Origin of the sequence: Mesorhizobium helmanticense (genome assembly GCF_003034915.1) — a bacterium.
GTDB lineage: Bacteria > Pseudomonadota > Alphaproteobacteria > Rhizobiales > Rhizobiaceae > Mesorhizobium > Mesorhizobium helmanticense.
Map to the genome: position 1 here is coordinate 1 of NZ_PZJX01000032.1, position 81,317 is coordinate 81,317.

At 62.9% G+C, this 81,317-nt stretch carries 78 protein-coding genes and 1 pseudogene; 33 read left to right on the top strand and 46 right to left on the bottom strand.

Features of this window, described 5'->3' with window-relative positions:
* Positions 1–865 (bottom strand): ROK family protein (locus tag C9427_RS18715; RefSeq protein WP_107650670.1); only part of this gene is annotated, 865 nt, incomplete at its 3' end.
* Positions 866–1,138: 273 nt separating this feature from the next.
* On the opposite strand from C9427_RS18715, the gene xylF reads away from it, so the two are divergent.
* The 4 genes from xylF (at position 1,139) to C9427_RS18735 (ending at position 6,525) form a co-directional block, all read left to right on the top strand.
* Positions 1,139–2,179: a D-xylose ABC transporter substrate-binding protein gene (gene xylF, locus C9427_RS18720; RefSeq protein ID WP_107650604.1), complete on the top strand. Its 1,041-nt coding sequence runs from the start codon at positions 1,139–1,141 to the stop codon at positions 2,177–2,179.
* Between the two features lie 147 nt (positions 2,180–2,326).
* Entirely contained in the window at positions 2,327–3,643 is a 1,317-nt protein-coding gene (locus C9427_RS18725; protein WP_107650605.1) for a sugar ABC transporter permease, read from the top strand.
* A gap of 14 nt (positions 3,644–3,657) precedes the next feature.
* Positions 3,658–4,458 carry an ATP-binding cassette domain-containing protein gene (locus C9427_RS18730; RefSeq protein WP_107650606.1) on the top strand — a complete coding sequence of 267 codons (801 nt, stop codon included), beginning with the start codon at positions 3,658–3,660 and terminating at the stop codon, positions 4,456–4,458.
* Positions 4,459–4,884: 426 nt separating this feature from the next.
* The gene (locus C9427_RS18735; RefSeq protein ID WP_107650607.1) at positions 4,885–6,525 is read left to right on the top strand and encodes a CHASE domain-containing protein; all 1,641 of its coding nucleotides are present in this window, start codon (positions 4,885–4,887) and stop codon (positions 6,523–6,525) included.
* Between the two features lie 89 nt (positions 6,526–6,614).
* Here the strand turns inward: C9427_RS18735 and C9427_RS18740 are convergent, their stop codons facing one another.
* The 6 genes from C9427_RS18740 to C9427_RS18765 all read right to left on the bottom strand — a co-directional run bounded on the left by C9427_RS18740 (position 6,615) and on the right by C9427_RS18765 (position 10,214).
* Positions 6,615–6,860 (bottom strand): YMGG-like glycine zipper-containing protein, encoded by a 246-nt coding sequence (locus C9427_RS18740; protein ID WP_006328050.1) that lies wholly within the window; start codon positions 6,858–6,860, stop codon positions 6,615–6,617.
* 82 nt (positions 6,861–6,942) lie between these two features.
* On the bottom strand, positions 6,943–7,269 hold the full coding sequence (locus tag C9427_RS18745; protein ID WP_107650608.1) for a hypothetical protein: 327 nt from the start codon (positions 7,267–7,269) through the stop codon (positions 6,943–6,945).
* Between the two features lie 157 nt (positions 7,270–7,426).
* Positions 7,427–7,606 carry a hypothetical protein gene (locus C9427_RS18750; protein ID WP_107650671.1) on the bottom strand — a complete coding sequence of 60 codons (180 nt, stop codon included), beginning with the start codon at positions 7,604–7,606 and terminating at the stop codon, positions 7,427–7,429.
* Positions 7,607–7,767: 161 nt separating this feature from the next.
* Positions 7,768–8,802 (bottom strand): sensor histidine kinase, encoded by a 1,035-nt coding sequence (locus C9427_RS18755; protein ID WP_107650609.1) that lies wholly within the window; start codon positions 8,800–8,802, stop codon positions 7,768–7,770.
* 155 nt (positions 8,803–8,957) lie between these two features.
* Positions 8,958–9,122, bottom strand: a complete 165-nt coding sequence (locus C9427_RS18760; RefSeq protein ID WP_036240811.1) for a DUF1328 domain-containing protein — start codon at positions 9,120–9,122, stop codon at positions 8,958–8,960.
* A gap of 297 nt (positions 9,123–9,419) precedes the next feature.
* Positions 9,420–10,214, bottom strand: a complete 795-nt coding sequence (locus C9427_RS18765) for a response regulator (protein ID WP_097572062.1) — start codon at positions 10,212–10,214, stop codon at positions 9,420–9,422.
* Positions 10,215–10,432: 218 nt separating this feature from the next.
* Between C9427_RS18765 and C9427_RS18770 the strand changes: the two genes are divergently transcribed.
* Positions 10,433–10,624, top strand: a complete 192-nt coding sequence (locus C9427_RS18770; protein WP_167434399.1) for a NepR family anti-sigma factor — start codon at positions 10,433–10,435, stop codon at positions 10,622–10,624.
* 3 nt (positions 10,625–10,627) lie between these two features.
* Positions 10,628–11,179, top strand: a complete 552-nt coding sequence (locus C9427_RS18775; protein ID WP_008873939.1) for a sigma-70 family RNA polymerase sigma factor — start codon at positions 10,628–10,630, stop codon at positions 11,177–11,179.
* 32 nt (positions 11,180–11,211) lie between these two features.
* Here the strand turns inward: C9427_RS18775 and C9427_RS18780 are convergent, their stop codons facing one another.
* Positions 11,212–11,592: a response regulator gene (locus C9427_RS18780; RefSeq protein ID WP_107650611.1), complete on the bottom strand. Its 381-nt coding sequence runs from the start codon at positions 11,590–11,592 to the stop codon at positions 11,212–11,214.
* Between the two features lie 140 nt (positions 11,593–11,732).
* Between C9427_RS18780 and C9427_RS18785 the strand changes: the two genes are divergently transcribed.
* From C9427_RS18785 to C9427_RS18795, 3 genes are all read left to right on the top strand, one after another.
* The gene (locus tag C9427_RS18785; protein WP_107650612.1) at positions 11,733–12,494 is read left to right on the top strand and encodes a Crp/Fnr family transcriptional regulator; all 762 of its coding nucleotides are present in this window, start codon (positions 11,733–11,735) and stop codon (positions 12,492–12,494) included.
* Positions 12,495–12,625: 131 nt separating this feature from the next.
* Positions 12,626–12,952 carry an ElaB/YgaM/YqjD family protein gene (locus C9427_RS18790; RefSeq protein ID WP_107650613.1) on the top strand — a complete coding sequence of 109 codons (327 nt, stop codon included), beginning with the start codon at positions 12,626–12,628 and terminating at the stop codon, positions 12,950–12,952.
* 8 nt (positions 12,953–12,960) lie between these two features.
* A complete protein-coding gene (locus tag C9427_RS18795; protein ID WP_107650614.1) occupies positions 12,961–13,425 on the top strand; it encodes a hypothetical protein in 465 nt (154 codons plus the stop codon).
* A gap of 1 nt (position 13,426) precedes the next feature.
* On the opposite strand, the gene C9427_RS18800 is transcribed toward C9427_RS18795, so the two are convergent.
* Positions 13,427–14,938 carry a sensor histidine kinase gene (locus tag C9427_RS18800; protein ID WP_107650615.1) on the bottom strand — a complete coding sequence of 504 codons (1,512 nt, stop codon included), beginning with the start codon at positions 14,936–14,938 and terminating at the stop codon, positions 13,427–13,429.
* 151 nt (positions 14,939–15,089) lie between these two features.
* On the opposite strand from C9427_RS18800, the gene C9427_RS34125 reads away from it, so the two are divergent.
* Positions 15,090–15,266: a hypothetical protein gene (locus C9427_RS34125; protein WP_167434400.1), complete on the top strand. Its 177-nt coding sequence runs from the start codon at positions 15,090–15,092 to the stop codon at positions 15,264–15,266.
* Positions 15,267–15,295: 29 nt separating this feature from the next.
* Here the strand turns inward: C9427_RS34125 and C9427_RS18805 are convergent, their stop codons facing one another.
* Positions 15,296–16,216 carry a diacylglycerol/lipid kinase family protein gene (locus C9427_RS18805; protein WP_107650616.1) on the bottom strand — a complete coding sequence of 307 codons (921 nt, stop codon included), beginning with the start codon at positions 16,214–16,216 and terminating at the stop codon, positions 15,296–15,298.
* Between the two features lie 251 nt (positions 16,217–16,467).
* Here C9427_RS18805 and C9427_RS18810 point away from each other — a divergent pair, with 251 nt between their 5' ends.
* Positions 16,468–17,787: a PRC-barrel domain-containing protein gene (locus C9427_RS18810; protein WP_107650617.1), complete on the top strand. Its 1,320-nt coding sequence runs from the start codon at positions 16,468–16,470 to the stop codon at positions 17,785–17,787.
* A 51-nt stretch (positions 17,788–17,838) separates the two neighbouring features.
* Here C9427_RS18810 and C9427_RS18815 read toward each other — a convergent pair whose 3' ends face one another.
* On the bottom strand, positions 17,839–19,404 hold the full coding sequence (locus C9427_RS18815; protein ID WP_107650618.1) for an alkaline phosphatase family protein: 1,566 nt from the start codon (positions 19,402–19,404) through the stop codon (positions 17,839–17,841).
* A 224-nt stretch (positions 19,405–19,628) separates the two neighbouring features.
* Here C9427_RS18815 and C9427_RS18820 point away from each other — a divergent pair, with 224 nt between their 5' ends.
* From C9427_RS18820 to C9427_RS18835, 4 genes are all read left to right on the top strand, one after another.
* On the top strand, positions 19,629–20,561 hold the full coding sequence (locus C9427_RS18820) for a VOC family protein (protein WP_107650619.1): 933 nt from the start codon (positions 19,629–19,631) through the stop codon (positions 20,559–20,561).
* 10 nt (positions 20,562–20,571) lie between these two features.
* Positions 20,572–21,195 carry an alpha/beta hydrolase gene (locus tag C9427_RS18825; RefSeq protein WP_107650620.1) on the top strand — a complete coding sequence of 208 codons (624 nt, stop codon included), beginning with the start codon at positions 20,572–20,574 and terminating at the stop codon, positions 21,193–21,195.
* Positions 21,196–21,198: 3 nt separating this feature from the next.
* Positions 21,199–21,498: a GNAT family N-acetyltransferase gene (locus C9427_RS18830; protein WP_107650621.1), complete on the top strand. Its 300-nt coding sequence runs from the start codon at positions 21,199–21,201 to the stop codon at positions 21,496–21,498.
* 214 nt (positions 21,499–21,712) lie between these two features.
* Complete coding sequence (locus C9427_RS18835) at positions 21,713–22,771, top strand: dipeptidase (RefSeq protein ID WP_107650622.1); 1,059 nt, start codon at positions 21,713–21,715, stop codon at positions 22,769–22,771.
* Positions 22,772–22,785: 14 nt separating this feature from the next.
* Here the strand turns inward: C9427_RS18835 and C9427_RS18840 are convergent, their stop codons facing one another.
* From C9427_RS18840 to C9427_RS18855, 4 genes are read right to left on the bottom strand one after another with little or no spacing between them, the layout of a single operon-like run.
* Positions 22,786–23,046 (bottom strand): hypothetical protein, encoded by a 261-nt coding sequence (locus C9427_RS18840; RefSeq protein ID WP_107650623.1) that lies wholly within the window; start codon positions 23,044–23,046, stop codon positions 22,786–22,788.
* Between the two features lie 2 nt (positions 23,047–23,048).
* The gene (locus C9427_RS18845; RefSeq protein ID WP_107650624.1) at positions 23,049–24,320 is read right to left on the bottom strand and encodes an aminomethyl transferase family protein; all 1,272 of its coding nucleotides are present in this window, start codon (positions 24,318–24,320) and stop codon (positions 23,049–23,051) included.
* A 3-nt stretch (positions 24,321–24,323) separates the two neighbouring features.
* Positions 24,324–25,889 carry a phytoene desaturase family protein gene (locus tag C9427_RS18850; protein ID WP_107650625.1) on the bottom strand — a complete coding sequence of 522 codons (1,566 nt, stop codon included), beginning with the start codon at positions 25,887–25,889 and terminating at the stop codon, positions 24,324–24,326.
* Positions 25,876–27,495 carry a phytoene desaturase family protein gene (locus tag C9427_RS18855; RefSeq protein WP_107650626.1) on the bottom strand — a complete coding sequence of 540 codons (1,620 nt, stop codon included), beginning with the start codon at positions 27,493–27,495 and terminating at the stop codon, positions 25,876–25,878. Before C9427_RS18855 ends, C9427_RS18850 begins: the two co-directional genes overlap by 14 nt.
* 198 nt (positions 27,496–27,693) lie before the next feature.
* Here C9427_RS18855 and C9427_RS18860 point away from each other — a divergent pair, with 198 nt between their 5' ends.
* From C9427_RS18860 to C9427_RS18880, 5 genes are all read left to right on the top strand, one after another.
* Positions 27,694–28,488 carry a methyltransferase domain-containing protein gene (locus C9427_RS18860; protein ID WP_107650672.1) on the top strand — a complete coding sequence of 265 codons (795 nt, stop codon included), beginning with the start codon at positions 27,694–27,696 and terminating at the stop codon, positions 28,486–28,488.
* 6 nt (positions 28,489–28,494) lie between these two features.
* Positions 28,495–29,226 carry a transcriptional regulator BetI gene (gene betI / locus C9427_RS18865; protein ID WP_107650627.1) on the top strand — a complete coding sequence of 244 codons (732 nt, stop codon included), beginning with the start codon at positions 28,495–28,497 and terminating at the stop codon, positions 29,224–29,226.
* 29 nt (positions 29,227–29,255) lie between these two features.
* Complete coding sequence (locus tag C9427_RS18870) at positions 29,256–30,338, top strand: ABC transporter substrate-binding protein (RefSeq protein WP_107650628.1); 1,083 nt, start codon at positions 29,256–29,258, stop codon at positions 30,336–30,338.
* Positions 30,339–30,452: 114 nt separating this feature from the next.
* Positions 30,453–31,529, top strand: a complete 1,077-nt coding sequence (locus C9427_RS18875) for an extracellular solute-binding protein (RefSeq protein ID WP_107650629.1) — start codon at positions 30,453–30,455, stop codon at positions 31,527–31,529.
* Positions 31,526–32,836 (top strand): flavin monoamine oxidase family protein, encoded by a 1,311-nt coding sequence (locus C9427_RS18880; protein ID WP_107650630.1) that lies wholly within the window; start codon positions 31,526–31,528, stop codon positions 32,834–32,836. Before C9427_RS18875 ends, C9427_RS18880 begins: the two co-directional genes overlap by 4 nt.
* Here C9427_RS18880 and C9427_RS18885 read toward each other — a convergent pair.
* The 3 genes from C9427_RS18885 to C9427_RS18895 are packed head-to-tail and all read right to left on the bottom strand — an operon-like array spanning position 32,800 to position 35,677.
* Entirely contained in the window at positions 32,800–33,873 is a 1,074-nt protein-coding gene (locus C9427_RS18885; RefSeq protein ID WP_107650631.1) for an ABC transporter ATP-binding protein, read from the bottom strand. The genes C9427_RS18880 and C9427_RS18885 overlap by 37 nt on opposite strands.
* Positions 33,874–33,910: 37 nt before the next feature.
* The gene (locus tag C9427_RS18890; RefSeq protein ID WP_097572086.1) at positions 33,911–34,735 is read right to left on the bottom strand and encodes an ABC transporter permease; all 825 of its coding nucleotides are present in this window, start codon (positions 34,733–34,735) and stop codon (positions 33,911–33,913) included.
* A gap of 24 nt (positions 34,736–34,759) precedes the next feature.
* Positions 34,760–35,677, bottom strand: a complete 918-nt coding sequence (locus C9427_RS18895) for an ABC transporter permease (protein WP_107650632.1) — start codon at positions 35,675–35,677, stop codon at positions 34,760–34,762.
* Between the two features lie 332 nt (positions 35,678–36,009).
* Between C9427_RS18895 and C9427_RS18900 the strand changes: the two genes are divergently transcribed.
* The gene (locus C9427_RS18900) at positions 36,010–37,428 is read left to right on the top strand and encodes an aminotransferase (RefSeq protein WP_107650633.1); all 1,419 of its coding nucleotides are present in this window, start codon (positions 36,010–36,012) and stop codon (positions 37,426–37,428) included.
* A gap of 33 nt (positions 37,429–37,461) precedes the next feature.
* Here C9427_RS18900 and C9427_RS18905 read toward each other — a convergent pair whose 3' ends face one another.
* A complete protein-coding gene (locus C9427_RS18905; protein ID WP_107650634.1) occupies positions 37,462–38,664 on the bottom strand; it encodes an aromatic ring-hydroxylating oxygenase subunit alpha in 1,203 nt (400 codons plus the stop codon).
* Positions 38,665–39,171: 507 nt separating this feature from the next.
* Between C9427_RS18905 and C9427_RS18910 the strand changes: the two genes are divergently transcribed.
* The gene (locus tag C9427_RS18910; RefSeq protein WP_107650635.1) at positions 39,172–39,582 is read left to right on the top strand and encodes a hypothetical protein; all 411 of its coding nucleotides are present in this window, start codon (positions 39,172–39,174) and stop codon (positions 39,580–39,582) included.
* Positions 39,583–39,712: 130 nt separating this feature from the next.
* Here C9427_RS18910 and C9427_RS18915 read toward each other — a convergent pair whose 3' ends face one another.
* Positions 39,713–41,800, bottom strand: coding sequence for a hybrid sensor histidine kinase/response regulator (locus C9427_RS18915; protein ID WP_167434401.1), 2,088 nt, complete (start codon positions 41,798–41,800; stop codon positions 39,713–39,715).
* 55 nt (positions 41,801–41,855) lie between these two features.
* On the bottom strand, positions 41,856–42,635 hold the full coding sequence (locus tag C9427_RS18920) for a response regulator (RefSeq protein ID WP_208636381.1): 780 nt from the start codon (positions 42,633–42,635) through the stop codon (positions 41,856–41,858).
* Between the two features lie 45 nt (positions 42,636–42,680).
* Between C9427_RS18920 and C9427_RS18925 the strand changes: the two genes are divergently transcribed.
* Positions 42,681–43,367, top strand: coding sequence for a response regulator transcription factor (locus C9427_RS18925; protein ID WP_107650638.1), 687 nt, complete (start codon positions 42,681–42,683; stop codon positions 43,365–43,367).
* Between the two features lie 38 nt (positions 43,368–43,405).
* Here C9427_RS18925 and C9427_RS18930 read toward each other — a convergent pair whose 3' ends face one another.
* Positions 43,406–43,603 carry a hypothetical protein gene (locus C9427_RS18930; RefSeq protein WP_107650639.1) on the bottom strand — a complete coding sequence of 66 codons (198 nt, stop codon included), beginning with the start codon at positions 43,601–43,603 and terminating at the stop codon, positions 43,406–43,408.
* Between the two features lie 617 nt (positions 43,604–44,220).
* Between C9427_RS18930 and C9427_RS18940 the strand changes: the two genes are divergently transcribed.
* Positions 44,221–44,682: a L,D-transpeptidase gene (locus C9427_RS18940; protein ID WP_107650640.1), complete on the top strand. Its 462-nt coding sequence runs from the start codon at positions 44,221–44,223 to the stop codon at positions 44,680–44,682.
* Positions 44,683–44,811: 129 nt separating this feature from the next.
* Here C9427_RS18940 and C9427_RS18945 read toward each other — a convergent pair whose 3' ends face one another.
* Both C9427_RS18945 and C9427_RS18950 read right to left on the bottom strand, forming a co-directional pair.
* Complete coding sequence (locus C9427_RS18945; protein WP_107650641.1) at positions 44,812–47,895, bottom strand: efflux RND transporter permease subunit; 3,084 nt, start codon at positions 47,893–47,895, stop codon at positions 44,812–44,814.
* Positions 47,892–49,229 carry an efflux RND transporter periplasmic adaptor subunit gene (locus C9427_RS18950; protein WP_107650642.1) on the bottom strand — a complete coding sequence of 446 codons (1,338 nt, stop codon included), beginning with the start codon at positions 49,227–49,229 and terminating at the stop codon, positions 47,892–47,894. Before C9427_RS18950 ends, C9427_RS18945 begins: the two co-directional genes overlap by 4 nt.
* A 143-nt stretch (positions 49,230–49,372) precedes the next feature.
* On the opposite strand from C9427_RS18950, the gene C9427_RS18955 reads away from it, so the two are divergent.
* Entirely contained in the window at positions 49,373–49,909 is a 537-nt protein-coding gene (locus C9427_RS18955; protein ID WP_107650643.1) for a TetR/AcrR family transcriptional regulator, read from the top strand.
* A 39-nt stretch (positions 49,910–49,948) separates the two neighbouring features.
* On the opposite strand, the gene C9427_RS18960 is transcribed toward C9427_RS18955, so the two are convergent.
* The gene (locus C9427_RS18960; RefSeq protein ID WP_107650644.1) at positions 49,949–50,806 is read right to left on the bottom strand and encodes a hypothetical protein; all 858 of its coding nucleotides are present in this window, start codon (positions 50,804–50,806) and stop codon (positions 49,949–49,951) included.
* A 447-nt stretch (positions 50,807–51,253) separates the two neighbouring features.
* On the opposite strand from C9427_RS18960, the gene C9427_RS18965 reads away from it, so the two are divergent.
* A complete protein-coding gene (locus C9427_RS18965; protein WP_107650645.1) occupies positions 51,254–52,309 on the top strand; it encodes an ABC transporter ATP-binding protein in 1,056 nt (351 codons plus the stop codon).
* A 4-nt stretch (positions 52,310–52,313) separates the two neighbouring features.
* Here C9427_RS18965 and C9427_RS18970 read toward each other — a convergent pair whose 3' ends face one another.
* The gene (locus C9427_RS18970; RefSeq protein ID WP_107650646.1) at positions 52,314–53,993 is read right to left on the bottom strand and encodes an ABC transporter permease; all 1,680 of its coding nucleotides are present in this window, start codon (positions 53,991–53,993) and stop codon (positions 52,314–52,316) included.
* Positions 53,994–54,068: 75 nt separating this feature from the next.
* Complete coding sequence (locus C9427_RS18975; RefSeq protein ID WP_107650647.1) at positions 54,069–55,043, bottom strand: ABC transporter substrate-binding protein; 975 nt, start codon at positions 55,041–55,043, stop codon at positions 54,069–54,071.
* Between the two features lie 254 nt (positions 55,044–55,297).
* On the opposite strand from C9427_RS18975, the gene C9427_RS18980 reads away from it, so the two are divergent.
* A complete protein-coding gene (locus C9427_RS18980; protein ID WP_097574190.1) occupies positions 55,298–55,588 on the top strand; it encodes a hypothetical protein in 291 nt (96 codons plus the stop codon).
* 9 nt (positions 55,589–55,597) lie between these two features.
* Here C9427_RS18980 and C9427_RS18985 read toward each other — a convergent pair whose 3' ends face one another.
* The 14 genes from C9427_RS18985 to C9427_RS19050 form a co-directional block, all read right to left on the bottom strand.
* Entirely contained in the window at positions 55,598–56,683 is a 1,086-nt protein-coding gene (locus tag C9427_RS18985) for a Gfo/Idh/MocA family protein (RefSeq protein WP_107650648.1), read from the bottom strand.
* 57 nt (positions 56,684–56,740) lie between these two features.
* Positions 56,741–57,505, bottom strand: coding sequence for an ATP-binding cassette domain-containing protein (locus tag C9427_RS18990; RefSeq protein WP_107650649.1), 765 nt, complete (start codon positions 57,503–57,505; stop codon positions 56,741–56,743).
* Positions 57,502–58,503 carry an ABC transporter permease gene (locus C9427_RS18995; protein WP_107650650.1) on the bottom strand — a complete coding sequence of 334 codons (1,002 nt, stop codon included), beginning with the start codon at positions 58,501–58,503 and terminating at the stop codon, positions 57,502–57,504. The genes C9427_RS18990 and C9427_RS18995 overlap by 4 nt, the downstream gene beginning before the upstream one ends.
* A complete protein-coding gene (locus tag C9427_RS19000) occupies positions 58,500–59,489 on the bottom strand; it encodes a sugar ABC transporter substrate-binding protein (protein ID WP_107650651.1) in 990 nt (329 codons plus the stop codon). The genes C9427_RS18995 and C9427_RS19000 overlap by 4 nt, the downstream gene beginning before the upstream one ends.
* Before the next feature lie 325 nt (positions 59,490–59,814).
* Positions 59,815–60,906: an ABC transporter ATP-binding protein gene (locus C9427_RS19005; RefSeq protein WP_107650652.1), complete on the bottom strand. Its 1,092-nt coding sequence runs from the start codon at positions 60,904–60,906 to the stop codon at positions 59,815–59,817.
* Positions 60,899–61,930: an ROK family protein gene (locus C9427_RS19010; protein WP_107650653.1), complete on the bottom strand. Its 1,032-nt coding sequence runs from the start codon at positions 61,928–61,930 to the stop codon at positions 60,899–60,901. Before C9427_RS19010 ends, C9427_RS19005 begins: the two co-directional genes overlap by 8 nt.
* The gene (locus tag C9427_RS19015) at positions 61,930–62,652 is read right to left on the bottom strand and encodes a ribulose-phosphate 3-epimerase (protein WP_107650654.1); all 723 of its coding nucleotides are present in this window, start codon (positions 62,650–62,652) and stop codon (positions 61,930–61,932) included. Before C9427_RS19015 ends, C9427_RS19010 begins: the two co-directional genes overlap by 1 nt.
* Positions 62,649–63,488, bottom strand: coding sequence for an alpha/beta fold hydrolase (locus C9427_RS19020; protein ID WP_107650655.1), 840 nt, complete (start codon positions 63,486–63,488; stop codon positions 62,649–62,651). Before C9427_RS19020 ends, C9427_RS19015 begins: the two co-directional genes overlap by 4 nt.
* The gene (locus C9427_RS19025) at positions 63,488–64,306 is read right to left on the bottom strand and encodes a sugar phosphate isomerase/epimerase family protein (protein ID WP_107650656.1); all 819 of its coding nucleotides are present in this window, start codon (positions 64,304–64,306) and stop codon (positions 63,488–63,490) included. Before C9427_RS19025 ends, C9427_RS19020 begins: the two co-directional genes overlap by 1 nt.
* Complete coding sequence (locus C9427_RS19030; protein ID WP_107650657.1) at positions 64,306–65,382, bottom strand: Gfo/Idh/MocA family protein; 1,077 nt, start codon at positions 65,380–65,382, stop codon at positions 64,306–64,308. The genes C9427_RS19025 and C9427_RS19030 overlap by 1 nt, the downstream gene beginning before the upstream one ends.
* Before the next feature lie 3 nt (positions 65,383–65,385).
* Complete coding sequence (locus C9427_RS19035) at positions 65,386–66,207, bottom strand: sugar phosphate isomerase/epimerase family protein (protein ID WP_107650658.1); 822 nt, start codon at positions 66,205–66,207, stop codon at positions 65,386–65,388.
* A gap of 4 nt (positions 66,208–66,211) precedes the next feature.
* Positions 66,212–67,048, bottom strand: a complete 837-nt coding sequence (locus C9427_RS19040) for a carbohydrate ABC transporter permease (RefSeq protein WP_107650659.1) — start codon at positions 67,046–67,048, stop codon at positions 66,212–66,214.
* Positions 67,045–67,974 (bottom strand): carbohydrate ABC transporter permease, encoded by a 930-nt coding sequence (locus C9427_RS19045; RefSeq protein WP_107650660.1) that lies wholly within the window; start codon positions 67,972–67,974, stop codon positions 67,045–67,047. The genes C9427_RS19040 and C9427_RS19045 overlap by 4 nt, the downstream gene beginning before the upstream one ends.
* A 3-nt stretch (positions 67,975–67,977) precedes the next feature.
* Positions 67,978–69,324, bottom strand: a complete 1,347-nt coding sequence (locus C9427_RS19050) for an ABC transporter substrate-binding protein (RefSeq protein ID WP_107650673.1) — start codon at positions 69,322–69,324, stop codon at positions 67,978–67,980.
* Between the two features lie 165 nt (positions 69,325–69,489).
* Here C9427_RS19050 and C9427_RS19055 point away from each other — a divergent pair, with 165 nt between their 5' ends.
* Positions 69,490–70,638 carry a Gfo/Idh/MocA family protein gene (locus tag C9427_RS19055; protein WP_107650661.1) on the top strand — a complete coding sequence of 383 codons (1,149 nt, stop codon included), beginning with the start codon at positions 69,490–69,492 and terminating at the stop codon, positions 70,636–70,638.
* Between the two features lie 9 nt (positions 70,639–70,647).
* Entirely contained in the window at positions 70,648–71,628 is a 981-nt protein-coding gene (locus C9427_RS19060; RefSeq protein ID WP_107650662.1) for an alpha/beta hydrolase, read from the top strand.
* Here C9427_RS19060 and C9427_RS19065 read toward each other — a convergent pair.
* From C9427_RS19065 to C9427_RS19085, 5 genes and pseudogenes are all read right to left on the bottom strand, one after another.
* Positions 71,616–72,638: a LacI family DNA-binding transcriptional regulator gene (locus tag C9427_RS19065; protein WP_107650663.1), complete on the bottom strand. Its 1,023-nt coding sequence runs from the start codon at positions 72,636–72,638 to the stop codon at positions 71,616–71,618. The two genes, C9427_RS19060 and C9427_RS19065, sit on opposite strands and share 13 nt — an antisense overlap.
* Before the next feature lie 174 nt (positions 72,639–72,812).
* Entirely contained in the window at positions 72,813–73,544 is a 732-nt protein-coding gene (locus tag C9427_RS19070) for a glycosyltransferase family 10 domain-containing protein (protein ID WP_245437103.1), read from the bottom strand.
* Positions 73,545–73,739 (bottom strand): annotated as a pseudogene (locus C9427_RS35330) (glycosyltransferase family 10 domain-containing protein); the annotation flags it as partial.
* A 339-nt stretch (positions 73,740–74,078) separates the two neighbouring features.
* A complete protein-coding gene (locus C9427_RS19080; RefSeq protein WP_107650666.1) occupies positions 74,079–74,408 on the bottom strand; it encodes a rhodanese-like domain-containing protein in 330 nt (109 codons plus the stop codon).
* A gap of 75 nt (positions 74,409–74,483) precedes the next feature.
* Entirely contained in the window at positions 74,484–74,840 is a 357-nt protein-coding gene (locus C9427_RS19085; protein ID WP_245437104.1) for an ArsR/SmtB family transcription factor, read from the bottom strand.
* Between the two features lie 103 nt (positions 74,841–74,943).
* Between C9427_RS19085 and C9427_RS19090 the strand changes: the two genes are divergently transcribed.
* From C9427_RS19090 to C9427_RS19105, 4 genes are all read left to right on the top strand, one after another.
* On the top strand, positions 74,944–76,236 hold the full coding sequence (locus tag C9427_RS19090; protein WP_107650667.1) for an NAD(P)/FAD-dependent oxidoreductase: 1,293 nt from the start codon (positions 74,944–74,946) through the stop codon (positions 76,234–76,236).
* A 28-nt stretch (positions 76,237–76,264) separates the two neighbouring features.
* Entirely contained in the window at positions 76,265–76,468 is a 204-nt protein-coding gene (locus C9427_RS19095; protein ID WP_097574212.1) for a YgaP family membrane protein, read from the top strand.
* An 89-nt stretch (positions 76,469–76,557) separates the two neighbouring features.
* Positions 76,558–77,568 (top strand): efflux RND transporter periplasmic adaptor subunit, encoded by a 1,011-nt coding sequence (locus C9427_RS19100; RefSeq protein ID WP_107650668.1) that lies wholly within the window; start codon positions 76,558–76,560, stop codon positions 77,566–77,568.
* On the top strand, positions 77,565–80,831 hold the full coding sequence (locus C9427_RS19105; protein WP_107650669.1) for an efflux RND transporter permease subunit: 3,267 nt from the start codon (positions 77,565–77,567) through the stop codon (positions 80,829–80,831). Before C9427_RS19100 ends, C9427_RS19105 begins: the two co-directional genes overlap by 4 nt.
* The last annotated feature ends 486 nt before the right edge of the window (positions 80,832–81,317 follow it).

The window sequence follows — 81,317 nt, forward strand, 5'->3', positions numbered from 1 at the left end:
CGACCGGCTCGGTGTCCTCACCCATCTGTTTCGCATTGCGCCAGATGGCGTAATTGCCGGCATAGGCCTCGACACAGCCGCGCCGGCCACAGCGGCAGAGCGCGCCGCCCGGCCGATGGATCATGTGGCCGAATTCGCCGCCCGAGGAATGGGTGCCGGTGAACAGTTCACCCTTTAACACCAGCCCCATGCCGATGCCGTGCGAGAGCAGGATGGCGATGAAGTCGTCGCGGTAGCGCCCGGGGTCGCGCCAGCGCAGCGCCACCGCCATCATGTTGCAGTCATTCTCCATCGTGGCGGGAATACCGAACTCGGCTTCCAATATGTCGGCGAAGGCGATGTTCGTCTGCGGCGTGATCGGCGACCACAGCATGGCGCGCGCATGCGAATCGGTGATGCCCTGGATCGCCAGCGCGATGCGGGCGATGCTTTGCACATCGAGGTCGGGATCTTCGAGCCGGCGCCGGACTATGGCGACGCATTCATCGATCAACTCCTCGCGCGACATGGTCAGTGTGTCGAGCCGGCGCTGCTCCTCGGCGACCACCTGTCCGGCATAGTCGATGACGGCGACCGAAAGGAAATTCAGCGACAACACGACAGCCAGCACCGCCGCCGCTTCTGGATTGAGGGCGAGGCCGACCTGCGGCCGGCCGCGTTTCAACGAAACGGCCTCGCTTGCCTTGCTCTCGTTCAGGATGCCTTCCCCAATCAGGTCGGAAGAGATCGCAGATATGGTCGAATGGCTAAGGCCGGTGGTCGCGGCGATCTCCGTCCGCGACGGCTGGCCGGCGCGGCGTACGGCCGAAATGACCATCGCCCGGTTGCGCCGGCGCAAATCGTCGTGGCGGATTCCAACCGACATTTTCTCCTCCCTATTGCCTCCTCCCTTGCCGCGGCCGCTCATAAAATTGGCCGCCGTCGGCAAGGTCCGACAATTCTGTCAGAAGGATAAGGCCCTGTCATTATTTATTCCGGGGCTCGAAAAAAACTCGACACGACATCAAAATCCATCAGAATCGATGTTGACAGCGCCCGGGTGTTGGATCAGTATTTTTTCGAGGCTCGAAAAAATAGAGCCTTTGTGCCGGCCTTTGGGTCAGTCTAGTCACGCCATACGTGGCGCAGGGAGGATATCATGAAGAGATTCGCAGCCGCCATCATGGCGGGTGTCGCCATGTCGCTGACGCTTGCGTCGGTCGCGCAGGCGAAGGACAAGGTCATCGGCGTGTCGTGGTCGAACTTCCAGGAAGAGCGCTGGAAGACCGATGAAGCCGCGATGAAGGCAGCCATCGAGGCCGCCGGCGACAAGTATATTTCCGCCGACGCGCAGTCCAACCCCGGCAAGCAGCTCACCGATGTCGAGAGCCTGATCTCGCAGGGCGCCAACGCGCTGATCATCCTTGCGCAGGATGCCTCGGCCATCGGGCCGGCGGTGCAGAAGGCGCTGGACGAAGGCATTCCGGTCGTCGGCTACGACAGGCTGATCGAGAACAAGGACGTGTTCTACCTTACCTTCGACAACAAGGAAGTCGGCCGCATGCAGGCCCGCGAAGTGTTCAAGGTGAAGCCGGAAGGCAACTACGTCTTCATCAAGGGCTCGGGAGCCGATCCGAATGCCGATTTCCTGTTTGCCGGCTCGATGGAAGTGCTGAAGGACGCAATCGACAGCGGCAAGATCAAGAATGTCGGCGAAGCCTATACGGACGGCTGGCTCCCCGCCAACGCCCAGAAGAACATGGAACAGTTCCTTACCGCCAACGACAACAAGGTCGATGCGGTGGTTGCAGCCAATGACGGCACCGCCGGCGGCGTGGTCGCCGCGCTGACGGCGCAAGGCCTGGCTGGAACCGTTCCGGTGTCTGGTCAGGACGGCGACCATGCAGCGCTCAACCGCATCGCGCTCGGCACGCAGACCGTGTCGGTGTGGAAGGATGCGCGCGAGCTCGGCAAGAATGCCGCCGAGATCGCCTCGCAGCTGGCCGACGGCAAGAAGATGACCGACATTGCCGGCGTCAAGGATTTCACCACGCCTGGCGGCAACACCGTCACCTCGCTGTTCCTGACGCCGATCGCCATCACCAAGGACAATCTCAACGTCGTCATCGACGCCGGCTGGATCAAGAAGGAAGAGGTCTGCGCCGGCGTGGCGGCGGGCAGCGTCGCGGCCTGCAACTGATCCGGGCCGGTACCGGTTCGAAATCTGGCGCCGCGGCCCAAAAGCCGCGGCGTTTCTCAAGGTGCTTTCCGCTTCAAATGACCGGGGAAAGCCAATAGCATCATAGTCCGGCATCCGCGGCAGACGGCAAACCGGTGGGAGGACATCATGACCGACACGACCTCTGGCCAGCCGGCCGATACCGCGCGTGCCTCTGAACTCGGCGCCGTCGCGCGTTTCCTCAAAGCGACGGAGCTCGACACACGCATGCTCGGCATGGTCGGTGCGCTGCTCGTCATCTGGGTCGGCATCCACATCCTGTCGGGCGGGCTTTTCCTGACACCACGCAATCTGTGGAACCTGTCGGTGCAGACCTCCTCGGTCGCGATCATGGCAACCGGCATGGTGCTGGTCATCGTGATGCGCAACATCGATCTTTCGGTCGGCTCCGTCGAAGGCGTGATCGGCATGGTGATGGGCGTGGCGCAGGCCGAATTCCTCATCCGCGTCATCGGGTTCCAGGTGGGAAATCCCTGGATATGGATTATCGCATTGGCTGCTGGTGTGGTGCTCGGCCTTGCGATAGGCGCGCTGCAGGGCTTCATCATCGCCTATCTCGAGGTTCCGGCCTTCATCGTGACGCTGGGCGGCTTGCTGATCTGGCGTGGCATGGCGTGGCTGATGACGAGCGGGCGCACGGTTGCACCGCTCGATACGACCTTCCAGCTCATGGGCGGGGGGCCGCGTGGCTCGATCGGGGCAACCGCAAGCTGGATCGTCGGCGGTCTCGCCTGTCTGGCCGTCGCCTTCATGCTGCTCAACGGCCGTTCGCAGCGCAAGCGGTTCAAGTTTCCACTGCGTCCCGTCTGGGCGGAGAGCTTGCTTGGTGTTGTCGCCTGCGCGGCCATCCTCGGCGCTGTCTGGGTCGCCAATTCCTATCCCTGGCCGATCGGCATCGTGCGCCAATACGCCCAGAGGAACGGCATCACCGTCCCCGATGGCGGCCTGTTCATCGCCCATGGCATCGCCATACCGGTGCTGATGGCGGTGACAGTCGGCATCGTCATGACTTTCATCACCAGGCGCACCCGTTTCGGCCGCTATGTCTTTGCCATTGGCGGCAATCCGGAAGCCGCGGAACTCGCCGGCATCAACACGCGCTGGGTGACCATGAAGGTATTCATGATCATGGGTGTGCTGGCGGCGATCAGCGCGGCGATTGCGTCCGCCCGCCTCAATGCGTCGACCAATGCGCTGGGCACGCTGGACGAATTGCTGGTCATCGCCGCAGCCGTCATCGGCGGCACCTCGCTTGCCGGCGGCTCCGGCACGGTGCTCGGCGCCATGCTCGGTGCGCTTCTGATGCAGTCGCTGCAGTCCGGCATGGTGCTGCTCGGCATCGACTCGCCGCTGCAGAGCATCGTCGTCGGCGCCGTGCTGGTCGTCGCCGTCTGGCTCGACACCGTCTATCGCAAGCGGGTCTAGGGAGGAGAATGGCCATGGCAAACAACACCGCTCCCACAGGCACGCCGCTGATCGACATGCGCAACATCTCGATCGCCTTTGGCGGCATTCGCGCCGTCGACGATGCGTCGATCGACCTCTTCCCCGGCGAGGTCGTGGCGCTGCTCGGCCATAATGGCGCCGGCAAGTCGACGCTGATCAAGATCCTGTCGGGCGCCTACAAGCGCGATGCTGGCCAGATCTTCGTCAACGGCGAGGAGGCTTCGATCTCCAATCCGCGCGACGCCAAGAAATACGGCATCGAGACGATCTACCAGACGCTGGCTCTCGCCGACAATGTCGACGCCGCCGCCAACCTCTTCCTCGGTCGCGAGTTGATGACCGGCTGGGGCACGCTCGATGATGTCGCCATGGAAGCCGAGGCGCGCAAGGTGATGGGCCGGCTCAATCCGCGCTTCCAGCGTTTCAAAGAGCCGGTGATCAAGCTCTCGGGCGGCCAGCGGCAGTCGGTGGCGATCGCGCGCGCCATCCTGTTCAACGCCCGCATCCTGATCATGGATGAGCCGACGGCGGCGCTTGGACCGCAGGAGACGGCGCAGGTTGGCGAACTGGTCAGGCAGCTCAAGGCCGACGGCATCGGCATCTTTCTGATCAGCCACGATATTCACGATGTGTTCGAGCTTGCCGATCGCGTCTGCGTGATGAAAAACGGCCAGGTGGTCGGCACCGCGCGCACCAGCGACGTTACCCAGGACGAGGTGCTTGGCATGATCATCCTTGGCAAGTGCCCGCCGGGTGCTATTCCGGGACCAGGCGCGCTGAAGATCGCCGCCTGAAGAGCAGCATACTTTTATCGCCGCTGCACGAGGAGCAACGCGGTTGGGAGTTCCGATAAGCGCGACGATCGAGAAATTGAAAGGCCGCCGTATGTTGCAGCAGACGGCGGCCTTCGCGTGCCCACCCCAGTCCCCGTCGGCGCGCTTGAGTGTTAATTAGCGATAGCGAAAACATCAGATCAATATCATTTGTTATGGCGAATCAGATCCGCTTCCAACCGTGACAAAAATGCCGCGCGGGAACGAAGGTACGGCCGAAAAATGCCTTGCTTGGCGATCAAGGTCCCGGTCCGGTGATGGTTTGATAAGCCGGCTAAATTTCTTCCATGTGATAGGCCAGCCGTCATGATGAATTGGCCTCGCCATTGTGTTGACGCGGGGACTTGCCCATAAAGATTGCGAACCGATCATGGGCCGCATCCGCAGTTGAAGAAGTTCTTCCCGATTGTCGCTTTCATCGCCGTCGCGCTGATCAGCCTGACGATGGCGGGATTTGCTTATTTCGCCACGCAGGAGGCGGCGCGCATCAAGTTCGAGGCGACGGCGGATGACGCGCTGAACCGGATCGAGGGTCGCATCGACCTGCATCTGTCGCTGCTGCGATCGACCCAGGCGTTGTTCGACGCCCGCAATGGCGACATTTCGCGGGGCGAGTTCAAGGCGTTCTTCAGCGCGCTCGATATCGACAAGAATTTCGCCGGCCTGCGCGGCATCGGCTTTCTGCGGTTGGCGAAAACCGGCGACGAGGCAGCGGTCGAGCGGGACATCCTGCACGACCATGGTGCGGCCCATGCGATCTATCCCGATACGACACTGCCATGGCGCACGCCGATTGTGCTTTTCGAGCCGCTCGATCCCTCCAATCAATCCAGCATCGGCTACGACATGTTCACCGATCCGGTGCGGCGCGAGGCGATCGAAAAGGCGATGGCCGACGATCAGCAGCACGCGAGCGGGCTCGTCAAGCTCGGCCAGGAGACGGGCGCCGCGCAGACCTTCACCGGCTTCCTGGTGTTCGCGCGGCTCAATGTCGAGACCGCGCCGGACGTCATCGACGCGTCCAGGTCCTCGACATCAGGCTTTCTTTATGCCGCTTTCCGCGCTCGCGACCTGTTCCAGACCGCGCTCAGCCGCACGCCACTGTTGCCGGTCAACACCGAAATCTATGACGGCAAGGTGGAGGCCGACAATCTGTTGTTCCAGTCGGAAACGCCGCCGGTGTCGACCTTCGGCGACAGGCTGCTGGTTTCCCGCAAGCTGACCGTCGCCGGCCGCCAGTGGACCGTCTTGTTTCGGCCGACAAGCGCATTCTCGCAACCTTCTTCGCGCGCCATCCCGGTAATGCTCGGCCTGTTCGGGCTGCTGCTGGCAGGCGCGATAGCGCTGGTGGCACGCTATCAGGAGCGTGCCTATGACGCGGTGTCGCTGCTGCACGAGACGACGGAAAAGAGCCTGCTGGAAAAAGATCTGATGCTGCAGGAGATGAAGCATCGCATCAAGAACTCGATCACGCGGGTGCTGGCGATCGCACGTCAGACGGCATCGCACGCCAGCGACGTCAAGGAATTCTCGGCCTCCTTCTCGGCCCGGCTGCAAGCGATGGCGGCGTCCCAGGATATGCTGACACGCTCGCGCTGGCAGAAGGCCGATCTCGGCGATCTCCTGCGCATCGAGCTTGGCCAGGTGTTTGGCAAGGAGCTTCCCGATGGCATTCTGTCGGGGCCGCAGGTGCTGCTCGACGAGACGACGACGCAGGCGCTCGGCCTGACCTTTCACGAACTGGCGACGAACGCACTGAAATATGGCGAAGCCGGCAATTCAGCCAATACGCTCAAGGGCGACTCGGCGTTGAAGGTCGACTGGTCGCTTGAGGGCCGCGGGCGTGACAGGATGCTGTCTCTCAACTGGCGCGAAACCGGCCAAAAGAAACTCGAAGCGCCTGCAAAAACCGGGTTTGGCACCAAGCTGATCGATCTGAACGTCACCCGCGAATTGGGCGGTACGATCAATCGCCATTTTCGCGATAACGGGTTAAACGTGGAAATCAGAATCCCACTGCCAGGTTGAGACGGCATTGCCGCAGCGACAGCAGAAGCCCGGCGTGCAAATGCGGAGACCGGGGTCTCCGCATTTGACGTTCTCAGCTATCGAGCAAGTTAGTTGCAGCGAGCTGTGTAGATTCGACCATGACGGTCTCTGTACTGGCAATAGCCGTTCTGCAGACGGCGCACGAGCAGGCCGCCAATCGCACCGGCGCCGGCGCCGATCAAAGCGCCCTTGCCGCCACCAACGGCGCCACCGATGAGCGCGCCGCCCACGGTGCCGATACCCACGTTTTCTTCCGTGGTGGTACAGCCGCTGACCGCGACCACGGCAACCATGGCAATAATCATCTTCCGCATAGAGTCACTCCTCGCTTTGTCCTCACTTTAACAAGCTCTAGCCGCCATTTAGCATGAAATGAAGGCCTTTGCCTGCCCGATTTCATTGTTGGCTAAGATAGTCTTTTTCGGGGCGCGCGCCGTTCGATGCAACCACAAGATTGGAAATCTCCACCGATGCATCGAGCGTGCCGTCCGGACCAACATTCCAGACGATCTGATCGTAGTCATCTTCCAGAGCAGGGTCGACGGGAAGGCATTTGGCGACTATGCGCGCCGCCTGGCTGCGGACATCGCTCATGGCGAAGGGACGCTCGGCAGTGCATTCCGCGGCGGTTTCGAAAACACTCACCGGTACGTTGAGTTCGCGGCACTCGGTGATGTTGCTCGAGCAACCGATAACCAGCAGCACGGCGGCAATGTGTTCCATGGCAGCTATCCTCTCGCCACAAGAACGGCCCACAGCAGCCAAAGTTCCTGTGCGAGCGACAGAGCTCGTGAAATAATTGGAGGCGCGATACAGCCAAGTGACTGACGGCGAGCTTCATCTGGCGCGGCGGTCAGCCCAATGCGGTGCCGATTCGAGGTCAGGTCAACTGCAAAGCCGCCATCAACACGACGGCCGCGATCGATACCATAATTGCAAAGCGAAGCGACAGGTGCCGGGACGCGTGGGGCGAGGCCGATACTTCGAGATCCTGAAATCCTCCCATCGAGACGCGGGCGGCCTGCTCCAGCCTGTTCATATCGGAAACCGTCAAGATCATCCCTCCCATACTGCTCCACGAACCGCTGCCGAAACATCGGGTGGATCGGCAGGTTGCCAGCTGTATCTGGGAACAACAGCATCGGATTTTATGGTGAACAGCCGGTTAACTTTCGACTGCCATCTTCCGCGCCCTTTCCAAGACAGTCATCATCTATTTGATCAATCCGTCTCGAAATTGCCGTGGGGAACGACAAGGCGGTATTCGAGGCGGCCGTCCGCGATTTCAAGCGTCGCCGTGCCGTTCAGCGATGAAGGCACGACGCGCTCGAGCGCGACACTGCCGAACCGTTTTTCGTTGCGCCTGATTTCGTTGGCTCCGACGGCCTCGGCCCATGTCAATGACAGGGCGGTCTCGTCGGCGTGAGCGGCCGTCATATCGGCGGTCACCTCGACGAAGCCGTCGGCTCGCGACAGAGCGCCGTAGCTGACCGAGTTGACGGCGAGTTCATGCATGGCCAGACCGATATGCAGGGCCGCATTGGGATTGAGGTATGGGTTCGCGCCCTGAAAACGCAGGCTGCGCAGCGGATCGGCTCCGTAACGGCTGACCTGGCCGGACACGAGTTCGCGCAGTGCAGCTCCGCGCCAGTTGGACGATGTCACCAGGTCCTGGGACGATGCGAGCGACTGCAACCTGCCGCGAAAACGCGTCAGGAAATCGGGGAGTGTGTCCGAGTAACGGCCGGTCTGGGTGGCGATGCTCTGGATGATGGCTAAAAGGTTCTTTGAACGGTGACTGACCTCGCGCAGCAGCGTCCTCAGGGTCTGCTCGCGGCGTTTCTGCTCGGTCGTTTCGACCATGGTGGTAACGACGCCGATCACGGCGCCGCCGTCGCCGTGGTCGGCGTCTACCCATACCTGGAACCAGCGCACGCCATCGTCGGCGGGAACGTTGAGCTCGAGATGTTCCGGATTGCCGGAAGCAATAACGCTGCGTTTGGCCGCACCGATGCGTTCCGCCTGCGCCGGCGGCAAGATGCCGTTGCTGTCGACCGTGTCGACGGCCCATGGCGCGCGCATGTTGCGCGCCCATACGGTTTTCATCTCGCGATCCTGATAGAGAACTGAAATCCCGGCATTGTGAAGCGCATGAAGAAGGGCGCGGCCGAGCTGCATTCCGCTCTCAGCGGGATGCAAAGCGATAATCTCGTCACTTTGTCCGCTGTCTTTCATATCTTCGGCTTTGGAATGCATCGGCCACGTCGCCTACTGGTTTGGCGCTAAACGGCTCACCGACACACTGGGTTCCCCTAAAACGGTCCGCCGGACGGTGCTCGGTTGGAACTCCGTCCGGCGGTGGCTGGAAACCGTTTGAGGGGTGCGGTCTCCAGTGTTCGCTCAGGTGGGCTTCACGCCCGTTTGAACAGGCCGGCGATAAGCGAAATGATCAGGAAAGCGAGAAAGATGAAAAACAGTATCTGCGCTATACCGGCAGACGTGCCGGCGATGCCGCCGAAACCAAGCGCACCAGCGATGATCGCCACGACGAGAAATACGAGCGCCCAGTAAAGCATGGTTCATCTCCTTCGACTGATGTGAGAAAAAAACGTGGTTCGCTGCCGTTTGTTCCACCAATTCCCGAAAAAGACGATCCATTAAGGGCCTTTGCGACCTGAATTTTATCGCAAGGAGCGATGAAGCGAAGGCCTGCCGGTCCGGAAAATGGCGAGACGCAAGGGCCGTCCAGACCCTAAAGCGTGTCGAGTTGAAAGAAGTTCAGCCGACGCGCTTCAGGTCTTTTCATGCATGTCGTGTCCCAAACCGCTACGCAGCCTCGATCCAAGTCCGAAGGCATGCTTTCGCGACAAGCATCAGGCCGCGGCTTTTGCGTGCCGGTCGAAGAACAGCGCCTGACTGATCAAGGCTTTGACCATATCCGGATTGAACGGCTTGGTGACAAGGAAAGTCGGTTCCGGCCGCTCGCCGGTGAGGAGGCGCTCGGGGAAGGCGGTGATGAAAATCACCGGCACCGACGTGGACGACAGGATCTCGTTCACCGCCTCGATGCCCGAACTGCCGTCGGCAAGCTGGATGTCGGCCAGCACCATCCTTGGCCGCATCTTGCCGAACATCGCCACGGCTTCGGCATGGGTGCGCGCCGTTCCGACGACGCGATGGCCGAGGCTTTCGACCATTTCCTCAATGTCCATGGCGATCAGGGGCTCATCCTCGATGATCAGCACATCGGTCGCGACCTGGCGGGAAATCTCGTTGCTCGCCTGGGAGAGAAGCTCGGAGAATTCCTGCTCGTCGGCGTCGAGAATCTCCGCCGCCTCATCCTCACTGAAGCCTTCGACGGCGACCAGCAGGAAGGCCTGGCGGGGGCGGGGGGCGATCGCATTGAGATTGGCCGCGGCGCGCTGCTCCCACGCCGACTGCGCATGCTCCTGGGGAACGCGTATGGCGACCGAGGTAAACAGCCTGGCAAAGACCTTGTAGAGCGCGATGCGTTCGGTCGATGCCTTGGGAAAGATGTCGACGTCGGCTATGATGGCTTCAAGCATTGCGGCGACCAGCGCGTCGCCACTTTCCTGCGATCCGGAAACGGCCCGCGAGAAACGGCGGAGGAATGGCAGATGTGGAGCGATGGTTGCTGACAGACTCATGGTGGACGTCTCCCTCTGACGCGATTGCTTAGATTGCAGGTCAAGCCGTTTGCAAGCCCCGAAAACACAAACGCCGATTTTCCGAAAAAGTTCCGACGGTTGCGGAACTAATATAAGCGGAAGGCGTTAGAAACCGGGATGGGCAACCCAGACGAGGGTGCCGCTTGTGTTGAATATTGTGCGGCTCGGGTGCTGGGAATGAAGGGCGAACCAAGGACATGACGAAGAACACCACGGCCGGCGCCGACGGGCACCGGGCGGCTTCCGGCGACCTGCTCGGGCCGAACTCGGAAATTGGCCGCAAACTCAAACAATATTACGACGAGCTGGTCTCCGACCATGTGCCGGATCGCTTTGCCCAGTTGCTCAGCCAATTGGAACAGGCCGAACCCGCACAGAAGAAGGACTGAGGCATGGCCGCCGTCTCCCAAGGCTTCAAGACCGATCTGCTCGGCTCTATCCCGAGCTTGCGGGCCTTTGCCGTGTCGCTGACGCAAAATGCCGACAAGGCCGACGATCTGGTGCAGGAAACGCTGGTCAAGGCCTGGGACAAGCATGAGAGCTTCCAGCCCGGCACCAATCTCAAGGCATGGCTGTTCACCATCTTGCGCAATGAATTCTATTCGCAAATGCGCAAGCGCGGCCGCGAAGTACAGGACAGCGACGGCATCATGACGGCCCGGCTCGCCGTTCATCCGGCCCAGCATGGCCAACTCGACCTCAAGGATTTTCGCGGCGCGCTCGAGCAATTGCCCGAGGATCAGCGCGAAGCCATCATCCTGATCGGCGCTTCGGGCTTTTCCTATGAGGAAGCCGCCGAGATTTGCGGCTGCGCGGTCGGAACGATCAAGAGCCGCGTCAGCCGCGCCCGGGCACGACTGCAGGAGATCCTCAAGATTTCGGGTGAAGACGAGTTCGGCCCGGACGCGATCTCGGCGCAGGTGACAGGCTCGAACGCCGCCTGAAGGATGGCTGCGATAGCGGATGTAACCGCGTTTCAGACAACAGGTCCGCGGCCGCACGCCGCCGCTACCGCGCCGATGAGATCCTCCCCGGAATAGGGCTTCGTGACCAATCTGACATCGGGGAAGGACGCGTTGATTTCGTCCGCGTCCGAATAGCCGGAGGCAAAGACGAAGGGCACACCCGATTTGTGCAATCCCGAGGCGAAATCAAGCGTCGAGGCGCCGCCCAGCATGAGATCGACGATGGCCGCGTCGAACCGCGAGGCAACGTCTTTCCGGTCGATCTCGGCCAGATCGCGGGCGATGACCACGTCGCCGGCGCCATGGTCGCGGCAAAGCTGCTCGACATCCATGGCGATCAGAAATTCATCTTCCAGGACAAGGATCCGCAATCCGTCTAACAATGGGGCCACGTGGCAATATCTCCTTCAAAGCGGCAGGAGTCATGAGCGCTATTTGGCATCCTGTCATTTAAAAAAGACATGCTGACAGCCGGTGGCGGGAACCACGATCCTCGCAAGGCGTTTGCACTGGGTTTTCGAGAGGGGTCGAAATGCCTGGCCAGAACGGTCGCTCTTTTTCCAGCCGACAGTATCCATGCGAGAAGTGCCCGCTTCGGCCATTGCCGGCCTTTCGCGAGTTCGAAAAGCAGGAACTCGCTTTCGTCAGCACGTTCAAGAAAGGCGAGCTTGCCGTCGACAAGGGCGCCACGGTCCTGGTCGAGGGCAGTCATAGCGCCCATCTCTACACGGTGCTTTCCGGCTGGGCTTTCCGTTACAAATTGATGTCGGACGGCCGCCGCCAGATCCTGAATTATTCGATGCCGGGCGACCTCATCGGCCTGCAGGGCAGTCTGATGGGCGAGATGCAGCATTCCATCGAGGCACTGTCGCCGATGCTGCTCTGCGTCTTCGAGCGTGAACATCTGCCCGAGCTCTACCGCAACCATCCGGGCCTCGCCTACGACATCACCTGGATCGCGTCGCGGGAGGAGCGCATGCTGGACGAGAACTTGCTCAGCATCGGCCGCCGCACCGCGCTCGAACGCGCCGCCTATCTCATCGCCTTCATCTCCAGTCGCGCCAGAGCGGTTGGATTGAATGGCAAGACGCCGGTGCGGATCCCGATCACCCAGCAACACATAGCCGACACGCTCGGCCTGTCGCTGGTCCATACCAACAAGACGATCCGCAAGCTGATCGACCGCAAGCTGATCGTCTGGCGCGACGGTGGTTGCGAGGTGATCGACGGTGAAAGGCTGAGGGAGCTCGCCCGTTGGGAAGGGTTGGGTGAGGATCGCCGGCCGCTGATCTGAACACCCGAGGCGGGATGCTCGTGCCGGGCTGGACTCGGGTGCAGAAACGGCCTTTCATGGGCCCTGTGCCGATTTCGGAACCTTGACGTTTATCAGGCGTTTGAAATCAAGCAAACGCAAGGAGTTAAGCAATGGCGACTGCCGCAGGAAAGACCGCGAACGAAAGCCGGGCGAATTCGGATCTGGAAGCCGACATCAGGCAATTGAAAGCCGATATCGAAAAACTGACTAAGCAATTGGCCAGGACCGGCGAGCATGGCTACGGGACGGCCCGGCGTGCCGCTGTCGAAGGCGTAGAGCAATTGCGCGCCCAAGGGGAAGCTGCCTTTAGTAGCCTCAGCAGCAACGCCAAGGACATCGAGGCGCAGATGGTGGCCAGCGTGCGCGAAAAGCCGGTGACGTCGCTGGCGATCGCGGCTGGGGTCGGCTTCCTCTTCGCGCTCCTCGCTCGGCGCTAGTTTCGACCGTGGGAATGCTGGCAACCCTGATCTCGGGTCTGGCTTCAGGGGAAACCGTCGCAGCCATGCGCCGCGCGCGCACGGCTGCCGTCGCTTATGGGTTGGCGGCACTTACCGCCTTTTGCGGCCTCGGCTTCCTCGTCGGGGCAGCCTATATCTGGGCTGCGAGCCGCTATGGCTCGATGGCTGCTGCTCTGGGCTTCGGGATCGGTTTCCTGCTGATCGCGGGACTCATCCTGCTTGTCTACAGGATATCGGCCGGCACGCGCGCCCGGCGTCAGGCGCAAAGGCGCAACGCCGACATCAAGGCGATCGGCATCGCAGCCGCGCTCGCCGCGCTGCCGACATTGCTCAAGGGGAAAGTCGGCATGGGAGCCGTCCTCGGGCCGGCGATTGCGCTCGTCGCCTACGCCATCTACCGCGAGAACACAAAGCCAGGTCCCGACGATCCGGATGCTGGCAGCACACAATAAGTCACTTCGACAGATCCTCCAGCGGCATCGATATTTCAGCGAATACGCCTTCAGGCCGGTATTCGTGGGTCACTTCGCTGGAGATGACCTTGGCCAGGCTGCGACGGATCAGGATCGATCCGAAGCCTTGGCGTTCAGGCGGGGCCACCTTGGGGCCGCCGCTCTCGCGCCAGGTTAGCACAAGGCGCCGCGCGCCTCTCTTGCCCAGGGTCTTCCAATCGAGATCAACCTTGCCCGAAGGCGCCGACAGCGATCCGTATTGCAGCGCATTGCTGGCCAGTTCGTGCAAGATCAGGCCAAGCCCGACCGCCTGGTCGGGCGAAAGCAGGAGGTCGGCGCCCGAGATCGTCATGCGCGGCTCCTGGACGCTGTCGAACGGCTTCACTTCGATCTGCACGAGCTCGCGAATGCCGATGCCGCGCCATTCGCGGTCGGACAGGAGGTTGTGGGCGACGCCGAGTGCCTGCAGCCTGGCGCCGAAGGCCTGGAGGAATTCGCTCGGCTGGCGGGCATGACGAACGGTCTGCGTTGCCAGCGCCTGCACCGTCGCCAGCGTGTTCTTGACGCGATGGTTCAGCTCGCGCAGCAGCAGCCGCTGCCGCTCTTCGCCCAGCTTGCGTTCGGTGATGTCGTAATTGACGCCGAAGATCAGCGTCGGCTTGCCGTCGCCATCGCGCTCGATGACACGGCCACGCGTGGCGATCCATCGTGGCGGATCGAAGCCTTTGACGCGGTATTCGCCAAAATAGTCGTCGCTGCCGGTCAGCGCATCGCGAAAGCGCGTCTCCGTCTGGTAGACGTCGCGCGGGTCGATGGCGGTCAGGATGTCGCGCGCCTTGAGCCGGTTCGAGCGCGGCAGATTAAACAGCTCGGACAGGAGGACATCGCATTCGATCATGTCGGTGCGGATGTCCCACGCCCAGCTGGCGAGCGAGGCAGCGTCAAGGGCAATGGCGCGGCGCTTCTCCTCACGCGCAAGCGCGGCCTCGGCTATGGCGGCGTTGCGGGTAGCGTCCTTCAGCGTGAACAGGCTGGCGGCAAGGCCGGCCAGCGCTTTCAGTTGTTCGAGCTTGGCAGCGGACGGAAATGCATGCGGCTTGCGGTCGAGCACGCAGAGCGTGCCGATCCGGGCGCCGGCCACCACCATCGGTGCGCCGGCGTAGAAGCGGATATGGTGCGCGCCGGTGACCAGCGGATTGGCTGAGAAGCGGGGATCGACGGCGGCATCGGCCACCACCAATGGTTCGTCGCCCGCAGCGATGGCGTGGGCGCAGAAGGAAATGTCGGCCGCTGTCTCGGCCTCATCCAGTCCGACACAGGATTTGAACCATTGCCGCTCGGCATCGAGCAGCGTGACCAGCGCGATAGGTGCTTGCATCATCGCGGCGGCAAGTCTGCTGATCCGGTCGAAGTCAGGATCCGCGGCTGTGTCGAGCGCGTCGAGACCATGCAGCACGGCAAGCCGGTCGGCGTCGTCGACGGCGCGACGGACGCTGGCCGGCAGTACCGGCATTTTCTGGACTCGTTTATCCACCACGCACCCAAATTCGCCGGCTTGCCGTCTTCGCCGCCACACGCTGTTGTCTCAGGAACTTTCGTAACAGGGAATCGTTACCCGACAATGCCTTGCCAGACGCCGATGCCAACCAACGGAGAGGCCAAACATGGCCAAGATCATTCCTGAAGACAAAGCCCGCCAGGGGCGCTGGGGTCGTCATGGCTTGCGTATCTTGATCGCCGCGCTGCTTCTGGCTTTCATCGCTTGGGGTATCGCTGAAATTTACGGCGAGATGATCGACACGACGCCGACGGCTGAACAGGGGGAGCTTCCCAAGGGCTGAAGCCTGCCGATTGACCATGCCGGCTTGCATCACGCGGCCTTCGCCTGGGCAGAGCGCGCCGGAACCAGAACATTCAGCGCGCCGGGATGGATTTCGATCGTCGTTTCGCGCTCAAGTCCGACCAATTCGCCATCCATGACGGCACGGTATTTCCTGGCCGCCGAATGGATTTTCAGAACGACCCGGTCGGCCTGGTGGATTTCGACATGCTGACTGGCGCGCCATCTGCCGCGCGCGATGTCGAAGAGGAATCTGACCAACTCGCTGCGCTGCTGCGCCACAGTGACGTAGATGCCGAGCACGCCGCCGGCCGGATTGTCGGCATAGGGCAGGTGGCCTTCGCCAAACAGATTGTTGGTGACGCCGATGCCGGTGGTGCGTGTCACAATCTCGGCCTCGCCGACGGCCAGCGTCACTTTCATTGGCGACGGATTCTTGATCGTTGCCCAGGCGGCCCGCGCGGAGGCCTGCATCTTTCCCAGCCGAGATCCGAATTCCATGTTCTGGCGTAGCTGCACCATTCTGGCGTGCAGGCCGATCGAGAACTGATGCACGAAGGGCCGGCCGTTGGCGGTTGCCACATCGACCGCAATCACTTCGCCGTCAGCGAAGGATTTCACGGCTGCGTCAAGCGTCTGCGGGATGCCGAGCCCGCGCGCGAAAAGGTTCATGGTCCCAGCGGGCAATATGGCGAGTGCCTTCTTCCCGCCCATCAGCCGCGCCGCGGCAGCCGAAATGGTGCCGTCGCCACCACCGGCCAGCACAATGTCGACGCTGCGTTTGGCAGCGATGCTGTCCAAGGTCTTGACGATGTCCTTGCCAGCAACGATGTCGATATCGAGGGAATGCCCCGCAGCCTCCAGCGTCTGGCGCATCCTGTCCGAAAAGGCGGCAAGATCGGTCGTGCGCAGGGTGCCGCCATCCCGGTTCAGCACCGCTGCAAATCGCATGCCCCGCTCCGTTTCTGCTGGCTGCCATTCGAGCCATTGGGGCCGGGACAGTCACACTCAAGGGCCGGGATCCATCCAGCCGCAGGCTGAAACGAGGTGGCTGAGAAAAGGTTCCGTATGCCGTGGCGAATCCGAAGGGCGGAACAACAACGGGGTCACGACGTTGTGAACAAGTAGGCCGCGTTCGATCTTCCGGCGACGGTTCAAGGGGACGCTGCCTGCACGAAATCACGCACGAGGAGGACATCAAGATGATCCGCACCCTTTTAGCCACGACCGCACTCGCCACGTTGATTGCAACGGGCGCCTATGCACAGTCGGCGACGACACCGGCGCCAGCGGAGGCGCCGGCCACTCAGGAGGCGGCGCCGGTCGTGCAGCGCGCCGATGGTAGCATCGTCACCAACATCATAGGTGAATCGGTCTACAATGGCACAGGTGACGATGCCCAGAATATCGGCATGGTCAGCGATGTTGTGTTCGACGAGGCCGGCCAGGCGAAATCCGCCGTCATTGGAGTTGGCGGTTTCCTCGGCATCGGGGCCAAGGACATTGCTTTCGATTACGGCAAGCTGCAAAGGGTCGAAAGGAATGGCGACCGTTGGCTGGTCGCCCAGACGACCAAGGAAGAGTTGACGGCTCAGCCGGAATTCGACCGCAAGCCTTACGATCCTGCCCCCGCGGCCTCTGCGGCGCCTGCAGCACCTTCCGCTTCCGGCGACAGTGCGCAAGGCGGACCGCCGGCGCCCGTCGACATGAATGCTCAACCGGTGAAGCGCGCCGAGGGGAATCTCGCCACCAACATAATCGGTGAAAGCGTCTACAACGGGACTGGCGACGACGCTCAGAATATCGGCGACGTCAACGATATCGTTCTGACCAAGGACGGCAAGGCGGAGTCACTTGTGATCGGCGTTGGCGGTTTCCTCGGCATCGGAGAAAAGAGTGTCGCCTATCCTTTCGATAAGGCTGCATGGGCGCAGAAGAACGGCGATCGCTGGCTGGTGGCCCAGACCACCAAGGAAGAATTGACGGCGCAGCCCGACTTCAACCGCAAGGCCTATGATCCAGCCCCAGCGACCACGGCATCCAACGACGCTACGACGCCCGCTCCGACCTCGCCTACCGAGACCGCCGCTCCGGCCCCGGCGGAAAAGACGGCTGAAGCTCCGGCTGCGGCAACGCCCGATGCGAAGGCGACCGATCCCACTCAAACCGCGGCGATCGACAAGTCGACGTTGACCGAGGTTCCGGTGGGCGAAATTCGCGGTGACGACCTGAAGGGCACCACCGTCTACGGCGCCAACGACGCCAGGGTTGGCGAGATCGGCGACGTCGTGCTGGCGCCCGACAGCAAGCCCGACGCGGTGATCGTCGATGTCGGCGGCTTCCTCGGCATGGGTGAGAAGGAGGTGGCGGTCGGCGTGGACAACCTCAAATTCATGACCGACAAGGACGGCAAGAAATACCTCTACACAACCTTCACCAAGGAACAACTTGAGGCCCAGGCTGCCTATGACAAGAACAGCTATGCCGAGAAGCGCGACGAACAGCGGATGATGATGCAATGAAGAAGGCAGTAGGGCAGTAGGGCAGTAGGGTGGCGTCCTAAACATATTGCCCTACTGCCCTAATTCACCGACATATCCAACAACGCCATCCTCCGTCAGTTCCGCCAGCGCAAGCGACTGGTCGAGATGCTCGGCCCGCCAGTCGAGCAGCCGTTCAGCAAACTCCAGCCGAATGGGCAGAAAAGCGGGATCTGCGGCAAGGTTGTTCAACTCGCCTGCGTCATTTTCCAGGTCGAACAGAAGCGGCGGCAGGCCGCCGCCGAAATGCACATATTTGAATTTCTCGGTGCGGATGACGGCGAGGTTGCACTGGCGTGATGCGATGCCGAAATGGCGTTCGGCCTCGCCTTCGGCAATCGAGCGGAAATCAAACTCCCAATGCGCGGCACCGCGCCAGTCCCGAGGCGCCTCATTGTCGAGGAATGGCTTCAGCGAGCGTCCGTCGAGATGGGGCGGCGGGTGCTCCCCGAGCAGGTCGAGCAGCGTCGGCAGGATGTCCACTGCCTCGGTGAAGCGATCGACGCCGGTGCCGGCCGCCTTGCCGCGGCGGGGATCGCGGACGATCAGAGGGATGTGGTAACTGCCGTCGAAGAACCCACCCTTGCCCAGCATGAAATGATCGCCCATCATCTCGGCATGGTCGGAGGTCAGCACGATGATGGTGTCGTCCCACGCATCCGCAGCCTTGACCGCCTGCCAGATCCTGCCAAGCTGCGCGTCGACTTCCGAGACCATGCCGTAATAGAGCGCGCGGATGCGGCGAAAATTTTCGTCGCCCCAGTCACGGACCTCGCCCTCGGCGCCCGGGCGGAACTTGGTGCGCTGCTGCTGGCCCATATCGTAAGCAAGATAAGGATGGCTTTCCGCCTCGACCTGCCAATTTTCAGCGCGGCGGAAAGCCGGGCCCTCGGCGGGATCGTACATCGTATTGTAAGGCTCCGGCACGATGAAGGGCGGGTGCGGGCTGATGTAGGAGAGATGCGCGAACCACGGCGCATCGCGCTCCTGCTCGCCAAGCCAGCGGAGGAATTCACCAGTGAGGAAAGCCGTGGGCGTCTCGTCCTTCGAATAGACCGGCGGCGCGTCGGTGACGGCGCTGCTGATGCTGCCTGCTTCATTCGCCGGACGATGGATGTTGGGAGAGCCGGCGCTGGCATCGACGCCGCGCAGTTTGAGCCAGGATAGCCATGGCTTCTGGTGCTCGGGCAAAAACTGGCGCACGGTGAAGCCCGGCAGCACGCCTTCATAGCTCCTCAGCCTGGGGTCGCCCGGTGCCAGGGTGCGCGGATCGAGCGCCACGTCGGTGTAGCCGAACAGGGTCGGATCATAGCCGAGGCCGCGCAAGGACAGCGCGATATTGCCGTGACGGGCGTCAAGCGGCGTGCCGTTGCGGCAAACGCGGTTGTTCATCTGGTAGAGGCCGGTGTAGAGGCAAGCACGCGCCGGCGAACAGGGTGCGGCCCCGCCATAGTGGCGGCGAAACAGAACGCCCTCGGCGGCCAGCGCGTCGGCATTCGGCGTCCTCACCACCTCGTGGCCTGCAGCCGACAGGCAGTCGCCGCGCCACTGGTCGCAACTGATCAGGAGAATGTTCGGGCGTGTGCCTTCCCTGGCCAATCCTGTATCCTCCTCATACGGTCCACATTGCCGCTCATGGAGCCGAAATTCGAGGGGGAAGCAATCCTCGCCTCTTGGCAAAATGGTGAACAAAAATCTTTGTACTGTTCACTTTTTAAGAACAGTCCATTCTGTGTTCATGGCCTTTGCCGCTAATGGGTGGATCCTCATATTGGCGTGGAACAGCGGCAAGGGCCGCATAGGGACAAAGGAAGGAGCAAGAAATGCTCGACCAGATCAAGGGCCTGCATCACGTCACGTCGATGGCCAGGGATGCGCGCCAGAACAATGAATTCTTCACGAAAAAGCTCGGCCTGCGCCGGGTCAAGAAAACCGTCAATTTCGACGCGCCCGACGTCTATCACCTCTATTATGCCGATGAGGTCGGCACGCCCGGTTCGGTGATGACCTATTTCCCGTTTCCCAACATCGGCAAGGGTCGCCACGGCGTCGGCGAGGTCGGCACCACGGTCTATTCAGTGCCCGAGGGCACTCTTGGCTACTGGGAGAAGCGTCTTGCCGATGAGGGTGTCGCCGGTCTGTCGCGCGACGAGACATTCGGCGAGCAGCGACTCGCCTTCGCTGGTCCCGACGGCGACGGTTTCGCCCTGGTCGAGGACAAGGCCGATAGGCGCGCGCCGTGGGCAAAGGGCGGCATTCCCTCGGGCGAGGCGATCCGCGGTTTTCACTCGGTGTCGCTCAGATTGCGGGATGGCGGGGCCACTGAAGAACTGCTGAAATTCATGGGCTATGAGGAGGTCGACAAGGCTGGCAATGTCAGGCGGCTGGCGGTGAAGAACGGCAACGGCGCCAATGTCGTCGACATCGAATCGCTGCCGGGTGCGGGCTTCGCCGATCTCGGCGCCGGCTCGGTCCACCATGTCGCTTTCGCCGTCGAAAACCGTGCCAAGCAGCTTGAGGTGCGCAAGGCGCTGATGGACACTGGCTACCAGGTGACGCCGGTGATCGATCGCGACTATTTCTGGGCGATCTATTTCCGCACGCCGGGTGGTGTGCTGTTCGAAGTCGCGACCAACGAACCGGGCTTCGACCGTGATGAAGATACCGCCCATCTCGGCGAGGCGCTGAAGCTGCCGTCGCAGCACCAGCATCTCAGGCCCTATCTGGAACAGCATTTGCAGAAACTCGAAGACTGAGGATCAACTCGTGAACAAGGATTCCTACATCCACAAGGTGGCGCTCGGTTCGCCGGGCGGTCCGCTGCTCTTCGTCTTCCATGGCACCGGCGCCGACGAGAGCCAGCTTCTGTCGCTCGGGCGCGATCTGGCGCCGCAGGCGACCATCGTCTCGCCACGCGGCGATGTCTCGGAACAAGGTGCGGCGCGCTTCTTCCGCCGCACCGGCGAGGGCGTCTACGACATGGGCGACCTGGCGCGGGCGACCGACAAGGTGGCCGGTTTCGTCAAGGCGCATGTCGAGGCGGCGAAGCCGTCATCGGTGCTGGGCCTCGGCTATTCCAACGGCGCCAATATACTGGCCTCGGTAATGTTCGCGGCGCCCGACCTGTTCGATGCCGCGGTGCTGATGCATCCGCTAATCCCGTTCGAGCCTGAGGTGAAGGGAAGCCTTGCCGGCCGCCGCATCCTGGTTACCGCAGGCCGGCGCGATCCGATCTGCCCGCCGAACCTGACCTCGCGGCTCGAAGCCTATTTGCGTGCCGATGGCGCCGATGTCACAGTGGAATGGCACGACGGCGGCCACGAGGTGCAGTCGAACGAGATCGAGGTGGCGCGGCGGTTCCTGTCCGCAACGCCGGTTGAAGGAGCCTAAGCAATGCTTGACCAATTGCCTGACATCGAACTGGAGGATCGCGGCTCCAAGGGCCGCTATGTCCTGCGTGGGCCCGGTGGCGCCGAGGCGGAGATGACCTTCACCAAGATCGGCGAGCACCAGCTCATCATCGACCACACCGAAGTGCCGGATGCGTTTCGCGGGCAGGGGGCGGGGGTCCGTCTCGTCACCCGTGCGGTCGAGGACGCGCGCGCGGCGGGCAAGAAGATCATCCCGCTCTGTCCGTTCGCCAACGCGCAGTTCCGCCGCCATCCGGAATGGGCCGATGTGCTGAAGCAATAGCAGGCGACGCCTGATGTGAATGACGACGCGTGATGTGAATGATGGGGAAGGGCGCACGGCTTTGTCGTACGCCCTTCCAGTTGTTCGGGACCTGCAGTCACAAAAGCATTATCGCCCTGGCATTTGCACGGATCGCCCGACTTGCCTAAGTAGGTAGCCAGCCCGCCGACGGGCCTACCGCTTCCTGCCGACCAACCAATCGAATGACCCCTTGATGACCGAAACCGACCTCGTTCCCGTCTTCGACGGCCACAACGACACGCTGCTCAGGCTCTACCAGTCGAAAGACGCGGATGTCGAAAAGCTCTTCATCGAGGGAACGCAAGGTGGCCATATCGACCTGCCGCGCGCGAAAAAGGGTGGATTTGCCGGCGGCATGTTCGCAATCTTCCCGCCGCCGGTCGAGAAGTCGAGGCGCAGCGCGGTTCCGCCGGCACCCAGCGATAGCGAGCCTCTGCCGCCCGAGGTTCCCCATGCCGATGCGCTTGCTTCCACTGTCGCCATGGCCTCGATCCTGTTCAGGCTGGAACGTGCCTCGGCGCTCACCGTGTGCCGGAGTGTCGGCGACGTGCGACATGCGATGGCCCAGGGTTCGATCGCGGCCGTGTTCCACATCGAGGGGGTCGAGGCGATCGACACCGAACTGACCATGCTCGACGTGCTGCACGCCGCCGGCCTGCGCTCGCTCGGTATCGTCTGGAGCCGTCCGAACGCCTTCGGTCACGGCGTGCCGTTCCGCTTTCCCTCGTCGCCCGACACCGGGCCTGGATTGACCGACGCCGGCAAGGCGCTGGTCAAGGCCTGCAACAAGCTCAAGATCATGATCGACCTCTCCCATCTCAACGAAAAAGGCTTTCGCGACGTCGCCGAAATCAGCGACGCACCGCTGGTCGCGACCCATTCCAATGTGCACGCGATCTGCGGCCATTCGCGCAACCTCACCGAATGGCAGCTCGGCGCGATCCGCGAGTCGGGCGGCATGGTCGGGTTGAACTTCGCCACCGGCTTCCTGCGCGAGGACGGCAGGATGAATGCCGACACCAGCCTCGACATCATGGTGCGCCATGTCGATTCACTGCTGCAGGCGCTCGGCGAGGACGGCGTTGGCCTGGGTTCGGATTTCGATGGCGCCATGATCCCGGCCCCGATCGGTGACGTTACCGGATTGCCGAAACTTATCGATGCGTTCGCCGCGCGCGGCTTCGGAAGCGCGCTGATCGAAAAGATCGCCTATCGCAATTGGCTCAACATCCTGGAAAAGACGATCGGGTAAATTCGCTCGCGTCGTTATTTGTAGCCCATCCGCGTCAGCCAGTCCTGGCCGACGCCGCGATTACGGATGATGGGTAGCGGATCGGTGGAGTCCAGCCGCGCGCAGATGCGATAGGCTTCGAGCGTCTCGGCGCTCATCTCGCCGCGCTTGTAGAAGAACATCGCCGCGGCATAGCGCGTGCGGCCCGACCATTTTTCACCGAGCGGCGTGTTGACCAGTTCCCACTGCTCGGCCGCTTCCTCGTTGGCGTCGTGCTTGTCGTGCTCGTCCGTCATGGTCAGAAATCCGCTGGTGGATTGGCGGTGCGCCGGTCGAGCTTGATGAAGGGGCGCTGCACCACCTTCGCCCGTTTCATCAGCTTCTGGTACTGCAACTCGCGCATGGCATAGATCTCGACCCAGAGGTCGTCGACCATCGTATCGCCGAACGGCCGCGCCAGCGAGGCGATGGCGATGTTGCGCTTGGCCATCGGCGACCACATGGCGGCGCTGACCAGCCCGACCTCCTGGCTCTTGCGGTGATAGACGATGGCATGTTCGGCCGGGATGTTGCCCTCGATCTCCAGCCCGACCAGCACATGCCGCAGCCGATGCTTGGCGCGGGCCTCGAGGATGGCGCGGCGGCCGTTGAAATGACCCTTCTCCAGGTCGATCATGAAACCGAGCCCGATCTCGTCCGGCATGCGCAAGCGGTCGGGCCGAACCGCGTGCTCGGAGGTGACGAAATCGGCATTGGCAACGATCAGTCCGGCTTCGAGCCGGGCGCGGTTGAGCGCGGTGTAGCCGATGGCGCGGATGCCGCGCAGTTCGCCCGCCGCCATTAGCCGGTCCCAGAGGCTGAGCGCCTGCTCAGCCGGCACGAACAGTTCGTAGCCGAGATCGCCGGTGAAACCGGTGCGCGAGATCGTGACCTGGCTGGTTCCCTGGGGGCCGCCATCATGCGGGAACTCGGCAAGGTCGAAAATCTTCAACCGTTCGACGCCGGCAAAACCGGCATCGCGCAGCACGGCAAAGGACGTCGGACCCTGCAACGCCAGACCGGCGACGGCTTCGGTTTCTTCTTCGACGGTGACGTCAAAGCCTATGGCGCTGTCGAGCAGCCAGGGCAGATGCCGCTCCTGCGAGCACAGCCGGAACCGCGTCGGCGAAAGCCGGAACAGCGTGCCGTCATCGAGCACGAATCCCTCGTCGTCGCACCAGGCGGTATAGTGGACGCGTCCTGCTTTCAGTTTGGTCACGTCGCGCAATGTTACGCGGTCGAGGAAGGCCTCGGCGTCCGTTCCCTCGATCCGGTATTTCGTCATCGGCGAGATGTCGAACAAAGCCGCTTGGCTGCGAATGGCGAAATATTCGAGCTCCTCATCCCACAGCGAATGCGGAGCGCGATAGCCGGCCCAATTGTACCAGTCATTGGTCCTGGCAAGCGCATCGATGCGCGGCTGGAACGGCGTGCCGAGCCGCAGCGTGCGGAAATGAGATTGCGCCGCTGTGCGGGCTGGGATGACCGGGCTCCTTGGCGCGCTGGATTGTTTTTCTATCGCCTGTGCCATGGTCTAGCCCTTCATCCCAATAATGCGCTTGGCGGCATTCAGCCCTGGCGCACCGGAAACGCCGCCGCCCGGATGCGAGCCGGCGCTTGCGAGGAACAGCCCTTCGAGCGGTGTGTCGTAGCCTGAACAGCCGGAAACGGGCCGCGACATCAGCATCTGGTCGGCCTGCAATTCGCCGTGATGCCAGTGGCCGCCCGGCATCCTGTAGCGGGCCTCGATGTCGGCCGGCGTCAAAAGCTCGGCATGGAGCACGGTCTTGCCGATTCCCGGTGCATAAGTCTCGAGCTGAGCCATGATTACTTCGAGGAATTTCGGCTTGCCCGCGCTCCAGCCCTCCTTCAGCGCATAGGGCGCATATTGCACCACGGCTGACAGGACGCAGGCGCCGCTGGGCGCCAGCGATGGATCGGCGAGGCTGGGCAGCGTGATCTCCATCACCGGTTCGGGCGAGAACGCGCCGTATTTCGACGGATTAAAGGCGCGCTCGACATGATCGGGCGAAGGCGCGATGACCAGCCGGCCCTTGTGGCCGGCGGCATCGACACCGGTGAATTCGGGCTGCCGGTCGAGCGCCAGATGCAGCTTCGCCGCATCGCCGTTCATGCGGATGTTTTTCACCTTGCGGACGAAACCGGTGTCGATCTCGCGTGGTCCGACAAGGTCAAGAAATGTGGTCGCCGGATTGATGGCCGAAACGATCGTTCTGGCGCGAACTTCCTCACCCTTGTCGAGGACGACGCCAACGGCGCGGCCCTTCTCGACGATGATCTTCGCCACCGGTGTCCCCGTGCGGATTGTCGCGCCGGCCTTTTCCGCCGCCGCGCGGATGGCGGCGACGATCGCGCCCATGCCGCCCTTCGGCAGTGTCTGCGCGCCGGCCGTGCCAGCGGTTTCTCCCGCCAGCCGGTAGTAGAGGCCTAGCAGCGAGGTCGGCGAACGCGGGCCGAGATGGCTGCCCAGCGTCGCGTCGAAGGCGAGCAGGCCTTTCAGGCGGTCGTCGGCGAGCTGCTCGTCGAGCAGGTCGGCGACGTTCATCAGCAGCACGCGCAGGAAATCGCGCATGTCCTCCTTGCCGAGTTTCTTCAGCGCCAGCGCGGTCTGGCCGAGCGCTGCCGTCTCGAGCAGCGACATGCCGCCGAGATCGGGCGGGCGGCGCGCGAGAAACGGCTTCAATATGCCGGCATAGCGCAGCAGCTGAGCACGCAACTCTTTCCAGGCGGATTGTTCGGACGGGATGGCGCCGGTCAGCACTTCGCCATAGGCGCCATGCAGGACAAGTGGTGGGCCGTCCGTTGACAGCGCCACTGACGGCACGAAGTCGGCGCGCGCGAATTGCAGCCCATGCTTCTCCAGCTCCAGCGACTTCACGACATCGGGATGCAGCCGGTTCAGCAGGTGGGCAACTGAGGAGACGCGAAAGCCGGGTGCGAATTCCTCGGTGCGTGCCGCGCCGCCGATGTCGCCGGCGGCCTCCAGCACCAGCACCTTGCGGCTTGCTCTCGCCAGCGTGGCGGCAGCGACGAGGCCATTGTGGCCGCCGCCGATGACAACAACATCAAATGACGTCATGGGCCGGGCTCATATGGTGAATTGGCTTTGCAAGGTCGCGCAGGATCTCGGCCGCGGCATTGCGGCCGGGTGCGCCCATGACGCCACCACCGGGATGGGTGGAAGAGCCGCAGATATAGAGCCCACTGAGCGGCGAACGGTATTGCGCATAGCCCGGCACCGGCCGGTTGAACAAAAGCTGGTCGAAGGTCAGTTCGCCCTGGAAGATGTTGCCTTCGGTGAGACCGACCTCGGCCTCGATCTCGCGCGGCGTGCGCACCTCCATGTGGACGATGCGGTCGCGAAAGCCCGGCGAGTATTCGGCGATCTGCGAAATCACGCTTTCGGCAAAACCGTCGCGGTCGGCATCAGTCCAGTCGTGGCCGTTCACCTTCGGCGGGGCGTATTGTACGAAGCAGCTCATGAAGTGCTTGCCAGGCGGCGACATGGTCGGGTCAAGCGTCGTCGGGATAACCATGTCGAGGAAAGGGTCCGCTGACCAGCGTCCGGCCTTCCAGTCGTCATAGGCGCGCTCCATGCGCTCCATGGAATCGGTGAAATGCATGTCACCGCGATAGACCGGCGAATCCTTCGGAAGCGCGGGGAATTCGGGAAGGGAATCGAGCGCGATGTTGACCTTGCCGGAGGAGCCGCGGATCTTGAAGTTCCTGACCCGGCGCAGGAAGATGTCGGGCAGTTCCTTTTCCTCGACCAGCTTGAGGAAGGTGCGCTTCACGTCGGCGTTGGAAACGACGAGCTTGCCATGGATCTCCTCGCCGTCGGCAAGGATGACGCCTTTGGCCTTGCCGCGCCGGATCAGCACATGGTCGACCTCGGCGCCGGTGCGGATGGTGCCGCCCGAGGCCTGGAAGGACGCGGCAAGCGCCCTGGTGACCGCGCCCATGCCGCCGCGCGCATAGCCCCAGGCGCCGACCGAGCCGTCGACCTCGCCCATATAGTGGTGCAGCAGCACATAGGCGGTGCCCGGCGACATCGGCCCGAGCGCGGTGCCGATGATGCCGGACAAAGCGAAATTCGCCTTGATGACATCGGTCTCGAAGTATTCGTCGAGGAAGTCCGAGATCGACATGGTCCAGAAGCGCAGTGTCAGCGCCATTTCCTCGGCCGACAGTCCGGCGAATTTCTTGCCGAGGTAAAGAAGCTCGCCGAGGTCGCGTGGTCGCAAACTGGTCGGGTCGGGTGCGGTGCGCATCAGCAGCGGCTGGATGAAGCGGCATTGCCGCGTCACGTCGCGGGCATAGCGGTCATAGGCTTCGGCATCGCGTCTGGAGAAGCGGGCGAACTCACGCCGATGGGCATCGTGGTCGCGGTAGTTGGCGAGGTAGTCGCCGTCGCGGGTGAACACCGCGCCGCCTTCGTAGGAAATCACCTGCAGGCCGAATCGCGGCAATTCGAGGTCGCGCATGATCTCGGGGCGAAACAGCGAGCAGACATAAGAGCAGTTGGAATAGAGGAAACCGGGCGTCAATTCGCGGCTGGTGGCGGCGCCGCCGACCCAGTCGTTCTTCTCCACGACCAGCACGTCGAGCCCGGCGCGCTGGAGGTAGCAGGCATTGACCAGGCCATTGTGGCCACCGCCGATGACGATCGCATCCCACGCCTTCATATGCGCTGAGCCCTCATGGCGTCCGACCCTTCATTTTGCGTGATCCGCTCCCGGATGTGCGGAATTTGACATGGCAGCCGGCATTTTGTCCAGCCATTCTGAATGAATGTTCAACAAATGATGTTGCGTTTTCCCTGGCATGCGCTAGGCTTTGCCGATAGTCGGGAATGGGTTTTCGAGGATTGGGGCCGAGGTCTGATGATCGAAACGGCAGACGCCGAGCCGGAATATGATGACACCGCCATCCGCTTCCTCGAGGCGCTGTGGGGCGATGGTTATCTGTCGCCCGGCGGACCGGAAGAGGTCGACCGCGTGGTCGAGGGCCTGTCGCTTAGGGGCAAGGCGGTCCTCGATATAGGCTGCGGCTCCGGTGGCATCACGCTGCATCTGGTCGAGCGCCATGGTGCTGCCCACGCCACCGGTTTCGATGTCGAGCGCCCGGTGATCGAGACGGCCAGGCGAAGGGCGGCCGCACGCGGGCTTTCCGATAGCGCCGGCTTCGTACAGGCGCCGCCTGGACCACTACCTTTCGCGGATGCTTCCTTCGATGTCGTCTTCTCCAAGGACGCGCTGCTGCATGTGCCCGACAAGGATGGGCTGTTCGCCGAGATCTTCCGCGTGCTGAAGCCGGGCGGCGTCTTCGCCGCTTCGAACTGGATGATCTCGCATGATGACGAACCATCACCCGAGATGAAGGCCTATGTCGCCGCAGAAGGCCTGTCCTTCACCATGGCATCGCCGGTGCGCTATGCGCAGGCGATGCGCCGCGCCGGCTTTGCCGACGTTACAGTGCGCGACCGCAATCCCTGGTACCGCGAGGTCGCGCGCGAGGAACTCACCCGCCTCAAGGGTCCGCTCTACCCGGCGGTCGCGGCCGCGGTCGGGGCGGCCTATGTCGACAAGAACATACGAACCTGGGAAGCCATGCAGAAGGTGCTTGACAGCGGCGAGCACCGTCCCACTCATCTTCGCGGTCGGAAACCGGTTGGATAGCCGGCGATGCTGGAGACCATCACACCCATGAAGACAGCAGAGGCCAGGGAAGCCGTCCTTGGGTCGGCGCGGAAAAACGGAGAGTCAACGCGGAAAAACGAGATCGAAAAACGCGGCCGCAAGGCCTCGAAGGAAGTTAGGCAGCTTCAACTGATCGAGGCGACGATCGATTCGCTGGCCAAGCGCGGCTATTCGGAGACGACGATGGCCGATGTCGCCGACGGGGCCGGCCTGTCGCGCGGCATCGTCAATTTCCATTTCGAGAGCAAGGAAAAGCTGCTCGTCGCCACGTTGGCATTTATGGCCGACGAGTATGCCGCACACTGGCGCGCCGCCCTCACCAGAGCCGGCGACGATCCCGCCCGCCAGTTGCAGGCGCTGGTCGCCGCCGATTTCGATCGCTCGATCTGTAACAAACGCAAGCTGGCCGCCTGGTGCGCCTTCTGGGGCGAAGCCAAGTCGCGCCCGACCTATCAGGCGCTGTGCGGCGCGCGTGACGCCGCCTACCAGAAGATATTCATCGACCTTTGCGCGGCGCTCAAAGAGAGCGGCGGCTATGCCTATGAGCCGCAGGTGATGGCGCTGGCGCTGAGCGCCATGCTGGAGGGCCTGTGGCTGCGGCTGATGATGGGCACTGAGGACGTCACCCGCGAAACCGCTTTGCAGGCGGCGAACGAATTCCTGTCGGCGGCATTTTCGAAACACTATCCATTGGCCAGCGGCCCCAAGAAGGCTTGAAGCAAAAACCAAAAGAGGATGGAACAGCAATGAAGACAATGACCCGACGCCTGACACTGACTTTGGCGCTGACTGGTGCGCTGGCGGCTTCGGCCGCCGGACTTGCGGTTGCCGCGGACAAGGACCTGATCATCTTTGACTGGTCCGGCTACGAGGATCCCAGCTTCCACCAGAAATATGTCGAGAAGAATGGCGATTCGCCGACCTTCACCTTCTTTGGCGACGAGGACGAGGCGTTCGAAAAGGTCCGTTCCGGTTTCAGGGCTGATCTTGGCCATCCCTGCTCGCAGAGCGTGGTGAAATGGCGCGAAGCCGGCCTGCTGCAACCGCTCGACACCTCGAAGATAACTGCCTGGAAAGACCTCAATCCCGGTATCATGGCGATGAAGGATCTCGCCACCACCGCTGACGGCAAGGCATGGTTCATGCCTTGGGACTGGGGCAATACGCAGCTCACCTACAATTCCGACAAGATCGACGCCAAGGACGTGCAGTCGCTGAAGGCTTTCGCCGATCCCAAGTTCAAGGGCAGGGTTTCCATCGGCGACAATGTCGACGACGCCTATGCACTGGCCAGCCTTGCCATCGGGCTCAAGGACTGGACCAAGATGACGGACGATCAGTTCAAGCAGGCGTCCGACTTCCTGCGCGAGGTGCACAAGAATGTGCGCTCCTACTGGACCGACTCCACTGACATCGTCCAGTTGTTCAGCGGCGGCGAGGTCGATCTCGCCTGGGCATGGAATGATGCGACAGTGCAATCGGTCGCCGCCGGCGTGCCGATCAAGGCCAAGAAGGATACCGACGAGGGCATTTCGACATGGGTCTGCGGTTACGTGCTGTTCAAGGACGCGCCCGGCAATACCGACAAGGCCTATGATTATCTGAACGCGATCAACGATCCGGAAGTCGCCAAGGTCCTGGTCAAGGACTGGGGCTACGGCCAGGCCAATGCCAAGGGCATGGAAGGTGTCGACCAGGCGGTGTTGAAGGAGAAGGGCTACGACGACGTGCAGAAATTCGTCGACAAGACGCTGTTCCAGTCACCGGTCCCCTCCGAGCTCAAGCTCAAAATGATCGCCGAGTTCGAGAAGATCAAAGCCGGCTATTGAGCCGTGTTTGGCTTGACCCGTCCGCACGCCGATATGGTCGGCGGACGGGCTCGCCAAAGCCTGGGAATTCTCCTAACCTCGCTGGATATTGTTTGCGACGGGGAATTCCCAGCCATGAAGTCCATGCTTCGCAGCCTTGCCATCGCCGCCGCATGCACGATTGGCGCTGGCGTCCACCTCGCATTCGCGGCAGGCGGTGGCGACCTCATTGTGTTCGACTGGTCGGGCTACGAGGATCCGCTGCTCCATTCCGCCTACACCACCAAATATGGCGCTGAACCGACCTTCGCCTTCTTTGGCGACGAGGACGAAGCCTTTCAGAAGATGCGGGCCGGCTTCAAGGCCGATATTGCGCATCCCTGTTCGCAAAGCGTGGTGAAGTGGCGCGAGGCTGGCATGCTGCAGCCGCTCGACACGTCAAGAATCACCGGCTGGAAGGACCTCAATCCAGGCATCATGGCGATGAAGGATCTCGCCACCACCGCCGACGGCAAGGTCTGGTTCATGCCTTTCGACTGGGGCAACACATCGCTGCTCTACCGCACCGACAACGTGACGGCGGAAGAGGCGCAGTCGCTGAGGATCCTTGCAGATCCGAAATTCAAGGGGCGCGTCACCATCGGCGACAATGTCGACGACGCCTACGCCCTGGCGAGCCTGGTCATCGGTCTCAAGGACTGGACCAAGATGACGGACGCTCAGTTCAAGGAAGCCTCCGATTTTCTGCGCGATGTGCACAAGAACATCCGCTTCTACTGGACCGACGACACCGACATCAACCAGGCCTTCTCAGGCAACGAGGTCGACCTCGCCTGGGGCTGGAACGAGACCTTCGTCACTCTCAAGAGCCAGGGCGTGCCGATCGCCATGAATCGCGGCACCAAGGAAGGCATATCGACCTGGGTGTGCGGCTATGTGCTGATGAAGGACGCGCCCGGCAATCTCGACCAGGCCTATGATTTCCTGAACGCGGTCAACGCACCTGCCGTCTCGGACTATATGGTCACGACATTCGGCTATGGCCACGGCAACGCCGCAGGCATGGCGGCGATCGAACCCAAGCTGCTGGCCGAGCGGGGCTTCGACAATCTCGACAAATTCCTTGACAAGACGCTGTTTCAGCAACCGGTGGCGCCGGAGCTCAAGCAGCGGATGATCGACGAATTCGAGAAGATCAAGGCCGGCTATTGAAGCGCGGAACTGAAAGAGCCGATGTCGTCATCGTCGGCGCCGGTTTCACCGGACTATCGGCGGCGCTGGAACTAAAGAAGGCCGGCATCGATTTCCTGCTGCTCGAAGCGCGCGACCGTGTTGGCGGACGCGTGGAATCCAGACGCAATGGGCTTGGCGAGCGCATCGACAGCGGCGGCCAGTTCCTGTGCGAGGACATGCCGGAACTGATGTCGCTGGTTGAAGCGCGCGGCAAGACCTTCGTCGAGACCTTTGTCGATGGTGATTTCATCACCCACCCATCGATGCCCGTCGAACAGGCCGAGCGGACCTATGTCACAGCGATGGCGATCCGCGGACGCATGAATGGGATCGAACCTGACGATCCCTCCATAGCCGGATTAACCGTCGCCGCGTGGCTCGACCGCCAGAAGGACCCGGCCGACGCCAAGGCGGCCTTCCGCTCGATGATCGAGGGGTTGTGGTGCCTGGCGCTGGAAAAGATGCCGCTCTGGCACCTGATCGACAACGACCGCCGCATCACCAACGAGGTGCCGGAGCTGCAATATTCCTTGCGCGAGACCATGCAGTCGCTGGCTGACGACCTGGCGGGTGATCTCGGCGACCACGTGCGGCTGAACGAGCCGGTGATGCGGGTCGAGCGTGCGCGGCAAGGCATGCGCATCGTCTCGGGCAGCGGCGTCATCGGAGCGCGCGAAGTCCTGATCGCATTGCCGCCGGCCACTGCCGCCAAGCTCGATTTTCAGCCCGCTTTGCCGGCAGCCTTGAAGAATGCCCTTGACGTCTGGGAAAGCGGCGCTGTGATCAAGATCCTGGTCCGCTATGCCAGGCCGTTCTGGCGCGAACGGAGTTTGAGCGGCATGGTGATGTGGCGCGACCTGCCGGGCCTGTTTGCCTGCGACGCCAGCAAGGATGACGACCATGCCGCGCTGGTCGTCTTTATCGGCGGGCCGTTGGCGCTGCTCTGCCGCAAGCTGGGCGATGCGGCGCTACGTGACGAAGTCACGGCCAAGCTAGCGGACGCGCTCGGTCCGGATGCGGCCGATATTCTCGATTTCAGCCAGCGCGACTGGACGGATGACCGCTGGAGCGGCGGTGCCTATAGCGACCTTATCGTCGACGTGACGGCAAGAGAGGCCGAGCGCACGATCGTTGCCGGCGCACCGCCGGTCCATTTCGCCAGCTCGGAACTGTCGCCGTCATTTCCCGGCTATGTCGAGGGCGCCATCGTGGCGGGGCGGATAGCGTCGCGAAAAATCATTGCGAACGTTCAGTCCGCCATCGCCACCAGCGCCTCGGGGTCGTAGGCGAGGCGGATCGAGGTGCCGACGGGGATGTCGTCGGCGCCGAAATCATTGGTCTCGGTCACCGACAGCGGTTTTTCCAACCCAGGTATCTCTACGATCAAATGGGTGATCTCGCCGAAATAGTGGCGCTCGACCACCTTGCCCGCCACCTCGAATTTGGCCGTCGCATTGTCCCACAGCACGCGCAGGCGCTCGGGCCTTATGCCGAGCGTGGCCGCGCCGCCATTGCGGATGAAAGCCTTCGGCTTGTCGGTCTTGATGCGCCCGAACCCCAGCGTGTCGACAACCAGCGACGCGCCATTCTCCTCGACGATCTCGGCCTTGACGAAATTCATGCCGCCGAGGAAGTCGGCGACCTGGCGGTTGACGGGGCGCTGGTAGATCTCCTTGGGCGAGGCGATTTGCGCGATCCTGCCGCCGAACATCACTGCGATACGATCGGACATGGCCAGCGCCTCGTACTGGTCGTGGGTGACCAGCACGAAGGTGATGCCGACCGCCTGCTGCAGGCGGCGCAGTTCGACCTGCATCTGTTCGCGCAGCTTCTTGTCCAACGCCGACAGCGGCTCGTCGAGCAGCAGCACCTTGGGCCGCATCACCAGCGCGCGGGCCAGTGCGACGCGCTGGCGCTGGCCGCCGGAAAGCTCGGTGGCGAGGCGCTTGCCAAGGCCGGTCAGCGACACCTGGGCCAGCGCCTCTTCGACCCTGCGCTTTTCCTCCGCTCTTTCGAGCTTCAACCGCTTCAGGCCGTAGGCGACATTCTGCTCGACATTGAGATGCGGGAAGATCGCATAGCTCTGGAACACCATGTTCGTCGGCCGGCGGTTGGCGGGAATGCCTTCCATCGACTGACCGTCGACCGAGATCGAGCCGCTGGTCGGGTTGTCGAAACCGGCAATCATGCGCAGCAGCGTGGTCTTGCCGCAACCGGACGGACCGAGCAGCGAGAAGAACTCGCCCTCCTTGATGGTCAGCGAGGCATCGTCGAGCGCCTTGAAGGCGCCATAGCTGCGGGTGACGCTTTTGATTTCGATCATTGGGCGTTCGGTCTGAAGCCGTTCAGTCCGGGGCCGCTCAGGCATAGAGGCCTCCCTCGTTCTGGGTGCGTTTGGCCGCGCGACGGCGCAGGATTTCGGCAATTGTCATCAACAGGAAGGAGGCAGCCAGCAACAGCGTGCCCAGCGCCAGAACGCCAGGCAGCTTCGAGGCAAAGCGCAATTGGCCCCAGATATAGATCGGCAGCGTCGCCTCGGTGCCGGTCAGGAAGAAGGCGATGAGGAACTCATCGAGCGAAATGGTGAAGCAGACGAGCAGGCTGGAAATGATCGCCGGCGCCACCATTGGCAGCGTCACGCGCCGGAAAGTGCCGAAGGCGCTCTCGCCGAGATCGGCCGAGGCTTCCTCCAGGCTGCGATCAAAACCCTCGAAGCCGGCGGTCAGCACCGTCATCGAATAGGGGATGCAGACCAGGACGTGTCCGAGCACGACGGTGAACAGCGACAGGCTCAGACCGAGTTGCAGTATCACCAACAGCAGGGAGATGGCGACGATGATTTCGGGCAGCACCAGCGGCGCCATGATCAGGCCGTTGATGGCGCGGCGGCCGGGGTAGCGGTAGCGGGTGATCGAACGGGCGGCGAGGATGCCGAGAACCGTCGACAGGATGGCCGCCGACACGCCGACGACCAAGCTGTTCCAGGCGGCGTCGAGCAACGCCGGCGTGCGCGGCAGATCCTCATACCATTTGAGCGTGAAGCCGGAGAGCGGGAATTTGGGCGTCGCGGCCGTGTTGACCGAGAAGATCGGCAGGAAGATGACCGGCAGATAGAGGAAGACGACGTAGAGAAACGCATAGGCCGACAGCCAGCCATTGGCCAGGAAGCGCCGCATCGCCGTCATCGCGCCAACCTCATCATGCCAGCCTCATCGCGCCAACCTCTGGGCGGCACGCAGGATCAGCACGGTGGCGCCGGCTATCAGCGTGACGATCAGCATGGTGGTGACCGAAAGTGCGGCGCCCAGCGGCCAGTTGGAGGCCTTGCCGAATTGAGCCTGGATGGCATTGGCGATCATGACGCCGTCCTTGCCGCCGACAAGCTTGGGCGTGACATAGTCGCCGACAGTCGGGATCATGACGATCAGCGCCGCCGAGATGACACCCGGCGCCGACAGCGGCAGTGTCACGCGCAGGAAGGAACGAATGGGACCATCGCCGAGGTCCGTGGCCGCCTCGACCAGCGTGCGGTCGACTTTTTCCAGAGAAACGAAGATCGGCAGGATGGCGAAGGCCGCCCAGGCATGGGTCAGCGTGATGATGACGGCGCTCGAATTATAGAGCAGCGCCGTTGACGGCTCGTCGATGACGCCAAGCCCCATCAGGCCGGAATTCAAGACGCCGTTATAGCCGAGGATCACCTTCCACGACATCACGCGCAGGAGATAGCTGGTCCAGAACGGGATGGTGATCAGGAACAGCCACAGGCTCTTGTGACGACCGCCATGGAAAGAGATGAAGTAGGCGATTGGATAGGCGAGCACCACCGTGAAGAAGCTCACCATCAGCGAGATGTAGAGCGAGCGCCAGAGCAGATCGCGATAGATCGGCTCGGTCAGCGCGACGCGGTAGTTCTCCAACGTGAAGGTGCGGTCGATGGTGAGGTAATTCTGCGTCCAGAAGGAATGCGCGATGACCACCAGGATCGGCAGGACCAGAAGTATGAGCGCGTAGAGAAAGGTCGGGCTGATCAGGGCAAAGCCCTGGACGGGTTCGGACTGCAGAAGGGCGTTTCGTCTGGCCCGCGTCATGCCGAACGCGGGCGACCCTTCCGCAGCCGCCGTCATTGCAAGCCCTCCGGCAGGGCCCCGGGCGTGATTTCGGTTGCTGGCGCGGATTGTCCTGCCATGCGGCGTCCCATTCTAGAGACCGGCTGCTTGTTCCCACTTTTATGCCTGGAGCGTGACCGAACGCGAAACTGGTGACCGCGTTTGCCGATCGCACTCCGAGCTTGCCGGCTTTCTTTCATCATGAGCGCATCCGCGGATTGAAATCAAGCGCTATTTCTGCAATATTGATTGAACGGACATTCAAAATGAAGTGAAAAACCGGTTCTCCCGCAGTTGTCGGCGGGCTTGGTGTCCGATGAAAATTCGCGACGAAACAATGCGAGGCGACGATGGCGGCTGCAAGAGATCTGAGGGTAACCGGAATGGCGGAGCCTGGCGATGAAGATGCCGTCGATCTGGCCAGGCGTCATCTTATCCAGCCCTGGCCGTTTGCCGGCTCGGTCGGCCACGAGGCGCGCGCGCTGATCGGCGAGGGCGACGGCATCTACATCACCGACAGCAGCGGCCAAAGGCTGATCGACGGGCCGGCCGGCATGTGGTGCATCAATATCGGTCATCGCCGCGAGGAACTCGCCAAGGTGATGTACGATCAGGCGATGGCGCTGTCCTACAACACGCCATGGTACACGATGAACGCGCCGTCGGCACAGCTTGCCAGGCGCATCGCCGACCATGCGCCCGGGGACCTCAGCCATGTCTTCCTCACCACGGGAGGCTCCTCGGCGGTGGAGACGGCACTGCGCTTCATGCAGTTCTACAACAATGTGCGCGGTCGACCGGAAAAGAAGCTGATCCTGAGCCGTGGCGGCGCCTATCACGGCTCGACCTATCTGTCGGCCTCGCTCAACGGACGCCCGCGCGACCGCGACTGGATGGATGGCGCCGACGAGCTCGTCGTCAAATTGTCGTCGCCCGATCCGTTCCGCCGGCCAAAAGGCATGAGCCTTGCCGCCTTCACCGATGGCCTCATCGATGAATTCCGCGATACCGTCGCCCGCGTTGGCGCTGAGCGGATCGGCGCTTTCGTCGGCGAGCCGGTGCAGGCGTCGGGTGGCGTCATCGTGCCGCCGGACGGTTACCTCAAGCGCATCCGCGAGATCTGCCGAGACAACGACATCCTCTATATTTCCGACGAGGTGGTGACTGCCTTCGGCCGGCTCGGCCATGTCTTTGCTTCCGGCGACGTGTTCGGCATCGATCCTGACATGATCACCTTCGCCAAGGGGGTGACATCAGGCTATTTCCCGCTTGGCGGGGTCATCATCTCGCAACGGCTGCTGGAGCAGTTGCGCCGCTCGAACCATCCCGACGCCATGTTCGGCCATGGGCTGACCTACACCAGCCATCCCATTGGCTGCGCGGTGGCGTTGAAGAACCTCGACATCCTCGAAGACAGCGTGCTTGCTCATGCGCGCGAGGTCGCGCCCTATTTCCAGGCGCAGCTGAAGACGCTGGAGGAACTGCCGCTGGTCGGCGAGGTGCGCGGCCTCGGGCTGATGGGTTGCGTCGAATGCGTGGCCGACCGCGAAAGCAAGGACCCATTGCAGCTCGACAAGAATGTCGGCAAGCGCATCGACGCGCATTGCCACGAGCTTGGCCTCTTGGTCCGGCCGCTGATCAACATGTGTGTGATGTCGCCGCCGCTGATCATTTCGCGAGAACAGATCGACGACATGGTGGCGATCCTGCGCGAAGGCATTTCGCGGACAATGGACGATCTCAGGAAAGAAGGCGTGTGGCGGGGGTGAGGGCCAATCTCCCACAAGGGGAGATCGGCAGCTTTATACCTGCGATCGCATGGCCTCGTTGAGGTTCCACATGTCCTTTTCCTCCGGCGCGGTTTCCAGCCCAAGCACGGGGATCTGCTTGCGCAGATGGTCATGGTGGGTGCGCACGCCATATTCGAGATCGGAGAGATAGAAACCCTCGAAGGCTTCGGACAGCATGGATTCGTTCGACCAGACGGAAAGCTGCACGTCCTCGTTCATGGTGTCGCGGTCAATGCGATAGGCGAGGTAGCGCGCCGCCGCCTGTTCCCTGGTCTCGTCTGGATAGCGGTAGATGGCGCCGCGCAGCAGCGTCTCGCCGGTCGACAGCGGGAACTCCTGATAGAACTGCACCGATTCCGGCATGATCGACAGCGCGTTGTTGGGGAAGATGCCGTAATAGATCCAGGCCTTGCGCAGGTGTTCCGGCAGGTGCGCCGCCGCGGATGCGAGCTTGATGTACTGGGCTACGCTCCAGCGCCTTCCGGCATGCGGATTGTAGGTGGCGAAGGAGCGCGACACGCCGTTGATGAACGGCTCGTCGAAATAGGTTGCACCATAGAGATCCTGCAAGGCGGGATGGGCCATGGCGACATGGTAGCCTTCATTGTCGACGTCGCGCACCGATTTCCAGTTGACCGGCGACTTCTGGGTCCAGATGCCCCAGGACGGTACCATGTCGGCGACGCCGTAATGCGTCATCTCAGCCTCGATCGGCTTCAGCAATTCTGCCACCGACGGCTGCGGGCCGCCCTTGCGGAAGCGGATGAAGATGAAGCCCATCCAGATTTCGAGGTCGAGCGGCATCAGGCCGAATTCGGTTTTGTCGAGGTCGGGGAAGGAGCGCGGGCGGGCAGCACCGCGCAGCGTGCCGTCGAGATTGTAGACCCAGCCGTGGAAAGGGCAGACCAGCGCATTCCTGCAGGTGCCCTGGCTGTCGGCGACGACGCGGCTGCCGCGGTGGCGGCACATATTGTTGAAGGCGCGCACGACGCCGTCCTTGCCACGCACGATCAGCGCCCGTTCGCCGACCACATCCATGGTCAGATAGTCGCCGGCATTCGGCACGTCGGAGACATGGCCGGCGATCTGCCAGTGATTGCGGAAGACGTATTCTTTCTCGAGTTCGAGAAGGGCGTTGGAATGATAGCTCCAGCCCGGCAAGCCCCGCCGGTCCCAATCATTGGGGATCGCCACGTCACGGAGGTGCGGGTTCATAAACGGCTCTTTATTTGTTGAATACTCATTCAACAAAAGCATATTTTTCATTGAAATGCAATGGCTTGTGGAGATCAGAAGTTTCCATAGAGTTGAGCTCTGGCGTTTTCAGGACCAGCATGACGACAGAAAATCCCGGAAATTCCGGGTGTTAACATGGGTTGTGAAACGGGCGCGCGCGCCATGTGAGGATTCGGCGCTGCCGCGCCGAGAAAACAACCGCGTCTTGCGTGGAAAGATCGCCGTTGCCCCGAATTCCATTCAGAAGTGTGGGATTGATCACTGTCCGGCGCCTGATTCCGGCCTAGAGGGGTGCTGTCGGCGTCCTTGTCACAGCAAACAGTTTCGAAACGAACCTTGTGTCGGCTGTGGCCAAACATGCCAATAACGGCTGAATTTTCTCGTTTCAAAGCCGTTACACAAGAAAGCGGGTGCACCATTCGCCCGTTACCAGGCGCGGTTAAGTTCGTTTTACTGAAAAAAGAAAATCGACGACAGGGAACAACGATGTTTACCAAGATCCACACCGCCGGCCACGATCACCAGTTCCAGGCCCCGGTGCGCAATGACCGCCGCCCGCAACTGGCATTGCGCCAGCGCGCCAGCGATCATCCGATGGGCCTGTTCACGGTGCTGGCTGCCGCCGCATTCGTCGGCATGGCGTTCACGCCGACGGTTGGCCCCGCCTTTGCTTCGCTGAACCCACCCGCCAACGTCATCGACGGCGCGCCAACCACGACCAAGACCGGGCGCTTGCCGATGCCACAGATCGATTTTGCCTGCAAGGGCCAGGCCTGGGGCGCCGAGAGCGTGGACTGCCTGCGCGCCATCGCCCAGCAGTCCGGGGTGCACAGAGCCCGCGCCGTCCGCATGATCGCGAATGCAGCGCCGCTGGCCAGCACACCAAACGTTTTTTGAGTTTTTGGCGAGCATGGTCTTTTCGAAGACCGGTTCCCCCTTCCAGGGATCATGCTTGCCCGAGCGTCCTCCAGCGCTCAAGTCAGGCTCCCGCCGCATCGTCGGTTGGGGGCCTTCTTTTTAACGCTTTCTAGCTTCCCAATGCCGCCTGTTCGGCAATCGCCGTCAGCACGCCGCGCACGTCCAGCGTGCTGAACGGCTTTTCCAGGATCTGCGGTCGCAGCGGCGCGGGCAAGGCCTCGATCTCGGCCTTGGCGCCGATCAGGTCGCCGGTGACCAGCACGAAGCGCCGCGCCAGATCGGGCCGCTCAGTGAGCAGTTCGCGATAGATCGATATGCCGCTGGTGCCGGGCATGCGCAGATCAGAAAAGACGATGTCCGGCGGCATGTGGCCGCCCAAGGTCGCAGCCGTCGATGCCCAGATCGGCACGATGCGCGACTTGATGCCCATCAGTTCCAGAATATCGGAGAGCGAGGCGGCGACATCGGGCTCGTCATCGATGATCAGCGCATGGCGCAATCCGCTCGACCGCGTCGGGCTTTCGCCCGCGACGGCGCCGCTGGCGGCGATCGCCGGCAATTGCACGACGAAACGCGCGCCCCTCGGCATGACCTCTTCGAACCAGACATTGCCATTGTGCCTTTCGATGATCGACTTCGAGATCGACAGGCCGATACCGGTGCCAACGCCGACCGGCTTGGTGGTGAAATAGGATTCGAAGATACGGGCGCGTATCGCCTCCGGCACGCCCGGGCCGTTATCCTCGACGGAGAAACTGGGATTGCCGTGGTCGCTGCGAAAAGTCCGGACCTTGATCAGCCGGTCGCCGCCGATGCCGGCCAGGGCGTGCTGGCTGTTGACGAGGAAGTTGGCGGCCACTTGCGTCACATGGTCGGCGTCGGCCATGGCCAGCAGCGGACCGCTGGCAAAATCGGTATCGATGATGATGCCGGTCGATCTGGCGCCATAGGCGGTCACTTCGAGGGCCGCGCGAACCACCTGGTTGAGATCGGTCTCGGCCTGGGCCGCTGGATGCAGACGCACCATCGACAGAAAACTCTTGACGATGCGGCCGCAGCGCTCGGCGGCGGCGCGGACCTTTTCGGCGCGCACCTTGGTCTGCGGATCGGAGGCGAATTCGTGGAGCAGCGTCGATTGGGCTACGACCACGGCCAACGGATTGTTGAGCTCATGCGACACGCCAGCAAGCAGCGAGCCCATCGCCGCCATTTTCTCGTTCTGGTGCAGCTTTTCGCGCTGGCGGCCGATCTCCTCCTCGGCGCGCAATTTGTCGCGCAGGTCGCGGATCGAGCCGAAGATCAGTCGGCGGTCGGCGACCCGCATCTCGGTTGCCGTCAATTCGATCGGAAAGACTTCGCCAGCCGCGTTCTGGGTGACGGTCTCGAGCCGCTGGCCGACCATCGGCGCGCCGCGGCCCGACATGTAATCGGCGCCCGACGCATAGCCCTTGCGGTAATATTCCGGAACGACGGTGTCGAGCAGGTCCTTGCCGAGGATGTCGCTGCGCTGGTAGCCGAACATCTTTTCGGCGGCCGGGTTGAATTCGATGATCGAGCCGGTTTCGTCGATGACGATGATGGCATCGAGCGAGGCCTGCAGCATGGTCCGGCGAATGACCTCGCTGGCATGGGCATCGGAAAGCGATCGTTCGATGGCGTCGCTGATGGCCAGCGCGATGATGTGCAGCGCCGCCTCTTCCTCGTCGGTCCATTCACGCTCGTTCACACAATCGTTGATTGCTAGCGTGCCCCACAGATGGCCGTGCGCAAAGACCGACACCGACAGGAACGACTTGATGTGCTGCTTTTCGAAATCGGTTCTCAGGAAACCTTCGAGGTCGCGCGTGTGTCCGGCGAAGACCTTGCCTTGCCTTTCATCCTCTCCCAGCCGCTCAAGCAGCGGATCCGAATTGACGACCGACTGCATGATGACCGTCGGCGACGCCAACTCGCCGCCAAACCGGGGGTCGATCCAGTAGGCCGCGACCGACTGGGCAAAACCCTGGCCGGGCAGTTCGCGCAGACGAAACAGGATGCCGCGCTGGCAATCGAGCGCCGTGCAGAGCGTGGCAAGGATGTTTTCCATCTCGCGCTGCCAGTCACCGGCTTCGCGCAGCCGGCGGACGACATTGACAGCCGCCATCGCCGCGCCTTGCCTGGCGCCGTGCACATCGGTGTGTCCTGCTTCAGCAGTCATTGTCAGCCGTCATTTTCAGAGCCGCGCCAGGCCAGAGTGGATACCAGCGGCCCGTTCAGTTGCCTTCACCGGTCGGCAACGAGAAGATATAGCCTTCGCCGCGCACCGTGCGCAGGAATTTCGGATTGGCCGGGTCCGCCTCGATCTTCTTTCTCAGCCGCATGATGCGGATGTCGACGGCGCGTGACGATTCCGGATCCTCGACGAAACCGATCGCCTCGGAGATCGCGGCCCGCGTCAACAGCCGGTTGGCTCGCGTCAGGAAAACCTCCAGCACGTCGAACTCGCTCTTGGCCATATCGATGACCGTGCCATTGGCGCCGGTGACGAACCTGCCGTCGAGATCGGCATGGAAGGGCCCGAAGCTCATGGCACGGCGGTCGGCCGTTGCTTCGGTCTTGACGCCCTGCGGCTCGCTCGGCTGGGGGACACGGCGCAGCACGCTGCGGACCCTCGCCAGCACCTCGCGCAATTCGTAGGGCTTGACGATGTAGTCGTCGGCGCCGAGTTCCAGTCCGACGATGCGGTCGAGCGCGGTGCCGGCGGCGGTGGCGTAGATGACGCCGATCGGCATTTTCGAGCGCAGCCAGCGGCCGAGCGACAGGCCGTCCTCGCCAGGCATGGCGATGTCGAGGATGGCCAGATGGAACGACTGCGTTTCCAGCAAGCTGCGCGCCGCCGCGGCACTTTCAGCCGTCGCTACATCATAGCCGCTGGCGCCGAGATATTCGGCAACCGCGTCCCGCAGATCGGGCTCGTCCTCGACGATGATTATTCGTGCCCGCACTATGCTCTCGCTCCCGCTTTCAGTGGAAAGTAGATTGGGTATAAACATCATGTCCAGCGCTCATATTCGGTTGCTGAGGGAATGGTAGGAAAAATGGCCGCACGATCCGTCATTGCGCTTGTTTCCGTCGCTGATGTAGTCGCGACCGATCTCGCCGACCATCTCGAACGGCGCGGCCATGATGTGCGCGCTGTGCGCCAACCCTGGGAGGCCGAATCCCTGCTGTCGGGAAAGGGCATCGATGTCGCCGTCATCGGCGACAGCCTCAGCCAGGCGGAAGGGCGCGACCTGCTCAGGCGCCATGGCGGCGAGGGCGGGCCGGATTTCATCCTGATCTGCCGGCCAACCGATCTGGTCGACAAGGTGCTGGCGCTCGAACTGGGTGCGGCCGACGTCGTCGAGAGCCCGCTCAATGTCAGGGAACTCGCTGCCCGCATCGGCGGATTGCTGACGCGGCGCGGCAGGAGCGCCGGGGAGTTGATCGTATTGGAGAACGCGACGGTCGACCTCAGGTCGGCCATGGTCATGCACCGCTCCGGCACGGAGGAACAATTGTCGCCAGGCCAGGTGGCGCTGCTCAAGCTGTTTCTGGCCAGTCCGCGCAAGGTGCTGACGCGAGACGACATCATTGCCGGAGCACCCGCCGAAAATGCCGATGCCTTCGATCGCTCGATCGATTCGCGCATCGTGCGGCTGCGCCGCAAGCTCGACACCGAAACCATCACCACCATAAGGGGTGCGGGCTATCGGTTCGACCCGCCGATGCAGTTCACCGATTGAGGGCAGGGTGGCCACCTGCTGTCCACGGATCTTAATGCTCAGCGCACCACGAGAAGCGACGGACCTGACGGCATTTCGCCAGGCCTGGTTTCGCGAGCCCCCATTTCGCCGGCAATAACGAATTCGGTCGCCTGAGCGCGGTCCTTCAGAAGCACGGTGACAAGGCCGGCAAAGCCGAGCAAGCCTTGTGCGTAGAGCAGTGCGGAAAGCACAGAAGCTGCGAATTTCGTGTTCATCGTGTCCACTCCCCAAATTCAGATATATGTCATGCCTCGGGATACCTCCCGAAGTGCCCGCGCCGCTGCGGAGCCCCCCGTCGCGGCGCGGGCCTTCGGTCCTCTCGGCTGCAAGTTGCCGGAGGGGCCGCGCATCTTCTTCAGCCCAAAACCGACCCGCCAGAGGGCCTTGAGCCGGTTGACGCGCAGGGCTGGAAACGATCCAGACCGTGGCGGGAAACAGAACCGCTTTCGATTTCGTGCCAACTTTCGTTTGGTGCCGGCTGTTTCCGTTGGGTCAAATCTGCGGCTGGCCTGTATCCACATCATGCCGCCCCACGCCGCGCTTTGTTGCAAGTTGGTTTCGAGCGCAGTCAGATTTCTTTCATATCAGGGAAAAATGAGCTTTCGCTTGGGATTAGCCGGCATCTTCCGCCCGCCAGGCTCGGTGGCGGCCGGCACTGGCGCCGCCGGTTTCCACTCCGAAAGATCCGCTCCAAGCGGCCCGCTTCCGTTAACCATAGGAAACAGATTCGAAACAGAAACGCATATCTTGCGAAATCAGTTCGAAACACGCTGCGGGGATAAGCCGGTCATCGAATTGGAACCGGCCATATCCGGCAGACAGGGGGAACATCATGCACACCACCATTTCCGCCAAGCTCATCCACATCACCGCTGCCGCCCTGATGGGCGCGGCCTTTCTCCTCGGCGCCGGCAATGGCGCCGCGCAAGCCGCAAACAAGATCGTGGCGCGGGTCTCGCTTTCGCAGCAGACCATGGAAGTCCTGGTCGACGGCCGGCCGACCTTCGCCTGGAAGGTCTCGACCGGCGCCAGGGGGTATGTCACGCCGACCGGCTCGTTCAAGCCGACCCGCATGCACCAGATGTGGTATTCGAAGAAGTATGACAACGCGCCGATGCCGCATTCGGTTTTCTTCAGCGGCGGCTACGCCGTGCATGCGACCAATGCCGTCAAGCGCCTGGGACAGCCGGCCTCGCATGGCTGTGTGCGGCTTCATCCGGATAATGCCGCCGATTTCTACCAGCTTGTCGAGGTCTTCGGCCCGGCCAACACCAGCATCGTCATCGTCAAGTAGGCTGTGTTGGAGCGGTTGTAAGGCCTGAGCTATCGGGCTTCACCGCTCCGGCTTCCCGCCGAAGGCGGCGGTAAAGTCAAGCAGCCAAAGAGGCCGGATTTTCCGGCCTCTTTTATTTGGTCGTCAGTTCTAATCCTGTAGCGCCGGCATCAGCTTCGGGTCGGGCTTCTCGGCATGATGCGGCAGATCCTTGCTGGCGATGAAAGTGTAGAACATCGGCACCACAAAAAGGGTGAACATGGTGCCGACCAGGATGCCGGTGAAGATCACCAGGCCCATCGAATAGCGTGCCGCGGCGCCCGCGCCGCTGGAGGTGATCAGCGGCACCACGCCGAGCGCCATCGCCGCCGTCGTCATCAGGATCGGCCGCAGCCGCACCTTGGCCGAGGCGATGATTGCATCGCGCCGCCGCATGCCGTGCTGCTCGCGCTGCTGGTTGGCGAACTCGACGAGAAGGATGCCGTGCTTGGTGATCAGGCCGATCAGGGTGATCAGGCCGACCTGCGTGTAGATGTTCAATGTTCCCAGGCCCAGATTGAGCGGCACGATCGCGCCGAAGATCGACAGCGGCACCGCCATCATGATGATCAGCGGGTCGCGGAAGCTTTCGAACTGCGCCGCCAGCACAAGATAGATGACGACGACGGCGGCGCCGAAAGCGATCAGAATCGTGTTGCCCTGTTCCTTCTCCTGCCTGGACTGACCGGAATAGTCGATGAAGAAGGTGTCGGGCAGATTCTCGTTCGCGATATCCTCAAGGGCTTTCAATCCGTCGCCGGTGGTGACGCCGGGCAGCGGGAGCGCGGAAATCGTCGCGGAATTCAGCTGGTTGAACTGCTCTATGGCCGCCGGCGAAGCGTTGGTCGAAATCTTCACCACCGCCGACAGCGGCACCATCTTCCCGTCCACGCTCCGCACGTAATATTCGCCAAGCTTTTGAGGGTTGTCGCGGAATTCCTGCGGCACCTGTGGGATGATGTCGTAGCTGTTGGAGTCGCGGTCGAACTGTGCCACTTCGGCGCCGCCAACGAGCAGCGTCAAGGTCTGGCCGATATCGGCAATCGGAAGGTTGAGGGCCGCGGCACGGTCGCGGTCGATGGTCACTGTCACCTGCGGTGCGTCGTAGGCCATTGAATTTTGCACGACGATGAAACGGCCGGAGGCCTGGGCCTTGTTCTTGATTTGCTCGGCCACCTCGTACACTTCGGAAGCGGGCCCCGTCGAGCGCACCACCATGGCGATGGGCAGGCCGCCGCCGGAGCCCGGCAGCGTCGGCGGCGCGAAGACGAAGGCCTCGACGCCTGCCACTTTGGCGATACGAGCGGTAATGTCAGCCTGCAGCTCCTTGGAATTGCGCTTGCGTTCCGCCCAATCCTTGAAGGCAAATCCGACGAAGGCGCTGTTTGTGGCGCCGCCGAAGGCGACGGCCGAGAACTGGGCCCGCGTTTCCGGAATGTCCCTGACCAGACCGAGAATCTGGTTGACGTATGTCTCGGTATAATCGGATGTCGCATAACGCGGCGCCGTGACCAGCGAGAGAAGGAAGCCCTGGTCTTCCTCCGGCGCCAATTCGCTCGAGGTCTTGGTGAACATGAAGCCGGTGACGCCGACAAGCGCAAGCACAATAATCAGCGTCAGCGGGCGATAGTTCAACGAACCGGTGACAGCCCGCTCATAGACGTGTTCGACCCGCGCGAAAGTGCCGTCGACAATGCGTTGGAAGCGGCTGTGCGAACCGGCCTTCAGGAGGCGCGCCGACATCATCGGCGTGATGGTGACGGCAATTACGCCCGACAGCACCACCGAGCCGGCGAGCGTGACCGCGAATTCACGGAACAGCGCGCCGGTCAGGCCGCCGGTGAAAGCCAGCGGCGCGAACACGGCCGCCAGCGTCATCGTCATTGCCACGATGGCGCTGGCGATCTCTCGCATGCCGCTGAAAGCCGCCTGCATCGGCGACATGTGGTCTTCCTCCATGTGACGGTGGATGTTTTCCACCACCACGATGGCGTCATCGACGACAAGGCCGATCGCCAGCACCATGGCCAGCAACGACAGGAGATTGATCGAGTAACCCATCGCAAACAAAAGGAAGCAGACGCCGATCAGCGACAGCGGGATGGTAACGATCGGCATCATCACCGAACGGAAAGAACCGAGGAACAAAAGGATGACGACGACAACGATGGCCACCGCCTCGGCGATGGTCTTGAACACTTCGTCGATCGAGGCGCTGATCTGTCCGGTCGCATCGTAGACGACCTCGATCGTCATGCCTTTCGGCAGCGTTTCCTGAATCTGCGGCACGAGCCTGGTAAGCGCTGCCGCCGTGGTTAGCGGATTGGCCGCCGGGGTCGGGAAAATGGCGAGGAAGGTGCCGGGCTTGCCGTTGAAGCTGACCCTGGTGTCGGTGTTCTCCGCGCCGAGTTCGACACGCGCCACGTCGCGCAGCCGCACCACATTGCCGTCGGTCGAGCGTAGCGGCAGCTCGGCGAACGCCTCCGGTGTCTGGAGTGTCGAGCGCACGGTTATCGATGAGACGACATATTCGTTCTCGGTGTTGCCGGGCGCAGACAGGAAGTTGGAATTGTTGATCGCCGTCAGCACTTCCGAGGCCGTCACGCCGCGCGCGGCAAGCCTGATCGGATCGATCCAGACGCGCATCGAATACTCTTGCGCGCCGAAGATCTGGACGTCGGCGACACCCTCGACCGTCGACATGCGCGGGCGGATGACGCGCTCGATATATTCCGTCAGTTGCTCCTTCGTCATGTTCGGATTCTGCATCGAGATGTACATCATCGCGAACTGCTGGCCGGTGCCCTTGACGATGACAGGGTCCTTGGATGCTTCCGGCAAAGTACCGCGCACCCCCTGTACCTTCGACAGCACCTCGGTCAGCGCGACATCCGGGTTGGAGCCGAGTTTCATCTGCACCGTCACGGTGCTGGAGGACGGCCGACTCGACGACGTCACATAGTCGATGTTTTCGGTCGAGGCGACGGCACGGGCGATCGGCGCCGAAATGAAGCCCTGGATCAGGTCGGCGCTAGCGCCCGGATAGGCGGTCGTGATCGTGATGGCGGTTTCGTCGACCTTCGGATATTGCCGGATCGAGAGATTGAAGATGCCCTGGAAGCCCAAGAGCAGGATCATGCAGGCCAGAACGGTCGACAGGACCGGGCGGCGGATGAAAATGTCAGAGAAACTCATTTCTGGCTTGCCTGCTGGTTCACCGGCTTGGTCGGGTCGATCGTGTTGTCGACAGCAACGGACATGCCGTTGAAAAGCCGGTTCTGGCCGGCCGTGACAACTTCGTCGCCGGGCGCGATGCCCTCCAGGACCTCGATAAGACCGGCATTGCGACGACCCGGCTTGACAAACACCTGGGAGAGCACGAGTTCAGGCTTCTGCCCTTCCGCTGCAGGGTTGGCCGCGCCGGCAGCCTTCTCCTCGGGCTTTGCAGCAGGCGCGGGGGAAGCGGGTTTCGCTGCGTCCGTCGCTGGCTTTGTGGCTTCCGCCGGCTTGGCAGCATCCGCCGCAGCGGGCTTATCGGCTGCCGGAGAGGCAGGCATTTCTCCGGGCTTCGCTGCTGGAGCCGCCGGGGCGGCTTCCGTCTTGGCTGGGCGCACGACAAAGATGAAGTCGCCATAGAGGCTGGAGGTCAGCGCCGTCTGCGGCACCGCCAGCACATTGTTCTCCTCGGGCAGTTCGACGCGCACCTGCACGAACTGGCCGGGCGTCAACTTGCCTTCGGGGTTGGCAACCTCCGCCCTGACCGTCACCAGCCGGCTTGCCGGGTCGATCTTGGGGTCGATGCCGCGGATGGCGCCGGCAAAGGGCATGTCGCCGCCGCCTATGCCCAATCGAACCGTCTGGCCGATCTTCAGCAGGGGAAGTTGCTGTTCGGGAATCGAGAAGTCGACCCGCATCGTATCCAGGTCCTGCAACGTCACCACGGCGGTGCCAGGCGCCAGATACTGGCCGAGGTCGATCTTCGGGATACCCACCGTGCCGCCGAAAGGCGCCGTCAACTGCTTCTGCTCAAGCACCGCCTGCATCTTGTTCACCTGTGCGAGGGTGGCCGATGCGGTTGCCCGCGCCGTGTCAAGCGTAACGTCCGCACCGACGCCGCGCCTCTGCAATTCGATGGCGCGCGTCAGCGCCGTCTGGACGAGCACGGCCTGAGCCTTCTCCGCATCGAGATCGGCACGTTCGACGGCATCGTCGAGTTGAAGGAGAACCGCGTTGGCTTTGACCTTCTCGTTGGCGTGAAAAAGGATCTCCTTGACGATACCGGCGGTCTCAACAGTCAGGTCGACGCCGCGCACCGCACTCACCGTGCCGATCGCCTCGATGCCCGGCGTCCAGCTGATCGGCTTGACGATGGTCGTCGACACGGTCGCCGCCGGCGGTTTCATCGTGGCGAAATACTGTTTGATGCCGTTGTCGCGCAGGAAGTTGAAGCCAACGATGCCGCCGACCACGGCGACCAGCACGAGCAAAACCAAGGCGATGACGACGATCTGGATTATGCGTCTGAACAAGAGTGTCCCCTCAAGCGGCGACCGGCATGGCGGTCGATGTCGGGACACTATCCACGGCAGGTCCCAATTTCAAATAACGGCGGCCTTACTGTACCGTCTGGACGGTCTTGTCAATTCCGCGTAAGCTCATGTAGGGAGGCGTAATGAAAGTTCGCAGGGCAAATTCGCGCGAGAAGATTCTCGCAGCGGCCGCCGATGTTGCCCGGGAATCCGGGCCCGGAAGCCTGTCGCTGGATGCAGTCGCCAGCCGTGCGGGCGTCTCGAAGGGCGGCTTGCTGTACAATTTTCCGACCAAGGCAAAGCTGATGCAGGCGCTGGTGGAGGATTACCTGCGCGAGTTCGAGCGGGCGCTGGAGGCCGCACGTACGGCCGGAGCCAGCGGCGAAAGCCTGCTTGCCATCTATATCAAGCTTTCGGCCAGTGATTGCGAGGAACCGCAACCGTCGGCCTCGTGGATCTTTTCGGCGATCGCCGAGGATCCCGATTTCCTGACGCCGATAAAATCGTTCAAGCGGCAGCTCTTCGAGCGGCTGAAAGGAGAAACGCCTGATCTCAAGGCGCTGCTGGTCTGCTTTATCGCCATCGAGGGGCTTCGCAGCATGAACCTCTTCGATTCGGATATCCTTTCGGCCGACGAACGCGGGCTGCTGATATCGTCCTTGCTACGAATTGCGGGATAGTTGCCGCGGGCGCCAGGAAAGCTCGAAGGGTCGGAAGGCTCAAGAGGCCGAAAAGCACGCCGAGAAGGCTGCATCGACAATGGCAAGCTTGGCGGCCTGGACGGCCATGTATTCCTGGTGGAACTGCCTTGAAACCCACATGACCGAATGCCCACGCCGGCCCAGCCAGCCGACGCTGCCGAGGCCTTCGGCGTCGCGCAATTTGCGTGAAAGATGGGTCCGGGAAAGCTTGAGCCAGTTGGCGAAGTCCGCGATCGATACCACGCTGGTCGGTATCCGGTCGAGACCCGCGTGGTCGGGATCGATGCCGGACATCAACCGGTCCATGACGATGCCGCCATTGTTGAGCCAGATGAACAGGGAAAAGGTCTGTTTGGGCTCGCGCACCGGCTGAGAAGAAAGCAGGCCGTCCGCCACCAGCGGCTGCAATCTGGCAAGCATGTCGGGTCGCGCGAGGTACGTGGTCAACCGGCTTCCGCCGTCGAGGCTGTCCAGCGTTTGCAGATGAGCGGTGACCCAGCCGGTAAATGTATTCACAGTGGCCGCCGTGATCTGAAAGGGGCGGGCACGCCCATCCCCATGCGTCGGCAGATACTCGACGATACGGTAACGCAGCATCTCCTTGATGAAAGCCTCGGCGGTGTTGCGGCTGGCCACCGAATGCTGGCGAATGGCCTCGATGAAACGGGCTGCAGTCAATTGCGTGCGATGGTCGCGCGGGTCTCGCCTGAAATGCAAGGCAAGACCGACATGGCCCATCAGCCAGCGCTGCTGCGTGGCGAATATGGAAGCAAGCCGCGGGCTCGCTTCATAAATCTGGATAAGCGCCAGCGACTGCGCCTGGACACAGCGATGCAACGCCGGATAGCCAGCAATGTCTTCAGCGTTCAGTGCCATCGTCCCCGTGCTTCGATCCCAGACTTCCGACGTGGTGGATCTGAAGTTCCCGTTATTCCATTGGCGTTAACGGTTAGAAGCTTTGACATCAAAACACCACTGGATTTCAATGGCTTGCCCGTATGACAATGAACCCGGAATCTGCCCCCGGGGCCTATCCAACAAACCCAGGCCGCGAAGACGCAAATCACGATTTCGAATGTTCACAGCCTGTAGCCGCGCGAACTCGATCGAGCACCGTCAAGGATGCCATGCACGATCCCCGTCAGCCAGGCAGATCACCGGAACGACCTTGCCGATGAATCGCGGCTGAACGGCGCAGCAAGCAAGGGCGCCCTTGCCGCAGCCATCATTGTCATGGCCGGATTTCCAACGTATTGCCCACCTTAAAGCGCGTCGCGTTGATGAGATTCACGCAGGGCGCGATGATACGCCAATGGGTGAAGCATGAGCGAAATCAGAGTGGAGCGTCTCAGCAAGCGGTTCCACGAAACCGCCGCGCTTGACGCCGTTTCGCTTGGCTTCGCTGCAGGATCCTTCACGGCGCTGCTCGGCCCGTCCGGGTGTGGCAAGACCACGATGCTGAGGCTGATCGCCGGCTTCGAGGCGCCCAGCGAGGGCAGCGTCTTCTTCGGCAAGGAACTAATGGCCGATCCGCGGCGGCAGGTGCCGCCGGAAGCGCGCGGCGTCGGGGTCGTCTTCCAGTCCTATGCGCTTTGGCCCCATATGGATGTCGCGGCAAACGTCGCCTATCCGCTCAAGGCCCGGCATGTCGAGCGCGGCGCAATCGCCGGCCGTGTCGGCGCTGTTCTCGACATCGTCGGGCTTGGCGGATTTGAAGGCCGCCGCATTGAGGAACTGTCCGGCGGCCAGCGTCAGCGCGTGGCGCTGGCGCGCTGCCTGGTGGCCGACGCCAGGATCATCCTGTTCGACGAACCGCTCGCCAATCTCGACATGCATCTGCGCGCCTCGATGGTCGATGCGTTTCGCGACATCCATCGCCGCACCGGCGCCACCATCGTCTACGTCACTCACGACCAGGCCGAGGCCCTGGCATTGGCCGACCGTGTCGCCATCATGAGCCGGGGCAAGGTGTTGCAGGCGGCGGCGCCGCAGGAGGTCTACCGCGCGCCGGCCAATGCGACGATCGCCGGCTTTGTCGGGCGCGGGTCGATCGTTGCGGGGACGGTGGTCGATCCCGCCGGTAAGACCGCAACGGTCGACATAGCAGGGTATCGCCTCATGGCGCGAAGTGCCGGGACATCGGCGGGGCCGGCCCAGATCCTGCTGCGGCCGGAAGCGCTGCGGATTTCACCCGAAGGCATTCCGGCGACAGTGCTCGACAGCATCTATCGCGGCCCGGTCCATGAGGTGAGGCTGGCTTTGTCGGCACCGGAACAGGGATCACGGCAGGAACTGCTGATCGACAGCACAGAGACTTTGGCAGTCGGCCAGAAGGTGCACATCGCAGCCTCGGACGCGTGGGTGGTCCCCGACGTCTGAACGATTATCGCCAGGGCAACACGCCCGCTGGAAGCCGCCGTCCGAACCGGTCGAGCACCAGCAGCAGGACGACGACAACGGCGATCGTGGAAACGGCGATCGCCGCGGCCTGCGTCCCCAGGCCGGCCTCCTCTAGGCTGAACAGCACCACGCCCAGCGTCTCGTTGCCGCTTGACCAGAGCAGGGCCGAGACCGTCAGTTCGTTGAAGGCGCTCATGAAGACGAGCAGGCCGCCCGCCACGGCCGCGGGCGCCGCGAGCGGCGCGGTTATCGTCATGAGCCGACGAAGGGCGCCGGCTCCCGATACCGCCGCCGCCTCGTCGAGGTCACGTGAAATCTGCCCGACCGCAGTCGCCACCGGTTTCATGGCGAGCGTGAAAAACCGCATCATATAGGCGATCACGATGATCGACGCCGTTGCATAGAGGCTGCCGATCAGCGGCAGCGGGCGCAGGAAGAGCAGGATGCAGGCGATGGCAAGAACGACCCCGGGGACGGCATAGGGTAGGTCGACGATGCCGCCCAGGATGCGCTGCCAGCGCCAGCCGAGCCGTTCGAGCACTGCGGTCACCGGAATGACGCCGGCGGCGAGGATAAGCGCCGCGCCGCCGGCAAAAAGAATGGAATTGCGAAAGGCGCGGACCGTCGATGCCTGATGGACCAGAACCTCGGCATAGTTGGACGCAGTCATCGTCTGCCAGCCGAGCGGCACGCCGAAGGACGGGACGAGCGACGTCGCCAGCAACGCGCAGGCCGGGAGCACCAGAATGAAGCCGATCACCAGCCAGCCAAGGCCGGCAAGTGGCAAGCGGTAGCGCCCGAGCTCGAAACGCGTCGGCGTGCCGGCGGTGAAGCGGTGCGCGGTGCCGCGCAGGGCCAGCGACTGGCAAGCGACACCGGCCAGCGCCAGCACGCCGACCAATACCGACAGCGCCGTGATCTGCGGCAGCACGCCGGGACCGAAGCTCGACAGGTCCTGATAAATCAGCGTCGGCAGCGTCAGATAGTTGACCGGCATTCCGAGCAGGGCCGGGATGCCGAAATTGCCGACGCCCGAGACGAACGCGAGCGCGGTCGCAGCCACGACATACGGACGCACGACCGGTAGGACGATGGTCCACAGCACCGCCAGCGGCCCGGCGCCGGAAGCCCTGGCCGCTTCGACGAGATCGCGCGGGATCCGGGACAGACCGGCCCGCAGCGTGATGAACACGATCGGCGCGTGCTGGACTGCGTAAAGCAGGATGATGCCGTTGCGGCCGAGCATCGGATTGGGTGTGCCTGGCGGCGGCGCCATGCCGGCCATGCCGAGAAGCGTGCTGGATGGGCCGAACAGATGCAGCCACGACAGGGCCGTGACCTGCGGCGCGATCATCAGTGGCAACAGCAGCAGAAAGCCGAGCGCCTTCCGCCCAGGCAGGTCGGTCGTCGTGACAGCGATGGCGAAGGGACCACCGAGGCAAAGCGCCAGCAGGGCGCCAAAAAAGGATGTGTCCAGCGTGTGCCACATCGCCCGCAAGGCGACCGGCTTGGCCAGGCGCTGGGCGAATGCACCGAAGTCGAGCTCGCCGCCCGGTGCGACAGCCGCGATGACGAGCCTCACCATCGGCAGCAGGCTGAGCAGTGCGATCACCAGCAGGACGGCGAGCACCGATGCGCGAAACCCAGGCGTGGCTCGCGACATGTGCCAGCGTCGCGCCGGCACACGCTGCCCGGGGAGGATGTCCTCCGCGGACGACACCGCCGGCCGACCGGCGGGCTACTGGCTCATAACAGCGCCGAACTTTTCCTTGTTGGCGGCGTCGTTGGCGAGTGCGGCGGCCGCGTCGTAAGCCAGCACCTTGATCGACGAACGGTCGGGATAGCCGGCCGGCAAGGCAACGTCGGCGCGCGCCGGAATGTAGCCCATCTTGGCGGCAACCTCCTGGCCGTCCTTGGACAGCAGGAAATCGACGAAGGCCTTGGCGGCCTCGGTGTCCTTGGCCGTGGACAGGATGGCGACCGGCTCGGTGACGGCAGAGACGCCCTCCTTGGGGAAGACGAATTCGACGGGAGCGCCCTTGGCCTTCTCGCGAATGGGCATGTAGTCGACGATCATGCCGAACAGCTTGTCGCCGCCGCTGACGGCCTTCAGCACGTCGCCATTGCCGCCGCTCGCCTGGGCGCCGTTCTTGGCCAGCGCGTTGTAATAGTCCCAGCCCTCCGGCAAATTGCCGGTCAGCGTTACGGTGTGGATCATCGCGGCACCCGAGGTCAGCGGGCTCGGCATCGCGATGAGGCCCTTGGCTTCCGGCTTGGTAAGGTCTTCCCAGCTCGATGGCACGAAGGGCGCCTTGGTGTTGTAGACGATGCCGGTGGTGATCAGCTTGGTCGAGAAATAGGTCTTGTCCTTGTCATAGAGAGCCGCGTCGATGCCGGAGACATCGGCCTCGGGAAAGCTGAGCAGCCGGCCTTCCTTTTTCAATCCTTCCATGGTCACGACATCGGCGATCAACAGCACATCGGCCTGCGGCTGGCCGGCCTCGATCTCGGCGCGCAGCTTGGCCAGGATCTTCGGTGTTCCATCGCGCACCCATTCGACCTTGATGCCGGGGTTCTTCGCCATGAAGGCATCGACGGTCTGCTGAGCGTCGGTGTTGGGCTGGCTGGTGTAGAGGACGAGCTTGCCGTCGGCAGCCGAAGCGCCTCCGATGGCGGATGCCAGCAGCATGGTGGCGAGAACGATCTTGCGCATGGAAAACCCCACTTGGTGTGAAGAGACTGATTTAGTGCAAAGAGACAGGTTTAGTGCAAAGAGACGGGCCCGGCTGGACACCGGACGCGGGAACGTTCTCCCTATCGCCGCAGGATAAACCTATTGTGACAAGCGGAGTCGACGATAATTCTCGGGTTCCCCGACGGCTCCAACGAGCCGCCCCGGGGAACTTTTGTTCTGCTAACGATTTTGGATGTATGGTGGAAAGCCGAACGGCCAGAAGGACATTGCCGATGACGACCAAACGCTATGCGATCCGCGTGCTCGCTCTCGCGATAGGCTGCAGCCTATCCGCCCCGGCCTTCGCAGGCGACAAGCACCGCGACCACCGGCACCGCGACCACCGGGTTCAATCCGAACGCTACGTTCCCGCCGAAGGCGACATCATCGACATCCTGTTCGGCGGCCCGCGCTACTATGACCAGCAGTTGTTCACCACAGCCGCCGGTGCCTGCTCCTATCATCGGACAGGACCGGATGCGAACGCGCTGAACAAGATCAACGATCATCATTGCGGGAAATAGGCGGTAGCTTCAGCGGCTGCCCGTCTGCTTCATCCGCTCGATGATCTCCGCCATCAGCGCCAGGTCGCGGCGTGAATCCGCGAGGTCAGTCAGGGGCTTCGTGCCGTCGGCGATGTGGCGGTGGAAAACCTCGAGTTCATTCGAGAAAGCGTCACCATAGAGCGGCCCGAAGGTCCTGGTTACCGGGCCGAGTGGTCCGGCCTCCGTCACTTCGAGCCGCGTCGGCAGACTGCGGATGTAGGGCGTGTCGTAGATGATGCGGACCCGTTTGGTGTTCGACCGCACTTCGATCATGGCGTCGAACAGGCCGAGATCGTCGACGACCGCGTCATACTGGCAGGCGAAATGGCCGTAGTCGAAGGTCACCGAGGTGTTGGCGCCACCATTGGTGCGGTGCGCGGCGAGCACGCGAACCGGTTCGCCGATGAGCCCGCGCATCGCCGAAATATGATGCGAGGAAAGCGCGGTCAGGCCACGATAGGCGCGCACGAGGTCGGCCGGCGCATCGGCGCCCACGACTTCGCGGATCAGAGCGTCACGCTCCCTGGCGCCGCGCTCCAGCAGCGCCGGGTCAATATCCCGGGGATAGAGGATGTTCTGGCTTTTCCTAAGGAAGTGCCGGCCCTCGGAGATCAGGTCGAAGATGCGCACATGGGTGATGTCGGCAGCGTCGGGCAGTTCGTCTCTGGCCGCCAGATAGGCCGGTGCATAGCGGCGCATGTAGCCGACGAAGATCGTCCTGGCGTAGTTCGCCGTCAGCGCCAGCAATTCGTCGATCTCGCGCACCGTCAGGCAAGCGGGCTTCTCCAGCAGGATGTGCTTGTTGGCTGCCACGGCGGCGCGGACGAATCGGCTGTGGGTATCGTCGGACGACAGCACGAAGACCGCATCGATGTCGGGCGAATCGATCAGTGCTTCGGCCGTGTCGAAAGCCCTGGCGGTTGGATATTCGGAGGTGCAGAGCGCCACCAGGCTCGGTGAGACATCATGGACGCCCGCTATAACCCAGCGGTCGCGCTGGTCGGCCAAGACAGGCAGATGGATCGACTGCGCGACCTCGCCAAGACCCACAAGTCCGACACGGATTACCGCCACTCGCAAACTCCTTTTTGTACCAATCAATTCGTGACAGGCCAGCCGGATCGGCAGCTCCTAGGCCGCGCCGGTGACAAGCGCGACCAGTTCGTTGCCTGTGGTTTCCGACGAACGCACGGTCGCCACCATCCGTCCCGCGCGCATGACCCAGATCTGGTCGGACAGGCGCCGCACCTGATCGAAATTGTGGCTGACCAGGATGACGCTCACCGCCTGCTCGCGCAGGCGCCGGATCAGCGCCTCGACATTGCCGGTTTCCTGTACGCCGAGCGCCGCCGTCGGCTCGTCCATCACCACCAGCTTGGCGCCGGAGCCAGCGGCGCGGCAGATCGAGATCGCCTGCCTCTGTCCGCCCGACAGGCGCCGTACGCGCTGGTTGACCGAAGGCATGTTGATCGACAGGCGCGACAGCATGGCGCGCGCCTGCTCTCGCATCGCCTTGCGGTCGAGCAGGGCGATCGGGCCGATCCGGCGCACGATCTCGCGGTTGAGGAACAGGTTCTGCGCCACGGTCAGTTCGTCGATCAACGCCAGGTTCTGGTGCACCGTCTCGATGCCGGCCTTGCGCGCCTCGTCGGGATTGGCGAAGGGGCGCGGCCGGCCATCAAAGAAAATCTCGCCGCCATCCGGCACATGCACGCCGACCAGGCAGCGGATCAGCGTCGACTTGCCGGCGCCGTTGTCGCCGATGACCGCGGTGACCTCGCCGCGGCGCGCCTGGAAGGCGACGTCGGTGAAGGCGCGGATGCCGCCAAAATGCTTGCTCAGTCCTTCGCAGGCGAGGATCGCCTCGGACGAGGGGATATGATGGGCGGCGCTCATTTCTGGTACCGCATGATCAGGGCGGCCAGCACCACGATGGCGCCTACGGCGAGCGGCTGGTAGAAGGCCGAAACGCTGAGGAGGGTCAGTCCATTGACCAGCGCGGTGAGCATCAGCGCGCCGATCGCCGGCCCGAGAATGCTGGCGCGGCCGCCGAACAGGCTGACGCCGCCGAGCACCACCGCCGCCACGGAATTGAGGAGAAGGCTGGTGTTGATCAGCGGCTCGGCCGAGCCGATGCGCGCCACCAGAAGCAGCGAGGCGATGCCGGCGCAGAAGCCTGAAATCGTATAGGCGGCGATCTTGACCCGGTTGGTGCGGATGCCGAGCGCGCCGGCGCTTTCGACCTGGCCGCCGGTGGCCAGCAGATGCACGCCGAAGCGGGTGTGGTAGAGCGCGATATGGGCGACGATGACGGCCGCGATCGCCACCCACACGGGATAGCCGAACGGCCCGAAGGAGCCGGAAGCGAGCTTGAGCAGGAAGGTGGAACCGACCATCGTCGGCTCGCCGCCCGACAGGATCAGGCCGAGCCCGGTGATGCCCGAAAGCGTGCCGAGCGTCACCACGAAGTCGGGAATTTTCCCGGCGGTGATGAGGACGCCATTGAGGAAGCCCACCGCGCTGGTGGCGATAACAGCCAAGACGCAGGCGAGGAAGATGCCATAGCCGGCGGCGTTGACGAGGCCGAGGATGATGGCGCCCAGCATGACCGCGGCAGCCAGCGAGAGGTCGATGCCGGCGGTCGCCACGACGAAGGTCTGGCCGATCGACAATACGACCAGGATCGCCGCCGCCAGGAGCAGGGCCTGCAGATTGGCGATGCTGAGAAAGACCGGCTGGGCGATGCCGAAGACGATGACGAGGCCGACCAGGCCGACGACGGAGGCCCAGTCGGCCCAGAAGGAAGGATCCAGGAGGAGAGCCGACAGGGAGGGACGGCTCTCCTCCGCCGCGCCCGCGGTCTGCACGGGCGCGTTTTGTTCAGGAGTGCTCACTTCAACATCTCGCGGAAGGGATCGGGATAGTCGCCGCCGGGGGCCGGAAAGTTCTTCAGCGAGGCTTCGGCATTGTCCTTGTTGATCAAGAGCACCGGCGCCGGCACGTTGGCGGGCAGCTCCTTGCCCATGGCTGCTACCTTGCAGGCTTCGACGCCCATGGCGCCGACGACATAGGGATATTGCGCGACGGTAGCGGTGAGTTCGCCGGCGGCGATCGATTTCAGCGCGTCGACGATGCCGTCGAGGCCGATCACCTTGACGTCCTTGCCCGAGGTCTGCACGGCACGCTGGATGCCGAGCGCCATGATGTCGTTGGCGGCAAAGAAGCCGGCGAGATCGGGATGCGCGGCGAGGATGTCGGTCGCCGCCGTCAGAGCCTTCTCGCGGTCCCAGTCGGCGCTCACCATGACCACCACCTCGAGCTTGCCTTCGACGGCCTGCTTGAAGCCCTTGATGCGGGCATTGGAGCCGACGTCGCCGACGATGCCGGCGACCAGCGCCACCTTGGAGCCGGCAGGCACCAGCTTCAGCATCTCCTCGCCGGCCAGTGCGCCGGCGGCGACATTGTCGGTGCCGATATAGGTCGAGATGGCGAAGCCGGCGGCCTTGGCCTGTTCGGCGTCGATGGTGCTGTCGATGTTGACGATCGGCTTCTTCTTCTGGGCGACGGGAACAAGCGCCTGCACCAGGTTGGACACGCTGATCGGGTTGACCAGGTAGCAGTCGAAATCCTGCATCGCCATGGCGGTCAGCCGGTCGGCCTGACCGGTGGCGTCACCCATATTGGCGGCAGCCTGGACAGTGACGTTGACGCCGTCGGCCTTGGCCTGGTCCTCGATGCCCTTCTGCATGGTCTGGAAGAACGGATTGTCGAGGCCCTTGACGATGGCCGCGACCTTCGCCGCGTCTTCGGCATGGGCCGGCATTGAAAGTGCGGTTGCAAACAGACCTGCGCCAAGCGTCAGGCAATTGAACATGCGCATGCTTCGTCCTCCTCCTAATTGTTGGTTGCGTTATATCTGGCTCGTTTCTCGACGACCGGAATGCCTGTGCGGAGCGCGGCGACGGCCGGCCCGGCGCTTGCGGCAGCAGGCTGCCGACCAAAGGTCGATAGCCATACGGCTTGCAGATTCAGGGCCTGGGTCAGGCCACTTTTCGTATCAGGCATTTCTCCTCCCAGAGTGCCGACCGATGCAGGTCAGCATTTCCGCATGTTTTAGAAAAATTTAACACGCGTCAAGATTTAAAATGGTGTGCAGTGGCTTTTGATGTGCTGCGGTGCAACACATCAATGTCAGCGGCGGCGGCTCACACGGAAGGCAAAGGCGCCAGCGCCGGCCCATCCATGCGAAACAAATGGCAAACCGACGGAGCGATGTCGAGCGCGAGCGGGCTGTGCAACGGCGTGGTGTCGCCACCCTCGGCCTGCACCACCAGCGTGATGTCGGGCGTGACCTCGACATGCAGGATGGTCAGGCCGCCCAGCCGCTCGGCCAGCACAGCTTGTCCCTTGAAGCGGCCATCGGCAGAATTTCGCAGATGCTCCGGCCGCATGCCGAGCAGCAACTCGTCGCCGGTCTTGACCGTGCCCGCTTCGACCGGCACGGTCAGTGGCTGGCCGCCCGGCAAAGTGACAGTGACGCCTTCGGATCCAGTCGAAGCCACTTTCAGCTTCAAGAGGTTCATCTTCGGCGAACCGATGAAGCCGGCAACGAAGATGTTTGCCGGCCTGTTGTAGAGTTCGAGCGGCGAGCCGACCTGCTCGATGGAGCCATTGTTCAGCACCACGATCTTGTCGGCCATGGTCATGGCCTCGATCTGATCGTGGGTGACGTAGATCATCGTCGCATTGAGCTGCTCGTGCAGCCGCATCAGCTCGAGCCGCATGCTGACGCGCAAAGCAGCGTCGAGATTGGACAGCGGCTCGTCGAACAGGAATACTTTGGGATTGCGCACGATGGCGCGGCCGATGGCGACGCGCTGGCGCTGGCCGCCGGACAGCGCCTTCGGCCGCCGGTCGAGGAGATGCGAAAGCTGCAGCACATCGGCGGCCTCCTTCACTTTGCGCTCTTTTTCGGCGGCGGATACGCCGGCGATCTTCAGCGCAAAACCCATGTTCTCGGCCACGCTCATATGCGGATAGAGCGCGTAGGACTGGAACACCATGGCCAGCCCACGCTCGGACGGATCGATGTCGTTGGCGCGCACGCCATCGATCAGAAGGTCGCCGGCGGTGATCTTTTCCAAGCCGGCGATCATGCGCAGCAGGGTGGACTTGCCGCAGCCGGACGGGCCGACGAAGACGACGAATTCGCGATCCTCGACGTCGAGGTCGATCCCCTTGATGATCTCGACCGATCCGTAGGATTTGCGCGCGCCGCGCAGCTTGAGTTCAGCCATGGCTTGCCTCCCTGGCAGCGGCACGCTTGCTCGCGCCGTTGTCTTCGTCCTGCGCGATTGCCAGCGGCGCGCCCGGTTCGCCCTCCCACAGAATCAGGCTTGCCGCGCCGATGAGGCCGGCCCGGTCGCCAAGCTCGGCCGGTACGATCGGCACGTCGCGATAGGCCGGCATCGCCCGCTGCCCGACGGTGGTCCTGATCCCTGGCGCGAGGAGATCGAAGCCATTGGCGAGGCCGCCGCCCATGACGATCAGGTCCGGCGAATAGAGATGAAGCAAATTGGTGAAGCCGATGCCGAGCCACTTCGCCTCGGCGTCGACCAGTTCGAGCGCGCTGACATCGCCGGCGCGCGCGGCTTCGACGACATGCCTGGCCGAGACGTCGCCGCCGCCGGAAAGACGCCGAAGCAGGGAACCGTCGCCCGGCGCCGTCAGTCGCGTGGCGCGGCGTCCGAGCGCGGTGCCGGAAGCGACGGCTTCGAAGCAGCCGACGGCGCCGCAGAAACAGCGATCGCCTTCGCCGGTGATGGTCATGTGGCCGATCTCGGCTGCCAGCCCGCGACGGCCATGATAGATATGGCCGTCGGCAACCACGCCGCCACCAATGCCGGTCGATACGGTGACGAACACCAGCGAGCCGCTGCCACGGCCGGCGCCGAAGCGCCATTCGCCGAGTGCCGCCGCGTTGGCGTCGTTCTCCAGCCGCACCGGCAGGCCAAATTGCCGGTTGAGAATGTCGATCAACGGAACATCGTGCCAGCCGGCCAACGTCGGCGGCCCGATGACGATCCCGGCTTTGGGATCGAGCGGTCCCGGCGCGCACATGCCGATGCCGGCGACCTTTGCCTGCGGGTGCTCCGCCAGCAGGGTTCCGGCCAGGGCAATAATCTGGCCGATCACCGCTTCCGATCCCGCGCCCGCCATCGTCGGCGCCGAAACGCGCGCGGCAACGGCGCCGCCGCGTTCGACCAGCGCGCCACGCAGCTCCGTGCCGCCGAGATCGAAGGCAAGGGCGAGTTTTGTCATCAGGCGGCGACCTTCAGCCCGTGCAGCCAGGCCATGCGCTGCGCAAGGTCGGGGTCGCCGAAAGCCAGCGAGCCCAGCACCACCGTCTCGGCGCCGGCGGCGCGCAGGCGCGGCACCGTCTCATGGCGGATGCCGCCATCGGCAGCGAGAATGATATCGGTTTCGCGCCCCGCCTTCTTCATCAGCGCGCGCGCCTCGACCAGGCGGTCGCAGGCCTGCTCGGACAGGCTCTGGCCCTTGACGCCGATCGAGGTGCCGAGGAGCGTCACGAATGCCACCTGCGCCAGGAACGGGGTGACCGCCGCGACTGGCGTCTCCAGCCTGAGCACGACGCCGGCCTCGGCGCCGAGCGCATGCGCCAGCCGGACGGCACGCAGGCCGGCCTCGCCGTTTTCGGCATGGACGCTGATCAGGTCGGCGCCGGCCTCGATGAACTGGCGTGTCTGCTCCTCGACGATCTCGGCTTCGACCATCAGGTGGACATGGATCGGCTTGGCCGTCAGCCTGGCGATCCGCGCCACCAGATCGGGAAAGAACAGGAAGCCGGGGGTGAAACGGGCATCGGCGACGTCGATGTGATGCAGGTCGACGTAAGCGTCGATGCGCTTCAGGTCGCGCTCCATATTGGCAAGGTCCGCCGACCACAGGGAAAACTCGCCGAGCAGCCGGTTGCGCGGCAAGGCGGCGATGGCGGCAGGACCGGACAGGGATTTGGTCGTCATGAGGGAATAAGGCTCCGGAAATTGGCGTGGGCGTGAAGGAAATCGTTGATCTCGGCCTGCAGCGCGGCGAAATGCCTGGCGCTGTCGAGCGCCTTGGCAGGGATTTCGGCAAAGGTTGCGCCGGGAATAGTGGCGGCCAATTTGTGGGCGACCGACAAGGGATGCACCGCATCCACGGCGTTGCCGACCACCAGCGTGGGAACGCCAAGGCCGGCGGCGTCGCTTTCGGAAATGTCGGAGCCATCGGCGGCGATGTCGGCAAGAACTTGCGCGAAAGCGGCTGCATCGGGCCGGTCGAAATAGCCGAGTAGCGAACTGAGATTGTCGGGCGCCTCGTCCAGGAGGCGCGCGGCGGTCCCCGATTGCGCGAAGATCGTCCTGGCCTTGTCGGGGCCGTGGCCGTGGCCGAGGATGATGCTGGCGACCTCCGCGATCGGTTGCATGTTCGTCGGCGCGCGAGCGAAAGTCCAGGCCGGCCGCACGAGCAGCAGGCCGGCCACGCGGTCCGGATGGCGGCAGGCGAGGCGCAAGGCGATCGCAGCACCCATCGAAATGCCGCCGGCGATGAAACGGTCAAGTCCGGCCTGATCGGCGGCAGCCAGCACATCATCGGCGAACATACCAAGGGAAAACGGGCGGCGACCGCCAAGCCCCGAGCCACCGTGCCCGCGGCACTCCAGCGTGAGGCGCCGCAGGCCGGCGTCGGCGGGGAAAGCCTGGGCGACCTGCCCCTCGCTGCCGCCCAATCCGTGCTGGAAGACGACCGCCAGCCCGTCGCCTGCGTCGTAGACCCGCAGCTTGGCGTCATCACGGAGCAAGGTGGTCGGGCGTGCCATCACACCAGCCCTTTCAGGAAACGGGCAACCCCAGGCGCCTCTTCGGCCGAAAGCCCGTGCGTCACCAGCGGCCCGTCAAAGCCTGACGCCTTGAGGCTGGTGACGAAATCCGGAAAGTCGACAACGCCACGGCCGGCGGTGGCAAAGCGGCCATCGGCGGAGCGGTCCTTGGCGTGCGCCATGGCGACATGGCCGGCCGTGCGCTCGACCGCGTCGGCTATGATGGCGCGTGCCTCCTCGGCATCCGCCCTTTCGAACAGGTTTGCCGGATCGAGCACGATGCGCAGATTTTTCGAGCCCATCTCGGCGATGAGGCGCATCGCGTCCCCGGCCGAGGTGACGATATTGGCTTGTTCCGGTTCGATGCCGAGGTCGACGCCGTGACGTTCAGCCAACTCAAGCGCCTTTCCCATCTCGGCCGCCATATCGGTCCAAGCCGAGGGATCGGCATTGTCGGGGTGGTGCGCCCACTGGTCGTCGCGGTTGCGCGTTCCCGTGCACAGCGTGACCAGCGGAACGGAAAGATCCGCTGCGGCTTCGATGATGACGGCAAGCCGGCGCAGTCCGTCGTCGCGAATCGTTTTGTCGGGGTGCGCCATATTGTAGGTGCCGGAGAGCGCCACCAGGGTTACGCCGGTGGCATCGGATGCGGCCGCGATGGAGCGGATGGCGTCGTCGGGCACCGCATCCGGCATCGATGGCAGGCCGGCGCAGGCAAGGTTGAACTGGGTGGCGGCAAATCCGGCCTCGCGCACCGCCGCCAGCACGCCGGTCGGTTCGCTGCCCGGGAAGGTCTTGGCGAACACCCCGATTTGCATCAGACCGCTCCCGTCACGCTGGCGATCTCGACGCGCTCGCCGCTCTCGATCGAGCGGGCGATCGCGACCATGGCGCGGATCGAAGCAAGGCCGTCCTCGACGTTGGCGCCGCGCAGCGGCTTGCCGTCCAGGACGGTCTCGGCGAGGCCTTCGAGCTGGCGCCTGAAGAAATGCCCATCCGCACCGAGCGGCTTACGCGACGTCGCGTCCTTCTCATGGAAAATGTCGACCTCGCTCGCGCGAAAATACCAGGGGTTGAAGGTCTTGGCGATCACCGAGCCGTTCTCGCCATAAAGCTGAAAACCCTCGTGCCAGTCCATGCGCACGGCCACGGTGAGGTCGAGATGGCCAAGCGCGCCATTGGCGAATTCGGTTTCGACGAACCAGCAATAGGCGCCGAAGCGCTCATTGAGGCGCGCGCGTACAGCGGTGATCTCGCCGCACAGGAAGCGCGCCGTGTCGACGAGATGCGAGCCATGCGCGAGCATGAAATATTGCCTGAGATCAGCCTTCGGGTTGCCGGCCGGCTTCCTCGCCAGCTTGCTGGTGACCGGCAGCGGCTGGACTGCGTCGGTGTTGGTGTAGCGGTGCGTGGAGTCGCAGTACCAGGCCTTCAGCGCCAGGATCTCGCCCATCTCGTCGCGGACGAAATCGCGCGCCGCTTCGAGCGCTGGATCGAAGCGCTTCATGTGGCCGACCTGCAGCACCTTGCCGGAACGCCTGACTGCCTCGGCGAGTTTTTGGCCCTCCTCGACCGAGACGCCTATGGGCTTTTCGCACAGAACATGCTTGCCGGCTTCCAGCGCCTTGATTGACATCGGCACGTGATAGGCGTCCGAAGTGGCAACGATCACCGCTTCCAGTTGTGGGTCGGCGAGCATCTCGTCGTAGTCGGCATACATCTTCTCCGACTCGTAGGTGGCACCCATGCGGGCGAGCAGATCGGGCGCGGCATCGCAGATGGCGTAGAGATCGGCATTGGCGGCCTTCACGCAGGATTCCAGATGGGCGAACTGCGCGATCGGCCCGCAGCCGAGCACACCGACACGAAGGCGACGGTCTTGCTTGCGGATCATGATCTACGCCCCGTAGCTGCGCATGGTCTGGCGGTTGGTCTTGACCGCGGCGGCCGGATCGGCGGCGGCGGTCTCGGATTCCTCCTCCAGCACCAGCCAGCCGTTGAAGTTGGGCGCGGCACCGGCGATCTCGATCACCTTCGCCGTGTCGCAGACACCCTTGCCGAGCATCGCCCAGGTGCCGCCGGCGTCGACATCCTTGAGATGCACATAGCGGATACGGTCGCGGTAGGTGGTGAGCGTGTCGGCCATGTCCTTGTGGCCACGCAAGATGTGGCCGGTGTCGGGCACCCAGCCGACCAGCGACGGATCGAGCAGTCCAAAGATCCGGTCGTAGTCGGCACGATCGAACAGCAGCGTGTTGTGGTGAGAACTCGGGTGCACCGCGACCTGGACGCCTGCCTTGCGGCCGAGTTCGCCGGCGTTGTTGTAAACCTCGGCGGCAATGGCGAACTTGTCCACGCGCGGCCCGTCGGAGACGACCGTCGCTGACCCCATCGACACCAATGCGCCCGGAAAGGCGGCGGCGAAATCGATCCAGCGCTGCGCCGTTTCGAGGTCGGCGCCGATCTGATCCTTCAGCGTGAAGCCGCTCTTCGAGCCGAAGGCGAAGGAGACCAGCGTCAGCCCGGACGACTTCAGCGCCGCGGCGAATTCCGCCGGCTTGCCGGCATAGCGGCCGATCATCGTGTCGGTGATCTCGATGCCGGCATAGCCGCCGTCGGCGATCGCCTTGATGAGGTCGTCCGGACCGCCGGCAAAGCGGTCCCCGAGCATTTCCCAGGTAAAGGTCTGGCAGCCGACTTTCAGGTCTTTCACGATCATCCTCTCATTCCTTGATTCCACCCTGGGTGAGGCCTTCGATGATGTGGCGCTGGAAGAAAAGCACCAGCACGATCAAGGGCACGGTGACGACCGCCGACGCGGCGGCGATGTCGCCCCAGGGCACGTAATATTGGTTGGTGAAATTGGCGATGCCGACCGGGATGGTCTGGCGATCGATGTTGGAAGTGAAGGCGAGCGCGAACAGGAATTCGTTCCAGGCGGTGATGAAGGCAAGCAGGCCTGTCGTCACCAGGCTGGGCAGCGACATTGGCAGGATGATGTGCCAGAGCAGGCCGGGCACGCTGACGCCGTCCATGCGCGCCGCCTCGTCGATCTCGCGTGGCAGCGTCTCGAAATAGCCGAACAGCACCCAGGTAACGAGCGGCAGGCCGAGCGCCAGATAAGTGATGATCAATGCGGTGTAGGTATCGAGCAGGCCGAGATTGGTGGCGACCAGATAGAGCGGCCCGACCAGCGCGATCTGCGGGAACATCGACACCGAAAGGATGACCATCAGTATACCGAAGCGTCCCCTGACGTTGAGCCTGGACAGGGCGAAGGCGGCCAGCGAGCCGACGAAGAGGCACAGGAACGTCGTCGCCAGCGAGACCACCAGCGAGTTCCAGACATAGCGGTGCAGCTCCTTCTCGACGAAGGCGTTGTAATAGTGCTCGAGCGTGAAGGGGTCGGGGATCAGCGACGGCGAGCCAGAGGTCAGCGCCTTGTCGAGCTGGAACGATGTCGAGAACTGCCAGATGAAGGGGCCGCCCGACCAGACCAGGATCAGCAGTGCGCCGAGATAGATGAAGACGGTCTGCAAGGGCGAGCGGGTGTCGTTCATTGCGCCCTCCGGATCTGCCGGATGAGATAGAGGCAGAAGACCAGCGCAATGATGCCTTCGGTGACGAACATTGCCGTCGAAACGGCCGAGCCGTAGCCGAATTGCAGCGTCGAGAACAGCACCTTGTAGGACAGCGTCGACAGCGTCTCGGTGGAATCGGCCGGACCGCCGCCGGTCAGCACATAGACCAGGTCGAAGACGCGGAACGCGTCGAGGGCACGGAACAGGCCGGCGATCAGCAAGGTCGGCATCAGGAGCGGCAGGCGGATGTACCAGAAGGTGATCCAGCCCTTAGCACCGTCCATACGCGCTGCCTCGATCAGCGAATTGGGCACCGTCTGCAGGCCGGTCAACAGCAGCAGCGCCATGAAGGGCGTGGTCTTCCAGACATCGGCGATGATGATGGTGGTCATCGCCGTGTCGGGAGAGCCGTACCAGTTGATGTTCTGGTCGATCAGCCCGGCGTGCAGGAGGATGTAATTGATGATGCCGTTCTGGCCGTCGAACAGCCAGCCGAACATCTTCGAGGTGACGACGGTCGGCATCGCCCAGGGAACCAGCATGGCCGCGCGGACGAGCCCGCGGCCTTTAAAAGCCTCGCACAGGATAAGCGCCATGCCGAGCCCGATCACCGTCTCCAGGATCGTCGATGCCGCGGTGAACCACATTGTGTGCCACCAGGCATTCCAGAACTGCGCGTCGCCCCAGAGCTGCACATAGTTGGCGAAGCCGGAGAATTCGTTCTCCTGGGTGATCAGCGAGGTATTGGTGAGCGAGAGATAGAGCCCGTTGACGATCGGGTAGAAGGAAACCGACGCCAGCGACACGAAGGCCGGCGTCAGCAGGAGCAAGGCCCAGAGCGCACTGGGAAGCGCCTTGCCAAGCCGCGGCCGGCCAATGCCGGGAACAGTGGCCGCCGCGGACATTGGTTAGCCGACGATCTTGTTGATCTGATCGGAAAGCGCGTCCATCTCGGCCTGGACGTTGCCCGAAACCAGTGCCTTGGAGATGCCGGACTGGAGCGCCAGCGTCACCTTGGCGTATTCGGGCGTGATCGGCCGCGCCGTGGCGCCGGTGAACACCTTCTCGAGGCTCGCCATGAAAGGCTGTTCCTTCTTGATCTGCTCGTCCTGGAACAGCGCCGGGCGCGTCGGCGCGAGACCGAAGTTCAAGGCGATGCGGTGCTGGGTTTCGGTCGAAGACAGCCAGGTCAAAAGTTCGATCGCGGCCTCGCGCTGCTTGGAGTTGGCGTTGACGCCGAGCTGGTAGCCGCCGAGGCAGGCCGCACTCTTGCCGCCGGGGAAGGACGGCAACGGCGCGACGCCGACCTTGTCGACCACCTGCGAGGCCTTGGCGTCCTGGGCGATCGGATAGACATAGGACCAGTTGCGCATGAACATCGCCTTGCCCGAAGTGAAGGGCTGGCGCGACGGCTCCTCGTCCCAGGACAGCACGTCCTGCGGGCTGATCTTGGTCTTGGCAATGGTGTCGTGAAGGAACTGGATCGCTTCGACCGCCGCCTTCTGGTTGATCTGTGACGACTTGCCGTCGGGGGCAAGGATCGCGCCATTGTTGGAGGTGATGATCTCGACCGCATCGCAGACCAGAACTTCGGCCTGCTTGCCCTGCCAGAGATAGCCGAAATCGACATCGCCGGCCTTCTGCGCCGCGGCGGCGATAGTCGCCATGTCGGCCCAGTTGTCCGGGACCTTGCCGCCATGCTTGTCCAGCACGTCCTTGCGGTAGTAGAACATGCCCGAATCCATGAACCAGGGAAGGGCGGTCAGCTTGCCGCCATAGGTACAGGCGTTGAGGGTTCCGGTGAAGTAGGCGCTGCGCTTGTCCGCCGGAAAATACTCGTCAAGCGGCAAGGCCCAGCCGGCGGCGGCAAAGCCGGCGATCCAGATCACGTCCTGGCTGAAGACGTCGGGCGTGCCGGTGCGGCGGGCGAGCTGCTGGACGAGACCCTGATAGACTTCCGTCGAGGAGCTCGGCGGCGGCAGTTCGATGTTCTTGACCAGAACGCGGTCCTGCGATTCGTTGAAGGCCTTGATCAGGTCGCCAAAGGTTTCCTTGCCGAAGAAGGCAGCGCTGGCAAAGCTGATTTCGGCGCGCGACTGGGCGCGAGCCCGGCGAACACTCAGCCCGGTGCCCATGCCAAGTGTCGCCGCGCCAAGCAGTCCGGCGCTGCCAATGAGAAACTGCCTGCGGTCGGCGATCGTCACGTGCGCAGCAGACTTCGAGCCGGAAACCGGCCCTTTTTTAATGTCAGTCATTTTCTCCTCCTTGCGCTGGCAGCCTCCCAACCAGCATTTCCGCATGTTCCATAAAAATTTTACGCGCGTCAAGATTTAAAATGCTTTATAGCGGCTTTCGAATGTGATCCGTTGCCGTTTCAACGGTTCAAACAGGCTATTATCGCGTTGGGAGGTGAGACCGAAATGCAGCCAAAATCAAAGGCAAAGCTCGGCATTGGCGTTGTCGGATGCGGCAACATCTCGATGACCTATTTGCGCAATGCGGCTTTGTTCGGCGAGGTGGAACTGCGCGCCTGCGCCGACATATCGCCCGACATGGCGGCCCTTCGCGCCAGTGAGTACGGCATCCGGGCTCTCAGCGTCGACGCGCTTCTGGCCGATCCGGAGATCGACCTTGTCCTCAACCTGACCATCCCGGCGGCGCATTTCGACATTTCGTTTTCGGCGCTTTCGGCGGGCAAGCATGTCTTCACCGAAAAGCCGCTGGCAACCTCGGCCGCCGATGGCCGCCGCCTTGTCGACGAGGCTGCGAAGCGCGGGCTGCTGCTTGGTTCGGCTCCGGATACCTTCCTCGGCGCCGCCGGGCGGCGCGCACGCCGCCTGATGAATGAGGGCGCGATCGGTCGGCCGGTGACCGGCACCGCCTTCATGATGGGACGCGGCATGGAGCACTGGCATCCCAATCCGCAATTCTACTACCAGCCCGGCGGCGGCCCGGTTTTCGACATGGGGCCTTACTACCTGACCATGCTCGTCAATCTGCTCGGGCCGGTCCAGCGCGTGATGGCGATGGCGACGCGCGGCCAGGAAGAGCGACTGATCACCGCCGAAGGACCCTTCAAGAACACCAGCTTCAAGGTCGGCACGCCGACCAACATCCTCTCGCTATTGGAATTCCGTTCCGGCGCCACCGTTACCTTCGGCGCCTCCTGGGATGTCTTCAAGCACTCCAACCACCCGATCGAGCTGCACGGGACGGAGGGCTCGCTGCGGCTGCCCGACCCCGACACGTTCGGCGGTACGGTCTCGCTGTCGGAGCGAGGCGCCGACTGGGCCGATTTCCACAGCGAAAGCGAGCTCTACGGCGCGTTAAACTGGCCGTTCGCCGCGCCGGACCGCGCCAACTACCGCATGCTCGGCGTTGCCGACCTTTCGCGGGCGCTGGCAACGGGCAGGAAGCCGCGCGCCTCCGGAGACCTCGCACTGCATGTGCTGGAGATCATGGAGGCGATCCTGGCTTCGGGCGAAAGCCGCGAATCGGTCGCCGTCAATGGAACGGTCGATCAACCGCCGCTGCTTGGCGAAGACGAGGCGGCAAGCCTGCTTGCCTGAGATCCGCCCATGACGACATCGCCCTCCGTGCCTTTACTCGATCCCGAGGCTCGGCACGTGCTCGACCTCGGCCGGCAGGCCGCCGTCCGGCCATTCGAGGCCGGGACGCTCGAAGAGGCGCGCCGCGCCTATGGCGAGGGATTTCCCGCACTCCAGGGCGAGCGCGAGCCGGTCGCTTCGCTGAGCGAGCGAACCATCGCCGGGCCGGGCGGCCCGCTGACGCTCAGGATCTATCGCGGGCACGACGCGCCAGGAACAAATGCTCCCGCGCTGCTCTATCTGCATGGCGGCGGCTGGGTGATCGGCAATCTGGAGTCCCATGACGAGATCTGCCGCTGGTTCGCCAACATGGCGGCCTGCGTCGTCGTCTCGCCCGCCTACCGGCTGGCGCCGGAGCATAAATTCCCGGCAGCGGTCGAGGATTGCCGCGCCGTGCTCTCCTCCATGCGACAGGCGGCCGGCGACCTCGGTATCGACGCAAGGCGCGTTGCCGTCGCCGGCGATAGCGCAGGCGGCAATCTCGCTACGGTGCTCAGCCTGCTCGCACGTGACGACGGAATCAAAGTGACGACGCAACTGCTGTTCTATCCGAACACGGATGCGTCTCAGACGGCGGACAGTTATCGCCGCTTTGCCGACGGTTTTGGCCTCACCGCGGCCACCATGGCCTGGTTCCGGGATCACTACATAAGCAGGGCCAGCGACATCGACGACTGGCGCGTCTCGCCGCTGAAGGCGGCAAGCCTAGCCGGAGCGCCGCCGGCCTTCCTCGCATTCGCCGGTCACGATATCCTGGCCGATGAAGGCGAGGCTTATGCGAAACGTCTGCAAGATGACGGCGTAACGGTGGTGTTGCGGCGCTGGCCGGGACAGATCCATGGCTTCGTCTCGATGGGCCGCCATGGTCCGGCGGCGCGGCAAGCTGTCGGTGCCGCGGTCGCGGCCTGGCGCGGCTTCGATCCGGCTTTTGGCAAGGCTCAGGCCGACTGACGCATCACCAGCGTCGCGTCGAGGTTTACCTTGGCGGTAACCGTCGCCTCATCCTCGTCCATCAGGGCCAGCAGCGTCTCGACGCTGCGCCCAGCCATGGCGGCGAAATCCTGCGCCATGGTGGTGAGGCCGGGACAAGTGTAGCGGCTCAGCGGATGATCGTCATGGGCCGCTACACGCAGGTCGCAATCGCCCTTGCGACCGACCTTGAGGCCGCGCGCATACGCTGCCGCCATCACGCCGAAGGCCAGACGGTCGTTGTTGCACAGGATGGTCTTTCCCGGCAGGCCGCCATTGTCGAGCATCTTTTCGGTTTGCTCGTAGCCGATCCGTTCGAAATCCCATGTGTAGTCGTCGGTGTTGCCGATGACGACAGGCTCATACCCGAGCCGCTGCATGGCGCCGACATAGCTGCTCAGCCGTTCCGGCGAGTTATGGTTGACGTGCGGGATATCGAAATAGACCGGGGCGTCGCCGGACCGGCACAGATAGTCGACGATGGTCGAGACACTCTGCGCGTTGTTGTTGCCGACGAAGGGCGTTTCGCCCTCGAGATAGGTGTCGAAATAGACGACTGGTATGGCTTGTGTCAGCTTTTCCAGCGTGAGGCGGTCCGAGCGCAGGCCGAGCGGCGCGATGAGCGCACCGGAAACCTTCAGCGACAGGATGGTTCGCGTCGCCTCCACTTCGAGGTCGCGCGAGCCGTGCGAGGAGATGACGATCGGCCAGTAGCCTTCGTCGCGCAGCCGAAGCTCGATGCGACTGACCATCTCCGAATAGAAGGGATCGGCGACCGTCGGCACCATGATGCCGATGCTGCGGGTGCGCTTGCGGTTGAGGTTGCGCGCGAACAGATTGGGCTGGTAGTCGGACGAGCGCAGCGCCTCCTCGATGCGCTTTCGCGTTGCCGGCTTGACGCTGGTCGGATCGTCGAAAAATTTCGACAGTGTCGGCCTGGAGACGCCGCAGGAACGGGCGAAATCCTCCATCGTCTTGTGCGTCATCGACATTCAAACCCTCGCGTCATGGACCTGGTTCCATGCGCTGCCCGGCTCTACATACGGTCAGCCGGCGTGCAACTGCAAGGCGAAATTTTACAGACAAGTTCCCTGGTTTCAACGCGTATCAGTAAATTATTCCATGCGTAAATTTATTAATTGACGTGAAAAGCGCAAGCCGTATTCTCAGTTTGGAACCTTCTTCGTCCACTTGCGGAGCCGTGTGCTGACATAGGATCTGGGACCAAAGGGAAGCCGAGGCCGCCCGGCAGGCCGGACCGGATGATCTTCCTTCTGCTGTTGCACGAACTTCATCAGCCGGCAAAAGACGGGCGATTCCAGTTCTTGCAGGCGTTGAGCGAGACCCTCCGGCAGCGGCTTCGATCGCCAGGCGAAATACGCCCCATAGGCATCCGGCGTATCGATCAGATGCCGCAGATACGCCGCCAGCTCGGCGGGGCTGCTAAAATCCGCCGCGTTGATGTAGGAGCCTGCCGGCGCGAATTCGTCAACATTCGGGGCACCGAGATAGACTGGCACCGAACCGGCCTTGAACGCATCGACGAGCTTTTCCGTGACATAGTCCGTCTCGCTGGAGTTCTCCAGAGCGAGGCAGAACTTGTAGCGCGCGACGGTGTCGATCTTTGTTTCCCTCCCAAGATCGGGGCCTTCGATGGTTCGGTTGCGAAAATGCCGGCCATAGGAATCGATTCTGATGTGGTGGGAAAGCTCCCGCACGAAATCAACGCGTCCGCTATGGTTCAAACTGGCCGATTGGAAGAGCACGGCCGGGGCCGCTTCCGTCTTGGCCACGATCGGTGTTGCTCGAACCTCCTCCCACCAGGATGCGCGTGGCAGATAAGGTGCCCAGATATCGGAGCTGCGTTCATGCGTCACCGTGAAGTCGAAGTGCCGCATGATCTTCGGATCCGCGATCCGCTTGTAGTTTGATCGGCTCTCCATCGACCAGGCTATCCAAAACTGGCCGGGATACTTCCAAGCATCGCCCATCTCGCGGAAATTTGGAATGTGGAAGACGACCGCCGCCGCCTCGGCAAGCCGGCGCTTGTCCAGGGTCCACTGCCCCGAAAGATCACAATGAATGGATGCGATGTCGACAGGCTTGCTGAAGAATGTCGTATAAAAAAAGGATGAGAGGGGCTTTTGAAGGCGTGGAAAGCAAGGGGCACCTCAGCACGGTAAAGTCCTATACCTGCCTGCCCTAAAAGCAAATGCCTGCAATCAGGCCTCTGGCCGTGTCGTGGTACCGAGGCGACCAGTCGCAAGCGTGGCAAAGATGCTTGGCCTCGGACTGGCCACCACGGTCGGCATCCTGAATTCCCTCTGGTACGAACTGCGCGCGGTTCGCGCGCAGCCCTCCGAACGAATTGAGCACCTGGAAGCGCCGCGAGACGCCGCAGCTAAACCTCTGTTGTGAGAACGGCGTCCGTATCAGCTTGCCAGAGGAAAGCCATGCGCACGCCAGGCGCCGATGCCGCCGCCCAAATGGGTGTCGTGCGATTGTCCACCAGCCTTGGCGATGGCAATTGCTTGCGATGAACGGCCGCCGGCCTGGCAATAAAACACAACGGGTTTGTCGGACGGGATGAACTCCATCTCCTCACGAAGCCTGCCTAAGGGAATATGAATGGCCCCGGCTATATGCCCGGACGCCCATTCGGCGTTCTCCCTGACATCGACGAGCGTGACAGTGTCGCCCATCTGACGCACTTGCGTCGGCGTCAGCGTTTTGACCGACGACTGCGCTCCAAATCCAAACATTGCACTTCTCCTGTTTCTTCGGGATGCGGCATGCAGCGCATCGCCTTTGAGATTGTCGATGGCAACAGCTTCTCGTCAGGGGCAGAAAGCCGAGTGAAGCGCTTCCACGACCGTGAGCACTTCCGGCCGCGTGATGCGGTAGTAGACGGTCGTGCCATCGCGCCGCGACTCGACCAGGCCGTCAGCACGCAACCGCATCAGTTGCTGCGACATCGGCACTTGGTCGATGCCAAGCAACTCGCGCAGTTCCGCGACAGAGCGCTCATCCTTCCCCAACGCGCAAAGGACCAGGAGCCGTTGCGGATGGGACAGGCTCCTGAGCAGGTCCGCCGCCTTTCCCGAAGCCGGGATCATCTCTTTTACATTCATACTCTTGAATTTATAATCTTTGAATGTTAATTGCAAGCCCATCGGCAGGCCCGCGAGCGGCACAACCTTACCATCGCGCTCCCCGGTTTAGGAATTGAGCCAGATCAACGCAAGGCTGCGGCCTTGCTGTCAGGTTATTCGAACAAGAAACACTGGGAGGAACCCTATGTCACATGTCGTCGTCCTCGGGGCCGGTCTTGGTGGAACCGTCATGGCCTATGAAATGCGAGAGAAGCTGCGCCGCGAGGACAGCCTGACGGTCGTCAATCTCGGCACATCCTATTCCTTCGTGCCTTCCAATCCCTGGGTGGCCGTCGGCTGGCGCAAGCGCGACGACATCACCGTCGACCTCGCCGCAACTTTCAAGCGGCGCAACATCGCGCTCAAACCCGAGGGTGCCAAGAAAGTGTATCCGAAGGAAAACCGGATCGAGCTCAACGACGGTACGTTCGTCGACTACGACTATCTGATCATCGCGACCGGGCCGGACCTCGCGTTCGATGAGGTGCCCGGCCTCGGACCTGCCGGATACACGCAGTCGATCTGCCACATCGATCATGCGACCGCCACGAAGGCGAAGGTCGATGAACTCGTCCGCGAGCCGGGTCCGGTCATCATCGGTGCCGTCCAAGGGGCATCCTGCTACGGACCCGCCTATGAATTCGCTTTTATCCTCGACACCGCGCTGCGCAGGGCCAAGGTGCGCGACCGGGTGCCGATGACCTTCGTGACGCCCGAGCCCTATATCGGTCATCTCGGCCTGGATGGCGTGGGTGATACCAAGGGCCTGCTTGAGAGTGCCATGCGCGATCGGCACATCAAGTGGATCACGAACGCCAAGGTGTCGTCGGTCGACGCAGGAACCATGCATGTGGAGGAAGTAAACGAGGACGGTTCGGTGAAGGCCAAGCACGACCTGCCCTTCACGTTCTCGATGATGCTTCCGGCCTTCCGTGGCGTGGCGGCGGTGAAGGACATAGAGGGGCTGGTCAATCCGCGTGGCTTCGTCACGATCGACAAGCATCAGCGAAACCAGACTTATCCGAACATCTTTTCGATCGGTGTCTGCGTCGCCATTCCCCCAGTCGGCAAGACGCCGCTGCCGGTTGGTGTTCCAAAGACCGGCTTCATGATCGAATCCATGGTCACGGCGACGGCGGAAAACATCGGCGCACTGTTGCGCGGCGAGGAACCGCGGGCTGTCGCGACCTGGAACGCGGTCTGCTTGGCCGATTTCGGCGACGAGGGCATCGCCTTCGTGGCGCAGCCGCAGATCCCGCCACGCAACGTCAACTGGTCATCGCAGGGCAAGTGGGTGCACGCGGCCAAAGTGGGGTTCGAGAAATACTTCCTGCACAAGGTCCGTCAGGGCAAGAGCGAGACCTTCTACGAGGGACTGGCACTCGACTTGCTCGGCATCAAGAAGCTCAAGGCCATTCACATGGAGCCGGCCGAATAGGCACGGCGCAGATTCAGGAGACAAGATTATGACTATCGACAAGGCAGTTCTGATGTTCGCGGGGTTCATGGTGCTGATCTCCGTCGCGCTCGGCTATTACTATTCGCCCTACTGGTTCCTGCTGACCGTCTTTGCCGGGCTTAATATGGTGCAGGCTTCGCTTACTGGCTGGTGCCCGGCAGCTATTGTCTTCAAGAAAGTTGGTTGCAAGAGCGGCGTCGCCTTCAAGTAACACCCGACTTTCCAGGACTGGCGTCCCATACGGGAGGTGCCTTCGCGCCTCCCGTCCTTTCAATTCGTTTCCGAGAACGGCACAGTGCGATGAGATACGTACGATTCCTCCCGGCCAACGGGCTTCTGCTCGGCATCACGCTGCTCGTCAACGGCAGCGCGTTTGCAGGGGACTTCACAGTCAAGGCAGCCACCGTCATCGAGATGAAGGCCGTTTACGGTCAGGTCGAGAGCCGCACGATCGTGCCGGCACGCGCGCGCATTTCCGGTACAATCACCGAGGTGCGGGTGACGGAAGGCCAAGTCGTCAAGAAGGGTGACGTGGTTGCTACCGTAGTCGACGACAAAATAGCGCTGCAGCTTCGCGCAGCCGATGCCAAGATCGGCGCCCTCAATTCCCAGATGGAGAATGCCAAGACCGATCTGCAGCGCGCGCAGGACTTGCTGGCCAAAGGCGCCGCGACCCAGAGCCGGGTCGATGCAGCTCAGACCCAGTTCGACGTCATCACGAGCCAGCTGGCGGCAGCGATTGCCGAAAAGGCCGTTACCCAGCAGAGCGCCAAGGAAGGCGACACTTTGGCTCCGGCCGACGGTCGGGTGCTGACGGTTCCAGTGACGGCCGGCTCGGTGATCATGGCGGGTGAAACGGTCGCCCGGATCGCGTCGGGACAGTACTATCTGCGACTGTCGCTGCCGGAGCGGCACGCGACGGAGATCACGGAGGGAGCTCAGGTCGATATCGCCGAACGCGGCATCGGCGTGGAAGGCGGTTTCATCAAGGCCCGCCAAGGGCGCATCGCCAAGGTCTATCCGGAGATCGAGAACGGCCGCGTCATCGCCGATGTCGAGGTCGCCGACATCGGCAGCTTCTTTGTAAACGAGCGTACTTTGGTGTCGATCCCCGTCGCGAAGCGGACCGTGCTCGGCGTGCCGCCGCAGGCGGTCAGCACGGTACATGGGATCGACTACGTCACAGTCGATGCGGCGGACGGACCACTCGGCGTGGCAGTCGTGCTCGGCGAGCGATACCAGGATGGCGGACAGCCTCGGGTCGAGGTTCTGACCGGGCTCGCCGAAGGCGACAAGGTCGTCCTGCCATGAAACTTGGCATCGCCGGCGGGCTCACCCGCTCGTTCATCGCTTCGCCGCTGACCCCGCTCTTCCTGCTAGCGGCGCTGGCGCTTGGGCTTGTCGCCCTTGTCACGCTGCCACGCGAAGAGGAGCCGCAGATTTCCGTGCCCATGGTGGACATTCATGTCGTGGCCAATGGGCTGAAGGCGGAGGATGCCGTCAAGCTCGTGACCGAGCCGCTGGAAACCATCATCAAGGGCATCGATGGTGTTGAGCACGTCTACTCGCAAACCGCGGACGACGGTGCGCTGGTGACTGCGCGCTTCAAGGTCGGCACCAGTTCCGACGCCGCCGTTTTGCGCGTTCATGACAAGGTGCGCGCCAATATGGACCGCATTCCGGTTGGCATACCCGAGCCACTGATCGTCGGGCGCGGCATCGACGACGTCGCGATTGTGGTGGTGACATTGACGCCGACGCCCGAGGCGGCCAATCGCTATACTTCGGCCGATCTGACGCGGCTGGCGCACGAGCTGCAAGTCGAGGTCGCCAAGCTGCCGGATATTGGCCTGACTTACATCGTCGGCGAACAGCCGGAAGCGATCCAGGTCGAGCCGGACCCGGAAAAACTCTCTCTTTACGGCATCACGCTGCAGCAGTTGACGGCCAAGATCGCCGGCGCCAATACGTCCTTCCAGATTGGCACGCTGCGCGACGAGGGCAAGCAGCGCGTGGTGGTCGCCGGCCAAACCCTGCAGACGCTCGGCGATATCGGTAACCTGCTTGTGAGCGCGCGGGATGGGCGGCCGGTTTATGTGCGTGACGTGGCTAGGATTGTGTTGGCGACGTCGCCGGCAGAGAACCGGGTCACCAACATCGTCAAGTCCGACAAGGGGCTTCAACGGGCGCCGGCCGTGTCGCTGGCGGTGGCCAAGCGTCCGGGCACCAATGCCGTTGTCATCGCGGATACGATCGTCAAGCGCCTTGACCAAGTGCGGGGGGAAATTTTCCCGAAGGACGTCGAGATGGTCGTGACGCGCGACTACGGCGAGACTGCGAACGAGAAGGCAAACGAGTTGCTCTTCCACCTCGGCCTCGCGACCATATCCATCGTCGTGCTCGTGGCGGTCGCCATCGGCTGGCGCGAAGCGCTGGTGGTGGCCGTTGTCATCCCGACGACGATCCTGCTGACGTTGTTTGCCTCACGAATCATGGGCTACACGCTGAACCGCGTCAGCCTGTTCGCGCTTATCTTTTCGATAGGCATCCTGGTCGACGATGCGATCGTGGTGATCGAGAACATTGCCCGGCATTGGGCCATGGATGATGGGCGGTCCCGCAAGCAGGCGGCGATCGACGCCGTAGCGGAGGTCGGCAATCCGACCATCGTGGCGACGCTCACCGTGGTCGCGGCGCTCCTGCCAATGCTGTTCGTGTCTGGTCTGATGGGCCCGTATATGAGCCCGATCCCGGCCAACGCCTCGGCGGCAATGCTGTTCTCCTTCTTCGTCGCGGTGACGCTGACGCCGTGGCTGATGATGAAATTCGGCAAGAAGGGCCACGCCTCGGCGCATGCCCATGATGCCAGTAGCAGCGGTGGCGCGCTCGGTCGCGCCTATATCGCGGTCGCAAGGCCCATCTTGAAGTCGCGGCTTCGGTCGTGGACCTTCCTGCTTGTCGTCGGCGCCGCAACCATGGCTTCGATGGTGCTTATCTACACCAAGCACGTCACGGTGAAGCTCTTGCCGTTCGATAACAAGACCGAGTTGCAGGTGGTCGCCGACTTGCCCAAGGGCTCCTCTGTCGAGGACACCAACCGGCTGTTGCAGGCTGTGGTGAATCGTCTCGCCGACGTGGCCGAGGTGGTCTCGTTCCAGACCTATGCCGGTACAGCAACGCCTTTCAATTTCAACGGCCTGGTGCGCCATTACTATCTTCGCTCTGGATCCGAGCAGGGCGACGTCGCAGTCAACTTGGTGGGGAAGGGGGAGCGCAGTCGTCCAAGCCATGCCATCGCCCTCGACATCCGCGAACGGCTGAAGGGCATTGCCATGCCGGAAGGCACCGTGCTCAAGGTGGTCGAGCCACCGCCTGGTCCGCCGGTGCTCGGGACCCTGCTGGCGGAGATCTATGGGCCTGACGCCGAGACGCGCCGCGCGGTGGCGGCAAAGGTGCGCGAGACGTTCTCCTCCATCCCGTTCATCGTCGACGTCGACGACAGCTTCCACAACCAGCCGCAGCGCGTGCGGCTGTCGATCGACCAGGACAATCTCGAATATTACAAGGTCGAGCAGTCCGACGTGTACGACACGCTGAACTACCTCTACGGCGGCACGACGGTCGGCTATTCCCACCGCGGCGGCGGCCGCCAACCGATCCCGATCCGCGTGGCGCTCTCGAAGAGCGACGGCGTCGTCGACCAGCGCGCCCTTACGACGCCGGTCCCGGCGAACGCGCTGCCCGGCGCACGCGACGTGGTGGAACTCGGCGACGTCGTGCGGGTGACGCGCGAGCCTGCGTCCTATCCCATCTTCCGTCACAACGGCCGACCCGCCGAGATGGTGATGGGGGAACTCGCGGGCGCATTCGAGGCGCCGGTTTATGGCATGCTCGCCGTCGACGATGCCATCGCCAAGGCCGATTGGGGCAGCCTGCCGAAACCGACGATCGCACTGCACGGGCAACCGGACGACGAATCCAAACCTACACTTCTGTGGGACGGGGAGTGGGAAGTGACGTGGGTCACCTTCCGCGACATGGGCGCGGCCTTCGTAGTGGCGATCCTGGGCATCTACATTCTCGTTGTGGCGCAGTTCGGTTCGTTCAGGCTGCCGCTGGTTATCCTGACGCCGATCCCGCTGACCCTGATCGGTATCATGCTCGGCCATTGGGCCTTCGACGCACCGTTCTCGGCCACCTCAATGATCGGCTTCATCGCGCTCGCCGGCATCATCGTGCGCAACTCGATCCTGCTGGTGGATTTCATTCGCCATTCCAAGGGCGCCGACAGGCCGCTGGTCGACGTGTTGCTCGAGGCCGGCGCCATCCGCTTCAAGCCGATCCTACTCACCGCGATCGCAGCGATGATCGGGGCGGCAGTCATCCTGACCGACCCGATTTTCCAGGGGTTGGCGATTTCCCTGCTGTTCGGCCTCGCCTCGTCGACGCTGCTGACGGTGCTCGTCATTCCCGCTATCTACGTGGCGCTGCGCGGCGGCTCGAAGCAGGACACCGACAGCGATGCGCCGGCAGAGTTCAAAGCGGCCGACGAACCAACCCCAACTCCCGCGTGAACCAGCAAGGACATGACCACGGGCTACAGTGGCCCGACCTGAGAAACGTCGCGGCTGGAATCAAGCGGCCGGACCCGGTCGCATACCCCCGCCAAATCCCTGGCCGCCCTCAGGACTTTCGACCATGTGGCAATTCCTGAATCAGCGTGTCCATCATCTAAAGCATGATGCCGAAAAGTGTGAAGCGGTTTTCGGACGACATCATGCTCTATCTCTTTGATTTAGAGCCGGATTCAGATTTCAGGTCGACTTGACCTGAAATCATCCGGCTCTAGTGGATACGCATTTGCGGTGGATCAAAGCTGAAGCCGCCCATTGCCTCTACGGATGTCGCCTGGATTGGCGAGAAGGTCGCTTGACCGCCGCTGCAATGGAGGCGAAATCAGATGAAGCTCACGGCAGTCCTTTGTCTGGCGACCTATCCAGAGGCAAACTCCCCGGCAGCAGCCGTAAACGCAATTGCCGTCGCCAAGCAACTCGGCTCAA

What these genes read in the sequence shown, in the direction of transcription:
- C9427_RS18940 (WP_107650640.1), top strand. Translation starts at nt 44,221, where the DNA reads ATGCACACCACCATTTCCGCCAAGCTCATCCACATCACCGCTGCCGCC.
- C9427_RS19050 (WP_107650673.1), bottom strand. Translation starts at nt 69,324, where the DNA reads ATGACTGACATTAAAAAAGGGCCGGTTTCCGGCTCGAAGTCTGCTGCG.
- C9427_RS18730 (WP_107650606.1), top strand. Translation starts at nt 3,658, where the DNA reads ATGGCAAACAACACCGCTCCCACAGGCACGCCGCTGATCGACATGCGC.
- C9427_RS19100 (WP_107650668.1), top strand. Translation starts at nt 76,558, where the DNA reads ATGAGATACGTACGATTCCTCCCGGCCAACGGGCTTCTGCTCGGCATC.
- C9427_RS18930 (WP_107650639.1), bottom strand. Translation starts at nt 43,603, where the DNA reads ATGAACACGAAATTCGCAGCTTCTGTGCTTTCCGCACTGCTCTACGCA.
- C9427_RS19065 (WP_107650663.1), bottom strand. Translation starts at nt 72,638, where the DNA reads ATGTCGATGACGCACAAGACGATGGAGGATTTCGCCCGTTCCTGCGGC.
- C9427_RS18810 (WP_107650617.1), top strand. Translation starts at nt 16,468, where the DNA reads ATGATCCGCACCCTTTTAGCCACGACCGCACTCGCCACGTTGATTGCA.
- C9427_RS18755 (WP_107650609.1), bottom strand. Translation starts at nt 8,802, where the DNA reads ATGCATTCCAAAGCCGAAGATATGAAAGACAGCGGACAAAGTGACGAG.
- C9427_RS18775 (WP_008873939.1), top strand. Translation starts at nt 10,628, where the DNA reads ATGGCCGCCGTCTCCCAAGGCTTCAAGACCGATCTGCTCGGCTCTATC.
- C9427_RS18840 (WP_107650623.1), bottom strand. Translation starts at nt 23,046, where the DNA reads ATGACGGACGAGCACGACAAGCACGACGCCAACGAGGAAGCGGCCGAG.
- C9427_RS19025 (WP_107650656.1), bottom strand. Translation starts at nt 64,306, where the DNA reads ATGCAAATCGGGGTGTTCGCCAAGACCTTCCCGGGCAGCGAACCGACC.
- C9427_RS18975 (WP_107650647.1), bottom strand. Translation starts at nt 55,043, where the DNA reads ATGCGCAAGATCGTTCTCGCCACCATGCTGCTGGCATCCGCCATCGGA.
- C9427_RS34125 (WP_167434400.1), top strand. Translation starts at nt 15,090, where the DNA reads ATGGCCAAGATCATTCCTGAAGACAAAGCCCGCCAGGGGCGCTGGGGT.
- C9427_RS19035 (WP_107650658.1), bottom strand. Translation starts at nt 66,207, where the DNA reads ATGATCGTGAAAGACCTGAAAGTCGGCTGCCAGACCTTTACCTGGGAA.
- C9427_RS18965 (WP_107650645.1), top strand. Translation starts at nt 51,254, where the DNA reads ATGAGCGAAATCAGAGTGGAGCGTCTCAGCAAGCGGTTCCACGAAACC.
- betI (WP_107650627.1), top strand. Translation starts at nt 28,495, where the DNA reads ATGCTGGAGACCATCACACCCATGAAGACAGCAGAGGCCAGGGAAGCC.
- C9427_RS18790 (WP_107650613.1), top strand. Translation starts at nt 12,626, where the DNA reads ATGGCGACTGCCGCAGGAAAGACCGCGAACGAAAGCCGGGCGAATTCG.
- C9427_RS19060 (WP_107650662.1), top strand. Translation starts at nt 70,648, where the DNA reads ATGACGACATCGCCCTCCGTGCCTTTACTCGATCCCGAGGCTCGGCAC.
- C9427_RS18980 (WP_097574190.1), top strand. Translation starts at nt 55,298, where the DNA reads ATGACGACCAAACGCTATGCGATCCGCGTGCTCGCTCTCGCGATAGGC.
- C9427_RS19030 (WP_107650657.1), bottom strand. Translation starts at nt 65,382, where the DNA reads ATGATCCGCAAGCAAGACCGTCGCCTTCGTGTCGGTGTGCTCGGCTGC.
- C9427_RS18970 (WP_107650646.1), bottom strand. Translation starts at nt 53,993, where the DNA reads ATGTCGCGAGCCACGCCTGGGTTTCGCGCATCGGTGCTCGCCGTCCTG.
- C9427_RS18845 (WP_107650624.1), bottom strand. Translation starts at nt 24,320, where the DNA reads ATGGCACAGGCGATAGAAAAACAATCCAGCGCGCCAAGGAGCCCGGTC.
- C9427_RS19000 (WP_107650651.1), bottom strand. Translation starts at nt 59,489, where the DNA reads ATGCGCATGTTCAATTGCCTGACGCTTGGCGCAGGTCTGTTTGCAACC.
- C9427_RS18835 (WP_107650622.1), top strand. Translation starts at nt 21,713, where the DNA reads ATGACCGAAACCGACCTCGTTCCCGTCTTCGACGGCCACAACGACACG.
- C9427_RS18920 (WP_208636381.1), bottom strand. Translation starts at nt 42,635, where the DNA reads ATGTTTATACCCAATCTACTTTCCACTGAAAGCGGGAGCGAGAGCATA.
- C9427_RS18830 (WP_107650621.1), top strand. Translation starts at nt 21,199, where the DNA reads ATGCTTGACCAATTGCCTGACATCGAACTGGAGGATCGCGGCTCCAAG.
- C9427_RS18870 (WP_107650628.1), top strand. Translation starts at nt 29,256, where the DNA reads ATGAAGACAATGACCCGACGCCTGACACTGACTTTGGCGCTGACTGGT.
- C9427_RS18860 (WP_107650672.1), top strand. Translation starts at nt 27,694, where the DNA reads ATGATCGAAACGGCAGACGCCGAGCCGGAATATGATGACACCGCCATC.
- C9427_RS18800 (WP_107650615.1), bottom strand. Translation starts at nt 14,938, where the DNA reads ATGCCGGTACTGCCGGCCAGCGTCCGTCGCGCCGTCGACGACGCCGAC.
- C9427_RS19045 (WP_107650660.1), bottom strand. Translation starts at nt 67,974, where the DNA reads ATGTCCGCGGCGGCCACTGTTCCCGGCATTGGCCGGCCGCGGCTTGGC.
- C9427_RS18915 (WP_167434401.1), bottom strand. Translation starts at nt 41,800, where the DNA reads ATGACTGCTGAAGCAGGACACACCGATGTGCACGGCGCCAGGCAAGGC.
- C9427_RS18990 (WP_107650649.1), bottom strand. Translation starts at nt 57,505, where the DNA reads ATGAGCGCCGCCCATCATATCCCCTCGTCCGAGGCGATCCTCGCCTGC.
- C9427_RS19005 (WP_107650652.1), bottom strand. Translation starts at nt 60,906, where the DNA reads ATGGCTGAACTCAAGCTGCGCGGCGCGCGCAAATCCTACGGATCGGTC.
- C9427_RS18885 (WP_107650631.1), bottom strand. Translation starts at nt 33,873, where the DNA reads ATGATCGAAATCAAAAGCGTCACCCGCAGCTATGGCGCCTTCAAGGCG.
- C9427_RS18955 (WP_107650643.1), top strand. Translation starts at nt 49,373, where the DNA reads ATGAAAGTTCGCAGGGCAAATTCGCGCGAGAAGATTCTCGCAGCGGCC.
- C9427_RS19055 (WP_107650661.1), top strand. Translation starts at nt 69,490, where the DNA reads ATGCAGCCAAAATCAAAGGCAAAGCTCGGCATTGGCGTTGTCGGATGC.
- C9427_RS18770 (WP_167434399.1), top strand. Translation starts at nt 10,433, where the DNA reads ATGACGAAGAACACCACGGCCGGCGCCGACGGGCACCGGGCGGCTTCC.
- C9427_RS18875 (WP_107650629.1), top strand. Translation starts at nt 30,453, where the DNA reads ATGAAGTCCATGCTTCGCAGCCTTGCCATCGCCGCCGCATGCACGATT.
- C9427_RS18895 (WP_107650632.1), bottom strand. Translation starts at nt 35,677, where the DNA reads ATGACGGCGGCTGCGGAAGGGTCGCCCGCGTTCGGCATGACGCGGGCC.
- C9427_RS18850 (WP_107650625.1), bottom strand. Translation starts at nt 25,889, where the DNA reads ATGACGTCATTTGATGTTGTTGTCATCGGCGGCGGCCACAATGGCCTC.
- C9427_RS18905 (WP_107650634.1), bottom strand. Translation starts at nt 38,664, where the DNA reads ATGAACCCGCACCTCCGTGACGTGGCGATCCCCAATGATTGGGACCGG.
- C9427_RS18855 (WP_107650626.1), bottom strand. Translation starts at nt 27,495, where the DNA reads ATGAAGGCGTGGGATGCGATCGTCATCGGCGGTGGCCACAATGGCCTG.
- C9427_RS19090 (WP_107650667.1), top strand. Translation starts at nt 74,944, where the DNA reads ATGTCACATGTCGTCGTCCTCGGGGCCGGTCTTGGTGGAACCGTCATG.
- C9427_RS19105 (WP_107650669.1), top strand. Translation starts at nt 77,565, where the DNA reads ATGAAACTTGGCATCGCCGGCGGGCTCACCCGCTCGTTCATCGCTTCG.
- C9427_RS18740 (WP_006328050.1), bottom strand. Translation starts at nt 6,860, where the DNA reads ATGCGGAAGATGATTATTGCCATGGTTGCCGTGGTCGCGGTCAGCGGC.
- C9427_RS18805 (WP_107650616.1), bottom strand. Translation starts at nt 16,216, where the DNA reads ATGCGATTTGCAGCGGTGCTGAACCGGGATGGCGGCACCCTGCGCACG.
- C9427_RS18900 (WP_107650633.1), top strand. Translation starts at nt 36,010, where the DNA reads ATGGCGGCTGCAAGAGATCTGAGGGTAACCGGAATGGCGGAGCCTGGC.
- C9427_RS19095 (WP_097574212.1), top strand. Translation starts at nt 76,265, where the DNA reads ATGACTATCGACAAGGCAGTTCTGATGTTCGCGGGGTTCATGGTGCTG.
- C9427_RS18785 (WP_107650612.1), top strand. Translation starts at nt 11,733, where the DNA reads ATGCCTGGCCAGAACGGTCGCTCTTTTTCCAGCCGACAGTATCCATGC.
- C9427_RS18750 (WP_107650671.1), bottom strand. Translation starts at nt 7,606, where the DNA reads ATGATCTTGACGGTTTCCGATATGAACAGGCTGGAGCAGGCCGCCCGC.
- C9427_RS19040 (WP_107650659.1), bottom strand. Translation starts at nt 67,048, where the DNA reads ATGAACGACACCCGCTCGCCCTTGCAGACCGTCTTCATCTATCTCGGC.
- C9427_RS18820 (WP_107650619.1), top strand. Translation starts at nt 19,629, where the DNA reads ATGCTCGACCAGATCAAGGGCCTGCATCACGTCACGTCGATGGCCAGG.
- C9427_RS18910 (WP_107650635.1), top strand. Translation starts at nt 39,172, where the DNA reads ATGTTTACCAAGATCCACACCGCCGGCCACGATCACCAGTTCCAGGCC.
- C9427_RS18945 (WP_107650641.1), bottom strand. Translation starts at nt 47,895, where the DNA reads ATGAGTTTCTCTGACATTTTCATCCGCCGCCCGGTCCTGTCGACCGTT.
- C9427_RS19020 (WP_107650655.1), bottom strand. Translation starts at nt 63,488, where the DNA reads ATGGCACGCCCGACCACCTTGCTCCGTGATGACGCCAAGCTGCGGGTC.
- C9427_RS19010 (WP_107650653.1), bottom strand. Translation starts at nt 61,930, where the DNA reads ATGACAAAACTCGCCCTTGCCTTCGATCTCGGCGGCACGGAGCTGCGT.
- C9427_RS18725 (WP_107650605.1), top strand. Translation starts at nt 2,327, where the DNA reads ATGACCGACACGACCTCTGGCCAGCCGGCCGATACCGCGCGTGCCTCT.
- C9427_RS18925 (WP_107650638.1), top strand. Translation starts at nt 42,681, where the DNA reads ATGGCCGCACGATCCGTCATTGCGCTTGTTTCCGTCGCTGATGTAGTC.
- xylF (WP_107650604.1), top strand. Translation starts at nt 1,139, where the DNA reads ATGAAGAGATTCGCAGCCGCCATCATGGCGGGTGTCGCCATGTCGCTG.
- C9427_RS19015 (WP_107650654.1), bottom strand. Translation starts at nt 62,652, where the DNA reads ATGACGACCAAATCCCTGTCCGGTCCTGCCGCCATCGCCGCCTTGCCG.
- C9427_RS18960 (WP_107650644.1), bottom strand. Translation starts at nt 50,806, where the DNA reads ATGGCACTGAACGCTGAAGACATTGCTGGCTATCCGGCGTTGCATCGC.
- C9427_RS18890 (WP_097572086.1), bottom strand. Translation starts at nt 34,735, where the DNA reads ATGACGGCGATGCGGCGCTTCCTGGCCAATGGCTGGCTGTCGGCCTAT.
- C9427_RS18760 (WP_036240811.1), bottom strand. Translation starts at nt 9,122, where the DNA reads ATGCTTTACTGGGCGCTCGTATTTCTCGTCGTGGCGATCATCGCTGGT.
- C9427_RS18765 (WP_097572062.1), bottom strand. Translation starts at nt 10,214, where the DNA reads ATGAGTCTGTCAGCAACCATCGCTCCACATCTGCCATTCCTCCGCCGT.
- C9427_RS19070 (WP_245437103.1), bottom strand. Translation starts at nt 73,544, where the DNA reads ATGCGGCACTTCGACTTCACGGTGACGCATGAACGCAGCTCCGATATC.
- C9427_RS19080 (WP_107650666.1), bottom strand. Translation starts at nt 74,408, where the DNA reads ATGTTTGGATTTGGAGCGCAGTCGTCGGTCAAAACGCTGACGCCGACG.
- C9427_RS18745 (WP_107650608.1), bottom strand. Translation starts at nt 7,269, where the DNA reads ATGGAACACATTGCCGCCGTGCTGCTGGTTATCGGTTGCTCGAGCAAC.